The 109,394-nt window shown below is 68.0% G+C and carries 105 protein-coding genes, 3 tRNA genes and 3 riboswitches (1 of these 111 running past the window's edge); of the genes, 55 read left to right on the forward strand and 53 right to left on the reverse strand.

The genetic code is table 11. The features are described from left to right. Positions 1-216: 216 nt before the first annotated feature. A complete protein-coding gene (gene bluB, locus EOW65_RS01500; protein WP_128147254.1) occupies positions 217-909 on the reverse strand; it encodes a 5,6-dimethylbenzimidazole synthase in 693 nt (230 codons plus the stop codon). A gap of 41 nt (positions 910-950) precedes the next feature. Next, a riboswitch (cobalamin riboswitch) is annotated at positions 951-1,128 on the reverse strand. Positions 1,129-1,294: 166 nt separating this feature from the next. Here bluB and speB point away from each other — a divergent pair. The 4 genes from speB (at position 1,295) to EOW65_RS01520 (ending at position 5,612) form a co-directional block, all read left to right on the forward strand. Next, positions 1,295-2,263 carry an agmatinase gene (gene speB / locus EOW65_RS01505; protein WP_128147255.1) on the forward strand — a complete coding sequence of 323 codons (969 nt, stop codon included), beginning with the start codon at positions 1,295-1,297 and terminating at the stop codon, positions 2,261-2,263. Further along, positions 2,260-2,685: a DUF1499 domain-containing protein gene (locus EOW65_RS01510; RefSeq protein WP_128147256.1), complete on the forward strand. Its 426-nt coding sequence runs from the start codon at positions 2,260-2,262 to the stop codon at positions 2,683-2,685. Before speB ends, EOW65_RS01510 begins: the two co-directional genes overlap by 4 nt. 116 nt (positions 2,686-2,801) lie before the next feature. Next, entirely contained in the window at positions 2,802-3,839 is a 1,038-nt protein-coding gene (locus EOW65_RS01515; RefSeq protein ID WP_394342725.1) for a DUF475 domain-containing protein, read from the forward strand. A gap of 159 nt (positions 3,840-3,998) precedes the next feature. Next, positions 3,999-5,612 (forward strand): FMN-binding glutamate synthase family protein, encoded by a 1,614-nt coding sequence (locus EOW65_RS01520; protein ID WP_128147257.1) that lies wholly within the window; start codon positions 3,999-4,001, stop codon positions 5,610-5,612. A gap of 12 nt (positions 5,613-5,624) precedes the next feature. Here the strand turns inward: EOW65_RS01520 and EOW65_RS01525 are convergent, their stop codons facing one another. The 4 genes from EOW65_RS01525 to EOW65_RS01540 all read right to left on the reverse strand — a co-directional run bounded on the left by EOW65_RS01525 (position 5,625) and on the right by EOW65_RS01540 (position 11,338). Further along, positions 5,625-7,091, reverse strand: a complete 1,467-nt coding sequence (locus tag EOW65_RS01525) for a mannose-1-phosphate guanylyltransferase/mannose-6-phosphate isomerase (protein WP_206364001.1) — start codon at positions 7,089-7,091, stop codon at positions 5,625-5,627. A 149-nt stretch (positions 7,092-7,240) separates the two neighbouring features. Beyond that, positions 7,241-9,559, reverse strand: coding sequence for a xanthine dehydrogenase family protein molybdopterin-binding subunit (locus tag EOW65_RS01530; RefSeq protein WP_128147258.1), 2,319 nt, complete (start codon positions 9,557-9,559; stop codon positions 7,241-7,243). Beyond that, the gene (locus EOW65_RS01535) at positions 9,552-10,025 is read right to left on the reverse strand and encodes a (2Fe-2S)-binding protein (RefSeq protein WP_128147259.1); all 474 of its coding nucleotides are present in this window, start codon (positions 10,023-10,025) and stop codon (positions 9,552-9,554) included. Before EOW65_RS01535 ends, EOW65_RS01530 begins: the two co-directional genes overlap by 8 nt. A gap of 14 nt (positions 10,026-10,039) precedes the next feature. Next, positions 10,040-11,338, reverse strand: a complete 1,299-nt coding sequence (locus EOW65_RS01540; RefSeq protein WP_128147260.1) for a cytochrome c — start codon at positions 11,336-11,338, stop codon at positions 10,040-10,042. A 251-nt stretch (positions 11,339-11,589) separates the two neighbouring features. On the opposite strand from EOW65_RS01540, the gene EOW65_RS01545 reads away from it, so the two are divergent. Then, positions 11,590-12,558 carry an XdhC family protein gene (locus EOW65_RS01545; protein ID WP_164879956.1) on the forward strand — a complete coding sequence of 323 codons (969 nt, stop codon included), beginning with the start codon at positions 11,590-11,592 and terminating at the stop codon, positions 12,556-12,558. Positions 12,559-12,561: 3 nt separating this feature from the next. Here EOW65_RS01545 and malQ read toward each other — a convergent pair whose 3' ends face one another. The 3 genes from malQ to EOW65_RS01560 all read right to left on the reverse strand — a co-directional run bounded on the left by malQ (position 12,562) and on the right by EOW65_RS01560 (position 16,481). Next, on the reverse strand, positions 12,562-14,559 hold the full coding sequence (gene malQ / locus EOW65_RS01550; protein ID WP_128147262.1) for a 4-alpha-glucanotransferase: 1,998 nt from the start codon (positions 14,557-14,559) through the stop codon (positions 12,562-12,564). A 118-nt stretch (positions 14,560-14,677) separates the two neighbouring features. Further along, the gene (locus tag EOW65_RS01555) at positions 14,678-14,860 is read right to left on the reverse strand and encodes a hypothetical protein (protein WP_128147263.1); all 183 of its coding nucleotides are present in this window, start codon (positions 14,858-14,860) and stop codon (positions 14,678-14,680) included. A 1-nt stretch (position 14,861) separates the two neighbouring features. After that, complete coding sequence (locus tag EOW65_RS01560; RefSeq protein ID WP_128147264.1) at positions 14,862-16,481, reverse strand: FAD-dependent monooxygenase; 1,620 nt, start codon at positions 16,479-16,481, stop codon at positions 14,862-14,864. Between the two features lie 89 nt (positions 16,482-16,570). Between EOW65_RS01560 and EOW65_RS01565 the strand changes: the two genes are divergently transcribed. The 5 genes from EOW65_RS01565 to EOW65_RS01585 all read left to right on the forward strand — a co-directional run bounded on the left by EOW65_RS01565 (position 16,571) and on the right by EOW65_RS01585 (position 22,541). Further along, positions 16,571-17,269: a response regulator transcription factor gene (locus tag EOW65_RS01565; protein WP_164879957.1), complete on the forward strand. Its 699-nt coding sequence runs from the start codon at positions 16,571-16,573 to the stop codon at positions 17,267-17,269. A gap of 67 nt (positions 17,270-17,336) precedes the next feature. Next, positions 17,337-18,095 (forward strand): HpcH/HpaI aldolase family protein, encoded by a 759-nt coding sequence (locus EOW65_RS01570; RefSeq protein ID WP_128147266.1) that lies wholly within the window; start codon positions 17,337-17,339, stop codon positions 18,093-18,095. 246 nt (positions 18,096-18,341) lie between these two features. Next, positions 18,342-19,760, forward strand: a complete 1,419-nt coding sequence (locus EOW65_RS01575) for a hypothetical protein (protein ID WP_128147267.1) — start codon at positions 18,342-18,344, stop codon at positions 19,758-19,760. Positions 19,761-19,782: 22 nt separating this feature from the next. Next, positions 19,783-21,294, forward strand: coding sequence for an L-piperidine-6-carboxylate dehydrogenase (gene amaB / locus EOW65_RS01580; RefSeq protein ID WP_128147268.1), 1,512 nt, complete (start codon positions 19,783-19,785; stop codon positions 21,292-21,294). Between the two features lie 8 nt (positions 21,295-21,302). After that, positions 21,303-22,541, forward strand: coding sequence for a pyridoxal phosphate-dependent aminotransferase (locus EOW65_RS01585; protein WP_128147269.1), 1,239 nt, complete (start codon positions 21,303-21,305; stop codon positions 22,539-22,541). Between the two features lie 31 nt (positions 22,542-22,572). On the opposite strand, the gene EOW65_RS01590 is transcribed toward EOW65_RS01585, so the two are convergent. Together EOW65_RS01590 and EOW65_RS01595 are read right to left on the reverse strand one after the other, a co-directional pair. After that, the gene (locus tag EOW65_RS01590; protein WP_164879958.1) at positions 22,573-23,364 is read right to left on the reverse strand and encodes a glycosyltransferase family 25 protein; all 792 of its coding nucleotides are present in this window, start codon (positions 23,362-23,364) and stop codon (positions 22,573-22,575) included. Positions 23,365-23,628: 264 nt separating this feature from the next. Then, complete coding sequence (locus EOW65_RS01595) at positions 23,629-23,991, reverse strand: diacylglycerol kinase (protein ID WP_128147271.1); 363 nt, start codon at positions 23,989-23,991, stop codon at positions 23,629-23,631. 335 nt (positions 23,992-24,326) lie between these two features. Between EOW65_RS01595 and EOW65_RS01600 the strand changes: the two genes are divergently transcribed. Further along, positions 24,327-24,401, forward strand: a tRNA-Lys gene (locus EOW65_RS01600). A gap of 173 nt (positions 24,402-24,574) precedes the next feature. After that, positions 24,575-24,649 (forward strand) — tRNA-Lys (locus EOW65_RS01605). A 92-nt stretch (positions 24,650-24,741) separates the two neighbouring features. Here EOW65_RS01605 and EOW65_RS01610 read toward each other — a convergent pair. From EOW65_RS01610 to EOW65_RS01655, 10 genes are all read right to left on the reverse strand, one after another. Beyond that, on the reverse strand, positions 24,742-25,155 hold the full coding sequence (locus EOW65_RS01610) for a hypothetical protein (protein WP_128147272.1): 414 nt from the start codon (positions 25,153-25,155) through the stop codon (positions 24,742-24,744). Then, complete coding sequence (locus EOW65_RS01615) at positions 25,152-25,538, reverse strand: response regulator (protein WP_128147273.1); 387 nt, start codon at positions 25,536-25,538, stop codon at positions 25,152-25,154. The genes EOW65_RS01610 and EOW65_RS01615 overlap by 4 nt, the downstream gene beginning before the upstream one ends. Further along, positions 25,529-26,398 carry a CheR family methyltransferase gene (locus tag EOW65_RS01620; RefSeq protein WP_128147274.1) on the reverse strand — a complete coding sequence of 290 codons (870 nt, stop codon included), beginning with the start codon at positions 26,396-26,398 and terminating at the stop codon, positions 25,529-25,531. Before EOW65_RS01620 ends, EOW65_RS01615 begins: the two co-directional genes overlap by 10 nt. 1 nt (position 26,399) lies before the next feature. After that, positions 26,400-26,870, reverse strand: coding sequence for a chemotaxis protein CheW (locus tag EOW65_RS01625; protein WP_128147275.1), 471 nt, complete (start codon positions 26,868-26,870; stop codon positions 26,400-26,402). Next, entirely contained in the window at positions 26,867-29,023 is a 2,157-nt protein-coding gene (locus EOW65_RS01630; protein WP_128147276.1) for a chemotaxis protein CheA, read from the reverse strand. The genes EOW65_RS01625 and EOW65_RS01630 overlap by 4 nt, the downstream gene beginning before the upstream one ends. Before the next feature lie 11 nt (positions 29,024-29,034). Next, the gene (locus EOW65_RS01635) at positions 29,035-29,400 is read right to left on the reverse strand and encodes a response regulator (protein WP_113898750.1); all 366 of its coding nucleotides are present in this window, start codon (positions 29,398-29,400) and stop codon (positions 29,035-29,037) included. After that, on the reverse strand, positions 29,397-29,672 hold the full coding sequence (locus EOW65_RS01640) for an STAS domain-containing protein (protein ID WP_128147277.1): 276 nt from the start codon (positions 29,670-29,672) through the stop codon (positions 29,397-29,399). Before EOW65_RS01640 ends, EOW65_RS01635 begins: the two co-directional genes overlap by 4 nt. A 119-nt stretch (positions 29,673-29,791) precedes the next feature. Beyond that, a complete protein-coding gene (locus EOW65_RS01645) occupies positions 29,792-30,745 on the reverse strand; it encodes a glucokinase (protein ID WP_240664443.1) in 954 nt (317 codons plus the stop codon). Between the two features lies 1 nt (position 30,746). Further along, the gene (locus tag EOW65_RS01650; RefSeq protein WP_128147279.1) at positions 30,747-32,069 is read right to left on the reverse strand and encodes a GH1 family beta-glucosidase; all 1,323 of its coding nucleotides are present in this window, start codon (positions 32,067-32,069) and stop codon (positions 30,747-30,749) included. A 10-nt stretch (positions 32,070-32,079) separates the two neighbouring features. Beyond that, a complete protein-coding gene (locus EOW65_RS01655; RefSeq protein WP_128147280.1) occupies positions 32,080-33,123 on the reverse strand; it encodes a LacI family DNA-binding transcriptional regulator in 1,044 nt (347 codons plus the stop codon). Between the two features lie 300 nt (positions 33,124-33,423). On the opposite strand from EOW65_RS01655, the gene EOW65_RS01660 reads away from it, so the two are divergent. The 5 genes from EOW65_RS01660 to EOW65_RS01680 are packed head-to-tail and all read left to right on the forward strand — an operon-like array spanning position 33,424 to position 39,688. Then, complete coding sequence (locus EOW65_RS01660; RefSeq protein WP_128147281.1) at positions 33,424-34,776, forward strand: ABC transporter substrate-binding protein; 1,353 nt, start codon at positions 33,424-33,426, stop codon at positions 34,774-34,776. A 58-nt stretch (positions 34,777-34,834) separates the two neighbouring features. Then, complete coding sequence (locus EOW65_RS01665; protein ID WP_128147282.1) at positions 34,835-35,833, forward strand: carbohydrate ABC transporter permease; 999 nt, start codon at positions 34,835-34,837, stop codon at positions 35,831-35,833. Next, positions 35,830-36,963, forward strand: a complete 1,134-nt coding sequence (locus EOW65_RS01670; protein WP_128147283.1) for a carbohydrate ABC transporter permease — start codon at positions 35,830-35,832, stop codon at positions 36,961-36,963. Before EOW65_RS01665 ends, EOW65_RS01670 begins: the two co-directional genes overlap by 4 nt. Further along, positions 36,964-38,601, forward strand: a complete 1,638-nt coding sequence (locus EOW65_RS01675) for an alpha-glucosidase family protein (RefSeq protein ID WP_206364002.1) — start codon at positions 36,964-36,966, stop codon at positions 38,599-38,601. A gap of 1 nt (position 38,602) precedes the next feature. After that, on the forward strand, positions 38,603-39,688 hold the full coding sequence (locus EOW65_RS01680; RefSeq protein WP_128147284.1) for an ABC transporter ATP-binding protein: 1,086 nt from the start codon (positions 38,603-38,605) through the stop codon (positions 39,686-39,688). Here EOW65_RS01680 and EOW65_RS01685 read toward each other — a convergent pair whose 3' ends face one another. From EOW65_RS01685 to EOW65_RS01700, 4 genes are read right to left on the reverse strand one after another with little or no spacing between them, the layout of a single operon-like run. Next, positions 39,689-41,014 carry an HlyC/CorC family transporter gene (locus tag EOW65_RS01685; RefSeq protein ID WP_128147285.1) on the reverse strand — a complete coding sequence of 442 codons (1,326 nt, stop codon included), beginning with the start codon at positions 41,012-41,014 and terminating at the stop codon, positions 39,689-39,691. A 33-nt stretch (positions 41,015-41,047) separates the two neighbouring features. Beyond that, positions 41,048-41,998 (reverse strand): site-specific tyrosine recombinase XerD, encoded by a 951-nt coding sequence (locus EOW65_RS01690; RefSeq protein WP_128147286.1) that lies wholly within the window; start codon positions 41,996-41,998, stop codon positions 41,048-41,050. After that, entirely contained in the window at positions 41,995-43,569 is a 1,575-nt protein-coding gene (locus EOW65_RS01695) for a hypothetical protein (protein ID WP_240664445.1), read from the reverse strand. The genes EOW65_RS01690 and EOW65_RS01695 overlap by 4 nt, the downstream gene beginning before the upstream one ends. Continuing rightward, positions 43,559-43,906 carry a hypothetical protein gene (locus EOW65_RS01700; RefSeq protein WP_128147288.1) on the reverse strand — a complete coding sequence of 116 codons (348 nt, stop codon included), beginning with the start codon at positions 43,904-43,906 and terminating at the stop codon, positions 43,559-43,561. Before EOW65_RS01700 ends, EOW65_RS01695 begins: the two co-directional genes overlap by 11 nt. 80 nt (positions 43,907-43,986) lie before the next feature. Here EOW65_RS01700 and EOW65_RS01705 point away from each other — a divergent pair, with 80 nt between their 5' ends. Next, entirely contained in the window at positions 43,987-44,541 is a 555-nt protein-coding gene (locus tag EOW65_RS01705) for a shikimate kinase (protein WP_128147460.1), read from the forward strand. Beyond that, positions 44,534-45,643, forward strand: coding sequence for a 3-dehydroquinate synthase (gene aroB / locus EOW65_RS01710; RefSeq protein WP_128147289.1), 1,110 nt, complete (start codon positions 44,534-44,536; stop codon positions 45,641-45,643). The genes EOW65_RS01705 and aroB overlap by 8 nt, the downstream gene beginning before the upstream one ends. Positions 45,644-45,895: 252 nt before the next feature. Here the strand turns inward: aroB and EOW65_RS01715 are convergent, their stop codons facing one another. Further along, on the reverse strand, positions 45,896-46,444 hold the full coding sequence (locus EOW65_RS01715) for a peroxiredoxin (protein WP_128147290.1): 549 nt from the start codon (positions 46,442-46,444) through the stop codon (positions 45,896-45,898). A gap of 165 nt (positions 46,445-46,609) precedes the next feature. Continuing rightward, the gene (locus tag EOW65_RS01720) at positions 46,610-47,293 is read right to left on the reverse strand and encodes an aquaporin (RefSeq protein ID WP_128147291.1); all 684 of its coding nucleotides are present in this window, start codon (positions 47,291-47,293) and stop codon (positions 46,610-46,612) included. Positions 47,294-47,551: 258 nt separating this feature from the next. Here EOW65_RS01720 and lipA point away from each other — a divergent pair, with 258 nt between their 5' ends. From lipA to EOW65_RS01785, 10 genes are all read left to right on the forward strand, one after another. Continuing rightward, on the forward strand, positions 47,552-48,502 hold the full coding sequence (gene lipA / locus EOW65_RS01725; RefSeq protein WP_128147292.1) for a lipoyl synthase: 951 nt from the start codon (positions 47,552-47,554) through the stop codon (positions 48,500-48,502). A 799-nt stretch (positions 48,503-49,301) separates the two neighbouring features. Next, positions 49,302-53,264, forward strand: a complete 3,963-nt coding sequence (locus tag EOW65_RS20185; protein WP_240664446.1) for a Hint domain-containing protein — start codon at positions 49,302-49,304, stop codon at positions 53,262-53,264. 331 nt (positions 53,265-53,595) lie between these two features. Beyond that, positions 53,596-54,690: a Hint domain-containing protein gene (locus EOW65_RS01750; protein WP_164879959.1), complete on the forward strand. Its 1,095-nt coding sequence runs from the start codon at positions 53,596-53,598 to the stop codon at positions 54,688-54,690. Positions 54,691-54,843: 153 nt separating this feature from the next. Further along, on the forward strand, positions 54,844-56,460 hold the full coding sequence (locus tag EOW65_RS01755) for a Hint domain-containing protein (protein ID WP_164879960.1): 1,617 nt from the start codon (positions 54,844-54,846) through the stop codon (positions 56,458-56,460). Positions 56,461-56,611: 151 nt separating this feature from the next. Continuing rightward, positions 56,612-57,631 (forward strand): BMP family protein, encoded by a 1,020-nt coding sequence (locus EOW65_RS01760; protein WP_128147295.1) that lies wholly within the window; start codon positions 56,612-56,614, stop codon positions 57,629-57,631. Next, positions 57,628-59,160 carry an ABC transporter ATP-binding protein gene (locus EOW65_RS01765; RefSeq protein WP_128147296.1) on the forward strand — a complete coding sequence of 511 codons (1,533 nt, stop codon included), beginning with the start codon at positions 57,628-57,630 and terminating at the stop codon, positions 59,158-59,160. Before EOW65_RS01760 ends, EOW65_RS01765 begins: the two co-directional genes overlap by 4 nt. After that, positions 59,150-60,196 carry an ABC transporter permease gene (locus EOW65_RS01770; RefSeq protein ID WP_128147297.1) on the forward strand — a complete coding sequence of 349 codons (1,047 nt, stop codon included), beginning with the start codon at positions 59,150-59,152 and terminating at the stop codon, positions 60,194-60,196. The genes EOW65_RS01765 and EOW65_RS01770 overlap by 11 nt, the downstream gene beginning before the upstream one ends. After that, a complete protein-coding gene (locus EOW65_RS01775) occupies positions 60,193-61,140 on the forward strand; it encodes an ABC transporter permease (protein WP_128147298.1) in 948 nt (315 codons plus the stop codon). Before EOW65_RS01770 ends, EOW65_RS01775 begins: the two co-directional genes overlap by 4 nt. Continuing rightward, complete coding sequence (locus EOW65_RS01780; RefSeq protein WP_128147299.1) at positions 61,137-62,432, forward strand: amidohydrolase family protein; 1,296 nt, start codon at positions 61,137-61,139, stop codon at positions 62,430-62,432. The genes EOW65_RS01775 and EOW65_RS01780 overlap by 4 nt, the downstream gene beginning before the upstream one ends. A 155-nt stretch (positions 62,433-62,587) precedes the next feature. Beyond that, positions 62,588-62,788: a hypothetical protein gene (locus EOW65_RS01785; protein ID WP_128157197.1), complete on the forward strand. Its 201-nt coding sequence runs from the start codon at positions 62,588-62,590 to the stop codon at positions 62,786-62,788. Between the two features lie 148 nt (positions 62,789-62,936). Here the strand turns inward: EOW65_RS01785 and EOW65_RS01790 are convergent, their stop codons facing one another. Beyond that, positions 62,937-63,134 (reverse strand): DUF1127 domain-containing protein, encoded by a 198-nt coding sequence (locus EOW65_RS01790; RefSeq protein WP_128147300.1) that lies wholly within the window; start codon positions 63,132-63,134, stop codon positions 62,937-62,939. A gap of 90 nt (positions 63,135-63,224) precedes the next feature. Between EOW65_RS01790 and EOW65_RS01795 the strand changes: the two genes are divergently transcribed. The 4 genes from EOW65_RS01795 (at position 63,225) to EOW65_RS01810 (ending at position 67,647) form a co-directional block, all read left to right on the forward strand. After that, positions 63,225-64,637 (forward strand): aminotransferase-like domain-containing protein, encoded by a 1,413-nt coding sequence (locus EOW65_RS01795; protein ID WP_128147301.1) that lies wholly within the window; start codon positions 63,225-63,227, stop codon positions 64,635-64,637. A gap of 201 nt (positions 64,638-64,838) precedes the next feature. Then, positions 64,839-65,720 carry an ABC transporter permease gene (locus EOW65_RS01800; RefSeq protein ID WP_128147302.1) on the forward strand — a complete coding sequence of 294 codons (882 nt, stop codon included), beginning with the start codon at positions 64,839-64,841 and terminating at the stop codon, positions 65,718-65,720. Then, complete coding sequence (locus EOW65_RS01805) at positions 65,717-66,523, forward strand: ABC transporter permease (RefSeq protein WP_128147303.1); 807 nt, start codon at positions 65,717-65,719, stop codon at positions 66,521-66,523. The genes EOW65_RS01800 and EOW65_RS01805 overlap by 4 nt, the downstream gene beginning before the upstream one ends. A 47-nt stretch (positions 66,524-66,570) precedes the next feature. Continuing rightward, the gene (locus EOW65_RS01810; RefSeq protein ID WP_128147462.1) at positions 66,571-67,647 is read left to right on the forward strand and encodes an ABC transporter ATP-binding protein; all 1,077 of its coding nucleotides are present in this window, start codon (positions 66,571-66,573) and stop codon (positions 67,645-67,647) included. 86 nt (positions 67,648-67,733) lie between these two features. Here the strand turns inward: EOW65_RS01810 and typA are convergent, their stop codons facing one another. The 4 genes from typA to EOW65_RS01830 form a co-directional block, all read right to left on the reverse strand. Beyond that, the gene (gene typA, locus EOW65_RS01815; RefSeq protein WP_128147304.1) at positions 67,734-69,554 is read right to left on the reverse strand and encodes a translational GTPase TypA; all 1,821 of its coding nucleotides are present in this window, start codon (positions 69,552-69,554) and stop codon (positions 67,734-67,736) included. 61 nt (positions 69,555-69,615) lie between these two features. Beyond that, positions 69,616-69,948 (reverse strand): DMT family transporter, encoded by a 333-nt coding sequence (locus EOW65_RS01820; RefSeq protein ID WP_128147305.1) that lies wholly within the window; start codon positions 69,946-69,948, stop codon positions 69,616-69,618. A gap of 19 nt (positions 69,949-69,967) precedes the next feature. Next, positions 69,968-70,582 (reverse strand): YitT family protein, encoded by a 615-nt coding sequence (locus EOW65_RS01825; RefSeq protein ID WP_121532378.1) that lies wholly within the window; start codon positions 70,580-70,582, stop codon positions 69,968-69,970. A 74-nt stretch (positions 70,583-70,656) separates the two neighbouring features. After that, positions 70,657-71,274: a YitT family protein gene (locus EOW65_RS01830; protein WP_128147306.1), complete on the reverse strand. Its 618-nt coding sequence runs from the start codon at positions 71,272-71,274 to the stop codon at positions 70,657-70,659. Between the two features lie 413 nt (positions 71,275-71,687). On the opposite strand from EOW65_RS01830, the gene EOW65_RS01835 reads away from it, so the two are divergent. Beyond that, the gene (locus tag EOW65_RS01835; RefSeq protein ID WP_128147307.1) at positions 71,688-71,924 is read left to right on the forward strand and encodes a hypothetical protein; all 237 of its coding nucleotides are present in this window, start codon (positions 71,688-71,690) and stop codon (positions 71,922-71,924) included. A 56-nt stretch (positions 71,925-71,980) separates the two neighbouring features. Here the strand turns inward: EOW65_RS01835 and EOW65_RS01840 are convergent, their stop codons facing one another. From EOW65_RS01840 to EOW65_RS01860, 5 genes are read right to left on the reverse strand one after another with little or no spacing between them, the layout of a single operon-like run. Further along, positions 71,981-73,195 carry an NADP-dependent isocitrate dehydrogenase gene (locus EOW65_RS01840; protein WP_128147308.1) on the reverse strand — a complete coding sequence of 405 codons (1,215 nt, stop codon included), beginning with the start codon at positions 73,193-73,195 and terminating at the stop codon, positions 71,981-71,983. Between the two features lie 60 nt (positions 73,196-73,255). Beyond that, positions 73,256-73,687 carry a hypothetical protein gene (locus tag EOW65_RS01845; RefSeq protein WP_128147309.1) on the reverse strand — a complete coding sequence of 144 codons (432 nt, stop codon included), beginning with the start codon at positions 73,685-73,687 and terminating at the stop codon, positions 73,256-73,258. Then, entirely contained in the window at positions 73,684-74,283 is a 600-nt protein-coding gene (locus tag EOW65_RS01850) for an HD domain-containing protein (protein ID WP_128147310.1), read from the reverse strand. The genes EOW65_RS01845 and EOW65_RS01850 overlap by 4 nt, the downstream gene beginning before the upstream one ends. Continuing rightward, the gene (locus EOW65_RS01855; RefSeq protein ID WP_128147311.1) at positions 74,280-74,543 is read right to left on the reverse strand and encodes a hypothetical protein; all 264 of its coding nucleotides are present in this window, start codon (positions 74,541-74,543) and stop codon (positions 74,280-74,282) included. Before EOW65_RS01855 ends, EOW65_RS01850 begins: the two co-directional genes overlap by 4 nt. After that, positions 74,543-75,202: an alpha/beta hydrolase gene (locus EOW65_RS01860; RefSeq protein WP_113898714.1), complete on the reverse strand. Its 660-nt coding sequence runs from the start codon at positions 75,200-75,202 to the stop codon at positions 74,543-74,545. Before EOW65_RS01860 ends, EOW65_RS01855 begins: the two co-directional genes overlap by 1 nt. Positions 75,203-75,395: 193 nt before the next feature. On the opposite strand from EOW65_RS01860, the gene EOW65_RS01865 reads away from it, so the two are divergent. The 15 genes from EOW65_RS01865 to nrdF all read left to right on the forward strand — a co-directional run bounded on the left by EOW65_RS01865 (position 75,396) and on the right by nrdF (position 88,814). After that, a complete protein-coding gene (locus EOW65_RS01865) occupies positions 75,396-75,854 on the forward strand; it encodes a Fe-S cluster assembly transcriptional regulator IscR (protein WP_128147312.1) in 459 nt (152 codons plus the stop codon). A 157-nt stretch (positions 75,855-76,011) separates the two neighbouring features. Then, positions 76,012-77,088 (forward strand): cysteine desulfurase family protein, encoded by a 1,077-nt coding sequence (locus tag EOW65_RS01870; RefSeq protein WP_128147313.1) that lies wholly within the window; start codon positions 76,012-76,014, stop codon positions 77,086-77,088. 36 nt (positions 77,089-77,124) lie between these two features. After that, complete coding sequence (gene sufB / locus EOW65_RS01875; protein WP_240664447.1) at positions 77,125-78,639, forward strand: Fe-S cluster assembly protein SufB; 1,515 nt, start codon at positions 77,125-77,127, stop codon at positions 78,637-78,639. 105 nt (positions 78,640-78,744) lie between these two features. Then, positions 78,745-79,278, forward strand: a complete 534-nt coding sequence (locus tag EOW65_RS01880) for a hypothetical protein (RefSeq protein WP_128147315.1) — start codon at positions 78,745-78,747, stop codon at positions 79,276-79,278. A gap of 31 nt (positions 79,279-79,309) precedes the next feature. Beyond that, positions 79,310-79,915, forward strand: coding sequence for a hypothetical protein (locus EOW65_RS01885; RefSeq protein WP_128147316.1), 606 nt, complete (start codon positions 79,310-79,312; stop codon positions 79,913-79,915). A 29-nt stretch (positions 79,916-79,944) separates the two neighbouring features. Further along, a complete protein-coding gene (gene sufC, locus EOW65_RS01890) occupies positions 79,945-80,715 on the forward strand; it encodes a Fe-S cluster assembly ATPase SufC (RefSeq protein ID WP_121532352.1) in 771 nt (256 codons plus the stop codon). Continuing rightward, positions 80,715-81,998, forward strand: a complete 1,284-nt coding sequence (locus EOW65_RS01895; RefSeq protein ID WP_128147317.1) for a SufB/SufD family protein — start codon at positions 80,715-80,717, stop codon at positions 81,996-81,998. Before sufC ends, EOW65_RS01895 begins: the two co-directional genes overlap by 1 nt. A 1-nt stretch (position 81,999) precedes the next feature. Next, complete coding sequence (locus EOW65_RS01900; RefSeq protein ID WP_128147318.1) at positions 82,000-82,485, forward strand: YIP1 family protein; 486 nt, start codon at positions 82,000-82,002, stop codon at positions 82,483-82,485. Positions 82,486-82,496: 11 nt separating this feature from the next. Continuing rightward, positions 82,497-83,072, forward strand: coding sequence for a YIP1 family protein (locus EOW65_RS01905; protein WP_128147319.1), 576 nt, complete (start codon positions 82,497-82,499; stop codon positions 83,070-83,072). A gap of 11 nt (positions 83,073-83,083) precedes the next feature. Beyond that, entirely contained in the window at positions 83,084-84,304 is a 1,221-nt protein-coding gene (locus tag EOW65_RS01910; protein WP_128147320.1) for a cysteine desulfurase, read from the forward strand. 84 nt (positions 84,305-84,388) lie between these two features. Further along, positions 84,389-84,465: transfer RNA gene (locus EOW65_RS01915), tRNA-Arg, on the forward strand. A gap of 199 nt (positions 84,466-84,664) precedes the next feature. Next, a riboswitch (cobalamin riboswitch) is annotated at positions 84,665-84,853 on the forward strand. Positions 84,854-84,952: 99 nt separating this feature from the next. Then, the gene (nrdH, locus tag EOW65_RS01920) at positions 84,953-85,174 is read left to right on the forward strand and encodes a glutaredoxin-like protein NrdH (RefSeq protein ID WP_128147321.1); all 222 of its coding nucleotides are present in this window, start codon (positions 84,953-84,955) and stop codon (positions 85,172-85,174) included. 16 nt (positions 85,175-85,190) lie between these two features. Beyond that, entirely contained in the window at positions 85,191-85,607 is a 417-nt protein-coding gene (gene nrdI, locus EOW65_RS01925) for a class Ib ribonucleoside-diphosphate reductase assembly flavoprotein NrdI (RefSeq protein ID WP_128147322.1), read from the forward strand. Positions 85,608-85,675: 68 nt separating this feature from the next. Continuing rightward, positions 85,676-87,757: a class 1b ribonucleoside-diphosphate reductase subunit alpha gene (gene nrdE, locus EOW65_RS01930; protein WP_240664466.1), complete on the forward strand. Its 2,082-nt coding sequence runs from the start codon at positions 85,676-85,678 to the stop codon at positions 87,755-87,757. 82 nt (positions 87,758-87,839) lie between these two features. Beyond that, positions 87,840-88,814 carry a class 1b ribonucleoside-diphosphate reductase subunit beta gene (nrdF, locus tag EOW65_RS01935; protein ID WP_128147324.1) on the forward strand — a complete coding sequence of 325 codons (975 nt, stop codon included), beginning with the start codon at positions 87,840-87,842 and terminating at the stop codon, positions 88,812-88,814. A 42-nt stretch (positions 88,815-88,856) separates the two neighbouring features. Here nrdF and EOW65_RS01940 read toward each other — a convergent pair whose 3' ends face one another. Next, positions 88,857-90,242: a short-chain fatty acyl-CoA regulator family protein gene (locus tag EOW65_RS01940; protein ID WP_128147325.1), complete on the reverse strand. Its 1,386-nt coding sequence runs from the start codon at positions 90,240-90,242 to the stop codon at positions 88,857-88,859. A 137-nt stretch (positions 90,243-90,379) separates the two neighbouring features. Here EOW65_RS01940 and EOW65_RS01945 point away from each other — a divergent pair, with 137 nt between their 5' ends. From EOW65_RS01945 to prpB, 4 genes are read left to right on the forward strand one after another with little or no spacing between them, the layout of a single operon-like run. Continuing rightward, a complete protein-coding gene (locus EOW65_RS01945; protein ID WP_128147326.1) occupies positions 90,380-90,784 on the forward strand; it encodes an acyl-CoA thioesterase in 405 nt (134 codons plus the stop codon). Then, a complete protein-coding gene (locus tag EOW65_RS01950; RefSeq protein ID WP_128147327.1) occupies positions 90,781-92,298 on the forward strand; it encodes an MmgE/PrpD family protein in 1,518 nt (505 codons plus the stop codon). Before EOW65_RS01945 ends, EOW65_RS01950 begins: the two co-directional genes overlap by 4 nt. Further along, complete coding sequence (prpC, locus tag EOW65_RS01955) at positions 92,295-93,464, forward strand: bifunctional 2-methylcitrate synthase/citrate synthase (protein WP_128147328.1); 1,170 nt, start codon at positions 92,295-92,297, stop codon at positions 93,462-93,464. Before EOW65_RS01950 ends, prpC begins: the two co-directional genes overlap by 4 nt. A gap of 4 nt (positions 93,465-93,468) precedes the next feature. Next, positions 93,469-94,383, forward strand: coding sequence for a methylisocitrate lyase (prpB, locus tag EOW65_RS01960; protein WP_128147329.1), 915 nt, complete (start codon positions 93,469-93,471; stop codon positions 94,381-94,383). 77 nt (positions 94,384-94,460) lie between these two features. Here the strand turns inward: prpB and EOW65_RS01965 are convergent, their stop codons facing one another. The 16 genes from EOW65_RS01965 to EOW65_RS02040 form a co-directional block, all read right to left on the reverse strand. Then, on the reverse strand, positions 94,461-95,204 hold the full coding sequence (locus tag EOW65_RS01965) for an ABC transporter permease (protein ID WP_128147330.1): 744 nt from the start codon (positions 95,202-95,204) through the stop codon (positions 94,461-94,463). Then, complete coding sequence (locus tag EOW65_RS01970) at positions 95,195-95,908, reverse strand: ABC transporter ATP-binding protein (protein WP_128147331.1); 714 nt, start codon at positions 95,906-95,908, stop codon at positions 95,195-95,197. The genes EOW65_RS01965 and EOW65_RS01970 overlap by 10 nt, the downstream gene beginning before the upstream one ends. Continuing rightward, entirely contained in the window at positions 95,905-96,594 is a 690-nt protein-coding gene (locus tag EOW65_RS01975) for a TenA family protein (protein WP_128147332.1), read from the reverse strand. The genes EOW65_RS01970 and EOW65_RS01975 overlap by 4 nt, the downstream gene beginning before the upstream one ends. After that, positions 96,591-97,541 carry an ABC transporter substrate-binding protein gene (locus tag EOW65_RS01980; protein WP_128147333.1) on the reverse strand — a complete coding sequence of 317 codons (951 nt, stop codon included), beginning with the start codon at positions 97,539-97,541 and terminating at the stop codon, positions 96,591-96,593. The genes EOW65_RS01975 and EOW65_RS01980 overlap by 4 nt, the downstream gene beginning before the upstream one ends. Continuing rightward, positions 97,541-98,524 (reverse strand): HesA/MoeB/ThiF family protein, encoded by a 984-nt coding sequence (locus EOW65_RS01985; RefSeq protein ID WP_128147334.1) that lies wholly within the window; start codon positions 98,522-98,524, stop codon positions 97,541-97,543. The genes EOW65_RS01980 and EOW65_RS01985 overlap by 1 nt, the downstream gene beginning before the upstream one ends. Next, a complete protein-coding gene (locus EOW65_RS01990; RefSeq protein WP_128147335.1) occupies positions 98,521-99,129 on the reverse strand; it encodes a thiamine phosphate synthase in 609 nt (202 codons plus the stop codon). The genes EOW65_RS01985 and EOW65_RS01990 overlap by 4 nt, the downstream gene beginning before the upstream one ends. Further along, a complete protein-coding gene (locus EOW65_RS01995) occupies positions 99,126-99,890 on the reverse strand; it encodes a thiazole synthase (protein ID WP_128147336.1) in 765 nt (254 codons plus the stop codon). The genes EOW65_RS01990 and EOW65_RS01995 overlap by 4 nt, the downstream gene beginning before the upstream one ends. Before the next feature lies 1 nt (position 99,891). Then, a complete protein-coding gene (thiS, locus tag EOW65_RS02000) occupies positions 99,892-100,086 on the reverse strand; it encodes a sulfur carrier protein ThiS (protein WP_128147337.1) in 195 nt (64 codons plus the stop codon). Next, entirely contained in the window at positions 100,083-101,063 is a 981-nt protein-coding gene (locus tag EOW65_RS02005) for an FAD-dependent oxidoreductase (RefSeq protein ID WP_128147338.1), read from the reverse strand. Before EOW65_RS02005 ends, thiS begins: the two co-directional genes overlap by 4 nt. Further along, positions 101,060-101,857 carry a bifunctional hydroxymethylpyrimidine kinase/phosphomethylpyrimidine kinase gene (thiD, locus tag EOW65_RS02010; protein WP_128147339.1) on the reverse strand — a complete coding sequence of 266 codons (798 nt, stop codon included), beginning with the start codon at positions 101,855-101,857 and terminating at the stop codon, positions 101,060-101,062. The genes EOW65_RS02005 and thiD overlap by 4 nt, the downstream gene beginning before the upstream one ends. A 66-nt stretch (positions 101,858-101,923) precedes the next feature. Further along, positions 101,924-102,028: riboswitch (TPP riboswitch) on the reverse strand. Between the two features lie 135 nt (positions 102,029-102,163). Then, positions 102,164-102,889 carry an outer membrane protein gene (locus tag EOW65_RS02015; protein ID WP_164879961.1) on the reverse strand — a complete coding sequence of 242 codons (726 nt, stop codon included), beginning with the start codon at positions 102,887-102,889 and terminating at the stop codon, positions 102,164-102,166. A 91-nt stretch (positions 102,890-102,980) separates the two neighbouring features. Then, on the reverse strand, positions 102,981-103,319 hold the full coding sequence (locus EOW65_RS02020) for a hypothetical protein (protein ID WP_128147341.1): 339 nt from the start codon (positions 103,317-103,319) through the stop codon (positions 102,981-102,983). A gap of 245 nt (positions 103,320-103,564) precedes the next feature. Next, a complete protein-coding gene (locus EOW65_RS02025; RefSeq protein WP_128147342.1) occupies positions 103,565-104,647 on the reverse strand; it encodes a polysaccharide biosynthesis/export family protein in 1,083 nt (360 codons plus the stop codon). After that, positions 104,647-105,114, reverse strand: coding sequence for an H-type lectin domain-containing protein (locus tag EOW65_RS02030; RefSeq protein ID WP_128147343.1), 468 nt, complete (start codon positions 105,112-105,114; stop codon positions 104,647-104,649). The genes EOW65_RS02025 and EOW65_RS02030 overlap by 1 nt, the downstream gene beginning before the upstream one ends. Positions 105,115-105,192: 78 nt before the next feature. Further along, positions 105,193-105,447 carry a hypothetical protein gene (locus EOW65_RS02035; RefSeq protein WP_128147344.1) on the reverse strand — a complete coding sequence of 85 codons (255 nt, stop codon included), beginning with the start codon at positions 105,445-105,447 and terminating at the stop codon, positions 105,193-105,195. A 459-nt stretch (positions 105,448-105,906) separates the two neighbouring features. Next, the gene (locus EOW65_RS02040; RefSeq protein WP_128147345.1) at positions 105,907-106,653 is read right to left on the reverse strand and encodes a Hint domain-containing protein; all 747 of its coding nucleotides are present in this window, start codon (positions 106,651-106,653) and stop codon (positions 105,907-105,909) included. A 354-nt stretch (positions 106,654-107,007) separates the two neighbouring features. Here EOW65_RS02040 and EOW65_RS02045 point away from each other — a divergent pair, with 354 nt between their 5' ends. Continuing rightward, complete coding sequence (locus tag EOW65_RS02045) at positions 107,008-108,339, forward strand: sodium/glutamate symporter family protein (protein WP_128147346.1); 1,332 nt, start codon at positions 107,008-107,010, stop codon at positions 108,337-108,339. A 410-nt stretch (positions 108,340-108,749) separates the two neighbouring features. Beyond that, positions 108,750-109,394: the 5' portion of a helix-turn-helix domain-containing protein gene (locus tag EOW65_RS02050; RefSeq protein ID WP_164879962.1), read on the forward strand. It continues 192 nt past the right edge of the window; the window shows 645 of its 837 coding nt (coding positions 1-645); its start codon is at positions 108,750-108,752; its stop codon lies off the right edge, out of view.

Below are 109,394 nucleotides of genomic sequence, written 5' to 3' on the forward strand. Positions count from 1 at the left end.
CCACGCGAGCCTTGAAGCCCGCGTCGTGATTTCTGCGTTTCGACATGTTCTGATCTCCTCGTTCTTGGAGACCAGCAGACGTCAGATCGTAGCTTCCGTCACTGTCCAATTTTCGGGGAGGTGCTCAGGGTCCGGAGCCTAAGCCCCGACTGGCCGCGGACCTTGTCGGATGTTGCGCGAATGTCGGCGGAAGGCGGCGACACCGCCGGCTTGCAGCTACAGTGCGGGCCAGCCGTTTTCATGGATCACGCTCTCGAGCTCCAGCCTCTTGCGCCAGCCCCGGGCTTCAAGCTCTGGCTTCGTGTAAAGGTCGTCGACATAGCCTGCGCAAAGATAGGCAACGATTTCCACGTGGTCCGGGATGCCAAGCAGGCCGCGCAGGTCTTCCGGCCGGAAGATCGAAACCCAGCCGATCCCCACACCTTCCGCGCGGGCGGCCAGCCACAGGTTCTGCACGGCGCAGACCGTCGAATAGAGATCCATGTCACGATTGTGGGTCCGGCCCAGAACCACCTTCCCGCCTCGGCTCCGGTCACAGGTCACGCAGATGTTCAGCGGCGCGGTCAGGATCCCCTCGAGCTTCAGCGACCGGTAAAGCGCCCTGCGGTCGCCGTCGAACATCTCTTCCGCCTCGGCGTTCGCACGGAGGAAGGCGGCATGGACCTCGGCGCGCCGGTCCGGGTCGCGGATCAGGAGGAAGTCCCACGGCTGCATCAGGCCGACCGAGGGCGCGGCATGCGCGGCTGCGAGAATGCGCCGGAGGGCGGCAGGATCGACCGGATCGGGGCGGAACTCGTTCCGAACGTCGCGGCGGGCGTCGATGATGTCGTAAAGCGTCTGACGTTCGCGGTCGTCGAACTGGCGGGCGGGCTGCGGAACCGCAGCTTCGGCAGGTATAGTGAGGGGCATCTTGAGCCTCGGATAATTCAGGGCGCCGCGGGCTCCACCCCGAGGCGCAATGACATCAGGCCGGTCTTCTGGCTCCGGATCATCTCGTCATGGCGCCTTCCCGGGGGCTGCCCCAGTGGCTTGTGCCAAACGATCCCCGATACAGCGGCGGGCCCGCGCCGGATTTGCACCGGCTTCCCGATTCTCCCCCAAGGGGGCACCTGACGATGCCCTTATCTCGCGAGCGGAGGCGGCACGCAAACGGACATTCAATCTCGCAGACTCCGGGGCGGTATTGGGCCGTTCCGTCCGGACCGTCTTTGGCTCCCCCCCACGCCTGCCGCCGCGCCCATGCTTGACCTTTTGCCACTGTCGGTTCAGCTAGGGCGCGAGACAGGAGAACCAGATGGCACTCGAGGACGCGAAGACCCAGGTCGACATGGCTTTCACCCGTGCGGATGCGCGCGGGCTTGCCTTCGAGAATACCTTCGGCGGTGCCACCAGCTTCCTGCGCCGGCGCTATACCAAGGATCTGACCGACGTCGATCTGGCAATCACCGGCGTGCCCTTCGACCAGGCGGTGACGAACCGGCCCGGCACCCGCTTCGGCCCGCGCGCGATCCGCGAGGCCTCGGCGCTGCAGGCGCCCGACGCGCCCTTCGGCTGGGGCTATGATCCGCTCTCCGAGATGGCGGTCGTCGATTATGGTGATCTGGCCTTCGACTATGCCCACACGCCCTCCTTCCCGGGCCGGGTCGAGGCGCATGTCGCGGGCATCCTCGCCGCCGGCGCGGGCAGCATCACGCTCGGCGGCGATCACTTCATCACGCTGCCGATCCTGCGCGCCTATGCCGCGAAATTCGGCCCCGTGGCGCTGATCCAGTTCGACGCCCATTCCGACACCTGGGCCGATGACGACATGAGCCGGATCGACCACGGCACCTTCCTCTACAAGGCGCTGAAGACCGGCGTGGTGGCGCCCGAGACCACGGTCTCGGTCGGCATCCGCACCGACAACCCCGACACCTGCGGCGTCACCATTCTGGATGCGCCCTTCGTGCATCAGGCGGGCGTGGCCGAGACCGTGGCGCGGATCAAGGCGGTGGTGGGCGATCGGCCGTGCTACATCACCTTCGACATCGACTGCCTCGATCCGGCCTTTGCGCCCGGCACCGGCACCCCGGTCTGGGGGGGGCTGGCCTCGTGGCAGGCGGCGGCGATCCTGCGCGGGCTCGCCGGCATCAATCTGGTCGGCGGCGACGTGGTTGAGGTCTCGCCGCCCTATGACACCACCGGCGCTACTGCGATCGCCGGCGCCCATGTGACGATGGAGCTGATCGCCCTTTACGGCTGGACCCGGCGGGGGCGCGCATGATCCTGCGCCTTGCCGCCGCACTGTTGCTTCTGGCCGTGCTTGCCTTCGGGGCCTGGGTGCGCCTCGCGCCGCTGCCGGCCGATCTCTATCACCGGATGGATTCGGCGCATGGGGTGGGCGACTGGCCGGTTGCGAGCGGCTTCGAGGCGGTGCGCCAGGTGACCGAGCCGAAGGCGACACTTGCCGCGCTGGTGGCCGTGGTCGAGGCGACGCCGCGCACTGCGCTGATCGAGGGCAGCGTCGAGGAGGGGCTCGTCACCGTCGTCACCCGCTCGGCGCTCTGGGGCCTGCCCGACATCTCCAATCTCTGGATCGAGGGTGACCGCGTGCATGTGCGCGGTCATCTCGTTTTCGGGCCCTTCGATTTCGGCTGCAACCGCAGCCGGATCGAGGGCTGGCTCGCCCGCGCCGGGGTGCACTGAGCGGGCCGGGCGGCTGTTGCGGCAAGGGCACGCCGGCGCGCCGTTGCGCTGCCAGCCTTGCAGCCGGGGGGGTGCACTCTTATCTCCTGCGCAGCAGGACTGCGAGGCAAGCCATCATGCGCGACATGTATCATTACTTCCGTTGGGCCTTTGCACTGACGGCGGTGGGGCTCGCGCTCGCCTTCTGGCTGGGCTGGGGCTATTCGCACAGCGCGGCGGGCGCGTTTTCGTTCCTGCTGATCGCCGCGGTGCTGGCGGTGCTCGAGGTCTCGCTCTCCTTCGACAACGCGATCGTCAACGCCAACCGGCTGAAGGACATGAGCCCGGTCTGGCAGCACCGCTTCCTGACCTGGGGCATCGTCATCGCCGTCTTCGGCATGCGCATCCTCTTCCCGCTGCTGATCGTGGTGATCGCCGCCGGCATCGGCCCGTTCGAGGCGCTGGATCTCGCTGCCACCCGGCCTGCCGAATACGCCCGCATCGTCGGCTCGGCCCATGTCTCGATCGCGGCCTTCGGCGGGGCCTTCCTGATGATGGTGGCGCTGACCTATTTCATCGACGAGGGCAAGGAGATCGACTGGATCGCCGCGCTCGAGCGACGGCTGCGTGCCTGCGCCTCGATCCGCGGGCTCGAGATCGGCTTCGTGCTGGCGGTGGTGCTGCTCTTCGTCTGGCTGCTGCCGCCGCGCACCGAGGGCAATTTCCTGTTCGCCGCGGTGGCGGGGCTTCTGACCTTCCTCGCCGTCGAGGTGCTGGGCCAGGTGCTCGACCGCGCCTCGCTCGCCGCCGAGACGGCGCGGGCGGGCCTTGGCGCCTTCCTCTATCTCGAGGTGCTCGACGCCTCGTTCAGCTTCGATGGGGTGATCGGCGCCTTCGCGCTGACTCAGAATCTGTTCCTGATCGCGATCGGCCTCGGCATCGGCGCGCTTTACGTGCGCTCGATGACGATCATGCTGGTCGAGAAGAACACCCTTGCCGAGTTCCGCTATCTCGAACACGGCGCCTTCTGGTCGATCCTGATCCTCAGCCTCATCATGTTCCTGCAGACGATGATGCATGTGCCCGAGGTCGTCACTGGCCTGCTTGGGGCGGTGCTGATCGGGCTGGCCTTCTTCTCCTCGCTGCGCTTCCGCCGCCACCACGAGGCGACCTGAGCGCGCCTGCCGTCCTGGCAAGTCGGGGGTGCCGCAATGGCGGTTTCGGCCCCGCGCTGGCCATCGCGCGCCTCGACACCGACGCCGAGGCGGGCCAAAGTCCGGCCGGAGGACGAATCCGCGTCGGGCCGCCCGCCCGCCGGGAAGTGAGGAGATCCCATGGGCAAGCTCTATAAGCGCTACCTGCCGCTGGCGCTGTGCGTCATCCTGTGCATCGCAAGCCTTTTCGGACTGGCGCATTCCGCCTGGTTCTGGCTTGGCGTGCTGGTGTTCGGGGCGCTCGCGGTGATGGGCGTGCGCGACATCATCCAGACGAAACACTCGATCCTGCGCAACTACCCGGTGATCGGGCACCTGCGCTTCCTGTTCGAGGAGATCCGCCCCGAGATCCGGCAATATCTGATCGAGAGCGATTCCGACGAGGAACCCTTCTCGCGCGAGGAACGCTCGATCGTCTACCAGCGCGCGAAGAACGTCGAGGATGCGCGCCCCTTCGGCACCAAGATGCAGGTCTATGGTTCGGGCTATCAGTGGCTGACCCATTCGATCCGGCCGCGCCACATCGCCGATACCGACTTCCGGGTGACGATCGGCGGGCCGGACTGCTCGCAGCCCTATTCCGCCTCGATCTACAACATCTCGGCGATGAGCTTCGGCGCGCTCTCCTCGAACGCGATCGAGGCGCTGAACCGCGGCGCGAAGGCGGGCGGCTTTGCCCATGACACCGGCGAGGGCGGGATCTCGCGCTATCACCGCGCGGGTGGCGGCGATCTGATCTACGAACTCGGCTCGGGCTATTTCGGCTGCCGCAACCACGACGGTTCCTTCAACCCGGAGAAGTTTGCCAAACTGGCCACCGACCCGCAGGTGAAGATGATCGAGATCAAGCTGAGCCAGGGCGCCAAGCCCGGCCATGGCGGCATGCTGCCGGCGGCGAAGATCACCCCCGAGATCGCCGAGGCACGCGATGTGCCGATGGGGGTCGACTGCATCTCGCCCGCCTCGCATTCGGCCTTCTCGACGCCGCTCGAGATGATGGCCTTCATCCGCCAGCTGCGCGAGCTGTCGCAGGGCAAGCCCGTGGGATTCAAGCTCTGCGTCGGGCACCGGCGCGAGTTCATGTGCATCGTCAAGGCGATGCTCGAGACCGGCATCACCCCGGATTTCATTGTCGTCGACGGCAAGGAGGGCGGCACCGGCGCGGCGCCACTTGAATTCTCGAACCACATGGGGATGCCGCTGGTCGAGGGGCTGACCTTCGTGCACAACACCCTGCGCGGCGCGGGTCTGCGCGAGCGGGTGAAGATCGGCGCCTCGGGCAAGCTGATCTCGGCCTTCGACATCGCCAAGGCGCTGGCGCTTGGCGCCGACTGGGCGAATTCGGCGCGTGGCTTCATGTTCTCAATCGGCTGCATCCAGGCGCAGTCGTGCCACACCAACCGCTGCCCGGTGGGGGTGGCGACGCAGGACAAGGCGCGCTCGCGCGCGCTGGTGGTGCCCGACAAGGCTCAGCGGGTGGCGAATTTCCACCGCAACACGCTGAAGGCGCTGGCCGAGATGACCGGCGCCGCCGGGCTCGACCATCCGGGCGGCTTCCTGCCGCATCACCTGATGATGCGCGAGAAGGACCGCAACATGGTGGTCGGCGACGAGGTCTATCCCTACATGCCCGAGGGCTTCCTGCTGCGCGAGGACGACGACCGCTTCGGCTATCTGAAACGCTGGCGCCGGGCCCGGCCCGAGGCTTTCGAGCCCTTCGACAGCGGCGTGTGATCTGCCGCCGCGCTAGAGCCGGCGCAGCCGCTCCGGCTCTGGCTGCGCCTCGCGCGCATAAAGGTCCTCGTAGCGGATGATGTCATCCTCGCCGAGATAGGCGCCGGTCTGCACCTCGATCAGCACCACGGGAACCTTGCCCGGGTTCTCCATCCGGTGCACCGCGCCGAGCGGCACATAGACCGACTGGTTCTCGCTCAGCAGCCGGGTCTCGCCGTCGATCGTCACCTTCGCCGTGCCCTCGACCACGATCCAGTGCTCGGCCCGGTGGTGGTGCGACTGCAGGCTCAGCATGCCACCCGGGCGGACGTGGATGCGCTTGACCTGAAAACGATCTCCCTTCGACAGGCATTCATAGCGGCCCCAAGGGCGGTGGTCGGTGTGCAGCTGCGTCGCCTGCTGCGCGCCTTGCGCATGCAGCAGCGCCACCGCCGCCCCGACCTCCTGCGTGCGCGAGCGATGCGCCACCAGCACCGCGTCGCGGGTGGCAATCGCCATCACGTCGCGCAGCCCGATGCCGACGAGCCGCACCTCGGCACTGTCCGAGCGCAGCAGGCTGTTCTCGCAGTCGATCGCATCGGCGGTGCCCTGGCAGCCGGTGCCGCAGGCGTCGCGCGCGCATTCCGACCAGACCGCATCCCATGTGCCAAGGTCGGACCAGCTGCCGGCATAGGGGACGACCGAGAGATTGCGCGCCGGCTCCATCACCGCGTAATCGAGCGAGATCGCGGCAGTGGCCTTCCAGGGGGCGGCCGCGAGGCGCAGGAAATCGAGATCGAGCGTGGCGCCGGCGAGGGCGGCGCGCACCGGCGCGATCAGCGCCGGAGCATGTGCCTCGAAGGCGGCGATCATGTCGGCGGCGCGGAACAGGAAGATCCCGGCATTCCACAGGAAGCGGTTGCTGCGCAGCATCGCCGCGGCTTCCTCGGGCGCGGGCTTTTCGACGAAACGGGCAAGCGGCGCCGGCCCGTCGCCGGTCCCCTCCGCCTCGGCGTTCAGCTCAAGCCAGCCATAGCCGGTCTCGGCCCGGATCGGTCGGATGCCGAAGGTGACGATCCGGCCTTTGGCGAGCGCCGGCAGCCCGCGTGCGACGGCGGCGCGGAAGGCTGCGGCATCGGGGATGCGATGGTCCGAGGGCGCGACCAGCAGCACCGCCTCGGGGTCGCAGGCCTGCAGCTGCAATGCCGCGACCAGCACCGCGGGGGCGGTGTTGTGGCTCTCGGGCTCGAGCAGGATGGTGCCGGCTTCGATCCCGGCCTCGCCCAGCTGCTGGCTGGCGATGAAACGGAAATCGGCATGGGTCAGGATCAGCGGCGGCGCGAGCGGCTCTGTGCCGCAGATCCCCGACAGACGCCGTGCCGTGGCCTGGAACAGGGTCTCCTCGCCGGTGACGGCGACGAACTGCTTGGGATAGCTCTTGCGGGAGAGAGGCCACAGCCGCGTGCCGGACCCGCCGCACAGAATGCACGGATGAATCATCTGCAGGCCCTTTCGGACAAAAGGACTTTTTCCGATCAGGCCAGAAAATGGGCATTCTGGCAACAGATTTCGCACACGCGCAGGTTGTGCGCGCGCGGCATGAAAAAGGGCGCGCCCGCGGTGGCGCGCCCCTGCATCGCTGTCCCGTCTCAGCCGGCCAGCGCCGCAAGCACCTCGGCGGGGGTGATCGGCAGATGTCGCATCCGCACGCCGACCGCCTCGAAGATCGCGTTCGCGATCGCCGGGGCGACGACGGTGGTGCCGGGCTCGCCCAACCCCGTCGGCACCTCGGTGCTTTCGACGAATTCGACCACCACCTCTGGCGTGTCGATCATCCGCAGCGGCGTGTAGCTGTCGAGGTTGCGCTCGCGCGGCAGGCCGGCCGCGATCTCGGTGCCCTCGAAGAGCGCCATCGACAGGCCCCACAGCGCCGCGCCCTCACATTGCGCCTTCGCGCCGTTCGGGTCGACCACGGTGCCGCAATCGACCACCAGCCAGATCTTCTGCACCTCGACCCGGCCCGAGGCGCGGTCGACATGCACCTGCGCCGCACCACCGACCCAGGTCGGCATCGAGCGCGACTGGCCATAGGTGGTGGCAATGCCCACCGCGGTGTCGTCGGGCAGCCCGCCCTTGCCATAGCCCGACAGCTCCGCCACCCGGCGCAGCACATTCGCCTGCCGCGTCGCGCCGCCGGTCGCATTCGGCGCCTCGCCGGCGTTGCGGCCGGTGGCGCGGAAATGGTCGAGCCGGAACTGCAGCGGATCGGCGCCGATGTGGCGCGCGGCCTCGTCCATGAAGCTCTCGACCGCGAAGTTGATCCAGCCGGGCGAGACCGAGCGCAGCCAGCCCGGCCGGAAGGTGCTTTCCGCGAGATCGTTCGAGATCGCGCGGGCGCGCTGTGCGCCGACGTCATACCAGTGATCGAGGCCATCGGCGGCGAAGGGGTCGTAGGGTTCACCATTCGTGCCCTTCGGCATGAAGCCGGGCACCATCACCTTCGTCGGCCAGCCCGCGGTGACGGCGCTGTCCATCGCGATCACGGCCTTATCGGCGTCGAAGGCCATCTTCAGATGCTGCACCGACGGCGCGCGCAGGCTGTCGAAGGCAACGTCCGCCTCGCGCGACATCACCATCTTCACCGGCTTGCCGTCGAGCATCTTCGAGGCCAGCGCCACCGGAACGGCATAATCGCCGTTCAGTCGCCGCCCGAAGCCGCCGCCCAGCATGTAGCTGCGCATCACCACCTCGCCGTCGCCGACGCCGAGCGCGGTCTGCAGCCAGGGCAGGGCAAGCGACTGCCACTGGTTGCCCGTGTGGACCTCCCATACGCCCGCGGCATTGCGGAAGGCGAGCGCGTTCAGCGGCTCAAGCTGGAAGTGCAGCACCGAGGCGGTGGTGTATTCCGCCTCGAACACATCGGCGGCCTTGGCAAAGACCGGATCGACATTGCTGTCGCCGGTGTCGAGGAGCGCGCCGGTGCTTTCATCCGCGATCAGCTTGCGGCCGTAATCCTGGATTTGCGCCTCGTCGACGGTGGCTGCCGGGCCCGGCGTCCAGCTGACCTTGACGGCCTTCGCGGCCTTGACCGCGGCCCAGTGGCTGTCGGCGATGACCATCGCCCAGCCCTGCACGGTCTCGGACGGATCCTCGAGTTTCAGCGTCTGCTGATAGCCCTTCACCGATTTCGCCGCACTGTCGTCGATCGCGGTGATGACCGAGCCATAGCGGGTGGGCGGCAGCAGCGGCACGGCGTGCACCATGCCCTCGGCTTGTGCGTCGATGCCGTAGATCGTCGCGCCGGTGGTCTTGTTGGCGATGTCGAGCGCGGTGACCTCCTTGCCGACCAGCGTCAGCTCGTCCGCCGATTTGAGCGGCAGCGCCTTCAGCTCGTCTTCGGTGAAGCTGCGGGTGATACCCGCAGCGACCAGTTCGCCGAAGCTTGCGGAATTGCCGGCGGCGGTGACCAGGCCGTTCGCCACGCTGACCTCGGAGGCGTCAACGCCCCAGAGCAATGCGGCGGTCTCGGCCAGCGCCACGCGGCCCGCGGCGCCCGCCTGGCGATAGACCGGCCAGCTTTGCCACACCGACCAGCTGCCGCCGGTGACCATCAGGCCCCATTTCGGGTCGGTGTCGACATGGGTGATGCGCACGTCATCCCAGTTCGCACCGAGCTCGTCGGCGAGGATCCGGGCGATGGCGGTGCCCACATGCTGGCCCATCTCGGCGCGGATGATGTTGACGTTGACGATGCCTTTGGTGTCGATCCAGTACCAGATCGCCGGCTCGTAGGTCGCGCCCACGGCCGCGACCGGCAAGCCGTCCGGCGCTGCCGGGTCCATCGCCGCGGCGCCCGGTTTCGGGAAGCCGAAAACGGCGCCCACGGCGCAGAGCGACACCAGGAAGCCGCGCCGGCTCAGGTCGGGCAGGGCGCGCTTGTGGGGTGGGAAATGCAAGGTGTCAGCCATTGGTCTTCTCCCCTCGCATTGCGGCCGCGGCTTCGCGCACCGCCTCGCGGATCCGGTTGTAGGTCATGCAGCGGCACAGGTTGCCGGTCATCACCGCGTCGATGTCGGCATCCGTCGGGTTCGGGATGTCCTTGAGGAAGGCCGCGGCCTGCATGATCTGGCCCGACTGGCAGTAGCCGCATTGCGGCACCTTCAGCTCGCGCCAGGCCTGCTGCAGCGGGTGCTCGCCCGCCGGGTCGAGCCCCTCGATCGTGGTGATCTCGGCCCCGGCCACGTCCGAGACCGGGGTGATGCACGAGCGCGTCGCGCGCCCGCCGACATGGACGGTGCAGGCACCGCACATGCCGATGCCGCAGCCGAATTTGGTGCCGGTCAGCCCGACCTCGTCGCGGATCACCCACAGCAGCGGGGTATCGGGATCGACGTCGACGCTGACGGCGCGTCCGTTGATGCTGAATTCGATCATCTCATCTGTCCTCGTCAATGCGTCCCCTGGTGCGCCCGGATCTGCGCCACGCGCGTCTCGAGGTCGGTCCAGGGGGCGAGGTCGGCGCGTTTGTCGCGCAGGTAGGCGGCGATCGCGGCGATCTGCTGATCGGAAAGCGCGTCGCGGAAGGCGGGCATCACCACCCCGGGCGTGCCCTCGGCCGAGGACACCCCGTCGAGGATCACATGGATCAGGTTCGACGGATCGTCGAGCCGAGTGGAGGAGTTGATGCCCAGCTCGGGCCGTTCGGCGACGATGCTTTCGGCGTTGTAGTGGCAGGCGGCGCAGGCGGTGGCGTAAAGCCGTTCGCCCTCATCGGCGCGCCAGGCGGGATCGGGGCGGCCGGCGGCCAGGCTTGCCTGCACGGCGGGGCTCGCGGCCGGGTCCGCCTCGGGCGCGCCCACGACGTTGCCCAGATAGACGCCGATCGCCGTCAGGTCGCTTTCCGGCAGCTCGCGCAGCCCGGCATGCACCACCGGCGCCATCGGGCCCGCGGCGATGCCGTGATAGGTGCCCGCGCCGGTCGAGAGGTAGCGGGTGAAGTCCGCGGCCGTCCACGGCACCGCCGAGGGGTTCGCCGCGGTCAGTGCCGGCGCGCTCCAGGCGTCGATCGTCGCGCCGGCAAAGCGCGCGCTCTTCTCCTCGGCGCCGACCTTGTTGCGCGGCGTGTGGCAGGCACCGCAATGGGTGACGCCCTCGACCAGATAGGCGCCGCGGTTCCATTCGGCCGATTTCGACGGATCGTCGGCGTAGCGGCCGAAATCGACGAAGAGCAGCTTCCAGCCCGCCTGCAGGATCCGCTGGTTCAGCGGGAAGGGGATGGTCGGCGCCTGCGTCGCTTCCTTCACCGGGGCGACCTCGGTCATCAGATAGGCATAGACCGCATCGACATCGGCATCGGTCATCTTGGTGAAATGGTCGAAGGGGAAGGCCGGGAACAGGTGGCGGCCCTCGCGGTCGACGCCCTCGTGCATGGCGCGCCGGAATGCGGCCTTCGACCAATTGCCAATCCCCGTCTCCGGGTCGGGCGTGATATTCGAGGCGTAGATGGTGCCGAAGTCGGTGGTCACCGGGAAGTTGCCGGCATAGGGCGCGCCGCCCGCTGCGGTGTGGCAGGTGGCGCAATAGCCCGCGGCGGCGAGGATGCGCCCCTGTTCCACCTGGGCCGGGTCGAAGGCCGGGCGGGCCGAGGGTGGCTCGACGGCATAGGGCGAGTGATACGCATAGATTCCGAAGCCGGCGAGGGCGAGAACGCCGGCACCTGCCAGAATGGAGAGCGTGGATTTAAGCATCAGGGCATCAATCCTTGGTCTTTGTCGGGAGAATCCGGGAAAGAGACCCAGATAACCTGCGACGAAATAGCGCAACGCCCCCCCGCGTCAACCAATGCGGAGGAGAAAAATCTTGCGCCTGTCGGGCTTTGTGCAGGGGACTGTCTCAATCCCGAGACAGGCTGGACGGGGCGTCACACCGTGTCCTATGGTCGCAGGCGGGCGCCCCGCCCATCTGTGCCGGATCGGGATGCCCAGACGGGGAAATGACCATGCAGCAACAGGACCTGCGGCGGGCCGCCGCCGCGATGCCGGGAGCCGGGACGGGGGCGCCTGCGGCGCGGGCCACGATCCGGGCAAGCGACCTGCCGCTCGCGGTGTCCGCCGGGCGGCCGGCCGCGCTCGCGCTGATCCTGCGCACCGAGGGGGCGTCCTATCGCCCGGTGGGGGCGACGATGGTGCTCGGCCGCGACGGCGCGGTGGCCGGCACGCTGTCCTCGGGCTGCATCGATGCCGACATCGCCGAACATGCGAAAGCTGTGGCGCGCGCGGGCGGCCTGCGGCGGCTGCGCTATGGCGCGGGCTCGCCCTTCATCGACCTGACATTGCCCTGCGGCGGCGGGCTCGACATCCTCGTGCTGCCGGCGCCCTCGGCCGATGTGCTGGCCGACCTGCGGGCACGGCTGGCCTCGCGCGAACCCTTTTCGCTGGCCGTGTCCGGTGCCGGGCTGAGCGTCGCCCCCGACACCGGCGCCGAGCTGGTGCTGCGCGTCCTGCCCGATCCGCGCTTTGCCGTCTTCGGCAAGGGGCCCGAGGCCGTGGCCTTCGCGCGCATGGTCGCGGGGGCGGGCTACGAGACGGTGCTTGCCTCGCCCGACAGCGAGACACTCGCACCGCTTGCGGGCCGGGGCGCCACGGTCGTGCACCTGCCGCAGCCCTCGGCCGTCGAACAGGTCGCGCTCGATGCCTTCACCGCCGGGGTGCTGTTCTTCCACGATCACGACTGGGAGCCCGCGATCTTGTGCCACCTGCTGGCGAGCCGCGCCTTCTATGTCGGCGCGCAGGGCAGCCGGCGCACGGCGGAGAACCGGCTTGCCCGGCTGCGCGCGGCGGGTGTGGCCGAGGCCGATCTCGCCCGGCTGCGCGGCCCGATCGGGGTGATCCCCTCGACCCGCGACGCGCGCACGCTTGCGGCCTCGGTGCTGGCCGAGGTTCTGGCCGAGGCGGTCGTCGCCGGCTGAGGCTCAATGCCCCGGGAAGGCCTCGGTGCGGGCCGCGGCGAGGGTCTCGACCCGTTCCGCGGTGGCCGGGTCGTCGAGCAGATCGGCAAGCGGCGCCCCGAGGCGGCGGCGCCAGTTCGGATGCTCGTCAAGCGTGCCGGGCAGGTTCGGCTGCTCGCGCAGCGCCAGCAGATCCTCGAGCGGGGCAAGCGCCAGTCGCGAGGCAGTGTGGCCCAGGTGGCGCAGCGCAGCCCGAACCACCGGCGCCGGGTCGTCGACCGCGGGGCAGGGCGCGCCGCCGCCGATCGTTCCCCAGAGCCGGCCGCGGTCCCAGGCGCGATGCGCGTCGGCAGCGGCCCGGCTTTCTCCGGGAGCGAGGCGGTGCAGCCGCTCGGCCCAGTCGAGATCGCGCCCGGTCCACCAGCCCGCCACCGTCGCCGTGTCATGCGTGCCGGTCATCGCCAGGCTCATCGGCGCGTAATCCTGCGGCCCGATGAAGCCCTGATCGGCCGCGCGCTCGAACCACAGCACCCGCATCCCCAGCATCTTCCTCGCCTCGATCGCCGCGGTAAAGCCGAAGGGGCGGGTGCCCAGATCCTCGGCCACGATCAGCGCCTGCGCGCGGTGGCTTTCAAGGGCGGTCAGCCGCAGCAGGTCCTCGAACGGATAGCGCAGATAGGCGCCCTCGGGAGAGCCTTGCCCGGCGGGCACGACCCAGAGCCGGGCGAGGCCAAAGGCATGATCGATGCGCAGCCCGCCGGCGCGGGCGAGTGTCGCGCGCAGCATCGCGATGAAGGGGGCATAGCCGCTCTCGCGCAGGCCTCGCGGCGAGAAGCTGCTCAGCAGCCAGTTCTGCCCCTGCGGTCCGAGCGGGTCGGGCGGAGCGCCGATCGTCAGCCCGTCGAGCATCTGGCCGCGCAGCGACCAGCTGTCGCTGCCCGCGCCATGCACCCCGACGGCGAGGTCGGCAATGAGCCCGATCGCCATGCCGCCCTTGCGCGCTGCGGCCTGGGCCGCCGCCAGCCCCTCGCGGGCAAGCCATTGGGTGAAGAGGTGGAACTCGACCTCCTCGGCTTCTTCGCGGGCAAAATCGGCCACCGCCACCCCGTCTGGGTCGTGGAAGGCCGCGGGCCAGGCGCGCCAGCCATCCGCACCGATCGGGCGGAACCGGCTGTCGAGCGCGTCGAAGATCGCATGGCGGCGCAGGCCGGGCCCTTCGGCGGCGCTGTCGGCGGCGATGCGGGCGCGAGTTTCGGCATCGAGCGTGGCGAAACTCGCCCGCAGCGCAGCGTGGCGCGCGGGCAGGGCGCCGGCCCAGTCGATCAACGCACCACCCGGGGCAGCGGGCAGCGGCGGCAGGCCCAGAAGGGCCGGGTCCGCCATCGCGGTGTTCAGGAACAGCCGGCTCGACGGCGAATAGGGGCTGTAGCCCGCGCCGTGGCCGGGAAAGAGCGCATGCACCGGGTTGATCATCATTGCATCGGCCCTGCGCGCCGCAAACAGGTGCGCCGCCTCCGCCAGCTCGCTGAAGGTGCCGAAGGGGGTGGGGGTGGCGCCGCGCAAGGCCGGGATCTGCACCGCCGGGCCCCAGAAGTGACGGTCGCCGAGGGCGTCGATGCCGTGGCAGGTGGGCGGCGCGACGGCGAGCGTCAGCTCGGTCTTGCCGAGAACCAGCCGGTAATAGCCGGGCTCGGTCACCGCGGCGAGCCGGCCGTTCGTCAAGGCAATCGGCCGGCTGGTGCCGTCCTCGGCCACCAGCAGCGCCCCGACGCCCTGCGGCAGCGTCGCGGGGAGCGCGGTCTCGATCCCGGTCTCGGTGATGATCATCGCGGGCGGCGTCGCCGCCTCGCTGGCCAGCCGGTCGCGGCTTCGCGCAATCTCGGCTGCCGAGCCGACCGGATAGCCGAGCGCCGCAAGGACCGGCGCCAGCCGCGCCTCCGGGATCACCTGCTCCGATCCGAAGATGTCGTGCCAGATCCGGGCGACACCGGCCGCCTCGGCAATCTCTTCGATCGGGGTCATCATTCCTCCGCTGCCCGGCCCGCGTGCCGCGCCATCGAGCAAGCATAGCTGGCCCCCGGGCGGGCGGCAACGGGGCGCTGCGGTGCAGCGCGCCGGTTCGTCCCCGTCCGGGGGCGGCTCAGTCCGCCGTGCTCGTCATGCCCGCCGCGGCGATCGCGGCCAGCGCTGCCTCGGCCGAGGGCAGCGCGCGCGCCAGCAGCAGGCAGGCGCGGGCGAGGTAGAGCTCGGGCGCCTCGGGCGCGGCGCGGTCGATCCCCTCGGCCAGCGCCTCGTAGACCTGTTCGATCTCGTGCGGGGTCATCTCACACCTCCCGGAAGCACAGGTTGTCGAGCGCGGTGCGCACGGCCTCGGCGGTGGCCGCCTGCCAGCGCGCACCGACATGCAGGTCGGGCCGCACGAGATAGGCAGCCCCGTGCCCGGCGCCAAGCCGGTCGGCCGCGGCGGAGGGCCAGGGCAGGCAGGCAACGGCGGGGGTGCCGGGCAGGGCCTCGACCGCGCGGGCAAGGGTGGGGTCGAAGCAGACCAGCGTGAAGCCGCCGCGGGCCAGCCGGTCCGACAGGAACCCGGCCCCCACCCGCGCCTCGATCATCGCCGCCCCGGGCGCGGGGCCCGCGGCAAAGCCCGCATCGTCGGGCAGCACGGCCGGGCTTTCGGCATAGGTGAAGGGCGTCATCTGCCGCGGATTGGCAAGTTCGCCCGCGAAGGGGTGGGTGAGGGCGAGGCCAAGCGCCGCATCGCGCAGGATCTGCCAGCCGCGGGTGGGCGGCGTCATGAAGCGCGCGCTTTTCGAGGCATTGGCAAAGACATCAAGCGTCGCGCCGCGCCGCTCGGGGGTGTAGCTGTCAATCAGCGCCGCCCCGGCCTTGCCGGTCAGCACATGGCCGAGCTTCCAGCCGATGTTATGGGCGTCGGCGATGCCGTTGTTCAGCCCGCGCACGCCGAAGATCGGCACGATATGGGCGCTGTCGCCGATGAAGATCACCGGGCCCTTGCGGTAGTCGTCAAGCGCCAGCGTGTTGGCCGAGTAGATCGACCACCATTCAAGCTCCCACGGGCCCGTGTGGCCGATCTCGGCCAGCACCGCGGCGACGCTGTCGCGCACGACCTCCTCGCGCACCGCCTCGGCCGGGTCCTCGTCATCGCCAAGCTGATAGTCGATGCGCCAGATGTTGTCGGGCTGTCGGTGAATGAGCACCGTCGCGCCGGGCCGGCAGGCCGGGGCGAACAGCGCGCGGCGGATCGTCGGATAGTCGTGATCCATCTGCACGTCGGCGATGACATAGCGGCCCTCGAAATTCCGCCCCTGCAGGCGCAGGCCAAGCTGCGAGCGCACGGCGCTGCGCGCGCCGTCGGCGGCCAGAACCCAGTCAGCGTGGAAGCTGTAGCTTCCCTCGGGGTCGGCGACGGTCAGCCGCGCGCCACTGTCGCCGATCTCGATCCCCTCGAGCCGGCTTCGCCAGCGCGTCTCGATCAGCGGGGTGGCCTCGATTGCCTGCCACAGATAGGCCTCGATGAACTGCTGTTCGAGGTTGTACATCGGGCGGAACTTTTCCTCGGGCCCGTCGGGCATGTGGAACTCGAGGATCTGCTGGCCGCGGTAGAAGCTGCGCCCCGTGGTCCAGCCGAGCGACTTCTCGAGGAAGGGCGCGACCACGCCGAGGCAGTCGAGGATGGCATAGCTTTGCCGCGCGATGCAGATCGCCCGGCTTCCGTCGTTGAAGCTGTCCTTCGCCTCGATCAGCACCGAGGCGATGCCCTGTTGGGCGAGCGTCAGCGCCGCGACCATGCCGACGGGGCCGGCGCCGACGATGGCGACGGCGACGTCGCGCGCAAGCCCGGCGCGCGCCGCGCCCTTGGGCGCTTCGAATTGCGGATAGGTGAAATAAAGCGATGCGGTGTCCGCGCGGCCTGCGGGTCTCATGCCGTCCTCCCTGAAACTGTCTCCCGCCCCTGTTTACCGCGCGGGGGCGGGCGGGTATGTCCTTCAAAGCAGGGGACAGGAGAGGACGGATGAGCGGTGTCTACGGTCTGATCGGGGCCTGTCTTGCGAACCTTGGCGAGGCGGGTTGTGCAACGCATCTGCTCGATCTCGCGCAGCGCACCGGGGCGCGACAGGTGATGGTCTTTGACGTCCGTGCCGATCGCGCCCGCTGCCTGCTGTCGTGCAACTATTCGGCCGGTCATGTCGGCGAGGCGATGGCGGCGCATTACCTCGACGGCGCCTTCCGCCGCGATCCGCTGCTGGCCGAGCTTCTGTCGCTCGCCCCGGGATCGCTGCATCTGCGCGGGCTCGGGGCGGAGAGCGCGGGCGTCGATCCCGACTACTGGGAGGCGCTGTTCGCCCGGCCGGGGCTGGCGGGCAAGCTGAGCGTGCTGGCTGCGGGTGCGACCCGGCGCCTCTTCGTGAACTTCTATCATGGCGAGGGCGAGGCCGGGCGGCTCGATGCGGAGCTTGCCGAACTGGTCGGCCGGCTTGTGCTGCTCGATGCCGAGGCGCGCGCGCCTTCGGCCCTGCCGCCGGCCCTTGCCGCGCTGAGCGAGCGCGAGCGCGAGGTCTGTCTGGGGGTGCTGGCCGGCAAGAAGGCCGAGACGATCGCGGCCGAGCTGGCGCTGTCGCCCGCCACCGTCGCCACCTATCGCAAGCGTGCCTATGACAAGCTCGGCATCACCTCGCGCGGCGCGCTCTTCGCGATCTGCCGGCAGGACTGAGGGGGGCTTCGGTTCCGGCCGATCCCGCGCTAGGGTGGCGCCGCAACGACCCAGACGAGGATTTCCGATGCCCGCACCGCACAACCCCTTCAAGGCCCGGCTGAAGACCGGCGAGACGCAGATCGGCCTGTGGGTCTCGCTGGCCGATGCCTCGGTGGCCGAGCTTGCCGCGCATTGCGGCTTCGACTGGATGGTGATCGACGGCGAACACGGGCCGAACGGGTTGCGCGACGTGATGGACCAGCTGCGCGCGGTGGCCGAGCGCACCCATCCGGTGGTGCGGGTGCGCGACGACGACCGCGCGCGGATCAAGCAGATGCTCGACATCGGGGCGCAGACGATTCTGGTGCCGATGGTCGAAAGCGCCGAACAGGCGCGCGAGGCGGTGCGCTCGATGCTCTATCCGCCCGCGGGCGTGCGCGGCGTCGGCGCGATGCTCGGCCGCGCCACCGGCTATGGCGCGATCGGCGATTACCTTGCCACCGCGAATGACGAGGTCTGCCTGCTGGTGCAGGTCGAGAACCGCAAGGGCCTTGCCGCGCTCGACGAGATCCTGACGGTCGAGGGGGTGGACGGCGTCTTCATCGGTCCGGCCGATCTGACCGCCGACATGGGGCACGGCACGAACAGCGCCGCGCCCGAGGTGCAGGATGCGATCCGCGACGCGATCGCGCGCATCCGCGCCGCGGGCCGGGCGGCGGGGATCCTGTCGACCGATCCGGCGGTGGCCCGGCGCTATGCCGAGCAGGGCGTCGCCTTCCTGGCCGTCGGCACCGATGTCGGCGTGCTGGGCACCGGGCTGCGCGCCCTGCGCGCGGGCTTCTGACCTTCGGCCGGGCCTGCCGCGCGGGCGGGCCCGGCACGCGAAGCGCTCAGCCCCTCATTCCCGGCCCTCATTCCCCGGGCGCATCAACTCCGCCGGATTCGTCATTATGCAGGGCCGGCGGAAAAGGCGTATTCCGCTTCAGGCATCCACCTGACGCGGCACATACAGAATGACGTCTCCCCTCCTTCCGCTCTCGCTCCCCGGCATGGCCGGCGCCGCACGCCCCCTCCGGGTGCGGAGGAACGGGTGATCGGCGTGCCGCGGATCTGGCCCCGGACCGGGGCGCTGCCGCTGCACCGGATCGCCGGCGGGCTCGCCGTGGTGATGATCGGCGCGCTTGTCGCGGGGCAGGTGGGCGGGCGGTTCCTGCCCGGCCTTGGTTTTCTCGACTGGCTGGCGGCCGCGGCCGCGGTGATGCTCGCGCTGATCCGGTTGCCGCAGGTGCAGCGCATCGCGCGCCGCTTCGCGCTCGGTGCGCTGGTGGTGGCGGCGCTCGTCGCGATCCTTGCGCCCGAGGCGCTGCCGGCGATGCACCGCGCGCTGTTTCAGGGCACCGCCTTCTCGGCCTTCCTGACCACGCTTGGCCTGATCCGGGCGCCGGTGCGCGCCTCGAAGGTGATCGGCGCCGCGGCGGCGCGGCTTTTCGCCTATCCGGCGCGGCTGCGCGCCCTTGCGATGACCTTCGGCGCGCAGTTCCTGTCGGTGCTGTTCAACATCGGCACCATCGGCATGATGTCGGACATCGCCGCCGACCATGCCGCCCGTGCCAAGGCCGAGGGCAAGCCCGGCATCGACCCGGCGCCGGTGGCGCTGGCCGCGCTGCGCGGCACGCTGATGATGACGGTGTGGAACCCGATCGGCGTCGGCTTTGCCATCGTCACCTCGGCGATCCCGGGCCTCGATCCGGTGCTCTTCCTCGCGCTCAGCTTCGGCGCGGCGATGCTGGTCTCGGCGGGTGGTCTGCTGCTCGATCGTGGCGCGGGCGCCCCCGATCCCGAGCGCGAGGCGGTGCCGGGCGGGGACCGGGCGCTTGCCGCGATCCTTGCCGCGGTGGCGGGGCTGATTGCCGTCACCCTCGGGCTGCACCGGGCACTGGATGTCAGCTTTCTCACCGCCGCCTGTCTGGTGCTGCCGCTCCTTGCCGTCCTCTGGCCGCGCCTCGAGCCTGCGGCGCGCGGGGCAGGGGGGCAGCGCCCCCTCGACGCCCTCTCAGAAGCCTCCGCCACGATGGCGAACGAGGCGACGATCTTCCTCGCCGCGGCGGTGATCGGCGCGGGTGTCTCGGTCGCGCTGAACGCGCTTGGCGTCGGCGCGCTGATCGAGAGCGGCGCGCTGCCGGCGCTGGCCGTCATCCTCGGCTGCCTCGTGCTGATCCCGCTCGCCGGTGCCGCGATGATCCCGCATTCGATCGTGATGGTGCTGGCGGCGCAGCTCTTCGGCTCGGGCCCCGTGGGCGCCGCCCATCCGCTCGCCCTGGCCCTTGCGCTGTGCTTCGCCTGGGCGCTCGCCATCTCCGCCTCGCCGATCTCGGCGATGTCGATCATCACCGGCCGGGTTCTGGGCCTGCTGCCCGCCCGCGTCACCTTCGGCGTGAACCGCGCCTTCACCCTTTACGGGCTCGCGGCCGCCGCGGCGCTCGTCTGCCTGACCTATTTCCTCGAATAAAAGACCACAGGAAGGACCTCTCATGTCGCTTGCACCCGAAACCCGGAGCCTGCTCGAAGCCCTTGGCGTTGATGCCGCGCGCACCACGGCCGGCACGATGCCGAGCTTCTCGCCGGTGACCGGCGAAGAGATCGCCGCGCTGACCCCGGACACGCCCGAGACCGCCGCCGCCGCCGTCGCCCGCGCGAAGGAGGCCTTCAAGGCCTGGCGTCTGGTGCCCGCGCCGAAGCGCGGCGAGCTTGTCCGCCTGCTGGGCGAGGAACTGCGCGCCGACAAGGTGGCGCTTGGCAAGCTCGTTTCGATCGAAGCCGGCAAGAGCCCGTCCGAGGGCCAGGGCGAAGTTCAGGAGATGATCGACATCTGCGATTTTGCCGTGGGCCTCAGCCGTCAGCTCTACGGCCTGACCATCGCCACCGAACGCCCCGGCCACCGGATGATGGAGACCTGGCATCCGCTTGGCGTCGTCGGCGTCATCACCGCCTTCAACTTCCCGGTCGCGGTCTGGGCCTGGAACAGCGCGCTGGCCTTCGTGTGCGGCGATGCGGTGATCTGGAAACCGTCGGAAAAGACCCCGCTCACCGCGCTTGCCTGCGAGGCGATCCTCGCCCGTGCGCTCGCCCGTTTCGGTGCGGCGCCCGAGAACCTGAGCCAGGTGCTGATCGGGGCGGGCGATGTCGGCAACGTGCTGGTCGAAAGCCCGGACGTGGCGCTGATCTCGGCCACCGGCTCGACCCGGATGGGCCGCATCGTCGGGCCGAAGGTGGCGGCGCGCTTCGGCCGCTCGATCCTCGAACTCGGCGGCAACAACGCCGGCATCGTCTGCCCCTCGGCCGATCTCGACATGACGCTGCGCGCGGTGGCCTTCGGCGCCATGGGCACGGCGGGCCAGCGCTGCACCACGATGCGCCGCCTCTTCGTGCATGAAAGCGTTTATGACGCGCTGGTGCCGCGGCTGATCAAGGCCTATGCGAGCGTCACCGTCGGCAACCCGCTCGAAACCCAGGCCCTGGTCGGCCCGCTGATCGACAGGCAGGCCTTCGACGCGATGCAGGCCGCGCTTGCGGCGGCGCGCGCGGCGGGCGGCACGGTGCATGGCGGCGCGCGCGAGGCGATCGGCTCGGACGCGGCCTATTACGTGCACCCGGCGCTGGTCGAGATGCCCGAACAGGCGGGCCCCGTGCTCGAGGAAACCTTCGCGCCGATCCTCTATGTGATGAAATACAGCGATTTCGACGCGGTGCTCGAGGCGCATAATGCCGTCGGCGCCGGCCTCAGCTCGTCGATCTTCACCCTCGACCTGCGCGAGATGGAGACCTTCCTGTCGGCGCGCGGCTCGGATTGCGGCATCGCCAACGTCAACATCGGCACCTCGGGCGCCGAGATCGGCGGCGCCTTCGGCGGCGAGAAGGAAACCGGCGGTGGCCGCGAAAGCGGGTCGGATGCGTGGAAGGGCTACATGCGCCGGGCCACGAACACGATCAACTTCTCGCGCGAGCTGCCGCTTGCCCAGGGCGTCACCTTCGACATCGACTGAGGCCGGAAATGACCGTTCACATGCCTGAAACGGCCGGGTTCGTCCCGGCCGATCGGATCGCCACGCTTGGCGTGTCCGAGATCCTGCAGATCGGGGCGCGGGCCGCGGCGATGAAGCGCGCGGGCCGGCCGACGATCATCCTCGGTGCGGGCGAGCCCGATTTCGACACGCCCGAGCACGTCAAGGCCGGTGCCGCGCAGGCGATGGCCGAGGGGCGGACGAAATACACCGCGCTCGACGGCACGCCCGAGCTGAAGGCGGCGATCGCCGAGAAGTTCCGCCGCGAGAACGGCGTCGACTATCCGGTCGGCGCGATCACCGTCGCCGCGGGCGCGAAGCAGATCCTGTTCAACGCACTGATGGCGAGCCTGAACCCGGGCGACGAGGTGATCCTCCCGACGCCGTGCTGGACCTCGTATTTCGATATCGTGCGGATCGCCGGCGGGGTGCCGGTGGCGGTGCCCTGCGACGGTGCGCAGGGGTTCCGGCTGAGCCCCGGGGATCTGGCCGCGGCGATCACCCCGCGCAGCCGCTGGGTGATCCTGAATTCACCCTCAAACCCGACGGGCGCGGCCTATGCCGAGGCCGATTATCGCCCGCTCCTCGATGTGCTGCTTGCCCATCCGCGGCTGTGGCTGCTGGTCGACGACATGTACGAGCACATCACCTATGATGGCTTCCGCTTCGTCACCCCCGCGGCGCTCGAACCGCGGCTGAAGGACCGGATCCTGACGGTGAACGGCGTCTCCAAGGCCTATGCGATGACCGGCTGGCGGATCGGCTATGCCGGCGGGCCCGAGGCGCTGATCCGGGCGATGGCGGTGGTGCAGAGTCAGTCGACCTCCTGTCCGAGCTCGATCAGCCAGGCGGCGGCACTGGCGGCGCTGACCGGGCCGCAGGAGCTTCTGGCCGAGCGTGCCGAGAGCTTCCGGCGCCGCCGCGATCTGGTCGTCGCAGGGCTGAACGCGATCGCGGGGATCGAGTGCCGGGTGCCCGAGGGGGCGTTCTACACCTTCGCCTCCTGTGCCGGGCTGATCGGGGCGGTGACGCCCTCGGGCCGGGTCATCGACTGCGATCGCGCCTTCTGCGCCTGGCTGCTCGAGGAGGCCGACGTGGCGATGGTGCCGGGGGCGGCCTTCGGCCTTTCGCCCTATTTCCGGATCTCCTACGCCACCTCCGAGGCCGAGCTGCACGAGGCGCTCGCACGCATCACCCGGGCCTGCGCCACGCTGACGCGGCCGCACTGAGGCCACCCGGGAGGCGCCGCCCCCCGTGCGGTCAGCGGAAAGGGACGATCTGGCGCGGTCTCTGCACGAGGCGCGCGGGGTCTTGCAAAAGGCGCGCCGCCTGTTTCAGGGGGCGCGTCAGCTCGCGGTGAAGCTTGCCAAGCAGGCTTTTCGGCTTTGGGCTAGGCGTCAGGCCACGATAGGTCTCGCTGATCTGCGAGCCGAGCCGGGTGGCATCCGGGGTCAGCCGGTCGTCCTGGATGCAGATCGCCGGGCAGAGCTGCCAGGGCGCGAAGCGCAGACCATATTGCGCGGGATTGAAGATCAGGTGATCGACCGGAACATCGAGCTGCCGCGAGCGTGCAAGCAGCTGTTGCGCTGCCGGGCGGCTCAGCACATAGGCGGCCGCGCCGAGGTGAAGCCCGTCGAGCCGGCGCAAGAGCCGGTCCTGCGCCGCAAGCGCCTGTCTCGAGAGCAGCGTCTTCGACAGCAGCGTTTCGAGCTTGACCAGCTCGACCCCGGGCGGGATCCACGACCCATCGCGCAGGAAGGCGGGAGCGCCCGGGGCGAAATGCACGTCGTCTTCGAAGACGGCGCCGAACGGTTCGTCGCCCGCCGCGATGCGCTTCCAGCATTCCCGGTGGCTCAGGAAGCAGGCGATTTCCGCCTCGATCCAGGGCCGCCGCATCAGGTTGCCGATATTCACCTCGGGGTCGCGATCGGGGATCTCGTCGATGCGCACGGCGCGCATGCGGCTGGCGCTGAGCCCCATCGCGGCGAAGGAGGTCTCCATCCAGTCGCGCCGCGCCGTCGCCTCGTCGAGGTTGATATACTGGCAGATCATCGCATGTCTTTCTGAAATCAGTTTCGAATCAAGGAACTCGGGCCGAAAAAGAGAATCCTGAGGCGTCGTCGGAACGGCGCGGCGGGCCCGCATTGAGGGCTCCCGGAAGGGGTGTTCCCGGCGACCGCAAACATACACGGTTTCTGTATTTTTGGCCGGTTCCGATGTCAACGGGCGGCACCCGGAAGCCCGGCCTCGAATAGGGGCGCGGGGCGGCACGTGGGCACCCCCGCTGCGCTTGCCCACCCTGTCCCTTATGTGCGCTCAGGCGGCAAGCACCACGAGCCAGGCCGACGCCACCGAGATCGCGGTGAACATCACCATTGCCGAGCCCACGTCCTTTGCCTTTCGCGCCATGTCGCTGCGTTCCGGGCTGATCCGGTTCACGATGGTTTCAATCGCGGTATTGGCCAGCTCTGCCGCCAGCACCAGGAACCCGAGCGCGATGATCAGCGCCCGTTCGCCGCTGCTCATGTGCACCACGAGGGCGAGCGTGACCGAGATCGTCTGCGCCACGGTCCATTGCCGCAGCGACTTCTCGGTGGCCCAAGCGGCGATCCAGCCATTCCACGACCAGGTGGCGGTGTTGTGAAGCCGCCAGAGCTCGGATGAAAGGAAGCGTAGCATTTTCCCCTCCTGATCCTCTGGGCGAAGGGTAAGCGCGCCGGCCGGGGCGGGCCAGAAGTTTCTGCACCGGCGGCGACGGTGTCGCAGCGGCGGGGCGGCGCGCAGCGGCAGGCCGGAGCTGTGCAGCCGATCCGGCCGCGGGCCGCCGCGGCACTTGATTCGCCCGAAGCCGAGCTCCGGACGGTCCTTTTCGGCACCTTCGGTGCGCGGGGGAACATCTTGCGAAACAAAGAGATTTCCCTTGTTTCCCTGGGGTTTTTCAAGCGGTGAAAATCCTTGCATGAAACTGTCATTCAGGGGTTGCGTTCTGCGCCGGAAAGAACGATTAAGGCGTCGGACCGGTAGCTCAGTGGTAGAGCAGCTGACTCTTAATCAGCGGGTCGAGGGTTCGAAACCCTCCCGGTTCACCAAATCCCCTTTCGTGAAAATCATAGCCGAAAGCCGGAGCCGCGCGGCTTCGGGCCGGAGTTTCGCCGCTCGTGTGGTCGGGCAGGGGGCGTGCACGGACGAGTCCCTGCCGGCGCAATTGCGCGGCCGAAATCTTGGGGTTGCGTTCCGCGCCGGAAAGAACGATTAAGGCGCCGGACCGGTAGCTCAGTGGTAGAGCAGCTGACTCTTAATCAGCGGGTCGAGGGTTCGAAACCCTCCCGGTTCACCAAACTCCCCTTTCTTGAAAATCACGGCCGAAAGGCCACCCCGCGGGGCCGCGGAGTGCCGATCAGCGCTGTGCGGCGGAGGGCGTCGTGCAGCTCAGAACCACTGCACGTCGCCGTCCTCGATCGGGGGCTCGGCCGGGGGGGCGGCGTGCGGCGCGGCGGCAGCCGGGCCGGGCAGGGCGAGAGCGTGAATCAGCCCCTGCAGCCGGAGCTGCGACAACAGCGGCCGCGAGTCGGCCTGCAGCTCCTGCGGGATCTCGCGCGACAGGGCCGCCATCAGCCGCCCGAGATCCTCGAGAGCCTGGGTGATCCGGTCGAGCCGTTGCAGGCCGCGGATCGCCGCCGGGTCGGTATGCTCGGCAAAATGGCACAGCGAAAGGGCGAGCTGCACCTCGCCCGAAAGCTGCGCGAGCCCGTCGAGCTCTGCCGCGATGCGCGCGGCGAGGGCATCGAGTGCAAGCGCACCCGCGACCGAAAACCCGGGATCCGCCGACGGACGCATGGTCACAGCCTTCCCACCACGGCCTCGATGCAGGCGCGCAGCTCGGCAGGCGTGAAGGGTTTCTTCAGGAAGTTGTTCATCCCGAATCTGCGGCCGAGGTCGATCACCGCGCTGTCGGCGCGGCCGGTGATCAGGATGAAGCCAACGCCCTTGGTGCGGGCGTTGGCCCGCAGCGCCTGCAGCAGCTGCAGCCCGTCCATCCCGGGCATGTTGTAATCCGAGATCACCAGATGCGCCGGCGCCGTCTCGATCGTCTGCAGCGCCCCCGGCCCGTCGGTCGCGTGGCCGACCTGGCGAATCCCCATGCCGTCGAGCGCCTGCATGATCAGCCCGCGGCTCGTCGACATGTCGTCCACCACGAGGACACGCAGCTGGTCTCTCAATGCCATTCCGTTTCTCCGTTCGCTGCCGGGCGGTCCGGCAGCCTGTAGGTTGTAAGGCCCGCGGTCTCGAGCCGGCTGTCGGCACAGGTGATCCGTTCCGAATGGCCGACGAAGATCCAGCCGCCGGGCTCGAGCAGGTCCTCGAACCGGGCCCAGAGCCGCGCCTGCGCTTCCGGATCGAAGTAGATGACCACGTTGCGGCAGAAGATGATGCTGAAGCGCCCCTTCATCGGCCAGGGGGCGTGCAGGTTCAGCTCGCGGAAGGTGACCATCCGGCGCAGGCTGTCGATCACCTGAAAGCCCGCGGGCACCGGGCGGAAGAAGCGTTCGCGCAGCGCCGGCGGCACGGTGTCGAGCAGGGGCCGATCATAGATCGCCTCCTGTCCGCAGGCGATCATCCGCGGGTCGATGTCGGTCGCGAGGATGCGGATGTCGAGCGCCTCCAAATCGGGGGCAAGCTCGGCCAGCACCATCGCGATCGAGAACGCCTCCTGGCCGTTCGAGGAGCCGGCCGACCAGATCCGGACCCGCCCGCCGGCCCGCGCCCGGGCGATCAGCGGCGGCAGGGCGTGGCTGCGCAGCAGCTCGAAGTGGTGCTTCTCGCGGAAGAAATGGGTGACGTTGGTGGTGAGGGCCGAGATCATCGCGCTCAGCTCGTCGCCGCCCCTGTCGGAGGTGACGAGCGCCAGATAGCTGCGATAGTCGCGGATGCCGAGATGGCGCAACCGCTTGCCGAGCCGCGACTGCACCATCGCCGCCTTGCCCGGCGCGAGTACGATGCCGGCGCGGCGATGCAGGATGTCGGCGATGGCGTGCAGGTCCGTCTCGGTCGGAAGATCCGGCGCGATCAGGCGGAAGCTGGTCATCTCAGGCCGCCTCGGCCGACTGATCGGGCAGCACCGCACGCAGATCGAGAACCCGGATCATCCGGCCGTCGACGATGGTCAGCGCCTCGATGAAGCTCTGCTCCTCGTCGGCAAGCAGATCGGGCGGCGGCTGCAGCTCGCTGCGCGGCAGCGACAGGATGTCGGAGACGGCATTGACAAGCAGGCCGGTGGTCTGGCTGCCGACCTGGACGACGATGATGACATTGCGCGAATCGCCCGGCACCGGCGCCATGCCGAGCCGCACCGAGAGATCGACCACCGGCAGCACCGTGCCGCGCAGGTTGATGACGCCGCGCACATGCGGCGGGGCATGCGGCAGGGGCGTCGCGCGGGTCCAGCCGCGGATCTCGCGCACCGACATAATGTCGACGCTGTATTCCTCGTCGGCGAGGCGGAAGGACAGAAGCTCGACTTCGGCCGAGGGGCTTTCGGGGGTGGACATGGCGGTCATCCTGCAAGGGCGAGTTGGCTGATCCGGGTGCGGCCGGAGGCGGTCTGGACAAGGTCGGCGGTGTCGAGGATCAGGGCGATGCGGCCATTGCCGAGGATCGTCGCCGCGGCGACGCCCGGAATGCGGCCATAGGCCTGCTGCAAACCCTTGATCACCACCTGCCGCTGCTCGTGGATCGCATCGACGATCAGTGCGGCGCGCGAGCCGTCCTCCTGTGCGGTGAGCAGCACGACGGCGCCCTCGTAGGACGGCAGCGGCGCGCGGTAGCCGAGTTCGGCGCCGAGGTCGTAAAGCGGCACGAAGGCACCGCGCAGATGGATCACGTTCGTCTGTGGCCCGAGCGCGCGGATGTCGCCCGCGGCGAGCGTCGCGGTCTCGAGGATCGAGGAGAGCGGCACCACCAGCGTCTCGTCGGCGACCGAGACCACCATCCCGTCGAGTACGGCAAGCGTCAGCGGCAGTGAGATCGAGAAGCGGGTGCCCGCGCCAGGCGCCGACTGGATCGTGACGCGGCCGCCGAGCGACTGGATTGCCTGCCGCACCACGTCCATGCCGACGCCGCGACCGGACAGGGCCGAAACCTGACTCGCCGTCGAGAACCCGGGCAGGAACAACAGGTTGTCAATCTCCGCATCGGTCAGTGCGGCATCGGCCGGGATCAGGCCACGGGCCAGTGCGATCTCGCGCACCTTCGGGCGGTTGATGCCGGCGCCGTCATCGGCGACCTCGATCACGATCCGGCCCGAGCGGTGCTGCGCGGTCAGCGAGATCACCCCCTCGGCAGGCTTGCCGGCGGCAAGCCGCAGCTCGGGGGTCTCGAGCCCATGGTCGACGGCGTTGCGGATCATGTGGGTGAGCGGCTCGGCCAGGCGCTCGATCACCGTCTTGTCGACCTCGGTCGTCTCGCCCTCGGTATGCAGGCGCACCTCCTTGCCAACGGCGGCCGAGGCCTCGCGCACGATCCGCGCCATGCGCTGGAACAGCGGCTTGACCGGCTGCGCGCGGATCATCATCACGCTGTCCTGCAGGTCGCGGGTGAGCATCATGAAGGCCTCGAGCCCGGTCATCACCGCCGAATTCGGCGGCAGTCCGGCCTCGGCCACGCTTTGCGCCAGCATCGCCTGGTTGATCACCAGCTCGCCCACCAGGTTCACCAGCCGGTCGATGCGGTCGAGATCGACCCGCACCGTGGCCGAGACCTCGGCCGGCGGCGCGTGCCGCCCGGAGGTCTCGCGTGGCGGCGCAGCGGCCGGCGTGGCGGCGGGCAGCGGGGCCGCGTCAACGATCGCGGCATCGACGGGGGCGGGCGGCACCTGTGGCGCTGCGGGCGCTTCGGCGGCGCAGCCGGGGACACCGGCCGGTGCCACCGCAGGGGGCTCCGCACCCGTCCCGGTCTCGCGCGCGATCTCGAGCGCGCAGACATCCTCGACGAAATCGAAGACCTCGCGGATCTCCGCCTCGGCGATCTCGCCCGGAAGCGTGATCCGCCAGGCGAGCAGGGCGGCCTCGGGGGGCAGCGCGTCGAGCGGCGGCACCGCGGTCGTGTCGCACGCGACCTCGGCCGAGCCGAGCGCGGCGAGCGCCCGCAGCAGATGCAGCGGCTCGTTGCCCGAGGCATAGAGTGCATCGGTCGGGCGGAAACGGATCACCCAACGCGCCGGCGCGGCGGGCTCGTCAAGGGCGTCGAAGTCGAAGGACAGGGTGATCGGCTGGAAATCGAGCGCGATCGGCTGGAAGTCGGGGGGGGGCTCGGCGGTCTCCCCGCCGCCACCGATCAGCGCTTCGAGCGTGCGCAACACCTCCTCCGCGCCTTCGGGCGGCGGCGCGCCGTCGCGCGCGGCGCGGACATGGTCCTGCAGCAGGTCGGCGGCCTGGAAGAAGCTGCGCACCGCCTCGGGCGTGGCTTCGAGCTGGCCCGAGCGCAGCGCGTCAAGCACGGTCTCGTAGCGGTGCGCGAAGGCGACGAGCGCATCGAGCCCGAAGGCCCCGGCACCGCCCTTGATCGAATGCACGGCGCGGAAGACGGTGTTCACCGTCTCGCTGTCGGTGCGGCCATCTTGCAGGAGAACAAGCGAATCCTGCAGGCTTTCCAGCAGTTCCTCGCATTCGACGAAGAATCCTGCCCGGATCTCCGCCATCGGATCGGTTGCCATCGCGCCCTCCCTCAGCCCGCGACCATGTGCAGCGCCTTGACCAGCTTCGGCGGGTCGAAGGGTTTCACGATCCAGCCGGTGGCGCCGGCGGCGCGGGCGCGGGCCTTCAGCTCGGGCGCTGATTCCGTCGTCAGCACCAGGATCGGCGTGGCGCGGTGGCGGTCCTGGCGGCGCACCGCCTCGATGAAGCCGAAGCCGTCGAGGCGCGGCATGTTGATGTCCGAAATGATCGCGTCGGGCTCGATGTCCTTCAGCACCTCGAGCCCCTGCACCCCATCCTCGGCGAGGTGCAGGGTGATCCCGGCCTCGCCAAGCGCGAGGCGCAGCATGTCGCGGATGGTGCGGCTGTCGTCGACGGCAAGCACGGTCAGGGTCATGCGACGCCCTCCGACTGCAGTGCGGCGAGCGGCAGACCGAAGAGGACGAGGGCGTCGTCGAAGGCGGCCGAACGCGGGGCGATGATCAGCGACAGTCCGGCGGCCCGCCAGCTTCGGGCGGCAGCAAGCAGGATCTGCAGCCCGAGAGCGCCGAGGTGGGTCACATGGCCGGCATCGAGCACGAGATCCCGGCCCTCGCAGGCGCGGATCTCGGCACAGGCATGCCCGGCATGCAGCAGGTCGAGCCGGGGGCCGAGCGCAAGAGTGGTCATGCGCCCCCCACGGAAAAGATGGTCAGAAGGCAGCTCACCTATTCCCCTTTCATTCCAGCATGAAAGAGGCATAGCGCCGAGCGGTTAAGATTGCCTTGACGCCGCCCGGCGTGGCGGGGTCAGCCGCGCCGGGCCTGCAGATAGGCCGCGCAGCCGGCAAGAGCGGCATAGTCGTCCTCGATCACCGCCACCGGGAAGGCGGCGAGGAAGTCGGAAAATCGCCCCTTGTCGTGCAGCGCCGTGGCAAAGCCGGTCTCCGCAAGATGGGGCGCGACGGCGCGGGCGACGCCGCCGCACAGGTAGACGCCGGCGAAGGGCAGGTGAATCAGCGCGAGGTCGCCGACGATGCCGGCAAGCAGCCGCACGAAGATTCGCAGTGTGGCGCGGGCGAGCATGTCGCCGGTCGCGATCGCGGTCACGATCGAGGCGGCATCGCGCGGCGCGCCATGCCCGGTTTCGGCGCGCAGGAAGGCGTGGATCGCCGCAAGGCCGCGCCCGGACAGCGCATCCTCGACCGAGGCGAAACCGTGGCCGGCCGCAAGAAACTGCATCAGGCGCAGGTCTTCGTCGCTGCGCACGGGCAAGGTGACATGGCCGCATTCCGAAGCCACGACCAGGCGGCCGCCGGGCGTTTCATGCACCGGCGCGGCATTGAAGCCGGTGCCGACGCCGATCACCAGAGCGCTTGCGCCGGGGGCGGCGGGCGCGCCGGGCAGGATCTGGCGCAGCGCCCCGGGGGCAAGGGTGCCAAGCGCATGGCCCTGTGCCTGCAGGTCGTTCAGCACCGCGACGCGCGTGGCGCCGGTGGCCGTCGCGACCGTCTCGGGGGTGATGCGCCAGTCGAGATTGGTCATCACCGCCACGCCCGCGCGGACCGGCCCCGCGGCCGCGACGCAGGCACCGGCGACCGGCCCCGCGCCGGCCTCGGCGAGATAACCCGCAAGGATCGGTTCGAGGGCCGGGTGATGGTCGTTCGGATAGCGGCGGATTGTGTCGGGCAGAAGCCGGCCCTCGCGCGCCAGGGCGACGCGGGTATTGGTGCCGCCGATATCGGCCAGAAGGGTCAGGGACATCTCAGCGCTCCAGCGCTCGCGCCCAAGCATGCCACGACGCCTTGGGGCTGCGTTTCAGGGTTTTGAAATCGACATGGACGAGGCCGAAGCGCTTGTCATAGCCGAGCGCCCATTCGTAATTGTCGAGCAGCGACCAGCTCATGTAGCCCGCCAGCGGCACGCCCTCGGCAATGGCGCGGCGGCAGGCCTCAAGGTGCTCGGCGTAATAGGCGATGCGGCCGGCGTCGGAGCAGGTGCCATCTGCCAGCGCGTCGGGCGCGGCCATACCGTTCTCGGTGACGTAAAGCGGCAGCGTGCCGGTATAGTCGCGCGCGACACGGGTGAGGAAGGCATGCAGCCCCTCGGGATAGATCTCCCAGCCCATGTCGGTCTTCGGCAACGGTCCCTCCACTTCGCGATGCGCCGGCCAGGGGCCGTCGCAGGGGGCGATGCGCTTGCAGGTATAGTAGTTCAGACCGAACCAGTCGAGCGGCGCGCCGATCGTGGCGAAATCGTCCTGCCAGCCCTCGGGCAGATGCGGCGCAAAGCCCTCGAGCACCTCGTCGGGGTAGCGGCCGAGCATCATCCCCTCGATGAAGAAGCGGTTGTAATAGGCATCATAGAGCTGCGCGGCAGACCTGGCCTCGGGGCTGTCGTCGGCGGGGTGGGCATATTCGAAATTGCACACCGCGCCGAGGTTGCCCATCCCCTCGGCCCGCATCACCGAGATCGCCTGTCCATGCGCCAGCAGGATGTGGTGCATTGCCCGCGCCGTCGCGCGGATATCGCGCAGGCCGGGCGCATGGGCGCCAAGGAAATGGCTCTGCCAGCCCACGCACCAGGGCTCGTTGATCGGCGCGGCGGACCAGACCCGGTCGCCGAGCCGGCGCGCGATCACCTGGGTGAACTCGGCAAACCATTGTGCCACGTCGCGGTTGCGCCAACCGCCCAGATCGGCGAGCGCCGAGGGCATCTCCCAGTGATAGAGGGTCAGTGCGGGTTTGATGCCGCGTTCGAGCAGGCCGTCGACGAGCCGGTCGTAGAAATCGAGCCCCCCGGCATTCACCGCCCCGCGCCCTTCGGGCATCACCCGTGCCCAGGAGGTCGAGAAACGGTAAAGGTCGAAGCCCGCATCGGCCACCAGGTCGAGATCCTCGGCCCAGCGGTGGTAATGGTCGCAGGCGACGGCCCCGTTCTCGGCCCGCGCGACATTGCCCGGGGTGGCGGCGAAGCTGTCCCAATGCGTCGGGCCCGCGCCGCCGAAGCGGTGCCCCTCGATCTGATAGGAGGAGGTCGCGGTTCCGAACAGGAAGCCTTCGGGGAAGTCTCTGCGGCCTGGCAGCATCTTTTGTCCTTCAGTCGATCGTCTCGGGGCGGCGCGGGGCCGGGCCGGTCGAGGCGCCGACGACCAGCGTCGCTTCCATCAGGTCGGTTTCGGGCGCGCCGGCGCCGCTCTCGATCCGGCGCAGCAGCATCGCCGCGCAGCGCCGCCCGGCCTCGCGCACCGAGGAGCGGGTGGCGGTGAAGATCGGCTCGTCGGTGCCGTTGCGCAGATAGCCGAGTTCGTCGTCATGGGTGACGATCGAGACATCGCGCCCCATCCGCAGGCCCCGCTCCCACAGCGCGCGCCGCACCCCGATGGCGGAGAGGAACGAGGCGGTGAGGACCGCGGTCGGCGGATCGGGCAGGGTAAGCATGTCGCGCATCACGTCATGGCCCTGCGCCTCGGTCATCTCGCCCGCGACCATCAGCGCGGGGTCGGCTGCAAGCCCGCGGGCGGCCAGCGCGCGCTCGAACCCATGCCGGCGGCGGGCGGCGAAATCCATCGTCTCGATCCCGTTCACCAGCGCGATGCGGCGATGCCCGAGGTCGAGCAGGAAGCTCGTCGCGCGCTCGAAGGCGCGGGTGTTGTTGACGTCGACCCAGGAATAGCCGGGGTCGGCGCCGAGCGAGCGGCCATGCACGACGAAGGGCAGGCCCAGCTCCTCGAGCAGCGGCAGTCGTGCATCATGTACCTTCGGCCCGTGCACGATGATGCCGTCGACATTGCCCTTCGAGCGGACCTCGCGATAGGCGCGCTCCTCGTCGCTGTCGGGGACGATGGTCAGCACCATGTCATAGCCGGCGCGTGCATAGACCTCGCCGGCGCCGGCGATGAAATCGGCGAAGACCGGGTTGACGATCTCGTGCCGGGTCGAAAGCGGGATGATATGGCCGATCGCCATCGCGCGGCCGGTGGCCAGGCGCTTGGCCTGGGTGTTCGGGCGGTAGTTGTAATGCCGCGCCGCCTCGGCCACGCGCAGCCGCGTCGCCTCCGAAACCTCGGGGTAGCCGTTCAGCGCACGGCTGACGGTGGTGGGCGACAGGCCCAGTTCCTCGGCGAGTTGCTTGAGGTTCATCTGCGGGCATCCGTGACAAGTGTGACTTGGTGGCGCGTTGGCATCCAAACCGCTTTGAATGATCGGCACGTTAGCGCTGCCTGTGAGGCGCGTCAATCGGATGCGGTGCCGCAAGGTGCCATGCTGCATCTGCACAATAACCCCTTTGATTACAGTGCAGTTGCGGCATTTCATTCGGTTGACTTTCACGTCGCGATACCTGAGCTTTCAGCATCCAAAGCGCTTTGACGTCGAGTCGTCAGGGCAGGGCGAGAGCACGTTGATCGGCAGGGGCGAAAGCCCGGATTTCGGGAGGAATGCATGAGGAAAAGCCTTTATCTCGGCGTGGCGCTGATCGCGCTCGCCGCCTCGGCCGCCGGCGCGGGCGAGCTGAAATTCGCCCCCGGTTCGGACGACCGCTTCGACTGGGCCAGCTATGACGCGCTGGCGAAGATGGATCTGAAGGGCAAGAGGCTGACTGTGCTCGGCCCCTGGCTTGGGCCCGACCGCGACCTGTTCGAAAGCGTGATCGACTACTTCCGCGCAGCGACCGGGGCGGATGTGGAGTATTCGGGCTCGGACAGTTTCGAGCAGCAGATCGTCATCGACGCCGAGGCCGGCAGCCCGCCCGACATCGCGATCTTCCCGCAGCCGGGCCTTGCCGCCGATCTGGCGAAGAAGGGCCATCTGAAGCCGCTCGCCGATGGCACCGGGCAATGGATCCGGGACAATTACGCCGCGGGGGACAGCTGGGCCGCCTATGGCAGCTATGCCGGGCCGGACGGGCAGCACCACCAATATGCCTTCCCGTTCAAGGCCGATGTGAAATCGCTCGTCTGGTACGTGCCCGAAAATTTCGCTGATGCGGGCTATGAGATCCCGAAGACGATGGAAGAGCTCAAGGCGCTGACCGAGCAGATCGTCAAGGACGGCGGCACGCCCTGGTGCATCGGCATCGGTTCGGGCGGCGCCACCGGCTGGCCCGCGACCGACTGGGTCGAGGACCTGATGTTGCGCCTCAACACGCCGCAGGACTATGACGACTGGGTCTCGAACAAGCTGAAGTTCGACGATCCGAAGGTGGTGGCGGCGATCGAGGATTTCGGCTGGTTCGCGAAGACCGACAGCTTCGTCGCCGGCGGCACCGGCGCCGTCGCCTCGACCGACTTCCGCGACAGCCCGAAGGGGCTCTTCACCTCGCCGCCGCAGTGCTACATGCACAAGATGGCCTCCTTCATCCCGTCCTTCTTCCCGGAAGGCACGGTGATCGGCCAGGACGCCGACTTCTTCTACTTCCCGGCCTATGCCGACAAGGATCTGGGCCAGCCGGTGCTGGGCGCGGGCACGGTCTTTGCCAAGCTCAGCGACAACCCGGTGGGGGACGCCTTCATCGCCTTCCTCGAAAGCCCGATCGCGCATGAGGTCTGGATGGCGCAGACCGGCTTCGTCACGCCCTACAAGGGGGTGAACACTGATCTTTACGGCGATCCGACGCTGAAGAAGATGGGCGACATCCTGCTGGGCGCCACCACCTTCCGCTTCGACGGCTCCGACCTGATGCCCGGCGCGATCGGCGCGGGGGCGTTCTGGACCGGCATGGTCGACTATGTCGGCGGCAAGTCGGCCGCGGACGTGGCGGGGGCGATCCAGGCGACCTGGAATACACTGAAGTAAGCACGTCGGCCCCGCCGCGGTGCCGGCGGGGTCTTGCCCTTCGGGGGCGGGAGGACGGATGGAACAGCTCAGCTATGCCGCGGGCACGATTGTCACCGGCGTCTTCGGCTGCGTCGCCTGGTTCTGGGGATCGAACCTGATCCTCGACTGGATCTGGCCCTCGCGCGGGGCGCATGCCGGCACCAACATCTTGCGCGCGAACATGGTGCGGCCCTGGCTCTTCATCGGGCCGGCCATCCTGTTCCTTGCGGTCTACCTCGTCTACCCGGTCTTCGACTCGATCTGGCGCAGCCTGCATGACGCCGGCGGGCGGGCCTGGGTCGGGCTTGACAATTACCGCTGGCTGGCAGGCGACGCGAAGTTCCGCGAGTCGATCCTGAACAACCTGCTGTGGCTGCTGGTGGTGCCCGCGGCCGCCACCTTCTTCGGCCTGCTCGCGGCACAGGTCACCGACCGCATCCGCTGGGGCAATATCGCGAAATCCTTCATCTTCATGCCGATGGCGATCTCCTTCGTCGGCGCCGGGGTGATCTGGAAATTTGTTTACGACTACCGCGGCGAGGGGCAGGAGCAGATCGGGTTGCTGAATGCGATCTGGACCGCGTTCGGCCATCCGCCCGAGACCTGGCTGACGATCCCGTTTGGCAACAACTTCTTCCTGATGGCGGTGCTGATCTGGATCCAGACCGGCTTTGCCATGGTGATCCTGTCGGCCGCGCTGCGTGGCATACCCGAGGAGACGATCGAGGCCGCGATCCTCGATGGTGCGAACCCGTGGCAGCTGTTCTTCCGCATCAAGGTGCCGCAGATCTGGGGCACGATCGCGGTCGTCTGGACCACGATCACCATCACCGTGCTGAAGATCTTCGACATCGTCTTCGTGATGACGAACGGGCAATGGGGCACGCAGGTGCTGGCGAACCTGATGTATGACTGGATGTTCCGCGGCGCGCCCGATTACGGCCGCGGCTCGGCGATAGCGCTGGTCATCATGGCGCTCGTCACCCCGATTATGGTGTGGAACATCCGCAACGCACGGCGGGAGATGATGGGATGAGCCAGATCGCCGGAACCCGTGCGCGTCTTGTCTGGGCGGTGAATCTGGCCGCCCTTCTGCTGGTGCTGCTGTGGACGGTGCCGACCTTCGGCCTGCTGGTGTCCTCCGTCCGCGACCGCGACCAGATCGCGGCTTCGGGCTGGTGGAAGGCGGCCTTTCCCTCGACCGCCTCGGCCTTCGTGCGCGCGGGGGGCGCGGACACGGCGGTGCAGGAGGGGGACCTCTGGGTGATCTCCGGCACTGTCCTTGAAAAGGGCCAGAGGCTCGATGCCTGGGGCGTCACCTCGCGCGCGCCCGAGGCCTATCGCCCGGGCGAGACCGCCGCGCTGAAGGACGGGCAAAGCCTGACGGTCGCCGCCGACGGCAGCTATCGGCTGACGTCGCCCACCGCGTTTGCCGGCGGTCGGGGGATGCGGATCTTCGTCACCACCACCGTGCCGCCGCGCGTCACCACGGAAAACTATGCCCGGGTGATCGGTGCCGAGGGGCTGGGGCAGGCTTTCCTGAACACGCTGACGGTGACGATTCCGGCCACCGTCATCCCGATCCTGATCGCGGCCTTTGCGGCCTATGCGCTGGCCTGGATGGAGTTTCCGGGCCGGGCGCTGCTGATCGCGGTGGTGGTGGGGCTTCTGGTGGTGCCGCTGCAGCTGGCGCTCATCCCGCTCCTGAAGCTGCACAACGACATCGGCATCGGCAAGGGCTACATGGGGATCTGGCTGGCGCATACGGGCTTCGGCCTGCCGCTCGCCATCTACCTGTTGCGCAACTACATGGTCGGCCTGCCGCGCGAGATCATCGAGAGCGCCCGCGTCGACGGCGCGACCGAGTTCCAGATCTTCCGCCGCATCATCCTGCCGCTCTCCTTCCCGGCGCTCGCCTCCTTCGCGATCTTCCAGTTCCTCTGGGTCTGGAACGACCTTCTCGTCGCCACCGTCTTCCTTGGCAACCGCCACGACCAGCTGGTGATGACCGGCGTGCTGCGCGAGCTGATGGGCTCGCGCGGGGGCGATTGGGAAATTCTCGCGGCCTCTGCCTTCGTCTCGATCGCGGTGCCGCTTCTCGTCTTCTTTGCAATGCAGAAATACCTCGTGCGCGGCCTGCTGGCCGGCTCGGTGAAAGGTGGCTGAATGACCATGATGAACAAGGATGCCGACTGGTGGCGCGGCGCGGTGATCTATCAGATCTATCCGCGCAGTTTCCAGGACACGAACGGCGACGGGGTGGGCGATCTGCTGGGCATCGTGCGCCGGCTGCCCTATGTGGCCTCGCTTGGCGCCGATGCGATCTGGATCTCGCCCTTCTTCACCTCGCCGATGCGCGACTTCGGCTATGACGTCAGCGATTATCGCGACGTCGATCCGATGTTCGGCAGCCTTGCCGATTTCGATCAGGTCATCGCCACGGCCCATGCGCTCGGGCTGAAGGTGATGATCGACCTCGTGCTCAGCCATACCTCGGACGTGCATCCGTGGTTTCAGGAAAGTCGGGCGAGCCGCGAGAACCCGCGCGCCGACTGGTATGTCTGGGCCGATCCGAAGCCCGACGGCACAGCGCCGAACAACTGGCTGTCGATCTTCGGCGGCCCGGCCTGGCAATGGGATGCGCGGCGCGAGCAGTATTACCTGCACAACTTCCTCGTCAGCCAGCCCGACCTGAACTTCCATTGCCCGGCGGTGCAGGAGGCGCTGCTGGACGTGGCGCGGTTCTGGCTCGAGCGTGGTGTCGACGGCTTCCGCCTCGACACGATCAACTTCTACATGCATGACGAAGCGCTGCGTGACAACCCGCCGCTGCCGGTTGCCGAGCGCAACGACAACACCGCGCCGAAGGTGAACCCCTACAACCACCAGCGCCACATCCATGACAAGAACCACCCGAAGAACATTGAATTCCTGAGGAAACTTCGGGCAGTGATGGAGCCTTACAACGCCGCGGCCGTGGGCGAGATCGGCGACAGCCAGCGCGGGCTCGAGATCTTGGGCGAATATACCGCGGATGGTGTCGGCGTGCAGATGTCCTATGCCTTCGAGCTGCTGTCGGGCCACGAGCCGCTGAGCGCCGACTACATCGCCGCGGTCTTCCGCAAGGTGGAGGCGGTGGCGCCGCGGGGCTGGGCCTGCTGGGCCTATTCCAACCACGACGTCGTGCGCCACATCAGTCGGTGGGGACTTTCCCTTGCAAGCGCAAAAGCTTATGCAACGCTTCTGATGTGCCTGAAAGGGTCTGTCTGCCTCTATCAGGGCGAAGAGCTGGGCCTGCCGGAGGCCGAGATTGCCTTCGAGGATCTGCAGGACCCCTATGGCAAGGAATTCTGGCCCGAGTTCAAGGGCCGCGATGGCTGTCGCACGCCGATGGTGTGGGAGAAGGACGCGGTCTATGCCGGGTTCTCGAACGCCAAGCCCTGGCTCCCAATCCCCTCGGTGCATGACTATCTGGCCGTCGATGTGGCCGAGGTCGACCCGGCGGCGCTTTTGCACCATTATCGCCGGGCCATCGCTTTTCGTCGCCATCACAAGGCGTTGCGTGCCGGTCTTATGACCGGGATCGAGGCCAGGGACGGCGTGTTGCGGTTCCGCCGGGAGGCTGGGGACGAAACGATCCTGTGCGTCTTCAACCTGACCGACGTGCCGGTCGACACCGATCTGCCGCCCGGAGACTGGGTGACGCTCGCGGGCGAGCTCGGCTCGATCCGGCCCACCGCGGACAACCGTCTTCAGCTCGGCCCGTGGCAGCCGAGCATCCTGCGTCTGAACAGCGGAGCGTGACATGGCCGATCTCTCCCTCACCGGGATTTCCAAAGCCTATGGTGACGTCGACATCCTGAAGGACATCAACCTCGAGATCCGGGCGGGGGAGCTGATCGTCTTCGTCGGCCCGTCGGGCTGCGGCAAGTCCACGCTGCTGCGGATGATCGCCGGGCTCGAGCGGATCTCTGGCGGCGATCTGGTGATCGACGGGCAGCGGGTGAACGACATGCCGCCGGCGCAGCGCGGCATCGCGATGGTGTTCCAAAGCTATGCGCTCTACCCGCACATGACTGTGCGGCAGAACATGGAATTCGCCCTGAAGATCGCGAAGAAGTCCCGAGAAGAGATTGACAAGGCTGTGGAAAATGCCGCGCGCATCCTGCAGCTGACGCCCTATCTCGACCGGCTGCCGAAGGTGCTCTCTGGCGGGCAGCGGCAGCGCGTGGCGATCGGCCGGGCGATCGTGCGCGACCCGAAGGTCTATCTCTTCGACGAACCGCTCTCGAACCTCGACGCGGCGTTGCGGGTGGCGACGCGGATCGAGATCGCCCAGCTCAAGGAGGCGATGCCCGATCGCACGATGATCTACGTCACCCACGATCAGGTCGAGGCGATGACCCTGGCCTCGCGCATCGTGGTGCTGGCCGACAAGGGCATCGCGCAGGTCGGCTCGCCGCTCGAGCTTTACGAGCGGCCGGAGAACGAATTCGTCGCGCAGTTCATCGGCTCGCCGCAGATGAACCTGCTCGCGGGCGAGGTGGTGACGGCGGGGCCGCAGACGACGGTGAAGCTTGTCGATGGCGGCACCGCGGTCAGCCATGTGCCGACCACCGCGGCCGATATCGGGCTGAGGGTCAACATCGGTGTGCGGCCCGAGGATCTGGTGCTGAGCACGGGCGCGGGGCTCTTCACCGGCACCGTCGAGATCGTCGAGGCACTGGGCGAGGTGACGCTTCTGTATTTCGGCGAGGAGATGGGCGCGCCGCACATGATCGCGAAACTGCCCGGCATCCACGCCGATCTGCGCCGGCAGCGGGTGACGCTGACGGCCGATCCGGCGAAGGTGCATCTCTTCGCCGGTGGCCGTTCGCTGCTCTACCGCTGATCAGCCGGCGATCGGCAGCAGCGGCTTGATTTTCAGCGTGGTGATGCGGTTGTCCTTGCGTGCCACCACCTCGAAGCGGAAGCCGTGGAAGGAGAACACCTGGCCTTCCTCGGGGATCGTCTGCGCTTCGTGGATGACAAGGCCGGCAACGGTGTTCGCCTCGTCATCGGGCAGCGCCCAGTCGGTCTCGCGGTTCAGGTCGCGGATCGTCATCGCGCCGTCGACAAGGTAATCGCCGGTCTCGGTGGGTTTGAGCTGCCGCTCGGCCTTGGGGTCGAGCTCGTCGGTGATGTCGCCCACGATCTCCTCGAGGATATCCTCGAGCGTCAAAAGCCCCTTCAGGTCGCCATATTCGTCGACGACGAGGGCGAAATGCGTGCGCCGCTTGAGAAACTCGCGCATCTGCTCGTCGAGCGGCGTGGTCTCGGGGATGAAATAGGGCTTCATCGCCACCTTCATCACGTCGAGATCGGACACGGAATCGAGCTTGCCGTCGCCGGTGCGCAGGAACTTCTCGACCGCGCGCAGCAATTCCTTGGCGTGGATCACGCCGACCACGTTCTCGCGCTCGCCCTTGTAGAGCGGCAGGCGGGTGTGCGGCGAGGTCAGCACCGCGGTCAGCAGCGTCTCGGGGTCGCTGTCGGCGTCGAGCATCTCGATCTGGCTGCGGTGCAGCATGATCTCGTCGACCGTGCGGCTGCCGAGGTCGAGCGCGCCAAGCAGCCGGTCGCGGTCCTCCTTGTCGACGGTGCCTTCCGAGGCGCCGATCGCCAGCGCCCCGGCGATCTCGTCATGGATCGAGAACATCGTCTGGTTCGCATCAGTGCGCAGCCCGAAGGCCCAGAGAATGCCGCGCACCACCAGCCGCACCACGGTGACGATCGGGGTCAGCACCCGGATCAGCAGCCGCACGGTGCGGGCAACGCGGCTCGCCACGGTCTCGGGGAAGGTGATGGCATAGGTCTTGGGCAGCACTTCCGAGAAGATCAGCACAAGGACCGTCATCGCCAGCGTGGCCACGGCGACGCCGCCCTGGCCGAAAAGCCGCGTCAGCAGCGCCGTCGCCAGAGAGGCGGAGAGGATGTTGACGACGTTGTTGCCCAGAAGCAGCGCGCCGATCAGCCGCTCGTTGTCCTCGGTGATCTCGAGCGCGGTCTCGGCCCCCTTGTCGCCCTTGTCCGCGCTCGAGCGCAGCTTGGCGCGGCTTGCGGCGGTGAGCGCGGTTTCGGAGCCCGAGAAGAAGGCCGAAAGCGCCAGAAGCAGCAGGATCGCGCCCGCGGTCAGCCAGAAGGCGGTGTCGAGAAGGGTCGAGATGTTGTTTTCCATGATCGCGCACTATGGGGAGCGGCGGCGCTCCGTTCAAGAGCCGCCGGGGCTGCCGGCGAGCGGGTGGTGGCCAAGGACCAGTTCCTTCAGCCGCTCGTCGAGGACGTGGGTATAGATCTCGGTGGTCGAGAGATCGGCGTGGCCGAGCAACATCTGGATCGCGCGCAGATCGGCGCCGCCCTGCAGCAGATGCGTGGCGAAGGCGTGGCGCAGAACGTGCGGCGTGACCCGGGCCGGGCTGACCCCGGCCGCGACCGCAATGTCCTTGAGAAGCCCGTGAAAGCCTTGCCGGGTCAGGTGACCTTCCTTTGCGCTTGACGGGAAGAGGAAGCGCGAGGGCGGCACGCGCCGGCTCAGCCGCGCCTCTTCCTCGGCCGTGTCGCGGGTCTTCAGCCACGCGCTCAGCGCCTCGCGCGCGGGCGGGGAAAGCGGCACCATCCGCTCCTTGCCGCCCTTGCCGCGGATCAGCAGCATCGCCGGATTGCCACGCGCCGCCGCGACCGGCAGCGAGACGAGCTCGCTCACCCGCATGCCGGTGGCGTAAAGCAGTTCCATCAGGCAGCGGTTGCGGATCTGCTCGGACAGCGACTGGCCCTGATCGCGCGCCGCCTCGAGCAGCGCTTCGACCTCCTCGAGGCTCAGCGTCTTCGGCAACCGCTGCGCCTTGCCGGGGCCGGTGATGCGCAGCGTCGGGTTGTCGGCGCGCCAGCCTTCCTCATAGGCGAAGCGAAAGAGCTGACGGATCGCCGAGAGCCGCCGCGCGCGCGTCGACTTCGCCAGCCCTTCGGCCTCGCAGCGCACGAGGTACTCCTCGACCGTCTCGCGCCCGAGCGTGGCAAAGGCAAGCTCCCGCGCTTCGACGAAGCCGAGGAAATCGTTCAGGTCGCGGCCATAGCTCAGGATCGTGTTGCGCGCGGCACCGGCCTCGGCCGCCTGCGCCTCGAGAAAGGTGGCGATCCAGCGGGCGTTTGGCGGGGCGCTCATCCGTTGCGCTCCAGGATCACCATTTCCAGCGCGGCGCGGCGTGCGACCTCTTCCAGCCCGCTCAGCCGCATCAGGTCGAGCCCGCTTTCGACACGGCGGTAGTCGCCCTTCGCGCCTTCGGTGATGTCGTCGACGGCGGACAGCAGGGCCTCGCCCTGACGGTTCGGCATCATCTCGGCATAGGCCGGGGGCACTGTCGTGGTGGGGGCGTCGAAGACGTGCTTCAGCATCAGGCCAAGCTGGTCCTGCGCCGGCATGCCGCCGGTCGAGCCCTGGGCGATGCCGCACAGCAGCCGCTCGTCGGCATCGGCCGGCTCATGGGCGCGGGCGACCTTTTCATAGCCCGGGCTCAGCAGGCCGAGACGGAAGGCGATGCTGCCCGCCGCGCCCGGCAGGTTCATCGCGGCAAGCTGTTCGCCATAGATCGTGGCCAGCGCCGGTTCCAGCTCCTGCGCCTGCATCGCGTCCCAGAGCCCGGGCAGAAGCTGCGCCACGCGGTCGGGGTCATTGGTGTTCAGCGCGGCATCGAAGGCCGAGATCAGCGTGACCCGGTCCCACACCCCGCCCGAGGCCGCGGCCTTGTCCTGGGTGTAAAGGCCCAGCAGCTGGTTCGGATCGAGCACCCCCATCCGGGTCAGCCGCTCGGCCGCCTCGAGCTGTGCCTTCCAGCCGGTGTTCGAGCGCAGATCGGCCTGGGCGAAGGCCACCGGCAGGCTGTTCGTCGACATCGGCTGGCCGATCGCCTCCATCATCCGGAAGACGAGCGGCGAGGGGCGCGAGGGCGGCGGCAGGTCCTCGGCGCCATCCGCGAGCTCGGGCTCGAGGAAGCGCTCGAGCAGGTCGGCGGTTTCAGGGTCGATCTGGCCGAGCGCGCGGCCGGTGCCAAAGCTCAGCGCCGCCGTCTGCCAGTCGCCCGACCGGGCAAGGCAGAAGATCCGCGCCGGGAAGGACGGTGCCAGGCGCGGCGTCTTCTCCATGATCTCGCAGGCCTTGTTTTCCTCGCCGAGCAGCAGCGCCACGTCGAAGCGGCGGCGGAAGACCTCGGGGTCGGTGGCATCGGCCTGTTCCAGCAGCGCCATCGCCTGTTCCAGCGCGCCCATGTCGAGCAACCGGTCGATGCGGGCGAGGAAGAGCACATTGTGCCCAGCCGGCGCGGGCACCCGCGGCGGATCGAGTTCGGCGAGCAGCAACTCCATCAGGAAGGCCTGAATCGAGGGCAGGGTGTCGATGCGCTCCTTGCGCAGCGCCGCAGCCAGCTGCGCCTCGGCCGTGTCCCCCCACAGATCGCGCGGCAGCCCGGTGCGTGCCGCCGGCACAAGGCCGAGCGCGTTCGCCGTCGGCCGGTCGAGCGACATCACCGAGACGGATTCATTCGTCACACCGCTGCTCACCGGCGGCTCGCCCGGGCGTGCGCCGGGCACCGCAAGGCTGTGCGGCGCCATCGCGGCCGGCGTCACAACCGAACGCGACAACCAGTCGATCGCCGAAAGCGGCTCGCCTTCGGCCTGTGCCGTGCCGGGCAGGGCCAGGGTGGTCAGCAGCAGGAAGATGCGGCCACGCTCAGTTGCCACCCGCATTCCCCGGCAATGTGACCTCGAGCCGCTGCTCGCCGGTCTGAGGATGCATGTCGCCGAAATAGGCATAGCCAATGACCGCAAGCACGGCAAAAACCAGGAGAATCGCGATGGCCTGAAAAATACGCCCCATAAGTCCGTCTTCCGTTTCTTCTTGCTCGATGTTTTGCCCTCCGCGCCGGACGTCCCGGAGATCGCGGCATGCCGCGACGCGCGGTCTGCGCCGCCCCGATACGCCCTGCGGCGGAAACTCGCAAAGATTATATATGGCATTTCGCCGAAGATCACGCCATTCAGGGGGCCGGAATTCACGTTTGCGCAAGCGCCCGCGCATCGGCGGCACTCCGCCCGGGCGCGACGAGGGAGGACCGCTTGACCGAAGAGAGCCCGCACGGCCCGCGCCCGGCGCCGCAGATGCCCCCGAAACTGACCCGCACGATCGTGCTCGTCGGCATGATGGGGGCGGGCAAGACCGCGGTCGGCACGGCGCTTGCGCGCACTCTGGGTGTGCCCTTCCTCGACAGCGACGAAGAGATCGTGAAGGCGGCGCAGATGTCGGTGGCCGAGATCTTCGCCCGCGACGGCGAGCCCTTCTTCCGCGCCCGCGAAAGTGAGGTGATTGCCCGCCTGCTCTCGGGCCCGCCGGCCGTCGTCTCGACCGGCGGCGGCGCCTTCATGAGCGCGGCGAACCGCGAGATGATCGCGCGTCTCGGTGTCTCGGTCTGGCTGCAGGCGGGGCTCGAGCTCCTGTGGCAGCGGGTGCGGCACAAGAACACCCGGCCGTTGCTGCGCACGGCCGATCCGAAGCGCACGCTGAGCGAGCTGTTCGAGACGCGCGAACCGGTCTATGCGCTGGCGCAGGTGGCGGTCGGGGCCGAGCCGGGTCTGTCGATCGAGGACATGGCACAGAAGGTCGTCGAGGCGCTGCGCGCGCGCGGCGGAGTTTTCGAGGAGGAACGGGATGCGTGAGACGGTTCGGGTCGAGCTGGGATCGAGGTCCTATGACGTGCGTCTCGGCGCGGGGCTGATCGCCGGGGCCGGCGCCGAGATCGCGCCGCTTCTGCGCCGTCCGCGCGTTGCGGTGATCACCGACGAGACGGTCGGCGCGCTGCATCTTGACGCGCTGCGCGCAGGGCTTGGGGACATCGAGATGGTGTCGCTCGCCCTGCCGGCGGGCGAGGGCACGAAATGCTGGGCCTCGCTCGAGCGCGCCTGCGAATGGCTTCTGGAACAGAAGGTCGAGCGCAAGGACGTGGTCATCGCCTTCGGCGGGGGCGTGATCGGCGATCTCGTCGGCTTTGCCGCCGCGATCCTGCGCCGCGGCGTGCGCTTCGTGCAGATCCCGACGACGCTGCTCGCCCAGGTCGACAGCTCGGTCGGCGGCAAGACCGGCATCAACGTCAAGGCCGGCAAGAACCTGATCGGCGCCTTCCATCAGCCCTCGCTGGTGCTTGCGGACATCGCGCTTCTGGGCACGCTCACCGCGCGCGATTTCCTCGCGGGCTATGGCGAGGTGGTGAAATACGGGCTGCTGGGCGACCCGCTCTTCTTCGAATGGCTCGAGGACATGGGGCCGAAGCTCGCCGCGGGCGACCTCGCGGCGCGGCAGATGGCGGTGAAGCGCTCGGTCGAGATGAAGGCCGAGATCGTTGCGCGCGACGAGACGGAAGAGGGCGACCGCGCCCTGCTGAACCTTGGCCACACCTTCTGTCACGCGCTCGAGGCGGCGACGGGCTATGGCGACCGGCTCTTGCATGGCGAGGGCGTGGCGATCGGCTGCGCGCTCGCCTTCGAGCTGAGCCAGCGGCTTGGCCTGTGCAGCCAGGAGGCGCCGTCGCGGGTGCGCGCGCATCTCAAGGCGATGGGGATGAAGACGGATCTCGCCGACATCCCGGGCGATCTGCCCGATGCCGAGGGGCTCATTGCGCTGATGGCACAGGACAAGAAGGTGCTCGACGGCAAGATGCGCTTCATCCTCGCGCGCGGCATCGGCGAGGCTTTCGTCACCTCGGACGTGCCGCACGACGTGCTGAAGCGGCTGCTCGAGGAGGCGCTCGCGGCGCGCGGCTGAGAGCCGGGCAGGGGGCGCTGCCCCCTCGGGCTTCGCCCTCACCCCCGGGATATTTGCGGCAATTGGAAGCGGAAGACCCTTTGCGCTTTCTCCTTTCCGGAAATACCTCGGGGGTGAATTGGCGCAGCCAAGAGGGGGCAGCGCCCCCTTGCGCCCGCGCCCGGCATGCACGGCGGATGAAAAAGGGCCGGAGGTTTCCCTCCGGCCCTTCCCGTTCGCGCCCTTTCCCGGGGGCGCGACAGCGGTGACGACTCAGGCCGCCTGTTCCTTGCCGGCTTCGCGCAGCCAGCCCAGAACGGTTTCCGGCGAGGACACGCCGTAGGGGTCATCCGGGCAATTGTCCATCAGGCCGGGTTCCTCGAACCAGGCCTCGACCACACCGTCGTTGACCACCGCGGCATAGCGCCACGAGCGCAGACCGAAGCCGAGGTTGTCCTTGCGCACCAGCATGCCGACGCGACGGGTGAACTCGCCCGAGCCGTCCGGGATCACGGCGACATTCTCAAGCCCCTGAGCCTTCGCCCACTGGTTCATCACGAAGCTGTCGTTGACCGCAAGGCAGTAGATCGCGTCGATGCCGAGCGCGGCGAAATCGCCGAAGCCCTTCTCGTAGCCCGGCAGCTGGTAGGTCGAGCAGGTCGGGGTGAAGGCGCCCGGCAGCGCGAAGAGTACGACGCGCTTGCCCGCGAAGTAATCGGCGGTGGTCTTGTCCTCCCAGCGGAACGGGTTCGGGCCGCCGACGCTCTCGTCGCGGACGCGGGTGTGGAAGGTGACTTCGGGAAGCTTGGAACCAGCCTGCATGGGTCTCTCCTGATCTGGCATTTTCTGGAATCGTTCTAAGACAACGATAGTCCCGTCACAATGGCTGACCTTGCACTTGCAGCGAAAAAAGGCTGCGCCGCGGCGAAGTGCGCATGAAAAACGGGCGGCCAGGCCGCCCGTTTCGGGTCTTGCGGGGAAGCGGGTTCAGGCCTCGGCGCTGGTCAGCCCGGCGCGATGCGCGATTCCGGCAAGCGCACCGCCGACCAGCGGCGCGACGATGAAGAGCCACAGCTGCGCGAGCGCCGTGCCGCCGACGAAGAGCGCCGGCCCGATCGAACGCGCGGGGTTCACCGAAACGCCGGTGACGTCGATGCCGACCAGGTGGATGCCGGTGAGGGTGAGGCCGATGGCAAGGCCGGCAAAGCCCGCCGGCGCGCCGGCGCCGGTCACGCCGAGGATCACGGTGACGAAGAGGAAGGTCGCCACCGTTTCAAAAACCAGTGCAGCGCCCATCGAATAGCCACCATTGTAGCCGAGGCCGAAACCATTCTGGCCAAGCCCGTTCGTCGCGATCGCGTAATCGGCCTTGCCGGTGGCGATCACATAGATCGCGAAGGCGCCGACGATCGCGCCGAAAATCTGTGCGACGACATAGGTCAGGAACTCGGCCGCGCTCATCCGGCCGGCGAGCAGCACGCCGAGCGAGACCGCGGGGTTGAGATGCGCGCCCGAGATCGCACCAAGCCCGTAGGCTGCGGCGACGATCGACAAACCGAAGGCGATCGCGATGCCCTGCATGCCGATATGACTGCCCATCAGCACCGCCGAGCCCACGCCGAAGAACACCAAGATGAAGGTGCCGAGGAATTCTGCCGTTGCTTTCTTCATGGAATGATCTGTCCCTTTACGTTTCACCAAACTACCGCTGGCAGGGCCGCGCGGCCGCATACAGGCGCCGAGTATGGTGGAATTCGGGGCCCGTGTTAGTGGGAAAGCTGCACCCGCGCTCCCCAGGTCCTGTAACGTCATCCTTGCCGCAAGGGCCGGTCCGCATCGCGAGGGGCGGGGACTGACGCGCGCGGAAATTGCATCCCGGGCAGTTTCATCCTATGTGAGGGGCACCTACGATCGGAAAGGATGTCCCCGATGCGCGACCTGAAACTTCCCGGCCAGCGTCACCCCGAGAAGGCGCATCGTCCCGATCATGCGCAGCCGAAGAAGCCGGACTGGATCCGGGTCAAGGCGCCGACCTCGCAGGGCTACAAGGACACCCGCGAGATCCTGAAGTCGAACAAGCTGGTCACCGTCTGCGAAGAAGCGGGCTGTCCGAATGTCGGCGAGTGCTGGAGCCAGGGCCACGCCACGATGATGATCATGGGCGAGGTCTGCACCCGCGGCTGTTCCTTCTGCAACGTCGCGACCGGCCGGCCCGACGCGCTCGACGTGTTCGAGCCGGGGCGCGTCGCCCATGCCGTGCAGACGCTTGGCCTGAAGCATGTCGTCATCACCTCGGTCGACCGCGACGATCTCGAGGATGGCGGCGCCGAGCATTTCGCCCAGACGATCCGCGCCGTGCGCCACCGCGCACCCGACACCACGATCGAGATCCTGACCCCCGACTTCCTGAAATGCCGCCCCGAGGCGCTGGAAAAGGTGGTCGAGGCGCGTCCCGACGTGTTCAACCACAACCTCGAGACGGTGCCGGGGCTCTACCCCGAGGTGCGTCCGGGCGCGCGCTACTTCCATTCGCTGCGGCTGCTGCAGCGGGTGAAGGAGCTCGATCCGGGCATGTTCACCAAGTCGGGGATCATGGTCGGGCTGGGTGAGAGCGCGATGGAGGTGAAGCAGGTGATGGACGACATGCGCGCCGCCGATATCGACTTCCTGACCATCGGCCAATATCTGCAGCCGACGCCCAAGCACCATGCCGTCGACCGTTTCGTGACGCCCGACGAGTTCGGGGAGTACGAGCGCTCCGCCTATGGTAAGGGCTTCCTGATGGTCTCGGCGACGCCGCTGACCCGCTCGAGCTATCACGCCGGTGACGACTTCGCCCGGCTGCGCGCGGCCCGTCTCGAGAAGCTCGGCCGCGGCTGAGCCGAGGGCCAGTGCCGCCCGCACCGCGGCGCGGCAGACGGTCTTGGCGGCCAGGTTCCAAAAACGTGATTCGGCGTGAGCCGGAGGGGCAGGGCGACAAACCCTGCCCCGTTTCGCATTTGAAGTTGATTTGTGCACAATCGATCGGGACGGATTGTTCCCGAATGGCGATGAAATAGATCCTGTTTCGGAAACGAATGATGCTGTTCATTGTTTCTTAATCATGCGCGGATTTCGGTCTGGCATCGGGGCTGGCAAGCGGCAGTCGGGTGCGGCTGTGTCGGTTAATGATTGGTAAAGAAGGCAAAGCTGCGCTTCCGGGGGCGCCGCAATGATGCCGGAAACGGAAACAATCCCGCGCCGAGGGAGGAGGAGATTTTCGCAATTGCGGCGAGCCGCAGCGGAACCCCGCCTGAAATTTGGCAAGAATAAGGCAAGTTTGCCCTTTTCCGGAGGTCGGATGGGGCGCTATCACCGGGCTGCCCAACTGGGGGGCAACGGGCCGCGGGGGCGGCCAGGTTACGGTGATGCATCCGCTGATGCGCACTGGTTCGTGAATGGTGCTGCCAATGTTCGGGGGCAGCTTTGGCCCCGAAACGCCTTTGAAATGACGTCGAGGTCGTCACCCGCGCATTTGCGGGATGGTCCATTGCACCCCGAACCCGCGCGTTGACGCATAGCTGCGCCGTGAGAATCGTCCGGAGGATCGCGAGAGACTCCGGTGTGTGTCACAGGCGTCGCCGTTGCGCGCCGAGGGAAAGCCGGGCCGCAAGGTCCGGCGGGCGAAGGAGAGGCTGCCATGACCTGGATTATCAGCAATCACGATCCGGTTGCGCGCGACGATACCGCGAGCACCGCCTACAACACGGCGGTGACGATCAACGTGCTCGCGAACGACTATGACCCCGATTGCGACCGGATCAGCATCTCCGGCACGCCGACGGCGAGCCACGGCACGGTTGCGGTGAACCCGGACGGCTCGATCACCTTCACCCCCGCCGCGGGCTTCTCGGGCGAGGCGACGATCACCTATCAGATCTCGGATGGCCACGGCGGCTATGACACCGCCACCGCCACCGTCACCGTCTGCGAGCCGACCTCGGACGGCATCGTCTCGGGCACCACGGGTGACGATCTGATCGACCTCGCCTATACCGGCGACCCCGACGGCGACAGGATCGACCACAATGATGCGATCCTGCCCGGCGAGACCGGCAACGACGACATCGTGCAGGCGGGCGCCGGCAATGACACGGTCCTGGCCGGCGCGGGCAACGACGAGGTCTATGGCCAGGACGGCAACGACAGCCTCGATGGCGGGGCGGGCGACGACTATCTCTCGGGCGGCAAGGGCGATGACACGCTCCACGGCGGGGCCGGCAACGACACTTTCGAGGGCAACCAGGGCCTCGACCTGATCGACTATTCGGACTCGACCGGCGGCGTCTCGGTCGACCTCGCGACCGGCGTGCTCTCGGGCGGTGACGCCGCGGGCGACTCGATCGCCGGCGGCATCGACGGGGTGATCGGCTCGGCCTATGGCGACAGCCTGGTGGGCTTCGACCAGCAGGGCACGACGACGGCCGACACCTTCACCAACGTCTTCTACGGTAATGGCGGCGACGACACGATCGCCGGCGCTGGCGGTGACGACAGCCTGTACGGCGGCTCGGGCAATGACTCCATCGAGGGCGGCGCGGGCAACGATTACATCGAGGGCGATGGCGGCGACACCACGGGGGCGGGCGCGGGCGCGGCGCTGACCCTCGACTGGTCGGATTTCGGCAGCTCGGGCTGTGGCATTTCGAACGGCGCCACCGCCGACATGGGCGGCGTGACCGTCACCTTCGGTTTCGAGGCGCAGGATCAGGGCGCCACCGCGACCGTCACCAACGAGACGCAATATGTCGAAAGCGGCGACGGGCTGTCCTCCTCGGGCGGGCTGCGGCTTTACGGCTGCGGCGGCGAGGGCGGGATCGACAACACCTCGACCACCACGCTGAGCTTCGCCTCGAACGACGCCGCCTATGGCGATGCGATCTCGAACGTCTCGTTCCGGATCAACGATCTCGATCAGGGCACCAGCTCGGATTACCACCGCGATATCGTCACGGTTTACGCCTATGATGCGAACGGCAACCTGCTGCCGGTGACCTACACGCCCGAGGGCGGGCAGACCGTCTCGGGCAATACCGTGACCGGTCAGAACGTCGACAACGGCTCGCTGACCTCTGCCTCGCAGGCGGGCTCGGTGTTGGTGCAGATCGAGGGCAACGTCGCACGCATCGTGATCGATTACGACAACGGCGGCCCGACCGACCAGGCGATCACCATCACCGACATCACCGCCACCACCACCGCGGCGACCGATGACGAAGAGGGCAACGACACGCTTCTGGGCGGCGAGGGCGATGACACCATCCTCGGCCAGGGCGGCAACGACCTGATCGCGGGCGGGGCCGGGGCGGACCACCTCTCGGGCGGCGACGACCGCGACACCTTCCTTGTCGGCTCGGCCGCGGAGGGCGTGGGCGACCACATCGACGGCGGCGAGGGCGGCGACGATTATGACGTGCTCGACCTCACCGGCGCGGGCCCGGTCAGCATCGCCTATGACAACGCCAACCCCGAAAACGGCACGGTCAGCTTCCTCGACACCGACGGCAACGTCGTCGGCACGCTCGATTTCGTCAACATCGAGAACGTGATCACCGACCAGGGCGACGGCTATGTCGAGGGCACCTCGGGCGACGATCTGATCGACACCGCCTATACCGGCGACCCCGAAGGCGACATGATCGACCACAATGACGCGATCCTGCCGGGCGATGCGGCAAATGATGACCGGGTTCTGGCCGGCGCCGGCAACGACACCGTCTATGCGGGCCTGGGCGACGACACCGTCTGGGGCGACCTCGGCAATGACTCGATCTTCGGCGAGGCGGGCGATGACAGCCTGATCGGCGGCGAGGGGAAAGACACGATCTCGGGCGGCGAGGGCAACGACACGATCGAGGGCGGCAACGATGCCGACGTGCTCTCGGGCGGGGCGGGCAACGATCTCGTCGATGGCGGCGATGGCGATGACGTCATCACCACCGGCCCCGACGGGCTTTCGAACTATGCCCCCGACCGCGGCTATCCGGGCCTGTTCCCGGGCGATACCGATCCCGGGAACGACCGCGACACCGTCTATGGCGGTGGCGGCAATGACACGATCAGCACCGGCGATGATGCCGATTATGTCGAGGGCGGCACCGGCAATGACTCGATCGACGCGGGCTGCGACGACGACACCGTGCTGGGCGGCGACGGTAACGACGTCATCGTCGGCGCCGAGGGCTCGGACCTGATCTTCGGCGGCTCGGGCAATGACACCATCTATGGCGGGCTGGCGCCGGGCTATCCGGATTCGCTGAACGTCCCGGATGCCACCGACCTGCGCCCGGACAACGGCATGGACACGATCCACGGCGGCGACGGCAACGATGTCATCTACGGTGCCGATGACAACGACATGCTCTATGGCGACGGCGGCGACGATTACATCGACGGCGGCATCGACAATGACACGATCGAGGGCGGCGAAGGCAATGACACGCTGATCGGCGGCGACGGCGACGACTCCATCGACGGCGGTGCGGCCTCAGACACCATCGACGGCGGTGCCGGCAACGACACGCTGATCGGCGGCGAGGGCGATGACAGCATCACCGGCGGCGAGGGCGACGACAGCATCGAGGGCGGCACCGGGCAGGACACGATCCACGCCGGCGCCGGCAACGACATCGCCAATGGCGGCGACGGCGACGACCGGATCTTCGGCGAGGACGGCGACGACCTGCTCACCGGCGGCCAGGGCCAGGACAGCCTTGACGGCGGCGCCGGCAATGACACGCTGACCGGCGGGCAGGGCGTCGATACGCTGATCGGTGGCCTTGGCAGCGACACCTTCATCGTCGGCTCGATCGACGACGGCAACCACGACTTCGTCGACGGCAACGAGGACCCGGACAACTCCGACTGGGACGTGCTCGATCTCAGCGGCGTCGGCCGCGACCACCTGAACATCATCTACACGACGCCCGACCACGAGAACGGCACCGTGCAGTTCCTGGATGACTACGGCAACGTCACCGGCTCGATGGAATTCCGCAACATCGAGCAGATCGTGCCCTGCTTCACCCCCGGCACGCTGGTCGCGACGCCGAAGGGCGAGCGGCTGGTCGAGGAGCTGCAGCCCGGCGACAAGGTCATCACCCGCGACAACGGCATCCAGGAGATCCGCTGGGCCGGCCGGCGCGACCTGAACCGTGCCGAACTGATGATGGCCCACCACCTGAAGCCGGTGCTGATCCGTGCCGGCGCGCTTGGCAACGGCCTGCCCGAGCGCGACATGATGGTCTCGCCGAACCACCGGATGCTGGTCTCGAGCGAGCGCACCGCGCTCTACTTCGAGGAGCACGAGGTGCTGGTCGCGGCGAAGCACCTGGTCGACAACATCGGCATCAAGCCGGTCGAGACGCTGGGCACCAGCTACATCCACTTCATGTTCGACCGCCACGAGGTGGTGCTGGCGAACGGCGCCTGGACCGAAAGCTTCCAGCCCGGCGACCAGGCGCTTGGCGGCATGGGCAATGCGCAGCGGGCGGAGATCTACGAGCTCTTCCCCGAGCTGCAGAACCACGAGGGCCGCAAGGCCTATGGTGCGGCGCGCAAGACGCTGAAGCGGCACGAGGCGCAGCTGCTGATGCACCGCTGAGCGGCGCCGGAACGGACAGGACGGCGCCCGGGCATCCTCGGGCGCCGTCGTCTTGCGGCGAAACGGCCTGTGGCGATTCGTCACGGATGTGGCGGGAGGAGTGTAGATCGTCGTCATTTTGGAAACGACACTCGGGCGTTCCCGCGATTGTTTTATGTTCGCCCCAGAAATGCCGCAATATTAACCAGTCGCATAGATAATCGCGTTTTCACCCGTCTGACGTCTTCTCTGCGTCTGCAAAATGCCTTAATGTTTCCTTAATTCGAGCATCGCGGGCCCAGAGCAGTGTGCACCGTGAGCCGCCCTTCAGCGATCAATTTCGAGGATGCTCATGGCCTGGATTCCGGGAAGTAATGGTGACGACTCACTCGTCGGTACCAACGGCGCAGATTACATCTCGGGCGGAAATGGCGACGACACGATCGTCGGCAAGGCCGGGAATGACACCATCTATGGCGGCAATGGCGACGACCTGATCTATGCCGGCGACGGTTATGACAAGGTCTATGGCGGCGATGGCGACGACACCATCTATGGCGGCGGCGACAACGACGTGCTGGATGGCGGTGACGACGAGGACGTCTTCATTGTGAACCTGTCGTCGACGCCGGACGCCTGTGGTGGCACGCTGAACACCACGGTGGACGGCGATTGCGGCGGCAAGGACTTTGACACGCTCGACTTCTCGGCGCTGCTGCAGCAGGGCTTCGAGATCAAGAACTTCGTCAAGAACCCCGAGACCAACGGCCAGCCCGGGTTCAACGGCCAGATCCAGCTTTACAATTCGACCACGAACGAGTGGGCGAACATCAACTACCACGACATCGAGAAGTTCGTGCCCTGCTTCACCCCCGGCGCGATGATCGCCACGCCCGGCGGCGAGAAGCCGGTCGAGAGCCTGCGCCCCGGCGACAAGGTGCTGACCCGCGACAACGGCATCCAGGAGATCCGCTGGACCGGTCAGCGTGACCTCTCGGCGGCCGAGCTGGCCGTCTCGCCGAACCTGCGCCCGGTGCTGATCCGCGCCGGCGCGCTTGGCCGCGGCCTGCCCGAACGCGACATGATGGTCTCGCCCAACCACCGCATGCTGGTCTCGAACGAGCGCACCTCGCTTTATTTCGAGGAGCACGAGGTGCTGGTCGCGGCCAAGCATCTGGTCGACAATGTCGGCGTGAAGGCCATCGAGACGCTGGGCACCAGCTACATCCACTTCATGTTCGACCGCCACGAGGTGGTGCTGGCCGACGGCACCTGGACCGAGAGCTTCCAGCCCGGCGACCAGACCCTCGACAGCATGGGCCGCGAGCAGCGAACCGAGATCTTCACGCTGTTCCCCGAATTGCGCGAGAAGGCCGGTCGCCAGGGCTATGTCGCCGCCCGCAAGACGCTGAAGCGCCACGAGGCCGCGATGCTGCGCCGCGCCTGAGGCGTTTCGCAAATCGAAACGGACTGTTGACCAATCCGCCGCCCGGCCTGCCACGATGATGTGGGGCCGGGCGGCTTTCGTCGTTGTGCCGCCTCTGTCCGTGGCCACCTTTCCGCCACAAAGCCATCGCGGAATTGCCTTGCCGCCGACGCTGTGTTGCCACCGCCGGCCGCGATCTTCATCGCGAAATGCTGCGTCGAGCGGTTGCGTGATGGTGGAGTGAGCATGGCGACGATCAACGGGAACAACTGGAGCAACACGCTCAACGGGACTTCCTCTGCCGACACGATCAAGGGTTATGGCGGCAACGACACGCTCAACGGCAATGACGGCAACGATTCTCTCGATGGCGGCACCGGCAATGACTCGCTGCTGGGGGGCGCGGGCGATGACACGCTGCATGGTGGTTCCGGTTCCGACGTCCTGAACGGCGGTTCGGGGATGGACTATGCCGACTATTCCGATTCCGGCGCGGGGGTGAACGTCAACCTCGCCAGCGGAGCGGCCAGCGGCGGCGACGCGGCGGGCGACACGCTCTCGGGCGTCGACGGGATCTATGGCTCGGCCTATAACGACACGCTGGTCGGCTTCGACGGGTCCAGCACCGTGCCGGGCGACGCCTATACCAACGTCTTCTATGCCGGGGCGGGCAATGACTACCTCGACGGGGCGGGCGGCGATGACTCGCTTTATGGCGAGACGGGCAGGGACACGATCTACGGCGGAAGCGGCAACGACCTTATCGACGGCGGGGCCGACAATGATCTGCTCTATGGTGGCACCGGCGACGATTCCATCTTTGGTGGCACCGGCAACGACACCATCCACGGCGGCGATGGCGCCGATTACATCGACGGCGGCGACGGGGCCGACGTGCTCTATGGCGACGGCGGCAATGACACGATCTATGGCGGTGCCGGCAACGACTATATCGTCGGTGGCGATGGCGGTGACATCTACGACGGTGGCACCGGCAGCGACACGATTGTCGTCGATTACGGCGACACCGCGGTCATCAACGGCGAGGAAGACGCCGACGGCAGCGATCGGGACACGCTGATCCTGAACGGCCGCGCGCGGGTGATCTATGATCCGAACGACCCGAGCGGCGAAAGCGGCATCATCCGCTGGGCGAACGGCACCACCACCACCTTCTCGAACATCGAGAACGTGCAGGTCGTGCCCTGCTTTACCCCCGGCACGCTGATCGAGACGAACCAGGGCCCCGTCGCAGTCGAGGAACTGGTCGTCGGCATGCGGGTGCTGACCCGCGACAACGGCTATCAGACGATCCGCTGGACCGGCCGGCGCGATCTCGGCCGGGTCGAACTGATGCTGCGCCCGCAGTTGCAGCCGGTGCGCATCCGCCGCGATGCGCTTGGCCCCTCGATGCCCGAGGCCGACATGATCGTCTCGCCGCAGCACCGGATGCTGCTGACCGGTCCGCGCGCCGAGCTTCTCTTCGGCGAGGCCGAGGTGCTGGCGGCGGCGCTGCATCTGGTCGGTACGCCGGGGGTCGAGCGGCTCGAGGTGGACAGGGTCAGCTATCTGCACCTGCTGTTCGACAGCCACGAGATCATCCTGGCAAACGGCGCCTGGACCGAAAGCTTCCAGCCCGGGGACCTGTCGCTCGGCAGCATGGATGCGCCGCAGCGCGACGAGCTTTTCTCTCTCTTCCCCGCGCTGCGCAAGCGGGCCGGCGACGGTAGCTGGGAGACGGCGCGGCTGTCGCTCAAGCGCCACGAGGTGCGGGTGCTGATGGCGGCCTGAGCAGGGCCTGCCCAAAACCCGGGCGGTCATGCCCGGGAAACGGGCGCCCGCCCGGCGCTGCCCCTTCCTCCCCCCGTCCGGGCCGGGCTTCGCTTGCGCGAATCCCCCGCGCCTTTACCGTCTGGTCAAACACCAGACATGGGGGACAGGAATGAAACCGACGACCGCGACGCTCACCCTTTCGCGCCGCCACCTGCTTGCCGCTTCGGGGGCGATGCTGGCCACGGCCGTTCTGCCCGGCCGGCTGCGCGCCGCCGCGCCGGTGAAGGTCGCGGGCGTCTATACCGTCCCGGTCGAGCAGCAATGGGTCAGCCGCATCCACAAGGCCGCGATGGCGGCGAAGGAGGCGGGGCTGATCGACTACAGCTGGTCCGAGAACACCGCGAACACCGACTATCCGCGGGTGATGCGCGAATATGCCGAGGGCGGCGCCAAGCTGATCGTCGGCGAGATCTTCGGCGTCGAGCAGGAGGCGCGCGAGGTCTGCGCCGATTATCCCGACACCGCCTTCCTGCTCGGCTCCTCCTTCCCGCCGAGCGACGAGGCGCCGAACCTCGGTGTCTTCGACAACTACATCCAGGACGCCTCCTATCTGAGCGGCATCATCGCCGGCGCGATGACGAAGACCGGCAAGATCGGCATGGTCGGCGGCTTCCCGATCCCCGAGGTGAACCGGCTGATGAACGCCTTCATGGCCGGGGTGAAGGAAACCCGCCCCGACGCGAGCTTCATGGTCAGCTTCATCGGCTCGTGGTTCGACCCGCCGAAGGCGAAGGAGACCGCCTTCGCGATGATCGAGGGTGGCGCCGATCTGCTCTATGCAGAACGCTTCGGCGTCTCGGATGCGGCGAAGGAAAAGGGCGCGCTGGCGATCGGCAATGTCATCGACACTCAGGCCGATTACCCCGACACCGTCGTCGCCTCGGCGCTGTGGAACTTCCAGCCCACCTTCGACGCCGCTCTGAAGGCGGTGACGGCGGGCAGCTTTGCCGCCGCCGATTACGGCGTCTATTCGACGATGCTCCACGGCGGCTGCAGCCTTGCGCCGCTCGGCACCTTCGAGGGCAAGGTGCCCGCCGCGGCACTGACGCTGGTGGCCGAGAAGGAAGCCGCGATCAAGGCCGGCAGCTTCACCGTGACCGTCGACGACAGCGAGCCCAAGGCATCGTGACCCGGACAGGCACGGCGCCGGACATCGTCCTGCGCCTTGACGGCATCACCAAGCGCTTCGGGGCGCTCACCGCGAATGACGCGGTGAGCCTGAGCCTCGCGCGCGGCGAGGTGGTGGCGTTGCTCGGCGAGAACGGCGCGGGCAAGACCACGCTGATGAACATCCTCTTCGGCCATTACACGGCGGATGCCGGCACGGTCGAGGTGATGGGGCAGGTGCTTCCCCCCGGCACCCCGCGCGCGGCGATCGCGGCGGGGGTGGGCATGGTGCATCAGCATTTCACCTTGGCCGACAATCTTTCCGTGCTCGACAACATTCTCCTTGGCACCCGGCCGCTGTGGTCGTTCCGTCTGAACCGGGCGGCGGCGCGGGCCCGGGTGCGGGCACTCGCACAGGATTTCGGGCTGAAGGTCGCCCCCGAGGCGCGCACCGGCGCGCTCTCGGTGGGCGAGCGTCAGCGCGTCGAGATCCTGAAGGCGCTCTACCGCGAGGCCCAGGTGCTGATCCTTGACGAGCCGACGGCGGTGCTGACCCCGCAGGAAAGCGAGGCGCTCTTTGCCACGCTGCGGCGGGCGACGGCGCGGGGGCTGTCGGTGATCTTCATCTCGCACAAGCTGCACGAGGTGATGGCGGCGGCCGACCGGGTCGTGGTGCTGCGCCACGGCAAGGTGGTGGGCGAGGTCGCGACCGCCGACACCAGCCCGCCGGCGCTCGCCGCGATGATGGTGGGCGCCGAGGTCGCGCTGCCGCGGGTGGCCGCCGGCGTGCCGGGGCCGGTGCTGCTGCGGCTTGACGATGTCACGACGCCCGACGAGGGCGCGCGGCCGGGGCTGAAACAGGTCAGCCTCAATCTGCGCGCGGGGCAGATCACCGGGCTTGCGGGCGTGTCGGGCAATGGTCAGGCAGCACTGGCCGATCTGCTGTCGGGGCTGATCGTGCCCACCTCGGGGCGGCTCATCCTGTCGGATGCGGCGCCCGCCGAGTGGAGCCCGCGCGCGGCGCTGGCCGCAGGCATCGGCCGCATCCCCGAGGACCGGCACAAGACCGGCACCATCGCCGATTTCACCCTGACCGAAAACGCTATCCTCGAGACCTATCCTCAGCTCACCCGCGCGGGGCTGCTCGACCACCGCACGGCGCGGCGCTTCACCGAGGAGCTGATCGCCGATTACGACGTGCGCTGCCCGGGGCCCGAGGCGCGGATCCGGCTGCTGTCGGGCGGCAACATGCAAAAGCTGATCCTTGGCCGGGTGCTCGAGGCGCGGCCGAAGATCATCCTCGCGAACCAGCCGGTGCGCGGGCTCGACATCGGCGCGGTGGCCTATGTCCATTCCCGCCTGATCGCCGCGCGCGATGCCGGGGCGGCGGTCCTGCTCATTTCCGAGGATCTGGATGAAATCATGGGATTGTCGGACGTGGTTCAGGTGATTTCCGAAGGCCGGCTGTCGCCCGGTTTCGCCCGTGGCACGATGGGCGCGGCCGAGCTTGGACAATGGATGGCGGGCGCGGGGTTCGATCATGCGGCTTGAGCCCGTCGCCAACCCGGGCCTGCTGCGCCGCCTCGGCCTGCCCGCCGCGGCGCTGGTCGCGACGGTGGTCACCGGCTCGCTTCTGGCGCTCTCGGCCGGGGCCGATCCGCTCGCCACGCTCGGGCTGATCGTGACGGGCGCCGTGGGCTCGAAATTCGCCGCGCTCGAAACCCTGAACCGGGCGACGCCCTTGATCTTCACCGGCCTTGCCGTCGCCGTCGCCTTCCGCGCGAAGCTGTGGAACATCGGCGCCGAGGCGCAGCTTTACGCGGGCGCGCTGGTCACCGCCGTTCTGGGCGCGCATCCGATCGTGACCGGCGTTCCGGGCATGGCGCTGATCGGGCTTGCCGCGGCGCTTGCCGGGGCGCTGGTGCTGCTCGGCCCGGTGTTGCTCAAGACCCGGCTCGGTGTCGACGAGGTCGTCACCACACTCCTTCTGAACTTCGTGCTGCTGCTTGTCGTGTCGATGCTGCTCGAGGGCGTGCTGAAGGACCCGATGGGGATGGGCTGGCCGAAATCGGCGCCGGTCGCGAAATCGGTGCGCCTGCCGCGGCTGATCGAGGGGTTGCGGCTGCACTGGGGCTTTGGCCTGGCGCTGATCGCGGCGGGGCTGGTGTGGCTGATGCAGGCGCGGATGCGGCTTGGCTACGAGATCCGGGCGGTGGGGCTGAACCGGGCCGCCGCGCGCTTTGCCGGGGTGCCGGTGGGGGCGGTGCTGGTGAAGACGGCGCTGATCTCGGGCGGGCTTGCGGCACTGGCCGGCTTTTCCGAGGTTGCCGGGCTCAAGGGCACGCTGACCCTCGACCTCAGCCCGGGCTTTGGCTACACCGGCGTCATCGTCGCGATGCTGGCGGCGCTGCATCCGGGCGGCGTGGTGGTCGCGGCGCTCTTCGTCGCCGGGGTCTTCGTCGGCTCGGATGCGATGAGCCGCGCGGCCGGCGTGCCGAGCTATATCGCCGATCTGCTGCTGGCCTCGGCACTGCTTTACATGGTGCTGGCGATGCAGCTGGTGCGCTATCGGGTGGTGTGGCGATGACCGACCTTCTCGACATCTTCCTGTCGGCGAGCTTCTGGGTGGCGCTGGTGCGCATCGCCTCGCCGCTGATCTTCGCGACGATGGGCGAGCTGATTTGCGAGCGCGCCGGGGTGCTGAACCTCGGCATCGAGGGGATCATGGTCTTCGGCGCCTTCGCCGGCTGGCTGACCGTCTATCTGGGCGGCGGGCTGTGGCTGGGCGTGGGGGTCGCGATGCTCGCCGGCATGGCCTTCGGCCTGCTCCATGGCGTGCTGACCGTGCCCTTCGGCCTCAGCCAGCATGTCGTCGGCCTTGGCATCACGCTGCTGGCGACGGCGGCGGCCTATTTCGCCTATCGCCTCGCGCTGCCCGAGGTCACGAGCCCGCCCAAGATCACCCCCTTCGCGCCCTGGCCCATCCCGGGGTTGGCCGCGATCCCGCTGATCGGCGAGGGGTTCTTTGCGCAGACGCCGCTGACCTATGCGGGCTTTGTCGTGGCGGGGCTGACGGCGCTGGTCCTTTTCCGCACACCGCTCGGCCTTGCGCTGCGCGCGGCGGGCGAGAACCCGGCCGCGGTCGAGGCGCAGGGCCTTTCCGTCACCGCGCTGCGCATCGGCGCGGTTGCGGTCGGATCGGGTCTGATGGCCGTGGGAGGCGCCTTCCTGACGCTTTCGGCCTTTTCCTCCTTCTTCTTCGAGATGGTGAACGGCCGCGGCTGGATCTGCATCGCGCTGGTCGTCTTCGGCGGCTGGAAGCCCGGCAAGGCTGTGCTGGGCGCGCTTCTCTTCGCCGCCTTCGACGCCGGCCAGATCCGGTTGCAACAGACCGCCCTTGGCGCCACGCTGCCCTATCAGGTGTTCCTGATGGCGCCCTATCTTCTGTCGATCCTCGCGCTCGTCGTCATGTCGCGCCGCGCGAGCGTGCCGGCGGCGCTGATGGTGCCGTTCAACAAGGGGGAAAGATGAGCTTCGACATTCTGGTGAAGGGGGGCGTGCTGCCCGACGGGCGGCAGGCGGATATCGGCATCACCGGCCGCACCATCGCCGCCGTCGGCCGGATCGAGGCCGAGGCGGGCAGGGTGGTCGACGCCACCGGCTGCCTTGTGGCGCCGCCCTTCGTCGACCCGCATTTCCACCTCGATGCCACGCTCAGCTATGGCACGCCGCGGATCAACGCCTCGGGCACGCTGCTCGAGGGGATCTCGCTCTGGGGCGAGCTGCGCGCCGAGGCGACAGTCGAGGAGATGGTCGAGCGCGCGCTTTCCTATTGTGACTGGGCGGCCTCGATGGGGCTTCTGGCGATCCGCTCGCATGTCGACACCACCGATCCCGCGCTGCGCACGGTTCAGGCACTTCTGGAAGTTCGGGAAAAGGTGAAGGACTGGCTCGACCTGCAGCTTGTCGCCTTCCCGCAGGACGGGCTCTACCGCGCCCCGGGCGGGCGCGAGACCCTGATCCGCGCGCTCGACATGGGCGTCGACGTGGTCGGCGGCATCCCGCATTTCGAGCGCACGATGGCCGAGGGCGCCGCCTCGGTCCGCGACCTGTGCGAGATCGCGGCCGGGCGCGGGCTGCCGATCGACCTGCATTGCGACGAGACCGACGACCCGATGAGCCGCCATATCGAGACGCTGGCCTATGAGGTCACCCGCACCGGGCTGCAGGGCAGGGCCGTGGGCAGCCACCTGACCTCGATGCATTCGATGGACAATTACTACGTGTCCAAGCTCCTGCCGCTGATCGCCGAGGCGCGGATCGCGGCGATCCCCAATCCGCTGATCAACATCATGCTGCAGGGCCGCCACGACAGCTTCCCGAAGCGGCGCGGCCTGACCCGGGTCAAGGAGATGCTGGCGCAAGGGATCGAGGTCGGCTGGGGGCAGGATTGCGTGCTCGACCCGTGGTATTCGCTCGGCACCGCCGACATGCTCGACGTGGCTTTCATGGGGCTGCATGTGGCGCAGATGTCGGCGCCGGCCGAGATGGCGCGCTGCTTCGAGATGGTGACCGAGGGCAATGCCCGAATCATCGGGCTCGAGGGCTATGGCATCGCGCCCGGCTGCACCGCCTCGCTCGTCGTGCTCGATGCCGGCCACCCGGTCGAGGCGCTGCGCCTGCGCGCCGAGCGGCTGTGCGTGATCGCCAAGGGCCGCGTGGTATCTGAGCGTGCGCGCAACGACGCGCGGCTGAGCCTGCCCGGGCGCCCCGCGAGTGTCGCGCGCCGTCATGGTGCGGGGGCGCCTGTGGCGCCGCGGTGACGCGGCCCTGACACGGCCCGGCCCTCACGCCCCCGTGTCTTGACCCGAGTCGCGGTCGGGCGCATCACCAAGGCACCGAAACAAAAAAATAATCGGGCAGTGAACAGATGCAGACAGGTTTTCATGCCCCGGACGGGGGCTTCGATTTCATTGGCATGCGCAAACGCGAGGACGCCCTCGAGATCGTCTATGATGACGGGGTCTCGCGCCGGCTGGTCTGGCGTGTGCGTGGCAAGACCTCGGAATCGCAGCTCGAGGAAGCGCTCGCCCGCGCCTCGCGCCAGCTGAAGGTGCTGCCTGCGCTCTATGCCGAACTCCGCCGCCGCTCGATCGCGATCGAGGCCGTGCTGCACTGACCCCGGCTTTCGTCGCCAAGACCCCGGCCGCGCCTCGCGCGGCCTTTCTGCGTTTGTGACATTCGGCGTGCCGGAACGCAGAAAAAAAGCCGGGTGCAAGCACCCGGCTCAGGAAGAGGGCCGACAGGGGACTGCGCGGCACCCGAACTCAGGTTCTCCAGAACGGGCGCTGCGCTTCTGCCTGCGCCGCTTCCCGGGAGATGCCGATGTCGCGCAGCAGATGCGCATCGAGATGCGCAAGGGCCAGACGGGTGCGGCGGGTCTCGATCCGGCGCGTGACAAGGCGCAGCAGGGCCACGGCCTTGAGCGAGCGGAGAGACGAGCGGCGCAGCGTGAGCGACGACATGGGGATACCCTTTTCTGTATTGATACAATCCTGTGATCTCTGGTATGGAGATCCTATAATAAGCGTTACAATCCGTGCCAGGGAAACATTGTGACAGATACAAGTTGGAAACCTGACCTCTCACAGAACGCCGGACCGAAGTATCTGTCTCTGGTGCGGGCCCTGCGCGAAGGGGTGCGTCGGGGCGATCTTGCGCCGGGGGCGCGGCTGCCCACCGTGCGTGATCTGGCCTGGCGGCTGAGTGTTACGCCGGGCACCGTGGCGCGCGCGTATCAGATCGCCACGCAGGAAGGGCTGCTCGAGGCGGCTGTGGGGCGGGGCACGTTTGTATCGACACAATCGCGCCGCCTCGGCCCGACCGAGCCGCTCTATCGTCAGCCGCTCACCGATTGCGACGACGACGACGGCGTCGTCGATCTGCGCTCGCCGCAGCTGCCCGATGTTGGCCAGACCGAGGCGCTGAAGACGGCGATGAGCGAGGCCGCCGAGAACCTTGGCCGGCAATATCTGGAATATCCCGGGCTGAGGCGCGACCTCTTTTGCCGCGAGGCGGTGATCGAGTGGTTCTCGGGCTATACTTTCGAGCCGATGATCTCGGCCGACGATCTGGTGCTGAGCCACGGCGGGCAGAACGGTATCAACATCGTGATGCAATGCTGCCTGCGCGGCGACCGTCCGGTGGTGCTGTGCGAAGAATTCGCCTATCCGGGCTTCCGCCACGCCGCGCGGCTGAACCGGGCCGAGGTGGTGCCGGTCGCGCTCGACGACGAGGGGATGGTGCCGGCCGCACTCGATGCCGCCTGCAGGCGGTACGGCGGGCAGGTGGTCTGCGTCACCCCCGACGCGCAGAACCCGACGACGGTGCGCATGGGGGCCGAGCGCCGCCTCGCCATCGCCGAGGTCGCCCGCCGCCATGATCTGCAGATCATCGAGGACGATTGCTACACCGCGCCGGTCTCCGGCCTCGACAGCCTGCGCGCCATTGCGCCCGAGCGCACCTGGCATGTCACCTCGCTGTCGAAGACGATCTCGGCCGGCATGCGCTTCGGCATCGTCGTCGCCCCCGAGGGCATGGGCGAGGCCGGGCGGCTGACCGCGCAGCACAGCTTTTTCGGCCTGCCGCGGCCGGTGACCGACATCATCACCCGGTTGTTCCGTTCGGGCGATGCGATGCGGCTGCGCCGGGCGGCGCAGGAGGTGATGTCGCGCCGGCTCGAGATTCTGGTGGACCGCTTCGCCGGGCAGGAAATCGGCTGGCAGCCCGGGCTGAGCTTCATCTGGCTGCGGCTGCCGCTCGGCTGGCGCGCCTCGACCTTCGCGCGGGTCGCCGAGGCCGAAGGGGTGCTGCTGCGCTCGGCCGATGAATACATCCTGCAGGACGGCGCGGCGCCGAATGCGGTACGCATCGCGCTTGCCGGCGGCGTGCCCGAAGAGCGTTTCCTGCGTGCCACTGGTCGCCTTGCGCGGATTTTGGAGAATCCGCCGGGCGACCTGCCGATCTGAGCCCGGGCCGGAACCGCGCTGCGCCCCTGCGTGCCGCCCCGGCGCAGGAGGCGGAAACATGCTGAAAAATCAGGCATCTGCCGAAGAGCTCTGCAGCTGCCGCGAAAAACCCGGAAAGCTTCCCCTTTCCTCTGCCGGTGCCTTGTGCTTTCGTGAGCCCGAAAGCGCCGCACAGACGGTGCGCTTGGGAGACGGTGGAATATGGCAGCATCCCCTCTGAAGCGATGGGCCCGGTCAGAGGCCGTAAACGGCTACATGATGATCAGCCCGACGCTGATCTATGCGATCTTGCTGCTGGCGGCGCCGCTGGTCACGCTCGTCGCCTATTCCTTCTTCACCGACGGCTATCTGGTGGTGATCCCGGACCTCACCACAGCGAACTATGCCGAGGCCTGGAGCGATCCGATCTTCCGCTCGATCCTGCTGCGCTCGGTGATCGTCTCGGGGCTGGTGACACTGGTTACCGTGGTGCTCGCCTTCCCGATCGCCTATTTCATCTCCTTCCACGTGCCGGCCGCGAAGAAGTCGCGCTGGCTCTTCCTCATCACCATCCCGTTCTGGACCTCGTATCTGATCCGGGTGTTCCAGTGGAAGGTGATCCTGAACTACAACGGCGTCATCAACTCGATCCTGACCGGGCTCGGCCTCACCGATCACCCGCTACAGATGCTGAACTCGATCGGCGCGATCTCGATCACGCTCGCCCATGCCTATGCGCCCTTCGCGATCCTGCCGATCTTTGTCAGCCTCGAGAAGATCGACCGCTCGCTTCTGGAGGCGGGGCTCGATCTGGGCGAAAACCGGCTGCTGACCTTTTGGCGGGTGACGCTGCCGCTCGCCATGCCCGGTGTGATCGGCGCGGTGATGATCGTCTTCATCCCGACCATCGGCGACTACGTCACGCCCGAACTCATCGGCGGCGGCAAGCTTCCGATGGTGGCGAACGTGATCTATCAGCAGCTCCTGAAGATCGACAACAAGCCGCTCGGCTCGGCGATGGCGATCTCGGCGATGCTGGTGGTGGCGGCGGTGGCGCTCGTCTTCCTGTTCCTCAACCGGCGCTTCCTGCGGGGGTCGAAATGAAGTTCTCCTCGCTCAAGGGCTATGCCTTCCTCTACCTCGTCTTCCTCTATGCGCCGATCGTGCTCTTGCCGGTCTTCGCCTTCAACTCGGGGACGATCATCGCCTTTCCGCTGAAGGGCTTCACGCTCGACTGGTTCCGCGACCTCTTCGCCAACCAGACGCTGGGCCTTGCGCTGAAGAACTCGCTGATCATCGCGGTCTCGACCTCGATCCTGTCGACGACGCTCGGCGTCTTCGCGGCGCGGGCGAGCACCCGGTTCAAGTTCCCGGGCAAGACCGGGGTGATGGGGCTGATCATGCTGCCCCTCGTGCTGCCCGAGATCATCATCGCCTCCTCGCTTCTGGTCGTGCTGCTGGCCGTCGGTATGCCGCTCTCGCTCTTCACCGTCATCCTCGGCCACACGCTGATGGCGACGCCCTATGCGATCGCGGTGCTGAACGCGGCCTTCTCCTCGCTCGACCGCTCGCTCGAGGAGGCGGCCTATGACCTTGGCGAGACGAAATGGTCGACCTTCCGGCTGATCATCCTGCCGCTTGTCACGCCCGGCATCATCTCCTCGGCGCTGATGTCCTTCACCATCTCGCTCGACGAGTTCATCGTGGCCTTCTCGCTGGCGGGCAAGGAAACGACGCTGCCGATCTACATTTTCTCGCAGCTGCGCTTCCCGAAGCAGATCCCGATGATCATGGCGCTCGGCACCTGCCTTGTCGTCGCCTCGATCGTGCTTCTTGCCACTGCCGAATATTTCCGCCGCCGCGGCCTCGCGAAGACCGGCGCCAAAGATACCGGAGGTTTCCTGTGAGCCAGCTCAACGCCGCGGCCCGCGCACCGCTCGACAGCCGCGCGAAGATGATCGAGTTCCACGAGGTCCACAAATACTACGGCGATTACCACGCGCTGCGCGGGATCTCGGCGACGATCCGCGAGGGCGAGTTCTTCTCGCTGCTCGGCCCCTCGGGTTGCGGCAAGACCACGCTCCTGCGCACCATCGCGGGCTTCGAGGACATCTCCTCGGGCGCGGTGCTGATCGACGGCAAGGACATGTCCGATGTCGCGCCGAACAAGCGCCCGACCAACATGGTGTTCCAGTCCTACGCGATCTTCCCACATCTGACGGTGGGCGAGAACGTCGGTTTCGGCCTGCGCCGTGATCCGCGCTCGAAGGCCGAGAAGGCGAAGGCGGTCGAAGAGGCGCTCGAGATGGTGGGTCTCAAGGGCTATGGCGCGCGCGCGGCGCATGCGCTTTCGGGCGGCCAGCGCCAGCGCGTGGCGCTCGCCCGCGCGCTGATCCTGAAGCCCAAGGTGCTGCTCCTCGACGAGCCGCTCTCGGCGCTCGACAAGAAGATCCGCGAGCAGATGCAGGTCGAACTGATCAAGCTGCAGCGCGAGGTGGGCATCACCTTCGTCCTCGTCACCCACGACCAGGAAGAGGCGCTGGTGATGTCGGACCGGATCGCGGTGATGTTCGAGGGCGAGATCGCCCAGCTCGCCGATCCCGAAACCCTCTACCGTCGCCCGAACTCGCGCCGCGTCGCAGACTTCATCGGGGTGATGAACTTCCTGCCGGCGCAGATCCTCGGCGAGGCCGCGGGCCACGTCCAGCTCGAGGTCGGCGGTCTCGGCCGCTTCGAGGTGACCGAGGAACAGGCCTCGGCCCGCGCCTCGGGCGCCGAGCCGGTGGTGGGCTTCCGCCCCGAGACCCTGACCATCCTCTACGAGGGCCAGCAGGCGCATGACCGCGAGGCGCCGGCGACGATCGACGAGGTCGTCTATTACGGCGACATGACCTATTACGACGTCAAGCTCGACGGCGTGGACGCCCCGGTGCGGATCTCGATGCGCAATGTCTTCGGCCGCCCGGTGCTCGATGTCGGCACCCGCACCCGCGTCGCCTGGTCGGCGGGCGCGCTGGTGCTTTTCCGCTGAGAATCAAAAAGGGGGGCATGGCCCCCTTTTTGCCTGGTGGATGAACCGGCACGAATGAAAGAGGGGGGGCAGCGCCCCCCTTTTCCTTATTCCGCGGCGCGGGCCTGACGCTTGCGCTCGTTCGGGTCGAGGTAGCGCTTGCGCAGACGCACGATCTTCGGCGTCACTTCCACCAGTTCGTCGTCGTTGATGTAGGCGATCGCTTCTTCCAGCGACATCCGCACCGGCGGCGTCAGGCGCACGGCCTCGTCCGAGCCGGAGGCGCGCATGTTGGTCAGCTTCTTCGCACGCATCGGGTTCACCTCGAGATCGTTCTCGCGCGAATGCTCGCCGATGATCATCCCGACATAGACCTGTTCCTGCGCGCCGATGAAGAGCTTGCCGCGATCCTCGAGCCCCCACAGGCCGAAGGCCACCGAGACGCCCGATTCCATCGAGATCAGCACACCCTGACGACGGCCGGTGATCGTGCCCTTGTAGGGCGCCCAGCTGTGGAAGATGCGGTTCAGCACGCCGTTGCCGCGGGTGTCGGTCATGAACTCGCCCTGATAGCCGATCAGGCCGCGCGAGGGCACATGGGCGACGATGCGGGTCTTGCCGTGGCCGGCCGGGCGCATTTCCACGAGGTCGCCCTTGCGGTTGCCGGTCAGCTTTTCGATCACCACGCCCGAGTATTCGTCATCCACGTCGACGATGACTTCCTCGATCGGTTCCAGACGCTCGCCGTTCTCTTCGCGGAAGATCACGCGCGGGCGCGAGATCGAGAGCTCGAAACCCTCGCGGCGCATGTTCTCGATCAGCACGCCCATCTGCAGTTCGCCGCGACCCGAGACCACGAAGGCTTCGCCGCCGGGGGTGTCCTCGACCTTGATCGCGACGTTGACCTCGGCTTCCTTCATCAGACGGTCACGGATCACGCGCGACTGCACCTTGGTGCCGTCCTTGCCGGCAAGCGGGCTGTCGTTGATACCGAAGGTGACCGAGATCGTCGGCGGGTCGATCGGCTGCGAGGGCAGGGCGGTGTCGATGTCGAGCGCACAGAGCGTGTCGGCGACGGTCGCCTTCGCCATGCCGGCGACGGTGACGATGTCGCCCGCGACGGCCTCGTCGATCGGCTGCTGGCTCAGGCCGCGGAAGGCGAGGATCTTGGTGCAGCGGAACTGCTCCAGACGTTCGCCATCGCGCGAGAGCGCCTTCAGCGGATCGCCGACCTTGAGCGTGCCGGCCTCGACGCGGCCGGTCAGCAGGCGGCCGAGGAAGGGGTCGGCTGAGAGCGTGGTGGCGAGCATCTGGAAGGATTCGCCCTGACGCGCGATCTGCTTCGGCGGCTCGACGTGTTTCACGATCAGGTCGAACAGCGCCGACAGGTCCTTGCGCGGGCCGTCGAGCTCCAGATCCGCCCAACCGCCGATGCCGGAGGCATAGACGTGGGGGAAGTCGAGCTGCTCGTCGGTGGCGCCGAGGTTGGCGAAGAGGTCGAAGACCTCGTTCAGCGCGTTTTCCGGATCGGCCGCCGGCTTGTCGACCTTGTTCAGCACCACGATCGGCTTCAGGCCGAGTGCGAGCGCCTTCGAGGTCACGAATTTCGTCTGCGGCATCGGGCCTTCGGCCGCGTCGACCAGCAGGCAGACGCCGTCCACCATGCTCAGGATGCGCTCGACCTCGCCGCCGAAGTCGGCGTGGCCGGGGGTGTCGACGATGTTGATGCGCGTGCCTTTCCACTCCACCGAGGTGCATTTCGCCAGGATGGTGATGCCGCGTTCGCGTTCGATGTCGTTGCTGTCCATCGCGCGTTCGGCAACCGCCTGGTTCTCGCGGAAGGCCCCCGATTGCTGCAGGAGCTTGTCGACGAGGGTCGTCTTGCCGTGGTCGACGTGTGCGATGATCGCAATGTTGCGAATGTCCATGAGTTCAGCCTTGTCAGAATTTGGCCCGGCCTTACGGCAAAAGCCGCGGCGATGCCAGCACCTAGTGCGTAGCGGCCGATGAAAACAGGTTGATGACGATGATTCCGGCGAGGATCAGCCCGATGCCGAGAATTGCGGCAAGGTCGAGCTTCTGCCCGAAGAGCAGCCAGCCCGAGCCTGCGATCAGCACCATGCCGATGCCCGACCACAGCGCATAGGTGACACCAAGCGGCAGATCGCGCAGCACCAGCGAGAAGAACCAGAAGGCGCCGGCAAAGCCCGCGACGACGCCCAGCGTCGGCCAGAGCCGGGTGAACTGGTTCGAGGCCTGAAGACAGCTTGACCCGAAGGTCTCGAAGGCGACGGCGATCAGCAGATAGAGATAGGTTTTCAAGCGCGGGCCCCGGCAGATGTCAGGTGACGATATACCAGTCGCGCCGATGGTTGAAGGCGATCACCACATTCAGCACCACCGCGCCCAGAAGCGACCAAGCGACCTGATGCCAGGGCATGATGGTCAGCGCGGCGGCGAACAGGATCAGGTCGTGGATGGTCTGGGTCCAGCCCGCCTTGAAGCCGAATTTGTCCTGCAAGATCACCGCGACGATCGACACCCCGCCGAGCGAGCCCGAGTGCCGGAAGAGGCCCAGAAGCCCGACCCCGGTCGAGACCCCGAAGAGCACCGCCGCCGCCGCCGGATTGATCGCCGTGATCTGCACCAGCGGCTTCAGCGCCTCGGCCATCAGCGACACGAAGGTGACGGTCATCAGGCTCTTGATGCAGAACACCATGCCGCGCGCGTAATAGGCGAAGCCGTAGAACGGGATGTTGATGACGAAGAAGATCGCGCCAAAGCTCCAGTGCGTGACATAGCTCAGGATCAGCGCAAGCCCCGCGGTGCCCCCCGTCACCAGCCCCGCCGCGCGCAGCAGATGCAGCCCGAGCGCGGCCTGCGCCGAGGCGATCACGAGGCCTTGGAGATCCTCGAAGAGGGTGTAGTGTTTCTCGGGGCGAAGGTCAGCATCCATGACCTAATAATCGCGCCGCGCCGTCGCGCCGTCCATTCATCCTTGTGCATGACAGCCATGCACCGGACGCATGGTCAGTGTGCGATGTAGCGGTCGCGGCGGTGGTTGATCAGGATGATGACGTTCAGCACCATCGCGCCAAGCAGCGACCAGAGCACCTTGTCGAAGGGCAGCACGAAGGCCGCGAACAGGAACACGCCGCAATCGAAGATCACCTGGGTCTTGCCGGCCTTGAAGCCGGTCTTGTCCTGCAGGTAGAGCGCCACGATGCCGACGCCGCCAAGGCTTGCCCCATGGCGGAACAGCATCAGCAGACCTGCGCCCGAGATCACCCCCGCCAGCACCGCCGCCGCCGCCATGTTCAGCCGGCTGAAGTCCAGAAGATGCGGCGCCAGCGTGGTGAAACCCGACATCAGCGCGATCGCGGCAAAGGTCTTGAGCGTGAACTTTGCCCCCATGCGGCGGAAGGCGAGCCAGTAGAAGGGCAGGTTCAGGCAGAAGAACAGCGTGCCGAAGCCGATCCCGGTGACATAGCTCAACACCAGCGACAGCCCGGCGATCTGCCCGGTGAACAGACCCGTCGCATGCAGGAAGCTGACCGAGAGCGCGGTCAGCATCGTGCCGGAGACGAGCCCCTGCGCATCTTCGAGGGCGGTGTGGCGGTCGGGGGCGGGCGAGGTGAGCAGCATCATGGCTGCGGTTCTCTCATGCACGGCGCAATGCGGCAAGAGGGCGCGACTGTGGCAGATGCGCAACGTCTGTGGCCGTCAGGCCGCTACGCGGCATCTTTTGCCTTGGCGCGACTCGCAGTGGCGGGGCAGGGTGCCGCCATCCGGCAATTTCAGACGAGGAGGGCGGGTCATGACCAATTTTGCATTCGCACTCCCCGCCGGTGGGCAGAGCGCCACTCATGGCGCCTCGGCGCAGGCCTATTACCGACAGGCCTGACCTTCCTGCCCCGGGCGCTCCGGCGCCCTTTCTGAAACCTCCGACCGGATACCCCTGACAGCCCGCGGCCGCTTCCGGCCTCGTCGGGTTCCGCCGTGTCCGGTCTTCCTTTCCGCAACTCAAGGAGGCCGGTGGCGCGTGCCGCCCGGACCAGAAAATGACCAAGACCGATCCCGTTTCCACTCTCAGCCTGTCGCTGCTCGATGCCATCGTGGCCCGTCACGGGCTGCGGCGTGTCTTCCTTGCCCTGCTGGCCGCCGCACTGCGCGGCGATGGCATGCGGCGCACGAAAGCCCGGCTCGACATGCTTGACGATCACCTGCGGCGCGATGTGGGTCTGCCGCCGCGGGGGGCGTCGCCGCCGATGCCCGATTGGCTGAGACACATGTGGTGACACGAAAAGGGCCGGCGCCAAGCGCCGGCCCTTCCCTCCCTGCGCGGCGGGCTTCTTCAGCCGGCCAGCGCCTTGTTCAGGTATTCGTCCACCTTCTCGAGGTAGCCCATGGTGGTGAGCCACTTCTGATCCGGGCCGACGAGCAGCGCGAGGTCCTTGGTCATGAAGCCGTCCTCGACGGTCTGCACACAGACCTTCTCGAGGGTGGTGGCGAAGGTCATCAGCGCCGCGTTGTTGTCGAGCTTCGCGCGATGCTTCAGGCCGCCGGTCCAGGCGAAGATCGAGGCGATCGAGTTCGTCGAGGTTTCCTTGCCTGCCTGGTGCTGGCGGTAGTGACGGGTCACGGTGCCATGCGCCGCTTCCGCCTCGACGGTCTTGCCATCGGGGGTGAGCAGCACCGAGGTCATCAGGCCGAGCGAGCCGAAGCCCTGCGCCACGGTGTCCGACTGCACGTCGCCGTCGTAGTTCTTGCACGCCCAGATGTAGCCACCCGACCACTTCAGCGCCGAGGCGACCATGTCGTCGATCAGGCGATGCTCGTAATGGATGCCGGCAGCCTTGAACTTCTCTTCGAACTCTTCCTCGTAGACCTTCTGGAACAGGTCCTTGAAGCGGCCGTCATAGGCCTTGAGGATGGTGTTCTTGGTCGAGAGATAGACCGGCCAGCCCTTCATCAGGCCGTAGTTCATCGACGACCGGGCGAAGTCGATGATCGACTGGTCGAGGTTGTACATGCCCATGGCGACGCCGGCGCCGGGGGCGTCGAACACGTCATATTCCTGCACGGTGCCGTCTTCGCCCACGAATTTCATCGTGATCTTGCCCTTGCCGGGGAAGCGGAAGTCGGTGGCCTTGTACTGGTCGCCGAAGGCGTGACGGCCGACGACGATCGGCTGGGTCCAGCCCGGAACGAGACGCGGCACGTTCTTGCAGATGATCGGTTCGCGGAAGATCACGCCGCCGAGGATGTTGCGGATCGTGCCGTTCGGCGACTTCCACATCTTCTTCAGGCCGAATTCCTCGACGCGGGCTTCGTCCGGCGTGATGGTGGCGCATTTCACGCCCACGCCGTACTGCTTGATCGCGTTCGCAGCGTCGATGGTGACCTGGTCTTCGGTCGCGTCACGATTCTCGATACCGAGGTCGTAGTACTTCAGGTCGATGTCGAGATAGGGAAGGATCAGCTTCTTCTTGATGAACTCCCAGATGATCCGGGTCATTTCATCGCCGTCGAGCTCGACGACGGGGTTCTCTACCTTGATCTTCGTCACAGGTGCCTCCTCGGTTGGATGACTCGTCGGCTGCGTCTTAGCCGATTTCAGGGTGCCTGACTAGTGCTGTATGCCTTGGTATACCGACTTTCGCCGCCGCAGCCAGAGGAAGGTCGCAAGCGCGGTTCCGGGCAGCGCCGCGGCGGCGCTGAGCACGACGGCGGTCATCAGCGCGGCCTGTCCGTCCTTGCCCTCGGGCGTCGCGGCCAGCACGCCAAGCAGGTTGACGATGAAGAGCGCGACCCAGGCGGTGGTGAGCAGGTTGACGAAGCCCATGTAGGGCGCGCGATCCTCGGCGATGACACCGCACAGCGCGATCGCCACCAGCATCGGCAGGGTACGCAACACGAGGGCCGCAAGCGGAAAACTCTCGGGCGCGGTCTCGGGGGCGGGCAGGGCGAGGTGCACCGCAAGGGCGCCGATCAGCCACGCCAGAACCGGCAGCGCGATCGCGGCGGCAAAACGGGCCACGATCGACGCCAGCGGGATCATCTGCCGCGGCCCTCGAACCACGGCCGGATCTTCGCCTCGACCCAGTCCCAGACCCGCGGCAGCCCGCGCGCGACCTTGCCGCCGACCCGGGTTTCAAGCTGCGGCCAGGTCACGTCATATTCCAGCCACGACCCGCCGCCGCCCAGATGGTTGAGCAGCACCGGCTGCACCCGGTCGAGCGATTTCGCGAAGACCGCGGTCGGGGTCTCGTTCGCCTCGAACTCGGTCCAGATCGCGCGCAGCTCGGGGCCGAGATCGGCGGGCAAAAGGCCGAACAGCCGCCCGGCCGCCGCGGCCTCGGCCGCCTGCACCGCAGGCGCGTCATGCGCGGCGCCATTGCCCGAATGGATCGGCACATCTCCCACGTCGATCTCGACGAGGTCGTGCAGCAGAAGCATCCGGATCGCGCGGTTCACGTCGACGCCGGGCGCCGCCTGATCGGCCAGCACCAGCGCGTAGAGCGCAAGCGTCCAGCTGTGCTCGGCCGAGTTCTCGCGCCGGCTGTTGTCGGCGATCGGCGTCGCGCGGGTGACGGATTTCAGCTTTTCCGCCTCGAGCAGGAAGGCGAATTGCTGCGCAAGGCGGGGCTCGGTCAATGCCCGCCCTCCGCACCGCGCGGCGCGGCGGGCGCGGTGGCCCCCTCGCGCCAGGCCTTCAGCGCGTCATTGAGGAAGGACTCGCCACGCTGCGCCGAGATCCGCAACCGGCAGGAGGTCATGAAGGCCTCCTGCAGCGAGGGCGAGGAGGTGCCGATCACCTTCGCCACCTGCATGTAGAAGCGGTCGTCGTCGAGCTCCTTCATCGCCGCCATGGTCTTGGCGGCGAGGTCGTCGGCCAGCTCGTCGATCAGCGCCATCAGCGCGACCCCTCGGTCAGGCGGCGCCGGACATAGGTCTGCACATGGTCGATCATCGGCTTCATATGCGCCTCGTCGTCCTTGAAGAAGTGATCCGCCCCCTCGATCTCCTCGTGCGAGATGGTGATTCCCTTCTGCTCGCGCAGCTTGCCGACCAGCGTGTGGGTGTCCTTCGGCGGCGCCACGCGGTCGGCGGTGCCGTTGATGATCAGACCCGAGGAGGGGCAGGGCGCAAGGAAGCTGAAATCATACATGTTCGCCGGCGGCGCGACCGAGACGAAGCCGGTGATCTCGGGGCGGCGCATGAGCAGCTGCATGCCGATCCAGGCGCCGAAGCTGAAACCCGCGACCCAGCAATGTTTCGAGTTCGGGTTCATCGCCTGCAGATAGTCGAGCGCCGAGGCGGCATCCGACAGCTCGCCGATGCCCTCGTCATATTCGCCCTGAGACCGGCCGACGCCGCGGAAGTTGAACCGCAGCACGGTGAAGCCGATCTTGTGGAAGGCGTAATGCAGGTTGTAGACGACACGATTGTTCATCGTGCCGCCGAATTTCGGATCGGGGTGAAGAATGATCGCGATCGGCGCGTCCGGGATGGGTTGCGGATGGTAGCGGCCCTCGAGGCGACCTTCGGGACCGGGAAAAATGACTTCGGGCATCGTCTCTCGCCTGCTCAATCGCGTGCGTCCAAAGGGGGGGGGCGGCGGTGCGCGTTCTTGACGCTTTCGCTCGGACACCCTAGGACGAACGGGCCCGGCATCATGCCGGGGTTCGGGTGCTTTCGAGTTAAGCGGCCCAGGGCCCGGCGTCAATGCTTGCGCAGGGATTTCGCTGCGGCGCGGGAGGTGGAGGATGAAGCTTTCGACGAAAGGGCGCTACGCAATGGTGGCGCTGGTCGACCTGGCGACGGTGGGCGCGGGGCAGATGACCTCGCTTGCCGAGATCTCGAAGCGGCAGGACATCTCGCTGCCCTATCTCGAGCAGCTCTTCGTGCGGCTGCGCCGGGCGGGGCTGGTCACCTCGGTGCGCGGCCCGGGCGGCGGCTACAAGCTGGCGAAGGAGCCGAAGGACATCCGTATCTCGGACATCTTCGAGGCGGTGGACGAAACCGTCTCGGCGCTGCATGTCGGCGCCGGCGCCTCGGGGGGCATCTCGGGCTCGCGCGCGCAGTCGCTGTCGAACCGGCTGTGGGAAAGCCTAAGCGCGCAGGTCTTCGTCTTCCTGCACCAGACCTCGCTCGAGGATGTGGTGAAGAACGGCCTGAAACCCTGCCCGGCGGTGCCGAGCCTGTTCTCGGTGGTGGACGAGTAATGCCCGAGGGCAGCGCCGGCGGCACCTGCGGGGCGCTCCGCGGGGAGTATTTTTGCCAAGAAAAAGCCGCAGCGGCAGGTTCCGAAGGGGCCCCGCTTTTCCTTGCCCAAATACTCCCGCCGGAGGCATCCTCGGCCGGGGCCGGGAGCACGGCCTGATGTCCCGCCTCTATCTCGACTGGAATGCCACGACGCCGCTGCGCCCCGAGGCGAAGGCGGCGATGCTTGCGGCGATGGAGGTGCCCGGCAACCCCTCGTCCGTGCATGGCGAGGGGCGGGCGGCGAAGGCGCTGATCGAACGCGCGCGCGCGCAGGTCGCGGCCGCACTTGGCGCCGAGGGGCAGGACGTGATCTTCACTTCGGGCGCGACCGAGGCGGCCTCGCTGGCGCTTGCCGGGCGCGACCTTGCCTGCGCCGGCGTCGAGCATGATGCGGTTCAGGCCTGGTGCGCGCCCACGCTGCCCGTCGACGGGCTGGGGCGCGTCAGCGTGCCCGATCCCGCGCAGGCGACGCTGCAGCTCGCCAATTCCGAGACCGGGGTGATCCAGACCCTGCCCGAGGGGCTGGCGGTCAGCGACCTGACCCAGGCCTTCGGCAAGATCCCCTTCGCCTTCAACTGGCTCGGGCTGACCGCGGGGATCGTCTCGGCGCACAAGCTCGGCGGGCCGAAGGGCATCGGCGCGCTCGTCGTGAAGCGCGGCACCGACATCGCCGCGCAGCTGAAGGGCGGCGGGCAGGAGATGGGCCGCCGTGCCGGCACCGAGAACCTGATCGGCATCGCCGGTTTCGGCGCCGCCGCCGAGGCCGCGGCGCGCGATCTGGCGGCGGGCGTCTGGGACGAGGTCGCCGAAGTTAGAAGTATTCTAAAGAATGCTCTGGAATACCCGACGAAAGAAGTCTATTTTCCGGGCTGGGAGATCGCTGAGGGCGGATCGGGGGCGCAGGGAGACACGCCCGCGATCCTGCCCAACACGCTTTCGGTGATAAGCCCCGGGTGGAAGGGGGAAACGCAGGTGATGCGGATGGATCTGCTGGGCTACGCGGTTTCCGCGGGCTCGGCCTGTTCCTCCGGCAAGGTCCGCGCGAGCAAGGTGCTGCGCGCCATGGGCTGGCCGGAAGACGCCTCCGCCTCGGCACTGCGGATCTCGCTTGGCCCCGGGATCGGACGGGACGAGGTTTTGCGCTTCGCCGAGGCATTCCTCGGGGCGCTTCGCAAACACCGCGCAAGGCGCTGAGACGTGCCCGGCGCAGACGCGGAAAGGAAGACGGCGTTGGAACAGGAACTTGAGATCCGCGAAGGCGTGGACCGCGAGACCATCGAGGCGGTCCAGAACATGGGCTCCTACAAATACGGCTGGGAGACCGAGATCGAGATGGACTATGCCCCGAAGGGCATTTCCGAAGACATCGTGCGGCTGATCTCGAAGAAGAACGACGAACCCGAGTGGATGCTCGAATGGCGGCTGGCCGCCTATCGTCGCTGGGTGACGATGGAGGAACCGCATTGGGCGCTGCTCGATGTGCCGAAGATCGACTTCCAGGATCTCTACTACTACGCCCGGCCGAAGAGCATGGAGAAGAAGCCGCGCTCGCTCGAAGAGGTCGACCCCAAGCTTCTGGCCACCTATGAGAAACTCGGCATCCCGCTGAAGGAACAGCTGATCCTCGCGGGGGTCGAGGGCGCCGAGGACATGCCCGAGGGCGAGCGTCAGGTCGCCGTCGACGCGGTCTTCGATTCGGTCTCGGTCGGCACCACCTTCAAGGCGAAGCTTGCCGAGGCGGGGGTGATCTTCTGCTCGATCTCCGAGGCGATCAAGGACCACCCGGAGCTGGTGAAGAAATACCTCGGCTCGGTCGTGCCGCAGACCGACAACTTCTATGCCACGCTGAACGCCGCGGTGTTCTCGGACGGCTCCTTCGTCTACATCCCGCCGGGCACCCGCTGCCCGATGGAGCTCAGCACCTATTTCCGCATCAACGCCGAGAACACCGGGCAGTTCGAGCGCACCCTGATCATCGCCGACCGCGGCGCCTATGTCAGCTATCTCGAGGGCTGCACCGCGCCGAAGCGCGACACCGCGCAGCTGCACGCGGCGGTGGTCGAGATCGTCATCCTCGAGGATGCCGAGGTCAAATATTCGACCGTGCAGAACTGGTTCCCCGGCGACGAGAACGGCAAGGGCGGGATCTACAACTTCGTCACCAAGCGCGCCGATTGCCGCGAGGCGCGTGCGAAGGTGATGTGGACGCAGGTCGAGACCGGCTCGGCGATCACCTGGAAATACCCATCCTGCGTGCTGCGCGGCGACGACAGCCAGGGCGAGTTCTACTCGATCGCCATCGCCAACAACTATCAGCAGGCCGACACCGGCACGAAGATGGTGCATTTGGGCAAGAACACCCGCTCGCGCATCGTCTCGAAGGGGATCTCGGCGGGGCAGGCGCAGAACACCTATCGCGGCCTCGTCTCGATGCACCCGCGCGCGACGAACTCGCGCAACTACACGCAATGCGACAGCCTGCTGATCGGCGACAAGTGCGGCGCCCACACCGTGCCCTATATCGAGGTGAAGAATAACTCGAGCCGGGTCGAGCACGAGGCCACCACCTCGAAGGTCGACGACGATCAGCTCTTCTACTGCCGCGCCCGCGGCATGGATGAGGAGGAGGCCGTGGCGCTGGTGGTGAACGGCTTCTGCCGCGAGGTGCTGCAGGCGCTGCCGATGGAATTCGCGATGGAGGCGCAAAGCCTCGTCGCGATCAGCCTCGAAGGGTCGGTCGGGTGAGACACGCCGCCGCAGGTCACGCTTTTCCCGCTCGCTTGCCGCAATTCGGGCAAGATCGAGGTGTTGGGTTCCGTCCGGACGACAACATCTGGATGGGGGCGGCGCATGACCATTTCGACGGCATCCTTCAACGAACGGCTGAGCCGGATCGAGCGGGAACGCGCGCGCACCAAGGGCCGTGTCGTGCTGCATGTGGGCGCCGAGGAGGTTCTTGTGCGCTCGGTCGAGGATTTCGCCGGGGTGCGGGCGCCCGCGCCGCATGGCGCGGCCTCGCCGCTGGCCCTGACGCTCTGCGTCACGCTCGGCATGGTGTCCTATGCCGCCTCGGTCGCGCTGCGGGCCCGGTTCCTGTCGCTACCCGAGGCCGGACAGGTGCTGAGCGACCGCGCGATGCTGACCGGGGTCGGCTTCGGACTGGCGCTGACCGTGGCGCTTGGACTGGCGCTGCGGCTGCGTGGCACCGGGCTCTGGGCGGCGCAGCTCTCGGGCGTGGTGCTGGCCGCGATGACGCTGCACAACCTTGCCTTCTGGGCGCCCGACGCGGCGGGGCTTGCCTTCACCTATCGCTGGGTGGAAAGCGAGCAGGCGGCGACCGCACCCGCAAGTCTCGTGTTCCGGGAGAAGCTCTTCACCTTCTGAGACCGCAGTGCCGGACCGGGGAGGGCGCGTGATGGCGAAGCCCGCGAAACCCGCCCCCGTGCGCCCGGTCCTGACCCTGCCCGAGGCCGAGGCCGAGGCCGTGCGCGCGGCCTATGCGGCGGCGGATGTCATTCTCGAATACGGCTCGGGCGGCTCGACGGCGCTCGCGGCCGAGATGCCGGGCAAGACCGTGTTCTCGGTCGAGAGCGACGCGAAATGGCTCGCGGGCATGCGCGCCTGGTTCGCCGCCACACCGCCCGCGGGCCGGGTCGAGCTGCATCACGCGAAGATCGGCCCGACGAAGGAATGGGGCTATCCGAAGACCGAGCGGCAGTTCCGCGCCTGGCCGGGCTATGCGTTGTCGGTCTGGGAGAGGCCCGATTTTCTCCACCCCGACGTGGTGCTGATCGACGGCCGCTTCCGCGCGGCGTGCTTCCTCACCACGCTCTTCCGCATCACCCGCCCGGTGACCATCCTGTGGGACGATTACGCCGGGCGCGAGCAGTATCACGCGATGGAGACCTTCTGTCCGCTGGGCGGAATGGTCGGCCGGATGGCCGTCTTCACCGCGCCCCCCACCGTGATCGAGCCGGCGAAACTTGGCCAGATCATCGCCACCTACCTGCGCCCGCTGTGACCGGCGCCCGCCATCCGAAGGACGAAAACATGCTTGAAATCAAAAACCTGCACGTCAAACTTGAAGAACAGGACAAGGTTATCCTGAAGGGCGTGAACCTGACGGTCGAAACGGGCAAGGTGCACGCGATCATGGGCCCGAACGGCTCGGGCAAGTCGACGCTCTCCTATGTGCTGTCGGGCCGCGACGGCTATGAGGTGACCGACGGCTCGGCGCTGCTTGACGGCGAGGAGCTGCTCGAGATGGAGCCCGAGGCGCGCGCCGCCGCGGGCCTGTTCCTCGCCTTCCAATACCCGGTCGAGATCCCGGGCGTGGGCAACATGACCTTCCTGCGCACCGCGGTGAACGCACAGCGCAAGGCGCGCGGGCAGGAGGAACTTTCCGCCGGCGAGTTCCTCAAGGTCGTGCGCGAGAAGGCGAAGACGCTGAAGATCGACGCCGAGATGCTGAAGCGTCCGGTCAACGTCGGCTTCTCGGGCGGCGAGAAGAAGCGCAACGAGATCCTGCAGATGGCGATGCTGGAACCGACGATGTGCATCCTCGACGAGACCGACTCGGGCCTCGACGTCGACGCGATGCGGCTGGTGGCGGATGGCGTGAACGCGCTGCGCGACGGCAAGCGCTCGTTCCTCGTCATCACCCACTATCAGCGCCTTCTCGACCACATCAAGCCGGACGTGGTGCACATCATGGCCGATGGCCGCATCATCCAGACCGGCGGGCCCGAGCTTGCGCTCGTCGTCGAGCAGAACGGCTATGCCGAGATCCTCAAGGCCCACGGCATCGCGGAGGCGGTGTGATGTCGGCCGTGGAGAAGGCGACGCCGCTCGATACACGGCTCGGGGCGCTGGAGATCCCGGCGGGCAGTTTCGCGGCCAAGGCGCGGCGCGCGGCGCTTGACCGGCTCACTGCCATGGGCCTGCCCGGGCGGCGCGACGAATATTGGCGCTGGACCAGGGCCGACGCGCTGAGTGCCGCCGACCCGGTTCCCGCGGCGCCCTTCGTGACGGACGAGGTGCCGGTCTTCGACGGGCTCGACCGGCTGAAGATCGTGTTCCGCGATGGCGTTTTCGACGCCGCCGCCTCGGATCCGTTCGCCCTCGAGGGGATCGAGATCACCCGTCTGGCCGAGGCGCCGGAGCTGGGCTGGGCCGCGGGCTTCTATGGCAGCCTCGAGGAGGCCGGCCAGACCCCGGTGAAGCGCCCCTTCGCGGCGCTGAACACCGCGGCGGCGACCGATGGCGTGCTGATCCGCGTGACCGGCCGCCCCTCGAAGCCCGTCAACCTGATTTATATCCATGAATCAGATGTTTCCGACCCGATCCTGCATCATTGCGTGAAGCTCGAACCCGGCGCCGAGCTGACCCTGCTGGAGAACGGACCGGCCGGCGCGCGCTTCAACAAGGTGCTTGAGGTCGAGGTCGCCGAGGGCGCACGCTTCCACCATGTCCGCGCTCAGGGCCGCGACCATGAACGCCGCGCGGTCACCCATATCTTCGCGCGGGTGGCCGAGCGCGGGCTGTTCAAGAGCTTCACCCTCACCGTGAACGGTGTGCTGACCCGCAACGAATGCGTGATCACGCTCGCCGGCGACGATGCCGTGGCCCATGTCGCGGGCGCGGCGCTTGGCGATGGGGCGCATGCCGACTTCCACCACGACGACACCGTCTTCATCACCCATGACGCGCTGAACGGCGAAAGCCGGCAGGTGTTCAAGAAGGTGCTGAAGCACGGCGCGATCGGCGTGTTCCAGGGCAAGATCCTGGTCAAGCCCGGCGCGCAGAAGACCGACGGCTATCAGATCAGCCAGGCGCTGCTGATGGACGACGACAGCCAGTTCCTCGGCAAGCCGGAACTCGAGATCTATGCCGACGACGTCAAGTGCTCGCACGGTTCGACCACCGGCGCGCTCGACGAGACGGCGCTGTTCTACCTGCGCTCGCGCGGCGTACCGGTCGAGGAGGCGAAGGCGCTGCTCGTGCTCTCCTTCCTCGCCGATGCGATCGACGAGATCGAGGACGCGGCGCTGAAGGACGAGATCGTCGCCCGGCTCGAGGCCTGGCTGGCGCGGCACCGGGGCTGAGATGGCGGCGGTCGACGACATCCTGCGCAGCTATCGCGCGCCGCGCAGCGTGGTGCGCGGCCATCTGGCCCGCACCCGTTCCGAGCCGCGGGCGCTGACGCTGCTGCTTGCGGCGCTGGTGGTGATCTTCGTCGGCCAGTGGCCGCGGCTGTCGCGACTGAGCTTCGAGCAGCCCGATCAGCCGATGGCGGTGCTGCTGGTCGGCACGGCGATCGCGCTGCTGGCGACCGTGCCGGCCTTCTATGCACTCGCCGCGCTCGCCCATCTGGTGGCAAGGCTCTTCGGCGGCAAGGGCGGCTGGTACGGCGCGCGCATCGCGCTGTTCTGGGCACTGCTCGCCGTCTCGCCGCTGATGCTGCTGCAAGGGCTTGTCGCCGGGTTCCTGGGGCAGGGCGTGCAGCTGAGCCTGATCTCGGGGCTTGTCTTCGTGGCCTTCCTGGCGATCTGGGGCGCAGGGATGCGCGTTGCGGAATTCGAGGCCCGGTGATGGCGCGTCCGATGCTGACGACCCTTGTGCTGCGCTCGCTGCAGGCCCCGCGCGAGGTGGCGCGCTTCCTGATCGCGCTCGATCTGCCGATGTCGGCGCGGCTCACCGCGCTTGGCGCGGTGATGGCGCTGTCTGCGGCGCTTGGCACCGCGGCCGAGCTGCTGTTTTCCTTCGTCACCAAGGTCGACCTCGGCCCACCTACGAACCCGCTGCCGATGGCGCTGGTGCAGGGCGCGCTGATGCTCTACGCCGCCGCTGCCATGGCCTTCTTCGGCAGGCAGTTCGGCGGCACCGGCCGCTTTGCCGATGCGCTGATCCTCGTCGTGTGGATCGAGTTCCTGCTGATCCTCGGTCAGGTCGCGCAGATCCTGGTGATGGTGTTCTTCCCGCTCGTCTCGGTGCTGGGCACGCTGGCGCTGGTCGGGATGCTGTTCTGGCTGCTGACGCAGTTCACCGCCGCGCTGCATGGTTTCGACACCCTGTTCAAGGTCGCCTTCGGGGTGATCGCGGTGTTCTTCGGCTCGGCGATGCTGTTCGGCATGCTGCTGCTCTCGTTCGGGATCGTGCCGGTCCCGGCAACCCTCTGAAAGGACCGCCGATGTATGACGTGAACCGCATCCGGGCCGACTTCCCGATCCTCGCGCGCGAGGTGAACGGCCGCCCGCTCGTCTATCTCGACAACGGCGCCTCGGCGCAAAAGCCGCGCTGCGTGATCGACGCGATGACGCAGTTCTATGAGCAGGATTATGCGAACGTTCACCGCGGCTTGCATTACCTTTCTAATGTGGCGACCGAGAAATACGAAAGCGTCCGCGGCACCGTCGCGCGCTTCCTGAACGCGCCCTCGGAAGAGGAGATCGTGTTCACCACCGGCTCGACCGAGGCGATCAACCTCGTCTCCTATGCCTGGGCCGCGCCGCGGCTGCAGCCGGGCGACGAGATCGTGCTGTCGATCCTCGAACATCACGCCAATATCGTGCCCTGGCACTTCCTGCGCGAACGCCAGGGGGTGGTGCTGAAATGGGTGGAGATCGAGGCCGACGGTAGCCTCGACCCCGAGAAGGTGATCGCCGCGATCGGGCCGAAGACGCGGCTCGTCGCCGTCACCCACATGTCGAACGTTCTGGGCACCCGGGTCGATGTGAAGGCGATCTGCGCCGGGGCCCACGCGAAGGGCGTGCCGGTGCTGGTCGACGGCTCGCAAGGCGCGGTGCATGCGCCGGTGGACGTTGCCGACATCGGCTGCGATTTCTACGCAATCACCGGGCACAAGCTTTACGGGCCAAGCGGTTCCGGGGCGATCTTCATCCGCCGCGAGCGGATGGAGGAAATGCGGCCCTTCCTCGGCGGTGGCGACATGATCGACACCGTGACCCGCGATGCCGTGACCTACGCGAAGCCGCCGCTGCGCTTCGAGGCGGGCACCCCCGGCATCGTGCAGCAGGTGGGGCTGGGCGTCGCGCTGAAGTACCTGATGGATCTCGGCATGGAGAATGTCGCCGCGCACGAGGCCGCGTTGCGCGACTATGCACAGGCGAAGCTCTCGGGGCTGAACTGGCTCAACATCCAGGGCAATGCGCCGGACAAGGGCGCGATCTTCTCGATGACCCTGAACGGCCCCGCGCATCCGCATGACATCTCGACGATTCTCGACAAGCGCGGGGTGGCGGTGCGGGCCGGCACGCATTGCGCGATGCCGCTGATGACCAGCCTTGGCCTGACCGCGACCGCGCGCGCCTCCTTCGGGCTCTACAACACCCGCGAGGAGGTTGACGCGCTCGTCTCCGCGCTCGAGCTTTGCCACGAGCTGCTGAGCTGAGCTCCGGTGCGGCGCGGAACTTTCCCGCGCCGCGCGATTGCCCGTTGCAGGCCCCGCGGCAATCGGCTATCCAGCACGGGCGCGGCACCCGTAGCTCAGCTGGATAGAGCGCTGCCCTCCGAAGGCAGAGGCCACAGGTTCGAATCCTGTCGGGTGCACCATCTCAAATTTCTCTGAAATGTCTGGACCCTGTCGCGCCTGCGGTGGGGGGCGATCGCCTGCCGATCCGCTGCATGGGCAGGGATCGGCGGAGGATGCCAGTTCTGATCGTCCGCAGCCGTCCCGCCTGTCGGCGGAAAAGCCGTGCCGGCCGCCGGGCGCGGAAGCCTTCTAGATGTTGACATGCCTGCCGATAATCTGTCTAGATCCTGTTGTCTTGGTGCCCGCGACTCGTCGCGGGTGAAAAGGGAAGCCGGTGCGAAACCGGCGCTGCCCCCGCAACTGTGAGCGGTGAGCCGACCCCGTCGATCCACTGGCGCGCCGCGCCGGGAAGGAGGGGGAAGCGATCGAACCGCGAGCCAGGAGACCTGCCAGGACGCGAGAGACGAACCGGTCGGTGGGCCCGGAGGCGTTGTGCAATGCGGCGCGTCCGCATTTGTCCGCGTCCCTGATCCCCGGCCAGCAGATGGCACAGAGAAGGGACCCGAGATGAGCGTCACCGTCTATTCCAAACCGGCCTGCGTGCAATGCACCGCGACCACCCGCGCGCTGGCGGCAAAGGGGATCGCCTTCGATCTCGTCGACCTGACCGAGGATGCCGAGGCGCTCGCCCGGGTGACCGAGCTGGGCTATCGGCAGGCGCCGGTGGTGATGACGGCCGACGATCACTGGGCGGGGTTCCGGCCCGACAAGATCGCGGCGCTGGTCTGAGGCCGGGACCGATCTGATGGGCGGGCTTGTCTATTTCTCCTCGCGCTCGGGCAATACCGCGCGCTTCATCCGCGCGCTCGGCCTTCCCGCCGCGCGGATCCCGGTTGCGGTAGAGGCGCCGATGCCCGCCCCCCGTGCGCCCTTCGTTCTGGTAACGCCGACCTATGCCGACGGGGCAGGGCACGGCGCCGTCCCTAAGCAGGTGATCCGGTTTCTGAACGACCCGGACACCCGCGCGCAGCTGCGCGGCGTGATCGCCGGCGGCAACCGCAATTTCGGCGCGCTCTTCGCGCTTGCCGGCGATGTCGTGGCGCAAAAATGCGCGGTGCCGGTGCTCTATCGTTTCGAGCTGGCCGGCACCCCCAGCGATATCGCCCGTGTCACAGAAGGACTGGACAAGTTTTGGAAGACGCAATTCTCGACCGCGATCTGAGCGACGCCGCCCCGGCACAGGCCGTGCCCGCCGAATGGCAGGGGCTCGACTATCACGCGCTGAACGCGATGCTGAACCTTTACGACGACGCGGGCCGGATCCGGTTCGAGGCCGACCGCATGGCCGCGCGGCAGTATTTCCTCAGCCATGTGAACCAGAACACCGTGTTCTTCCACTCGCTCGAGGAAAAGCTGCGCTATCTGGTCGAGGAGGGCTATTACGAGGCCGATGTCCTCGAGCAATACGATCCCGCCTTCATCCCGCGGATCTGGGACGCGGCCTATCGGGTCAAGTTCCGCTTCCCGACCTTCCTCGGCGCGTTCAAGTATTACACGAGCTATACGCTGAAGACCCGCGACGGGAAACGCTACCTCGAACGGTTCGAGGACCGGGTGGTGATGGTCGCGCTGACGCTCGCCCGCGGCGACGAGGCGCTGGCGCTGCGGCTGATGCAGGAGATTCTGGCGGGCCGGTTCCAGCCGGCGACGCCCACCTTCCTCAATGCCGGCAAGGCGCAGCGCGGCGAGTTGATCTCGTGCTTCCTGCTGCGCATCGAGGACAACATGGAAAGCATCGGCCGCGCGATCAATTCGGCGCTGCAGCTGTCGAAGCGCGGCGGCGGCGTGGCGCTGATGCTGACCAACATCCGCGAGCATGGTGCGGCCATCAAGGGGATCGAGAACCAGTCCTCGGGGGTGATCCCGGTGATGAAGCTGCTTGAGGACAGTTTCAGCTATGCCAACCAGCTCGGCGCGCGGCAGGGCGCGGGGGCGGTCTATCTGAACGCCCATCACCCCGACATCCTGCGCTTTCTCGACACCAAGCGCGAGAATGCCGACGAAAAGATCCGGATCAAGACACTGTCCCTCGGCGTCGTCATCCCGGACATTACCTTCGAACTCGCCAAGCGCAACGAGGAGATGTATCTCTTCTCGCCGCATGACGTGGAGAAGGTCTATGGCACGCCCTTCTCGGAGATCTCGGTGACCGAGCGCTACCGCGAGATGGTCGACAACCCGAAGATCCGCAAGCGCAAGATCAACGCGCGCGCCTTCTTCCAGACGCTCGCTGAGATCCAGTTCGAAAGCGGCTATCCGTACCTGATGTTCGAGGACACGGTGAACCGCGCGAACCCGGTCGCGGGGCGGATCACCATGTCGAACCTGTGTTCCGAGATCTTGCAGGTGAACGAGGCGTCGGCGTTCAACGACGACCTGAGCTATCGCCACCTCGGCACCGACATCTCGTGCAACCTCGGCTCGCTCAACATCGCCAAGGCGATGGATGGTGGCGATCTGGGCGCCACGGTCGAGACCGCGGTGCGGGCACTGAACGCGGTCTCCGAGATGTCGGCGATCAACTCGGTGCCCTCGATCCGGCGCGGCAATGACGAAAGCCATGCGATCGGGTTGGGCCAGATGAACCTGCACGGCTTCCTCGCGCGCGAGCGGATCCATTACGGCAGCCCCGAGGGCATCGACTTCACCAATATCTATTTCGCCACGGTGCTGTATCACTGCCTGCGCGCCTCGAATGCGCTGGCGCGCGAGCGCGGGCACAGCTTCGCGGGCTTCGAGGCCTCGACATACGCCGACGGCAGTTTCTTTGGGAAATACGTGACCCGCGACTGGTTGCCCGCGACTGAAACGGTGGCCGATCTTTTCGCGCGCTTCGGGATCGCGGTGCCCACCCGCGCGGACTGGGCCGCGCTGCGGGACGCGGTGATGGACGGTGGGCTTTACAACCGCAACCTGCAGGCGGTGCCGCCCACCGGCTCGATCAGCTACATCAACAATGCCACCTCCTCGATCCACCCGATCACGGCGAAGATCGAGATCCGGAAAGAGGGCAAGATCGGCCGGGTCTATTACCCCGCCGCCTATATGACGAATGAGAACCTCGAATATTATCGCGACGCCTATGAGATCGGGCCCGAGGCGATCATCGACACCTATGCGGCGGCGACCCAGCATGTCGATCAGGGGCTGTCGCTGACGCTGTTCTTCAAGGACACGGCCTCGACGCGCGACATCAACCGCGCGCAGATCCATGCCTGGAAGGCGGGGATCAAGACGATCTACTACATCCGCCTGCGGCAGATGGCCCTCGAGGGGACCGAGGTGCAGGGCTGTGTGTCCTGCGCGCTGTGACGGGCGGTCGTGACCGGAGCCGGCCGGGGGCGCTGCCCCCGGACCCCCGGAGTATTTGCGCCAAGAAAAAGGGGCCGAGACGATGAAGGATTTTGCGGGGCGGCCGGTGCCGCGCGCGATCAACTGGAACCGCGTTCAGGACGACAAGGATCTGGAGATCTGGAACCGGCTGACGGTGAATTTCTGGCTGCCCGAGAAGGTGCCGCTGTCGAATGACATCCAGAGCTGGTCGCAGCTGACCGGGGACGAGCAGCGGCTGACGATCCGGGTGTTCACCGGGCTGACGCTTCTGGACACGATCCAGAACACGGTGGGTGCGCCCGCGCTGATGCCCGATGCGGTCACGCCGCATGAAGAGGCGGTGTTGACCAACATCGCCTTCATGGAGGCGGTGCACGCGCGGTCCTATTCCTCGATCTTCTCGACGCTGTGCTCGACCCCGGAGGTCGACGAAGCCTTCCGCTGGTCCGAGGAGAACCCGCATCTGCAGCAGAAGGCGCGGCTGATCCTCGACGAATACGATGCCGCCTCGCAGCCGCTGAAGAAGAAGGTGGCGAGCGTCTTTCTGGAAAGTTTCCTCTTCTACTCGGGCTTCTACCTGCCGATGCATTGGTCGAGCCGGGCGCGGCTGACCAATACCGCCGATCTGATCCGCCTCATCATTCGCGACGAGGCGGTGCATGGCTATTACATCGGCTACAAGTTCCAGCGCGGGCTGGAGCGGCTGAGCGAGGCCGAGCGGCAGGAGATCAAGGATTTCGCCTTCGCGCTGATCTTCGATCTTTATGCGATCGAGTGCCGTTATACCGAGACGCTCTATGACCCGCTCGGGCTGACCGAAGACGTGAAGGCCTTCCTGCATTACAACGCGAACAAGGCGCTGCAGAATCTCGGCTTCGAGAACCTCTTCCCCGACGAGCTGTGCCGGGTGAACCCGGCGATCCTGGCGGCGCTGAGCCCGAACGCCGACGAGAACCACGATTTCTTCTCGGGCTCGGGCTCGTCCTATGTGATCGGCAAGGCGGTCGCGACCGAGGACGAGGACTGGGATTTCTGAGGTGGTCCGCCGCTCCCGCATCCCGGGGGCGGCGATTTCGGTTCAGTCGCTCGAATAGGGGGTGAAGCGGGAGCGGTTCGGGTCGGGGTGCAGCGGGCGCCCGGTCATCGGGAAGGCGCGCTGCGGGCAGGCGGGGCGGTCGCAGATCTTGCAGCCCGCACCGATCGGCGTGGCCCGCGCGGGCGGGCGCAGCTCGATCCCCCGCGCATAGACCAGCCGTTCCGCATGGGCGAGATCGCAGCCAAGCGCCACGGCAAAGCGCTTGATGGGCGCGCCATAGCCGCCCGCGCCATGGCTGACGGTGCGCGCCACCCACAGGTAGGAGCGCCCGTCGGGCATCTGCGCCACCTGCGTCAGCAGCTCGCCGGGGCGCGAGAAGGCCTCGTAGACGTTCCACAGCGGGCAGGAGCCGCCGATCCGCGAAAAGTGGAAATCGGTCGCCGACTGCCGTTTCGAGATATTGCCGGCGCGGTCGACCCGGATGAAGAAGAACGGCACGCCGCGCGTCTGCGGTCGCTGCAGCGTCGAGAGCCGGTGGCAGGTGGTCTCGAAGCCGACGCCGAAGCGCCGCGCCAGCAGCTCGATGTCATAGCGCTCGGCCTCGGCCGCCGCGATGAAGGCGCCATAGGGCAGGATCAGCGCGCCGGCGAAGTAATTCGCCAGGCCGATGCGCAGCAGGTCGCGTGCCTCGTCGCTTTCCATGCCGGCCTCGGCGGTGAGCCGGTCGATCTCGGCGCGCTGTTCGAGAAAGGCGATCTGCGTCGCCATCTGGAAGGCGCGCTGGCCGGGGCGCAGCCGGGCCGACAGGTGCAACACCCGCGCCACCGGGTCGTGGCGGCGCAGCGCGGGGGCGTTCTCGTCGAGCGTGACGCGGATGCCGTGCCGCCCGGCCAGCCGGTCGGTCAGCCCCTCGGCCATCCGCCCCGGGCGCAGGCCGCGGCCGATCTCCTCGGCCGCCTCGTCGAGGCTCGGGATGTAGTTGCGCTGCACGTAGAACCAGTCGCGCACCGCCTCGAAGGGGGCGGGGGCGCTGCCGAGCCCGCCGATGATGCGCCCGTTCATCAGGTCGATCCGCTCGGCATTCTCGCGCAGCCGCGCCTGCATCGCGATGATCGTGCGGGCGACGCCGGGCATGTTGGCGGCGAGCTCGCGCAGCTCGGCCATCGAGGCGCTGGCGCCCTGATCGGCGAGCGCCGCACGCAGGTCGGGGATCAGCCGCGCCTCCTCGGATTCCGAGAACAGCTGCACGTCCAGCCCGAAGACCGCGTTCAGCTTGAGCAGCACCGGCACCGTCAGCGGGCGCTGGTTCTTCTCCATCTGGTTCAGATAGCTCGGGCTGAGTTCCAGCGCGCGGGCGAGCGCCACCTGCGTCATGCCGTGTTCCTCGCGCAGCCGGCGCAGGCGCACCCCCATGAAGGGCTTCTTCATTCTCCAATCCTTCGCAACATTCGCAAAATCTGCGGCGTTCATTCACAAATATAAGCATTTTCAGTAGTTTAAACTGAATGTCCTGTTGTGAAAAGGTCTTCCTGCCGGTCCCGAGACGATCGGCGGAGGAGCCCCGCATGACCCCTGTTCCCGACACCCCGGCCGTGATGGTCGAGATGATCTTCCCCGAGCAGGCGAACCATTACGGCACGCTGTTCGGCGGCAATGCGCTTGCGCTGATGGCGAAGGCTGCCTTCGTCGCGGCGATCCGGCGGGCACGCGGCGCGGTCGTGATGGCGCGCTCGGACCGGGTGGATTTCGCCACCCCGATCCGGGTGGGGGAACTTCTGGAGCTGCGCTCCGAGGTGATCCGCGTCGGGCGCAGCTCGATGAGCGTTTCGGTTGCGGGCGTGGCCGAGGACCTCGGCACCGGCGCACGGCGCGCGGTTCTCGCGGGGCGGTTCGAGATGGTGGCGGTGGACGGGGCCGGGCGGCCGCGGGCGATCACCGAAGAGATTCAGAGGAAGGAGACAAGGGCATGAAAATGCATGAGGTGCGGCGCTATCGCTCCGCCGAACATCTGGCGCGCGAGGACCAACTGGCGTGGAAGATCGCAGAGGTGGCGGCCGACCCGGTGGCGGTCGGGGCCGATGTGGTCGAGATGATCGTCAACCGGGTGATCGACAATGCGGCGGTGGCCGCGGCTTCGGTCGCGCGCCGGCCGGTCGCCTCGGCGCGGGCGCAGGCGCTGTGCCACCCCTATGCGCCGGGCGCCACGGTCTTCGGCATGGCCGAGGGCACCCGGGTCAGCCCGGAATGGGCGGCCTGGGCGAATGGTACGGCGGTGCGCGAGCTCGACTTCCATGACACATTTCTGGCGGCCGAATATTCGCACCCGGGCGACAACATCCCGCCGATCCTGGCGGTGGCGCAGCATTGCGGGCTGTCGGGGGCGGATCTGATCCGCGGTCTTGCCACCGGCTACGAGATCCAGGTCGATCTGGTGAAGGGGATCTGCCTGCACGAGCACAAGATCGACCACATCGCCCATCTCGGCCCCTCGGCCGCGGCCGGCATCGGCACCGCGCTGAACCTGCCTGTTGAGGTGATTTATCAGGCGATCCAGCAGGCGCTGCACGTCACCACCACCACGCGCCAAAGCCGCAAGGGCGAGATTTCCAGCTGGAAGGCCTATGCCCCCGCCTTCGCCGGCAAGATGGCGATCGAGGCGGTGGACCGGGTGATGCGCGGCGAGGGCGCGCCAAGCCCCGCATGGGAGGGCGAGGACGGGTTCATCGCCTGGATGCTCGGTGGGCCCGAGGCGGTCTATCACGTGCCGCTGCCCGAACCGGGCGAGGCGAAGCGCGCGATCCTCGACACCTATACCAAGGAGCATTCGGCGGAATACCAGAGCCAGGCGCTGATCGACCTCGCCCGCCGCATGGGGCCGAAGATCGGCGATCTGTCGCGGGTCCGCTCGATCCTGATCGAGACCTCGCACCACACCCACAACGTCATCGGCACCGGCGCGAACGACCCGCAGAAGATGGAGCCGACGGCCTCGCGCGAGACGCTCGATCATTCCATCATGTATATCTTCGCCGTCGCGCTGGAGGATGGCGGCTGGCATCACGTGGCGAGCTATGCCCCCGAGCGCGCGCAGCGGCCCTCGACCGTGGCACTGTGGCACAAGATCTCGACCGCCGAGGACCCGGAATGGACGCGCCGCTATCATGCCCGCGACCCGAAGGGGAAGGCTTTCGGCGGGCGGGTCACAGTGACGCTCGATGACGGCTCGAAGATCGTCGACGAGCTGGCGCTGGCCGATGCGCACCCGGACGGCGCGCGCCCCTTCGTGCGCAGCAATTACATCCACAAGTTCCTGACCCTGTCCGAGGGCGTGCTGAGCGCGGCCGAGCAGTTGCGCTTCCTCGAGGCGGCCGAGGGGCTGGCTGACCTCAAGGCGGGGGATCTCGGTCGGCTGAATTTCGTGGTCAAGGCCGACCGGCTCGGCTCGGCGCGGCCCCATGGCATCTTTGACTGGAGGGCGAAATGAGCGGCGAGGTGAAGAAGCCGAAGAAATCGGTGGCGCTCTCGGGCGTGGTGGCGGGCAATACCGCGCTGTGCTCGGTCGGCCAAAGCGGCAATGACCTGCATTACCGCGGCTATGACATCCTCGATATCGCCGAGACCTGCGAGTACGAGGAAATCGCGCATCTGCTGATCCACGGCAGCCTGCCGACCGAGGCGGAGCTGACCGCCTACAAGGCGAAGCTGCGCACGCTGCGCGGCCTGCCGCAGGCGGTGCGCGCGACGCTCGAGGCGATCCCGGCCGCCGCGCATCCGATGGATGTGCTGCGCTCGGGGGTCTCGGCGATGGGCTGCGCGCTGCCGGAGGCCGCCGATCACAACACGCCGGGCGCGCGCGACATCGTCGACCGGCTGATCGCGGCGCAGGGCTCGATGCTGCTCTACTGGTATCACTTCGCGCAGAACGGGCGGCGGATCGAGGTCGAGACGGAAGACGAGTCCATCGCCGGCCATTTCCTGCACCTGCTGCATGGTACCCCGCCCACGCCCGAGCATGTGCGGGCGATGCACACCACGCTGATCCTTTATGCCGAGCACGAGTTCAACGCCTCGACCTTCACCGCGCGCACGATCGCGGGGACGGGGTCCGACGTCTATTCGGCGGTGGCGGGCGCCATCGGCGCGCTGCGCGGGCCGAAGCACGGCGGCGCGAACGAGGTCGCCTTCGAGATCCAGAAGCGCTACCCGAGCCCCGACGCGGCCGAGGCCGACATCCGCGCCCGCGTCGCGGCGAAGGAGGTGGTGATCGGCTTCGGTCACCCGGTCTATACCGTGGCCGACCCGCGCAACGTCGTCATCAAGCGCGTCGCGCGCAAGCTGGCCGAAGAGGCCGGCTCGATGAAGATGTTCTCGGTTGCCGAACGGATCGAGCAGGTGATGTGGGACGCCAAGGCGATGTTCCCGAACCTCGACTGGTATTCGGCGGTCTCCTATCACCTGCTCGGCGTGCCGACGGCGATGTTCACGCCGATCTTCGTCATCGCCCGCACCGCAGGCTGGGGCGCGCATGTGGTCGAGCAGCGGCTCGACAACAAGATCATCCGCCCCTCGGCCAACTACACCGGCCCCGAGGACCGCAAGTTCCTGCCGATCGCGCAGCGCGGCGGCCTGCTGACCGCCTATCCGGAGTGAGACCATGCCCTATCTGATCGCAGACGACCTGCCCGGCGAGAGCGCCGGGCGCCGCTTCCGCCGTGCGCTGAACGAGCCCGGCATCCTGCGCCTGCCGGGCGCCCATAACGGCCAGGCGGCACTGCAGGCTAAGGCCGCGGGATTTGGCGCGCTCTATCTCTCGGGGGCGGCGATGACCGCCTCGATGGGGCTGCCCGACCTTGGCATTATCACCGTGGACGAGGTCGCCTTCTTCATCCGCCAGATCGCGCGGGCCTCGGGCCTGCCGCTCCTGGTTGATGGCGACACCGGCTATGGCGAGGCGCTGAACGTCATGCATATGGTGCGCGTCTTCGAGGAGGCAGGCGCCGGCGCCGTGCATCTGGAAGATCAGCTCTTGCCGAAGAAATGCGGCCATCTGAACGACAAGAAGCTGGCCCCGGCGGCCGACATGGCGGCCAAGGTCGCGGCGGCGGCGCGGGCGGCGCGCGATCTCGTGGTCATCGCGCGCACCGATGCGGCAGCCTCCGAGGGGCTCGAAGGGGCGATCGCACGCGCGAAGCTTTACGTGGAGGCGGGGGCGGATGCGATCTTTCCCGAGGCGCTGACCTCGGTCGAGATGTTCCGCGAGGTCCGTGCTGCCCTGCCCGGGGTCCGGCTGCTCGCCAACATGACCGAGTTCGGCCGCACGCCCACGCTGAGCGCGGCCGAGTTCGAGGCGCTCGGCTATGACATGGTGATCTGGCCGGTCTCGTCGCTGCGGGTCGCGAACAGGGCACAGGAACGGCTTTATGCGGCGATCGCCCGTGACGGCGCGACCACCGCTATGATCCCCGAGATGCAGACCCGGCAAGAGCTGTACGACACCATCGGGCTCAATGCCTTCGAGGCGCTCGACCACAGCATCGCCGCCTCGGTCGCGCCCGACTGGAACGTCTGAGCCCCGGCGCGGATGACAGACGGCAAGGCCCGCGCTGTGCGGACCTTGCCCCGGCCCCGGGGGGAAGGGGCGCGCGCTCAGCCGAAGCGCGCAAGCCCGCGCCGCACCGCCAGGCTGATGCCGGCATGGAAGGCGAGGGCGAGCGCCGTCACCACCACGAGCGCGGCAAAGCTGAGGTCGATCCGCATCCGGCCATTGGCATGGATCATCACCGCTCCGAGCCCTTCCGACCCGCCGACCCATTCACCGATCACCGCGCCGACCGGCGCATAGATCGCGGCGAGCTTCAGCCCGCTGCCGAGCAGCGGCAGCGCCATCGGGATGCGCAGGTGCCACATCTCGCGCGCGGGACCGGCGCCCATCGTGCGGGCGAGGTCGCGGCAGACCGGCGAGGTGCGTTCGAGCCCGTCGAGGAAGGCCGAGGCCACCGGGAAGAAGCAGATCAGCGCCGTCACCACGATCTTCGGCGCCATGCCATAGCCAAGCCAAAGCGTCAGGACCGGCGCCAGTGCGAAGGTCGGGATCACCTGCGAGATCAGCAGCGCCGGTCGCAGCGTGGCGGCAAGCCGTGGCCAGGCCGCCATCGCGATGGCGAGCGTGGCGCCGCTGCCGGCCCCCAGCGCGAAGCCTGTCAGCACCTCGGCGAGGGTGCGCAGGGCGGCCCCGGTCAGCACCTCGCGCTGGGCGATCACCGCCGCGGCGACGGCGCCCGGCCCGGGCAGCAGGAAGGGCGGCAGGCCGGTGGCGAGGATCAGCCCTTGCCACAGCAGCACGAAGCCCGCTGCGATTGCGGGCGGCGCGAGAAACCGGGTCAGGCGCATGCCGGAGCCTCCGTCAGCCGGGTCAGGAGCGCGCCCTGACAGGCAAGCACCGCCGGATCGGCGGGCGGGCGCGGGGCTGGGCATGCCGGGGCGACCTCCTCCGTCAGCCCGGTTTCCGTCATCAGGAAGATGCGATCGGCCAGCCGTGCGGCCTCGGCCGGGTCATGGGTGACGATCAGCACTGTCCGGCCGCGCAGCAGCTCGGCCGCAAGATCCTGCATCGCCAGCCGCATCCGCGCATCGAGCGCCGAGAACGGCTCGTCAAGCAGCACGAGCGCGCGGTCCTCCATCAGCGTGCGGGCCAGCGCCACGCGCTGCCGCTGCCCGCCCGAAAGCGCTGCCGGGGGTTTGTCGCCGTGATCCGCAAGGCCGGTACGCCGCAAGACCGCGGCGAGCCGGTCGCGGTCTGCCGCCTCGCCGCGCAGCCGCGCCCCGAGTGCTGCATTCTGCCGCGCCGTCAGCCACGGCAGCAGCGCCGGGTCCTGCGCCATCAGCGCGACCGGGGGGCGGTTCTCGACCCGCCCCTCGAAGGTGCCGCCGATCGGCAGGCCGGCGAGCAGCCGCAGCAGCGTCGATTTGCCGACGCCCGAGGGGCCGAGCAGCGCCGTCCAGCGCCCGGGCGCAAGCTCGAGCCGCAGCGGCGGGAAGAGCGTGCGCGCGCCCATCCGCACCGTGCCCGAAAGGAGAACCGGCGCGGCGGTCATGCCCGTCCGAGGCCCCAGAACGCGGCCTCGAGCCGGGTCGCGGTGCCGAAGCGGGTGGCCAGCCCCCGCCAGCGCGGCACGCGCTCGGGGGCGGGGCCGAGGCGATCGGCCAGCGCGCGGTCGATCAGTGCGCCGGTGTCGCGGCACAGCTGCTGGTACTCCGCCCCGCCATAGGCCTCGATCCAGTCGCGATAGGGGGTGTCACCGGCCTCGGCGAGGAGCCGCGCGCCGATCTCGCCATAGCCGAAGACGCAGGGCGCCAGCGCCGCCAGCAGGTCGAGGAAATCGCCCGAATAGCCCGCTTCGAGCACATAGCGGGTATAGGCGAGGTTCTCGGGCGCCTCCTCGGTTGCCTCGATCGCGGCGCGGTCGAGGCCAGCCTCGGCGCAGATCCCAACATGCAGCGCCATCTCGGAATGCAGCAGCGCATGCACCGTCGTGCTGATCGCCCGCATTTCGGCAAGGCTCTCGGCCTTGACCACGGCCAGCGACCAGGCACGGGCATAGTGGATCAGATAGAGATAGTCCTGCCGCAGATAGGTCAGGAAGGCGGCGCGCGGCAGCGTGCCGTCCCCCAGCCCCTCGACGAAGGGGTGACGGGTATAGGCGGCCCAGGGGGCGGGGCAGGAGGCGCGCCACAGCGCGAAGGACCGGCCGTAATCGGGGGGAGGCGCCGCCGGGGTCATTGCGGCGCCCCCGGGTCGAGCGCCAGCTGCGACACCGGCAGCACGCTGTCGATCAGCCCGGCGTCCTTCAGGAACATCTCGAAGCTGGCATAGCGGCCGTAATCGAGCGCCGCCGGACTGTGCGAGAAGCGCGGCAGGGTATCGGCCCAGGCCCGGGTGTTCAGCGCATCGGAAAGGTCCGGGGCGCTGGCAGAGAAGGCGGCAAAGGCCTCGGCGGGATGGTTCAGCATGTATTCCGTGCCGCGCTGCACCGCCGCCAGGAAGCGGCGGATGCGGTCGCGGTCGAGCGTCTTCGCATTGGCGACGAAGATCAACTCGTCATAGCCCGGCACGCCCGCCTCCTCGGGGTAGAAGCAGCGCCCCTCGGTGCCGGCAAGGCGCATCTGGGTCAGCTCGAAATTGCGATAGGCCCCGATCACCGCATCGACCTGGCCGGTCAGCACGGCGGGGGTGAGCGACCAGTTCACATTCACCATCTCGACGTCGCTCAGGCTCAGCCCGGCCGCGTGTAGCATCATCGCGACCGTCGCCTCCTCGACCCCGGAGACCGAGTAGCCGATCTTGCGGCCCTTCAGGTCGGCAAGGCTCTGCACCGGGCCGTCGGCCTTGACCATCAGGCAGTTCAGCGGCGTCGCAATCAGCGTGCCGACCCGCCGCAGCGGCAGCCCCGCGTGCACCTGAAGGTGAAGTTGCGGCTGATAGCTGATCGCCAGATCGGCCTTGCCGGCGGCAACGAGCTTCGGCGGGTCGGCCGGATCGGCCGGCGCGACGATCTCGACCTCGAGCCCCTCGTCGGCGAAGAAGCCCTTCTGCTGGGCGACGATGATCGGCGCATGGTCGGGGTTCACGAACCAGTCGAGGATCAGCGTCATCTTGTCCTGTGCGCAAGCGGGCGCAGCAAGGATCAGGCCGAGCGACAGGGCGGCGGCGAAACGGAAGGATGGCATCATCTGTCTCCTTGGGGGGATGGATCGGCAAGCAGGGCGATCTCGCCCGGCCAATGCGGACGGAGCCGGTCGGCGGCGCGCCAGGCGCGCAGGCCGGTGCGGCAGGCGAAGACGGCGCGCTGGCCCGGCGCGGGGCACGGGCCGTCCGGGCCGAAATCCTCGACCCGCTGGCGGCGGGCGAAGGCGGCGACGGGGCGGGGGGCCTCGTCGGGATCGCGCAGCTCGATCAGGAAATCGCTTTCGCGCAGCTGCTGCGGCGCGATGAAGCGGTGCGGCGGGCTGTCCGGCTCGGCGGCGGCGTCGAAGCGGAAGGCGGTGCTGTGGAAGCGGTGCAGATCGTGGCGCAGGAAAAGCCCGAGCGGCGAGGGGGAGAGGCGCAGCAACACCGCGAGCGCCATCTGCGCCTGAAGCGCGCCGAGCATCCCCACCACCGGGCCGAGCACACCGGCGCTGGCGCAGGTGGCAAGGCTCTCGGGCAGGTCGGGAAACAGCGCCCGCAGGCTCGGCGCGCCGCCGCAAAAGCCGCCGACATAGCCCGCAAGCCCGAGCGCGGAGGCCGAGATCAGCGGCCGGCCCGCAGCCAGGCAGCAATCCGACAGGGTATAGCTTGCGGCGAAACTGTCGGCGCAATCGAGCACCAGATCCGCCGCGCCGACCAGCCCGGGTGCGGTTGCGGGATCGAGCCAGCCGCACAGCGGCACGACCTCGGTTGCCGGGTTCAGCGCGCGCGCGACGGCAGCGGCGGCCTCGGCCTTGGGGGTGCCGAGGAAGGGGCCGTAGATCGGCTGGCGGTGGAGGTTTGTTTCCTCCACCCGGTCGGGGTCGATCAGGGTGATCCGGCCGAGGCCCGCGCCGACGAGATATTGCACCACCGGCACGCCGAGCCCGCCCGCACCGACCACCAGCACCTGCGCCGCGGCGAGCCGCGCCTGCCCGGCGATGCCGACCTCGGGCAGGCGGATCTGCCGGGCGTAGCGGTTCATGCCGTCCCCCGCAGCCAGTCGCGCAGCCGCGCCTCGGGATCGGCGTCGAGGGTGATGTCGGTCACCACCGAGACCACATCGGCGCCGGCGGCGAAGGCTTCAGGCGCGCGCGCGACGCTCAGCCCGCCGATCGCGACAAGCGGGATCTCCCCGATCCGCGCCTTCCACTCGCTCAGCTTCCCGACGCCCTGGCGGTGCCATTTCATCTGCTTCAGCCGCGTCGGCCAGATCGGCCCGAGCGCGACATAGTCGGGGGCGAAGGACAGGGCGCGGGCGAGCTCTGCCTCGTCATGGGTCGACAGGCCGAGCTTCAGCCCCGCGCCGCGGATCGCGGCGAGATCGGCGCTGTCCAGATCCTCCTGGCCGAGGTGGAGCCAGTCGCAGCCCTCCTCGATCGCGATCCGCCAATGGTCGTTGACGACGAGGATCGCGCCGGCGTCGCGGCACAGGTCGCGGGCGCGGCGGATCTCGGCGCGGGTCTCGCCCGGGCTGCGGTCCTTGACGCGCAACTGCACCAGCTTCACGCCCAAGGGCAGCATCCGGGCGAGCCAGTCGGCGCTTTCGAAGATCGGATAGAACCGCGGCAGTTTTCCGGTCCGGGTCATGCGAGGAAGGCCTTTCCGATGACGGGGGTGGAGGGGGCGGCCATGTCACGCGGCTCCATCGGATCGGCGCGGCAGGCGGCACGGCCGGCCTCGACCGCCAGCGCCATCGCCCGCGCCATGGCCACGGGATCGCCGGCCTTCGCCACCGCGGTGTTCAGCAACACGGCGTCAAAGCCGAGTTCCATCGCCTGCGCGGCATGGGAGGGCAGGCCGATCCCGGCGTCGACGACGAGCGGCACCTCGGGGAAATGCGCCCGCAGCGCCCGCAGCCCCCAGAGGTTGTTGAGCCCGCGCCCCGAGCCGATCGGCGCGCCCCAGGGCATCAGCACCGCGCAGCCGGCATCGAGCAGCCGGCCGCAGACGGTCAGATCCTCGGTGCAATAGGGGAAGACCTCGAAGCCCTCGTCGGTCAGGATCCGCGCCGCCTCGAGCAGCGCGAAGACATCGGGCTGCAGCGTGTCGGTGTGGCCGATGACCTCGAGCTTGATCCAGCGCGTGTCGAAGAGCTCGCGCGCCATATGGGCGGTGGTGACCGCCTCCTTCACTGTGTGGCAGCCGGCGGTATTGGGCAGCAGGCGGGCGCCGAGCCCGGCGACCAGCGCCCAGAAATCCTGCCCGCCGCCCTGTTCGCGGCGCAGCGACACGGTGGCGATCCCCGCCCGGGAGGCGCGGAACGCCTCGGCGAGGATCGCGGGAGAGGGGTATTGCGCGGTGCCGAGCAGCAGCGCGCTCTCGACCTCGGTTCCGTAGAAGACCGGCATCTCAGCCCCCCTGCATCGGCGCGACGACCTCGATCTGGTCGCCCTCCGCCAGCGTGGTCGTGGCGCGCCGTGCGGCGGGCACGAAATCGCCGTTGCGGGCGGTGGCAACCTTGCCGCCAAGGCCCTGTTCGTCGAGCAGCGCGGCAAGCGTGGCGGCGCGGGTCTGCCGCGGCCTGCCGTTCAGCGTGATGTTCATTGCGAAACCTCGTCCATGAACTCGGGAAGAATGCCGGTTTCCAGATGATCGGCGGCCATTGTGGCGACCGCGGGCGAGAGCAGGAAACCGTGACGATAAAGCCCGTTGGCGAACAGCGTCGCGCCGCGGCGCCGCAATCTGGGCAGGTTGTCGGGGAAAGCCGGGCGGGCGTCGGCGCCGGTTTCCAGCACCTCGGCCTCGCCGAAGGCCGGATGCAGTGCATAGGCGGCCGACAGCAGCTCGAGCAGCGAGCGGGCGGTGACGACGCCACGCCGGTCGCTCTCGATCATCGTTGCGCCGAGCATGAAGATACCGTCGCCGCGCGGCACGACATAAAGCGGGATGCGCGGATGCAGCAGCCGCACCGGGCGGGAGAGCGACACCTCGGGGCAGCGCAGCACCAGCATCTCGCCGCGCACGCCGCGCAGGTCGGGCAGGGCGTCGCGCGCCGCAAGGCCGCGGGCGTCGATGCTCAGCTCCGGCGTGGGGGCGGGCGGTGTGAGGTGGAAGGCGACGCCGCGCGCCGCAAGCCGGCGGCGCAGCTCGCTCAGCGCGGTGCGCGGCGACAGATGGGCCTCGTCGGGATAGAAAAGGCCGGCGGTGAAGCGACCGCCCAGGTCGGGCTCGAGTGCGGCGATCGCGGCTCCATCCACCGCCTGATGCCCGCGCGAGCGGCGGGCGAAGCGGGTCAGCTCGCCGCGGTCGCGCGACAGCGTCAGCACCAGCGTGCCGGTGTGGCTGACGCAGCCGGTGTGGCGGTGCCACCAGTCGATCGCGGCGAGGCCATGGCGCTCCACCGGCTCCTCGGCCGATTCCCGCTCGCAATAGGGGGCGAGCATGCCGCCCGCCCACCAGGAACAGGCATGCGGGCCGGGCGCGGGCTGCGGGTCGACCAGCTCGACCGCATGTCCGCGCGCACTGAGTTCGGTCGCGATCGCGAGCCCCATGACCCCGGCGCCGAGAATACGAATTGTCATGCCTGCCACCATTCGTGGAAGTGATGCACCGGGCCGTGGCCGGAGCCGACCTGCAGCCGGTCCGCGGCGGCGATGGCGCTGTGCAGCCAGCGATGCGCGCGGGCGACCGCCTCGGGCACGGCCAGCCCCAGTGCCATCCCCGCGGCGATCGCGGCCGAGAGCGAGCAGCCGGTGCCATGGGTGTTGCGGGTGGCGATCCGCGGCGCGCTCAGCAGGTGACGCTCCGGCCCGAGCAGCAGATCGGCACAGGTGGGGCCGTCGGCATGGCCGCCCTTCATCAGCACCCAGCCGGGCCCGAGTGCGCCAAGGGCGCGCCCCTGCGCTTCGCGGATCACGAGATCGGGGGCTGGGGCGGTGCCCAGCAGCTCGGCCGCTTCGGGCAGGTTCGGGGTGAGCACGGTGGCGAGCGGCAGAAGCTCGCTCCGCAGTGCCGCGATCGCGTCGGCCGCCAGCAGCCGGTCACCGGATTTCGCCACCATCACCGGGTCGACCACCACGGCAAGGTCGCGCCCGCGCAGCCCCTCGGCGACGGTGCGGATCAGCTGCGGATCGCCGAGCATGCCGATCTTCACCGCGCGCACCTCGAGATCGTCGAAGACCGCGGCGATCTGCGCGCGCACGAGTTCGGGCGAGAGCGGTTCGACCGCGGTGACGGCGCGGGTGTTCTGCGCGGTGATCGCGGTCAGCACGCTCGCGCCATAGACGCCAAGGGCCGAAAAGGCCTTCAGATCAGCCTGGATCCCGGCGCCGCCGCCGCTGTCGGACCCTGCGATGGTCAATGCGATAGCCGTCATGGCCTCCCCCCAAGATGCCCGACGGACGGATAAGGGGGGCACGCGCGCGGCCAGATCCGGCCGTCACGCTGTCAGCTACCCGTTCCCTCCGCCGGTATGAACCGGATCAGGTTCGATGGGTTAGCTTTCGCCTCTCAGCCCCGGTTGCCCGGCGCACCCCAACGAGTAAGTGCAAGTGTTGTATTGGGCAACGGGCCGTTCGGCAACCGGTCTTGTGAACTTTCATCGCGGGCGGCGCCGCGCGCGGCGACCCGCCGGGGGGGGCAGACGGGCCGGGCCGCTTCCGCGGGCCAGCCCGACGCGCTCTCAGAAGGACATGTTGACGCCGAGCTTCAGGGCGTGATGCTCGGGGGTTGCTTTGGTGGATATGCCTGCACCATCGCGCAGGATGGTCTTGCCGAACTGTCGGAATTCCCATTCGCCGAAGACCGACAGGCGCCGGCTGAGCTTGTGCTCGACGCCGAGGCCCGCGGTCCAGGCGCTGTTGCGATAGCTGCCATCGAAGGCCATGCCGTCGCCCTGGACGGTGTAGCCGAACTTGCCGCGTGCGGCGCCGAGCGTGCCATAGACAAGGGTGTTGCGGCTCGCGCTCAGCACGCCGGCCTTGACGCGCAGCGACCAGAGCTGCTCGAGGTTACTCGCGCCGCGGCCGCCGGCCCAGGACAGGTCGGCATCGGCCGAGCTGTCCTCGTAGGAGATCTCGGGTCCGATCACCACCTCGCGGCCAAGCAGGCGGCTTTGCCAGCGATAGCCGAGCTGCACCGCGCCGCCGGGGCCGGCGATGTCGAGCTGACCGGGCGTTGCGACCCGCCGGCCCGCTGGATCGGTGATGCCGAGTTCGTCATCGGCGCCAAAGACATTGACGAGCGACAGGCCGACGTAGGGGCCGGTCCAGTCGGCAGCTGCCGGGGCCGCGGTGGGAGCGAGGACCGGGGCCTCGGTCACCGGCGCCGTGAAGCCTCCGGCGAGGGTCTGGGCGGCGGGAAGGAGGGCGCAGAACGCGGCGCCGGCGAGACGGAGTCTTTGATACATGACGGGCTCTTCACTGGTGACAGAAACAAAAACGGGGTCCGTGGCCGGACGGACCTGCCACGCCGCTCGCGTTGGCATGGCGGGAGGCGGGTCAGGCGAGTGCGCGCTGGCCGGCCGCAGCGGGTTCACGGCCGCTCGTGGTCCCGAGCCCGGTGTCGCGCTGCATGCGCTCGAACCAGGCGGTTTCCGCAACGGATGGCGGGCTGGGGGGCGCTTGGATATTCTCGGTGGCGGCGGGGCGCTGCACGATCCAATCGGTCTCGGCGGGCTCGGCCGCGAGCCAGGCCTCGAGCGAGGCGGCGCTCTCGACCGCGAGTGCGAGCCCCTCGGCGGCGGTGCGCCGGCCGATCCGGTCGAGCAGGCCGCGCGCCAGCCGGTGGCGGAATTGCGGCCCCTGCTCGTCGTCCAGCAAGATCACGCGCAGCCGCACGAACCCCTCCTGCTGCAAGCGCCCGGCCAGGCGTTCGAGGGGGGAGGCCCCGGACGTCCCCTCGAGCTCGGGGGGGAGGCCGGACGCTTGCAGGGCGGACGACAGGAACAGCACCGCGTCGGGGATGGGCTGGGGGGAGGTCATGACCGTGCCCTGCGGAGGTGCGGGCCGCGCGAGCGCGGCAGGCTTGGCCGCCGCGGCCGGGACGCCGACCGGGCGGCCTGCGGTGATTGTGATTGCATATTTCATCCTCCGAGACTGGTGATCTGGTCGACCGGCTGGGTGAAGCCGAGGAGAGTGCGGACCGCGCGTCCCGTCCGCGAGACCGCGACTTCGCTGACATAGACCACGTCGCCATCCTCGAGCGCGAAGGCGTCGGCGGCGAAGATGCCTTCGGGTTGGGTCATGTCGAACGCATAGATCTCAGGTTTCTCAGAGCCGGTCGCGGCATTGGTGCTGCGCATCACGAAAAGCCCTTTGGCATCGCCCGCATTCGCGCTCAATCCGCCCGCCCGGGCCAGCGCCGCAGCCAGGGTCTCGCCGGCGCGCTCAAGCGGCACCGCGCCCTGAGATGCGGAGGCGCCAAGCATCGCGACGCGGGGTTTCTCGGTCGTCACGGTGATCGCGTCGCCCGGGCGCAGGGCGATGTCCTGTCCCGGCACGGTCTGGATCTGATCGAGCCGGGCCCGCCCGCGCTTGCCGGCGCGCATCACCTCGACGGTGACGAGAGCCGGGTCGCCTTGCGCCCCGCCGACCATCGCCAGCGCCGCGCGCAGGCTGCGCTGGCCGTAGGTCAGCGGCACCACACCGCCCCCCGAGGCATTGCCGGAGACCGTCACCGAGAAGCCGCTGCCGGATGCGCGGGTCACGATCACCTGCGGGTTCGGGGTCTGCTCCGCGAGACGCGTCTCGAGATCGCCGCGCAGGTCCTCAAGCCGGCGCCCGTTCGCCTGGATGCGCCCGGCATAGGGCAGGCTGACCGCGCCATCGCCGCCGACCTCGATCGGGCCGATCAGCGTCGGCGCGCGCCCGGTCGAGCCCAGCAGGCCGGCATCGACCGTCTCGAAGATCTGGAAATTGAGCTGATCGCCGGGATGGATGCGGTCGGCATCGACGATGCCGGCGCGGGTGAACTCGGCACCGAAGCGTTCGGGCGTGCGCTGTGACAGCCGCTTTGCCAGGGCGCGGTCCACCGCAACCACCGGGTATTCCGTGGTCCGCTCGACGGCGCCGCGCATCGGCGTCGCCGCGGGCAGGCTGCAGCCGGCAAGAAGAATCGTCAGGGCGGCCGCCCCGAGCCTCGGGCCCTTCCTTCGTTCGCTGTGCATCAGTTTGCGGCACCCGTCGGAGCGGCGGATTCGGGGAAACCGGCAGCCTTCCAGAGCACCTCGAGCTCGGGCTCGGCGATCTCGCCCCAGGATTGCACGCGGATCTGGAAACCGTCCGGTGCCACCTGTGTCGCCCGCACATCGCAGGGCAGGGGCTGCACCAGGCGCAGGCTCACCGCCGGCGGCTCGCTGAACGGCTGGCGAAACGGTACCCAGAGCAGGAGCTGCACCTGCGTGCGCCCGACACCGCGCTCGGAGAAGGCCGAATGCGGCTGCGTCCGCAACGTGTCGTGACCGCGCAGCACGAGGGCCTCGGGGCCGGCGTGAAGAACCTCCTGCGCGGCGACGGACTGCTGTGCCGCCGCCTGCCCGGCAAAGCAGTCGCGGGCGAGCCAGATCTTGCGCACATGCGCCGGAACGGCATCCTGTGCAGGACGTTTGAGGGGTTGCCAGAAACGCATTTCCATTCCGCACTTCCTTCCTTGATCGCACCTGCCGGCGCGGGAGTGGCGCCTCCGGCGCCGGAAGGCGCCGGAGCGGGCCGATCACAGCCCGAGACGCTGAACGCGATAGCCTTCCTCGCGGCAGATGTTGTCGGCATCCTTCACCGACATCGTGGCGGGGCGATCGGTCGAGCGGTCCCAGTAGACCTGGCTGTGGGTGTAGAGCTGGCAGGTCACGGGCCCCTGCGCGGTTTTCACCGTCACCGGCGGGGTCTCCATCTCCTGCGGCGAGCAGGCCGCAAGCGCCCCCGCAACCGCCAGGAGTGCAAGGCCGCCCCGGATCATCTGCTTGTTCATCTGTGATACTCCTTCGTCTGTTAAAACTCTTGCAAATTCGGGTGGTTGATCTGCCGGCCTCGGCCGGAGTGCGGTCCGGGCTGAGGGGGGCTCCGGCGCGGTGGCCGGCAGGGGATCTGGGTCCGGCCGAAGGCGCTGTTTCGCGCCCCGGGGACAGGAAAACGCAGGTCGGAGGCGAGGGCTGGCTGTGCTGCTGTTGCCGCCGCGTACTGGGATACGTGCCCTCATCCCCCGACCTGGTGCTCCCTCCGGGGGGCTTTGTGGAGGGAGGCAATCGAACCATGACACCACTTACGAACCGCACCGCCGTGCCGGAGAAATCCTCGCCACCGGCTCCCCCAGGGCGCGGCAACGAGCATTCTTTGGGGCTCCGGGCGCTGCCTGCCCGACAACATGCGGGGCAGCTCCGGGTCCGACAGGGCGGCGACCGCCTGCCGAGGCAGACGATACCTGTAGAGCCTAGGTGTCGTTGGAAGGGCGCGGAACTTCGCTAATCGGCGTCGGCGCTGTCGTTCCAGAGCGTCGCAGCGTGCAGCTGGCCTGCGCCCCGGTGGCATGCGTGCTGCCGGGACGGCGCGGAGGGCGCGGGAGCGTGGTTTTCAGCAGGTGTTCCACCGATCCCGCATAATGATGTGCGAGTCGGGTCTCCACGTGATCGAGCTCGGGTCGGGGCAGGCGGTGCGGAAACTGCACCACCCGATCGCCGGCGATCGGCGCGGGTGAGGCCAGCCAAAGCGCCACACCGGCATAGATGAAATCCGGCCGGTCGAGATGCAGCGCATAATAGGGCCTGTCCTCGGCGGCAACGGTGGTCACTGCCGGATCGGACAGAAGGCTGCCGGCGGGCACCATTGCTTCGGTCATGCCGTACAGCAGCTCGCTCCAGGGGCTCGCAGTCAGCAGACGCGAGCCTGCCGTCAGGCGCAATTCCTCCTGACCGGGAAAAACAAGCGCCAGCGGGCGCAGGGCCTGCACCCGCGAGGCGGGCAGCACCGATATCGCACGGATGGCCTGCACCCCGCGGCAATAGGTGACCACGCGCTGCCCCGGCTCGAGCCGGTCCAGCGGGCAAGGGCCGGTTTCTGTCTGTACGGGCGTATTCCCCGCCAGATAGGCAGAGATTCCGAGGGGAAATTCGACAGGGTCAGGCATCGGTTCTGCTCCGTCACCGTTTCGATCCGACAGGTTGGCCTGCCGGCGGCGCATCGCCGCACCGGAGGGGACGAGGCTCGGACCGGCAAGAGGGGCTTTCGCAATGCATCTACGAGGACACCCCCGATTGATCGGAATCTGGTGCCGTCCCGGCCGGGCATCTGCTGCGCCTGCGGGAGGATGACAAATTCCGGCGCGCCGGCATATTTCGCTCTGTCGACGCAGTGCAGGCGCTGCTTAGCGAAGGGGCAGGTGTTGACTGCGACGACTTGTCCAACCTGCATGTCTGCTGTGGGCGCGGCGGGCTCATAGTTGTAGAATCAATAAAATTGCAGAAATCAGAAAGAAATCTGGATTCCCCGACGTCAGGAAGACAAGGATGGGGGCGGGGAACCCAAAGGGGACATGATGCTCGGAATCGCCGGTTTTGTCTTGGGGGTCGTGGTGTTGCTGCATCTCGGATATGCGCTGTCGGCCCGTCTTCCGGTGGCAATGCGGATGGCGTTGCCTGCCGCGGTGCTGGCAGGGCTTGCCGGGCTAGGGGGGCGGCTTGTGCTCGAGAGGCACGCTCCGTTCAAGGCAATGCTGGCGCCGCTGCTGGATTTCGGCCTGCTGCTGCCGGGGATGCTTTTGCTGCCGGTGATGGTCGCATCCTCTGTCGGCGAGCGCGCAGGGGGAGCCATGCAACGTTCGTCCAATATCGGGGCGATGGCGGCAGCCGGTGTGGTGCTGTTCGGCCTGCAGGTCGCGCTCGGCGGATTTCTTGGGGCCGCGATCGCCCGCGCCATGCCGGATCTGGAAGTCTACAACACTTTCGGGCTGGAACTCGTTGCAGGGTTCGTCGGCGGGCATGCGACTGCGGGGGTGATTGGCAGCATCCTGCACAAGCTGGGCAACCCGGACTGGGCGCTGGCACAGGCTCTGGCCGTGACTTATGCCTCGATCGGGCTGGTTCTTGGCGTGGCGACTGGACTTGCGGCGGTGGAACTGCGCCGGCGGCGCACCGGGGGCGCCGAGGCCAGGCGTGCCGCCGGCCCGGTTGCCGAGACATCCCCTGCCGAGCCCGCCGCCCGCCGCCGGCAGCGGTTCGGCGTGACGCTGCTCGTTGTCCTGGCAGGGGTGGCGCTGACGCTCGGGATGCACCGGTTGGCCAGGTGGGCCGGCGTCCCGATGATCGAGAACATCCCGGTCTGGGTTCTGGGCCTGCTGCTGGCGCGGCTGTTATGGATTGCGCTGCGCAACAGCCCTGCCGGGCGACAGGTCGATGTCGCGAGCCGAGACCGGATCGCGGGCTATTCCAGCGATCTGGCGGTGGTCGCGGCGCTGCTCAGCCTGCCTATCGACATGATCGGCGCTTATGCCCTGCCGGTGGTCGTGATCTCCTGCGTCGGGCTCGTGGCCACTGCGATCGTGGTGGCCGCGTTCTCGGCTCTGGCGTTCAGCAATGCGCGTTTCGAACGGGCCATGCTGATCTACGGGACGGCGACGGGGGTCTACCTGACCGGGCTTTTGCTGCTGCGGGCAGCGGATCCGGACGGGCGCACATCCACTTTGCGGGATGGGGCTCTTGCCTATCCGCTGATGGCGGTGGTGAGCCTTGTGGCTTTGCCCGCGATTGCCGTTCTGGGCATGGCGCACGGATCGGTGGTCATGGGAAGCATGGGAATCGGGATCTGCCTTCTGGGCGTTCTGGCGATGGCGATCAGACGCCTCTCGGTGACTCAGAGCCTCATGCTGTAAGGATTTTCGGGGGCATCTGCGCGACAAAGAGAATAATAAACTTTAGGTTGTATACCTACATACTTATTGTTTAGATTCATCTCGTGGCGGAGCTCAGCCATACCAAGTCAGGGTGGAGGGAGAGTCCCGCCCTGTAACAAGTGGCGCGCTTTTTCCTCACCTTTTCATTTTATCTGTGTCTTTCGCTGCCCACCTGCCGCTTTGGCGTCAGATGTGAAGCGGAAGGGTGTGTGAAGAGCGCCAAGTTTGGCCGTCCGGCATCGCAAGGTGAAGCGGGGTGGCGAACTTGTGAAAGGTTAACGGGAAATCGCAGCGTCGTAAGAAGTGTTAAACCCACCCAATGGGCAGGGAAGCGAGGGATTACGATGCCGACACCATTGCCGTCATGGACCACCGCAGGGGGCCATAACATGCCGATTCCAGATGATCTGACAGAGAATATCCGCTATCTGGTTTCTCTGCTCCCGTCCATTGCCGTAGCTTCAAAACGGATGGGCATAAACCGCCAGCAATTGAACAAATATCTGAACGGCAGCAGCGCGCCGTCGCTGCGGACCATGCGCAAGATGGCCACGGTTTTCGAGCTTCCGACCGAGGCGCTGATGCTGCCCCCGCAGGAGCTTCGGCGGCGCCTGACACCTGGCGCCGGTGCGAAGCCTGACCTGGTTCCCGCCGGGATGGGCCGGGAAGCTGCGCTGATCCGCAATGCGGCGGCGGAGTGTGAAAAATCGGCCAAGGCGCTTGCGCCCTATTGTGGGCGGTATTTCCGCTACAACTGTGTCCCCGAGATGCCGGCATTTGCGCTGCGGACCTGCGCGATCATCTTTCAGCGCGACGGCATGACCTATGCGCGGGTGCTGGAACGGTTTGCCCCCGCCGGCAGCCCATGGCTCCGCGAAGGGGTCCGCAGAACGCTGCATCAGGTGTGCTACGTTCAGGACAGGATCCAGTTCGTCGATTACGGGACGTCGGAGGGGGAGGTGACCCCCGGATTCTCCCTGTTCTACCCGGTCTACACCTCCGGGGTGCGGCATCTGAGCGGCGTCATGCTGGGA

It is taken from the genome of Paenirhodobacter ferrireducens (assembly GCF_004022265.1).
Classification (GTDB): domain Bacteria; phylum Pseudomonadota; class Alphaproteobacteria; order Rhodobacterales; family Rhodobacteraceae; genus Rhodobacter; species Rhodobacter ferrireducens.

What these genes read in the sequence shown, in the direction of transcription:
- bluB (WP_128147254.1), bottom strand. Translation starts at nt 909, where the DNA reads ATGCCCCTCACTATACCTGCCGAAGCTGCGGTTCCGCAGCCCGCCCGC.
- speB (WP_128147255.1), top strand. Translation starts at nt 1,295, where the DNA reads ATGGCACTCGAGGACGCGAAGACCCAGGTCGACATGGCTTTCACCCGT.
- EOW65_RS01510 (WP_128147256.1), top strand. Translation starts at nt 2,260, where the DNA reads ATGATCCTGCGCCTTGCCGCCGCACTGTTGCTTCTGGCCGTGCTTGCC.
- EOW65_RS01515 (WP_394342725.1), top strand. Translation starts at nt 2,802, where the DNA reads ATGCGCGACATGTATCATTACTTCCGTTGGGCCTTTGCACTGACGGCG.
- EOW65_RS01520 (WP_128147257.1), top strand. Translation starts at nt 3,999, where the DNA reads ATGGGCAAGCTCTATAAGCGCTACCTGCCGCTGGCGCTGTGCGTCATC.
- EOW65_RS01525 (WP_206364001.1), bottom strand. Translation starts at nt 7,091, where the DNA reads ATGATTCATCCGTGCATTCTGTGCGGCGGGTCCGGCACGCGGCTGTGG.
- EOW65_RS01530 (WP_128147258.1), bottom strand. Translation starts at nt 9,559, where the DNA reads ATGGCTGACACCTTGCATTTCCCACCCCACAAGCGCGCCCTGCCCGAC.
- EOW65_RS01535 (WP_128147259.1), bottom strand. Translation starts at nt 10,025, where the DNA reads ATGATCGAATTCAGCATCAACGGACGCGCCGTCAGCGTCGACGTCGAT.
- EOW65_RS01540 (WP_128147260.1), bottom strand. Translation starts at nt 11,338, where the DNA reads ATGCTTAAATCCACGCTCTCCATTCTGGCAGGTGCCGGCGTTCTCGCC.
- EOW65_RS01545 (WP_164879956.1), top strand. Translation starts at nt 11,590, where the DNA reads ATGCAGCAACAGGACCTGCGGCGGGCCGCCGCCGCGATGCCGGGAGCC.
- malQ (WP_128147262.1), bottom strand. Translation starts at nt 14,559, where the DNA reads ATGACCCCGATCGAAGAGATTGCCGAGGCGGCCGGTGTCGCCCGGATC.
- EOW65_RS01555 (WP_128147263.1), bottom strand. Translation starts at nt 14,860, where the DNA reads ATGACCCCGCACGAGATCGAACAGGTCTACGAGGCGCTGGCCGAGGGG.
- EOW65_RS01560 (WP_128147264.1), bottom strand. Translation starts at nt 16,481, where the DNA reads ATGAGACCCGCAGGCCGCGCGGACACCGCATCGCTTTATTTCACCTAT.
- EOW65_RS01565 (WP_164879957.1), top strand. Translation starts at nt 16,571, where the DNA reads ATGAGCGGTGTCTACGGTCTGATCGGGGCCTGTCTTGCGAACCTTGGC.
- EOW65_RS01570 (WP_128147266.1), top strand. Translation starts at nt 17,337, where the DNA reads ATGCCCGCACCGCACAACCCCTTCAAGGCCCGGCTGAAGACCGGCGAG.
- amaB (WP_128147268.1), top strand. Translation starts at nt 19,783, where the DNA reads ATGTCGCTTGCACCCGAAACCCGGAGCCTGCTCGAAGCCCTTGGCGTT.
- EOW65_RS01585 (WP_128147269.1), top strand. Translation starts at nt 21,303, where the DNA reads ATGACCGTTCACATGCCTGAAACGGCCGGGTTCGTCCCGGCCGATCGG.
- EOW65_RS01590 (WP_164879958.1), bottom strand. Translation starts at nt 23,364, where the DNA reads ATGATCTGCCAGTATATCAACCTCGACGAGGCGACGGCGCGGCGCGAC.
- EOW65_RS01595 (WP_128147271.1), bottom strand. Translation starts at nt 23,991, where the DNA reads ATGCTACGCTTCCTTTCATCCGAGCTCTGGCGGCTTCACAACACCGCC.
- EOW65_RS01615 (WP_128147273.1), bottom strand. Translation starts at nt 25,538, where the DNA reads ATGGCATTGAGAGACCAGCTGCGTGTCCTCGTGGTGGACGACATGTCG.
- EOW65_RS01620 (WP_128147274.1), bottom strand. Translation starts at nt 26,398, where the DNA reads ATGACCAGCTTCCGCCTGATCGCGCCGGATCTTCCGACCGAGACGGAC.
- EOW65_RS01625 (WP_128147275.1), bottom strand. Translation starts at nt 26,870, where the DNA reads ATGACCGCCATGTCCACCCCCGAAAGCCCCTCGGCCGAAGTCGAGCTT.
- EOW65_RS01630 (WP_128147276.1), bottom strand. Translation starts at nt 29,023, where the DNA reads ATGGCAACCGATCCGATGGCGGAGATCCGGGCAGGATTCTTCGTCGAA.
- EOW65_RS01635 (WP_113898750.1), bottom strand. Translation starts at nt 29,400, where the DNA reads ATGACCCTGACCGTGCTTGCCGTCGACGACAGCCGCACCATCCGCGAC.
- EOW65_RS01640 (WP_128147277.1), bottom strand. Translation starts at nt 29,672, where the DNA reads ATGACCACTCTTGCGCTCGGCCCCCGGCTCGACCTGCTGCATGCCGGG.
- EOW65_RS01645 (WP_240664443.1), bottom strand. Translation starts at nt 30,745, where the DNA reads ATGTCCCTGACCCTTCTGGCCGATATCGGCGGCACCAATACCCGCGTC.
- EOW65_RS01650 (WP_128147279.1), bottom strand. Translation starts at nt 32,069, where the DNA reads ATGCTGCCAGGCCGCAGAGACTTCCCCGAAGGCTTCCTGTTCGGAACC.
- EOW65_RS01655 (WP_128147280.1), bottom strand. Translation starts at nt 33,123, where the DNA reads ATGAACCTCAAGCAACTCGCCGAGGAACTGGGCCTGTCGCCCACCACC.
- EOW65_RS01660 (WP_128147281.1), top strand. Translation starts at nt 33,424, where the DNA reads ATGAGGAAAAGCCTTTATCTCGGCGTGGCGCTGATCGCGCTCGCCGCC.
- EOW65_RS01665 (WP_128147282.1), top strand. Translation starts at nt 34,835, where the DNA reads ATGGAACAGCTCAGCTATGCCGCGGGCACGATTGTCACCGGCGTCTTC.
- EOW65_RS01670 (WP_128147283.1), top strand. Translation starts at nt 35,830, where the DNA reads ATGAGCCAGATCGCCGGAACCCGTGCGCGTCTTGTCTGGGCGGTGAAT.
- EOW65_RS01675 (WP_206364002.1), top strand. Translation starts at nt 36,964, where the DNA reads ATGACCATGATGAACAAGGATGCCGACTGGTGGCGCGGCGCGGTGATC.
- EOW65_RS01680 (WP_128147284.1), top strand. Translation starts at nt 38,603, where the DNA reads ATGGCCGATCTCTCCCTCACCGGGATTTCCAAAGCCTATGGTGACGTC.
- EOW65_RS01685 (WP_128147285.1), bottom strand. Translation starts at nt 41,014, where the DNA reads ATGGAAAACAACATCTCGACCCTTCTCGACACCGCCTTCTGGCTGACC.
- EOW65_RS01690 (WP_128147286.1), bottom strand. Translation starts at nt 41,998, where the DNA reads ATGAGCGCCCCGCCAAACGCCCGCTGGATCGCCACCTTTCTCGAGGCG.
- EOW65_RS01700 (WP_128147288.1), bottom strand. Translation starts at nt 43,906, where the DNA reads ATGCGCGGGCGCTTGCGCAAACGTGAATTCCGGCCCCCTGAATGGCGT.
- EOW65_RS01705 (WP_128147460.1), top strand. Translation starts at nt 43,987, where the DNA reads ATGCCCCCGAAACTGACCCGCACGATCGTGCTCGTCGGCATGATGGGG.
- aroB (WP_128147289.1), top strand. Translation starts at nt 44,534, where the DNA reads ATGCGTGAGACGGTTCGGGTCGAGCTGGGATCGAGGTCCTATGACGTG.
- EOW65_RS01715 (WP_128147290.1), bottom strand. Translation starts at nt 46,444, where the DNA reads ATGCAGGCTGGTTCCAAGCTTCCCGAAGTCACCTTCCACACCCGCGTC.
- EOW65_RS01720 (WP_128147291.1), bottom strand. Translation starts at nt 47,293, where the DNA reads ATGAAGAAAGCAACGGCAGAATTCCTCGGCACCTTCATCTTGGTGTTC.
- lipA (WP_128147292.1), top strand. Translation starts at nt 47,552, where the DNA reads ATGCGCGACCTGAAACTTCCCGGCCAGCGTCACCCCGAGAAGGCGCAT.
- EOW65_RS20185 (WP_240664446.1), top strand. Translation starts at nt 49,302, where the DNA reads ATGACCTGGATTATCAGCAATCACGATCCGGTTGCGCGCGACGATACC.
- EOW65_RS01750 (WP_164879959.1), top strand. Translation starts at nt 53,596, where the DNA reads ATGGCCTGGATTCCGGGAAGTAATGGTGACGACTCACTCGTCGGTACC.
- EOW65_RS01760 (WP_128147295.1), top strand. Translation starts at nt 56,612, where the DNA reads ATGAAACCGACGACCGCGACGCTCACCCTTTCGCGCCGCCACCTGCTT.
- EOW65_RS01770 (WP_128147297.1), top strand. Translation starts at nt 59,150, where the DNA reads ATGCGGCTTGAGCCCGTCGCCAACCCGGGCCTGCTGCGCCGCCTCGGC.
- EOW65_RS01775 (WP_128147298.1), top strand. Translation starts at nt 60,193, where the DNA reads ATGACCGACCTTCTCGACATCTTCCTGTCGGCGAGCTTCTGGGTGGCG.
- EOW65_RS01780 (WP_128147299.1), top strand. Translation starts at nt 61,137, where the DNA reads ATGAGCTTCGACATTCTGGTGAAGGGGGGCGTGCTGCCCGACGGGCGG.
- EOW65_RS01785 (WP_128157197.1), top strand. Translation starts at nt 62,588, where the DNA reads ATGCGCAAACGCGAGGACGCCCTCGAGATCGTCTATGATGACGGGGTC.
- EOW65_RS01790 (WP_128147300.1), bottom strand. Translation starts at nt 63,134, where the DNA reads ATGTCGTCGCTCACGCTGCGCCGCTCGTCTCTCCGCTCGCTCAAGGCC.
- EOW65_RS01800 (WP_128147302.1), top strand. Translation starts at nt 64,839, where the DNA reads ATGGCAGCATCCCCTCTGAAGCGATGGGCCCGGTCAGAGGCCGTAAAC.
- EOW65_RS01805 (WP_128147303.1), top strand. Translation starts at nt 65,717, where the DNA reads ATGAAGTTCTCCTCGCTCAAGGGCTATGCCTTCCTCTACCTCGTCTTC.
- EOW65_RS01810 (WP_128147462.1), top strand. Translation starts at nt 66,571, where the DNA reads ATGATCGAGTTCCACGAGGTCCACAAATACTACGGCGATTACCACGCG.
- typA (WP_128147304.1), bottom strand. Translation starts at nt 69,554, where the DNA reads ATGGACATTCGCAACATTGCGATCATCGCACACGTCGACCACGGCAAG.
- EOW65_RS01825 (WP_121532378.1), bottom strand. Translation starts at nt 70,582, where the DNA reads ATGGATGCTGACCTTCGCCCCGAGAAACACTACACCCTCTTCGAGGAT.
- EOW65_RS01830 (WP_128147306.1), bottom strand. Translation starts at nt 71,274, where the DNA reads ATGATGCTGCTCACCTCGCCCGCCCCCGACCGCCACACCGCCCTCGAA.
- EOW65_RS01835 (WP_128147307.1), top strand. Translation starts at nt 71,688, where the DNA reads ATGACCAAGACCGATCCCGTTTCCACTCTCAGCCTGTCGCTGCTCGAT.
- EOW65_RS01845 (WP_128147309.1), bottom strand. Translation starts at nt 73,687, where the DNA reads ATGATCCCGCTGGCGTCGATCGTGGCCCGTTTTGCCGCCGCGATCGCG.
- EOW65_RS01855 (WP_128147311.1), bottom strand. Translation starts at nt 74,543, where the DNA reads ATGGCGCTGATCGACGAGCTGGCCGACGACCTCGCCGCCAAGACCATG.
- EOW65_RS01860 (WP_113898714.1), bottom strand. Translation starts at nt 75,202, where the DNA reads ATGCCCGAAGTCATTTTTCCCGGTCCCGAAGGTCGCCTCGAGGGCCGC.
- EOW65_RS01865 (WP_128147312.1), top strand. Translation starts at nt 75,396, where the DNA reads ATGAAGCTTTCGACGAAAGGGCGCTACGCAATGGTGGCGCTGGTCGAC.
- EOW65_RS01870 (WP_128147313.1), top strand. Translation starts at nt 76,012, where the DNA reads ATGTCCCGCCTCTATCTCGACTGGAATGCCACGACGCCGCTGCGCCCC.
- EOW65_RS01880 (WP_128147315.1), top strand. Translation starts at nt 78,745, where the DNA reads ATGACCATTTCGACGGCATCCTTCAACGAACGGCTGAGCCGGATCGAG.
- EOW65_RS01885 (WP_128147316.1), top strand. Translation starts at nt 79,310, where the DNA reads ATGGCGAAGCCCGCGAAACCCGCCCCCGTGCGCCCGGTCCTGACCCTG.
- sufC (WP_121532352.1), top strand. Translation starts at nt 79,945, where the DNA reads ATGCTTGAAATCAAAAACCTGCACGTCAAACTTGAAGAACAGGACAAG.
- EOW65_RS01895 (WP_128147317.1), top strand. Translation starts at nt 80,715, where the DNA reads ATGTCGGCCGTGGAGAAGGCGACGCCGCTCGATACACGGCTCGGGGCG.
- EOW65_RS01900 (WP_128147318.1), top strand. Translation starts at nt 82,000, where the DNA reads ATGGCGGCGGTCGACGACATCCTGCGCAGCTATCGCGCGCCGCGCAGC.
- EOW65_RS01905 (WP_128147319.1), top strand. Translation starts at nt 82,497, where the DNA reads ATGCTGACGACCCTTGTGCTGCGCTCGCTGCAGGCCCCGCGCGAGGTG.
- EOW65_RS01910 (WP_128147320.1), top strand. Translation starts at nt 83,084, where the DNA reads ATGTATGACGTGAACCGCATCCGGGCCGACTTCCCGATCCTCGCGCGC.
- nrdH (WP_128147321.1), top strand. Translation starts at nt 84,953, where the DNA reads ATGAGCGTCACCGTCTATTCCAAACCGGCCTGCGTGCAATGCACCGCG.
- nrdI (WP_128147322.1), top strand. Translation starts at nt 85,191, where the DNA reads ATGGGCGGGCTTGTCTATTTCTCCTCGCGCTCGGGCAATACCGCGCGC.
- nrdE (WP_240664466.1), top strand. Translation starts at nt 85,676, where the DNA reads ATGCTGAACCTTTACGACGACGCGGGCCGGATCCGGTTCGAGGCCGAC.
- nrdF (WP_128147324.1), top strand. Translation starts at nt 87,840, where the DNA reads ATGAAGGATTTTGCGGGGCGGCCGGTGCCGCGCGCGATCAACTGGAAC.
- EOW65_RS01940 (WP_128147325.1), bottom strand. Translation starts at nt 90,242, where the DNA reads ATGAAGAAGCCCTTCATGGGGGTGCGCCTGCGCCGGCTGCGCGAGGAA.
- EOW65_RS01945 (WP_128147326.1), top strand. Translation starts at nt 90,380, where the DNA reads ATGACCCCTGTTCCCGACACCCCGGCCGTGATGGTCGAGATGATCTTC.
- EOW65_RS01950 (WP_128147327.1), top strand. Translation starts at nt 90,781, where the DNA reads ATGAAAATGCATGAGGTGCGGCGCTATCGCTCCGCCGAACATCTGGCG.
- prpC (WP_128147328.1), top strand. Translation starts at nt 92,295, where the DNA reads ATGAGCGGCGAGGTGAAGAAGCCGAAGAAATCGGTGGCGCTCTCGGGC.
- prpB (WP_128147329.1), top strand. Translation starts at nt 93,469, where the DNA reads ATGCCCTATCTGATCGCAGACGACCTGCCCGGCGAGAGCGCCGGGCGC.
- EOW65_RS01965 (WP_128147330.1), bottom strand. Translation starts at nt 95,204, where the DNA reads ATGCGCCTGACCCGGTTTCTCGCGCCGCCCGCAATCGCAGCGGGCTTC.
- EOW65_RS01970 (WP_128147331.1), bottom strand. Translation starts at nt 95,908, where the DNA reads ATGACCGCCGCGCCGGTTCTCCTTTCGGGCACGGTGCGGATGGGCGCG.
- EOW65_RS01975 (WP_128147332.1), bottom strand. Translation starts at nt 96,594, where the DNA reads ATGACCCCGGCGGCGCCTCCCCCCGATTACGGCCGGTCCTTCGCGCTG.
- EOW65_RS01980 (WP_128147333.1), bottom strand. Translation starts at nt 97,541, where the DNA reads ATGCCATCCTTCCGTTTCGCCGCCGCCCTGTCGCTCGGCCTGATCCTT.
- EOW65_RS01985 (WP_128147334.1), bottom strand. Translation starts at nt 98,524, where the DNA reads ATGAACCGCTACGCCCGGCAGATCCGCCTGCCCGAGGTCGGCATCGCC.
- EOW65_RS01990 (WP_128147335.1), bottom strand. Translation starts at nt 99,129, where the DNA reads ATGACCCGGACCGGAAAACTGCCGCGGTTCTATCCGATCTTCGAAAGC.
- EOW65_RS01995 (WP_128147336.1), bottom strand. Translation starts at nt 99,890, where the DNA reads ATGCCGGTCTTCTACGGAACCGAGGTCGAGAGCGCGCTGCTGCTCGGC.
- thiS (WP_128147337.1), bottom strand. Translation starts at nt 100,086, where the DNA reads ATGAACATCACGCTGAACGGCAGGCCGCGGCAGACCCGCGCCGCCACG.
- EOW65_RS02005 (WP_128147338.1), bottom strand. Translation starts at nt 101,063, where the DNA reads ATGACAATTCGTATTCTCGGCGCCGGGGTCATGGGGCTCGCGATCGCG.
- thiD (WP_128147339.1), bottom strand. Translation starts at nt 101,857, where the DNA reads ATGACGGCTATCGCATTGACCATCGCAGGGTCCGACAGCGGCGGCGGC.
- EOW65_RS02015 (WP_164879961.1), bottom strand. Translation starts at nt 102,889, where the DNA reads ATGTATCAAAGACTCCGTCTCGCCGGCGCCGCGTTCTGCGCCCTCCTT.
- EOW65_RS02025 (WP_128147342.1), bottom strand. Translation starts at nt 104,647, where the DNA reads ATGCACAGCGAACGAAGGAAGGGCCCGAGGCTCGGGGCGGCCGCCCTG.
- EOW65_RS02030 (WP_128147343.1), bottom strand. Translation starts at nt 105,114, where the DNA reads ATGGAAATGCGTTTCTGGCAACCCCTCAAACGTCCTGCACAGGATGCC.
- EOW65_RS02035 (WP_128147344.1), bottom strand. Translation starts at nt 105,447, where the DNA reads ATGAACAAGCAGATGATCCGGGGCGGCCTTGCACTCCTGGCGGTTGCG.
- EOW65_RS02040 (WP_128147345.1), bottom strand. Translation starts at nt 106,653, where the DNA reads ATGCGCCGCCGGCAGGCCAACCTGTCGGATCGAAACGGTGACGGAGCA.
- EOW65_RS02045 (WP_128147346.1), top strand. Translation starts at nt 107,008, where the DNA reads ATGCTCGGAATCGCCGGTTTTGTCTTGGGGGTCGTGGTGTTGCTGCAT.